Annotated in this window: 101 protein-coding genes and 2 riboswitches (2 of these 103 running past the window's edge); of the genes, 60 read left to right on the top strand and 41 right to left on the bottom strand. The window is 36.1% G+C overall.

Annotated features, from left to right (window positions below; all coding sequences use genetic code 11):
- Positions 1-848: the 3' portion of a hypothetical protein gene (locus LZQ00_RS14905; protein WP_234510057.1), read on the top strand. 13 nt of this gene lie to the left of the window's left edge; the window shows 848 of its 861 coding nt (coding positions 14-861); its start codon lies off the left edge, out of view; its stop codon occupies positions 846-848.
- A 28-nt stretch (positions 849-876) separates the two neighbouring features.
- Here the strand turns inward: LZQ00_RS14905 and LZQ00_RS14900 are convergent, their stop codons facing one another.
- The 4 genes from LZQ00_RS14900 to LZQ00_RS14885 form a co-directional block, all read right to left on the bottom strand.
- On the bottom strand, positions 877-2,274 hold the full coding sequence (locus tag LZQ00_RS14900) for an MBL fold metallo-hydrolase (RefSeq protein ID WP_234510056.1): 1,398 nt from the start codon (positions 2,272-2,274) through the stop codon (positions 877-879).
- A 64-nt stretch (positions 2,275-2,338) separates the two neighbouring features.
- The gene (locus LZQ00_RS14895; RefSeq protein WP_234510055.1) at positions 2,339-2,752 is read right to left on the bottom strand and encodes a DUF6691 family protein; all 414 of its coding nucleotides are present in this window, start codon (positions 2,750-2,752) and stop codon (positions 2,339-2,341) included.
- A gap of 9 nt (positions 2,753-2,761) precedes the next feature.
- Positions 2,762-3,316 (bottom strand): YeeE/YedE family protein, encoded by a 555-nt coding sequence (locus LZQ00_RS14890; RefSeq protein WP_234510054.1) that lies wholly within the window; start codon positions 3,314-3,316, stop codon positions 2,762-2,764.
- A 78-nt stretch (positions 3,317-3,394) separates the two neighbouring features.
- Positions 3,395-3,829, bottom strand: a complete 435-nt coding sequence (locus tag LZQ00_RS14885) for a hypothetical protein (RefSeq protein WP_234510053.1) — start codon at positions 3,827-3,829, stop codon at positions 3,395-3,397.
- Positions 3,830-4,081: 252 nt separating this feature from the next.
- Here LZQ00_RS14885 and LZQ00_RS14880 point away from each other — a divergent pair, with 252 nt between their 5' ends.
- The 17 genes from LZQ00_RS14880 (at position 4,082) to groL (ending at position 19,786) form a co-directional block, all read left to right on the top strand.
- Complete coding sequence (locus tag LZQ00_RS14880) at positions 4,082-5,602, top strand: sulfatase (protein ID WP_234510052.1); 1,521 nt, start codon at positions 4,082-4,084, stop codon at positions 5,600-5,602.
- 88 nt (positions 5,603-5,690) lie between these two features.
- Complete coding sequence (mutY, locus tag LZQ00_RS14875; RefSeq protein ID WP_234510051.1) at positions 5,691-6,740, top strand: A/G-specific adenine glycosylase; 1,050 nt, start codon at positions 5,691-5,693, stop codon at positions 6,738-6,740.
- Between the two features lie 18 nt (positions 6,741-6,758).
- Positions 6,759-7,211: a single-stranded DNA-binding protein gene (locus LZQ00_RS14870; protein WP_234510050.1), complete on the top strand. Its 453-nt coding sequence runs from the start codon at positions 6,759-6,761 to the stop codon at positions 7,209-7,211.
- A gap of 146 nt (positions 7,212-7,357) precedes the next feature.
- Positions 7,358-8,395, top strand: coding sequence for a phenylalanine--tRNA ligase subunit alpha (gene pheS, locus LZQ00_RS14865; protein ID WP_234510049.1), 1,038 nt, complete (start codon positions 7,358-7,360; stop codon positions 8,393-8,395).
- Positions 8,396-8,614: a hypothetical protein gene (locus tag LZQ00_RS14860; protein WP_234510048.1), complete on the top strand. Its 219-nt coding sequence runs from the start codon at positions 8,396-8,398 to the stop codon at positions 8,612-8,614.
- A 2-nt stretch (positions 8,615-8,616) separates the two neighbouring features.
- A complete protein-coding gene (locus tag LZQ00_RS14855) occupies positions 8,617-9,192 on the top strand; it encodes a TetR/AcrR family transcriptional regulator (RefSeq protein ID WP_234510047.1) in 576 nt (191 codons plus the stop codon).
- Positions 9,193-9,226: 34 nt separating this feature from the next.
- Positions 9,227-10,636, top strand: a complete 1,410-nt coding sequence (gene rlmD / locus LZQ00_RS14850) for a 23S rRNA (uracil(1939)-C(5))-methyltransferase RlmD (protein WP_234510046.1) — start codon at positions 9,227-9,229, stop codon at positions 10,634-10,636.
- A 3-nt stretch (positions 10,637-10,639) separates the two neighbouring features.
- Entirely contained in the window at positions 10,640-11,035 is a 396-nt protein-coding gene (locus LZQ00_RS14845) for a hypothetical protein (RefSeq protein ID WP_234510045.1), read from the top strand.
- Between the two features lie 70 nt (positions 11,036-11,105).
- Complete coding sequence (locus LZQ00_RS14840) at positions 11,106-11,867, top strand: hypothetical protein (RefSeq protein WP_234510044.1); 762 nt, start codon at positions 11,106-11,108, stop codon at positions 11,865-11,867.
- 135 nt (positions 11,868-12,002) lie between these two features.
- Complete coding sequence (locus tag LZQ00_RS14830) at positions 12,003-12,689, top strand: OmpA family protein (protein ID WP_262910913.1); 687 nt, start codon at positions 12,003-12,005, stop codon at positions 12,687-12,689.
- 153 nt (positions 12,690-12,842) lie between these two features.
- Complete coding sequence (gene miaB, locus LZQ00_RS14825; RefSeq protein WP_234510043.1) at positions 12,843-14,279, top strand: tRNA (N6-isopentenyl adenosine(37)-C2)-methylthiotransferase MiaB; 1,437 nt, start codon at positions 12,843-12,845, stop codon at positions 14,277-14,279.
- A gap of 36 nt (positions 14,280-14,315) precedes the next feature.
- Positions 14,316-15,590 carry a sigma-54 interaction domain-containing protein gene (locus tag LZQ00_RS14820; protein WP_234510042.1) on the top strand — a complete coding sequence of 425 codons (1,275 nt, stop codon included), beginning with the start codon at positions 14,316-14,318 and terminating at the stop codon, positions 15,588-15,590.
- 9 nt (positions 15,591-15,599) lie between these two features.
- Positions 15,600-16,121, top strand: a complete 522-nt coding sequence (locus LZQ00_RS14815; protein WP_234510041.1) for an LptE family protein — start codon at positions 15,600-15,602, stop codon at positions 16,119-16,121.
- Between the two features lie 10 nt (positions 16,122-16,131).
- Positions 16,132-17,190 carry a tetratricopeptide repeat protein gene (locus tag LZQ00_RS14810; protein WP_234510040.1) on the top strand — a complete coding sequence of 353 codons (1,059 nt, stop codon included), beginning with the start codon at positions 16,132-16,134 and terminating at the stop codon, positions 17,188-17,190.
- Positions 17,191-17,202: 12 nt separating this feature from the next.
- Positions 17,203-17,571, top strand: a complete 369-nt coding sequence (secG, locus tag LZQ00_RS14805) for a preprotein translocase subunit SecG (protein ID WP_234510039.1) — start codon at positions 17,203-17,205, stop codon at positions 17,569-17,571.
- 214 nt (positions 17,572-17,785) lie between these two features.
- Positions 17,786-18,061, top strand: a complete 276-nt coding sequence (gene groES, locus LZQ00_RS14800; RefSeq protein WP_234510038.1) for a co-chaperone GroES — start codon at positions 17,786-17,788, stop codon at positions 18,059-18,061.
- Between the two features lie 90 nt (positions 18,062-18,151).
- Entirely contained in the window at positions 18,152-19,786 is a 1,635-nt protein-coding gene (gene groL / locus LZQ00_RS14795) for a chaperonin GroEL (RefSeq protein WP_234510037.1), read from the top strand.
- A gap of 65 nt (positions 19,787-19,851) precedes the next feature.
- On the opposite strand, the gene LZQ00_RS14790 is transcribed toward groL, so the two are convergent.
- The 7 genes from LZQ00_RS14790 to LZQ00_RS14760 all read right to left on the bottom strand — a co-directional run bounded on the left by LZQ00_RS14790 (position 19,852) and on the right by LZQ00_RS14760 (position 29,429).
- The gene (locus LZQ00_RS14790; RefSeq protein ID WP_234510036.1) at positions 19,852-20,223 is read right to left on the bottom strand and encodes a hypothetical protein; all 372 of its coding nucleotides are present in this window, start codon (positions 20,221-20,223) and stop codon (positions 19,852-19,854) included.
- 103 nt (positions 20,224-20,326) lie between these two features.
- Complete coding sequence (gene ggt, locus LZQ00_RS14785; RefSeq protein ID WP_234510035.1) at positions 20,327-22,027, bottom strand: gamma-glutamyltransferase; 1,701 nt, start codon at positions 22,025-22,027, stop codon at positions 20,327-20,329.
- Between the two features lie 2 nt (positions 22,028-22,029).
- Entirely contained in the window at positions 22,030-23,085 is a 1,056-nt protein-coding gene (locus LZQ00_RS14780) for a hypothetical protein (protein ID WP_234510034.1), read from the bottom strand.
- 94 nt (positions 23,086-23,179) lie between these two features.
- Positions 23,180-25,987 carry a TonB-dependent receptor gene (locus tag LZQ00_RS14775; protein ID WP_234510033.1) on the bottom strand — a complete coding sequence of 936 codons (2,808 nt, stop codon included), beginning with the start codon at positions 25,985-25,987 and terminating at the stop codon, positions 23,180-23,182.
- 105 nt (positions 25,988-26,092) lie between these two features.
- The gene (locus LZQ00_RS14770) at positions 26,093-26,419 is read right to left on the bottom strand and encodes a nucleotide pyrophosphohydrolase (RefSeq protein ID WP_021192353.1); all 327 of its coding nucleotides are present in this window, start codon (positions 26,417-26,419) and stop codon (positions 26,093-26,095) included.
- A 4-nt stretch (positions 26,420-26,423) separates the two neighbouring features.
- A complete protein-coding gene (gene dtd / locus LZQ00_RS14765; RefSeq protein WP_234510032.1) occupies positions 26,424-26,882 on the bottom strand; it encodes a D-aminoacyl-tRNA deacylase in 459 nt (152 codons plus the stop codon).
- Positions 26,883-27,008: 126 nt separating this feature from the next.
- On the bottom strand, positions 27,009-29,429 hold the full coding sequence (locus tag LZQ00_RS14760; RefSeq protein WP_234510031.1) for a TonB-dependent receptor: 2,421 nt from the start codon (positions 29,427-29,429) through the stop codon (positions 27,009-27,011).
- 61 nt (positions 29,430-29,490) lie between these two features.
- A riboswitch (TPP riboswitch) is annotated at positions 29,491-29,615 on the bottom strand.
- Positions 29,616-30,249: 634 nt separating this feature from the next.
- Here LZQ00_RS14760 and LZQ00_RS14755 point away from each other — a divergent pair.
- From LZQ00_RS14755 to LZQ00_RS14745, 3 genes are read left to right on the top strand one after another with little or no spacing between them, the layout of a single operon-like run.
- On the top strand, positions 30,250-31,419 hold the full coding sequence (locus LZQ00_RS14755; protein WP_234510030.1) for an amidohydrolase family protein: 1,170 nt from the start codon (positions 30,250-30,252) through the stop codon (positions 31,417-31,419).
- A gap of 34 nt (positions 31,420-31,453) precedes the next feature.
- On the top strand, positions 31,454-31,735 hold the full coding sequence (locus LZQ00_RS14750; protein ID WP_234510029.1) for an acylphosphatase: 282 nt from the start codon (positions 31,454-31,456) through the stop codon (positions 31,733-31,735).
- An 11-nt stretch (positions 31,736-31,746) separates the two neighbouring features.
- On the top strand, positions 31,747-33,258 hold the full coding sequence (locus LZQ00_RS14745) for an oligosaccharide flippase family protein (RefSeq protein ID WP_234510028.1): 1,512 nt from the start codon (positions 31,747-31,749) through the stop codon (positions 33,256-33,258).
- Positions 33,259-33,270: 12 nt separating this feature from the next.
- Here LZQ00_RS14745 and dusB read toward each other — a convergent pair whose 3' ends face one another.
- From dusB to trmD, 13 genes are all read right to left on the bottom strand, one after another.
- Positions 33,271-34,269: a tRNA dihydrouridine synthase DusB gene (gene dusB, locus LZQ00_RS14740; RefSeq protein ID WP_234510027.1), complete on the bottom strand. Its 999-nt coding sequence runs from the start codon at positions 34,267-34,269 to the stop codon at positions 33,271-33,273.
- A 347-nt stretch (positions 34,270-34,616) separates the two neighbouring features.
- On the bottom strand, positions 34,617-37,058 hold the full coding sequence (locus LZQ00_RS14735) for an outer membrane beta-barrel family protein (protein WP_234510026.1): 2,442 nt from the start codon (positions 37,056-37,058) through the stop codon (positions 34,617-34,619).
- Between the two features lie 10 nt (positions 37,059-37,068).
- On the bottom strand, positions 37,069-38,196 hold the full coding sequence (locus tag LZQ00_RS14730) for a PepSY-associated TM helix domain-containing protein (RefSeq protein ID WP_234510025.1): 1,128 nt from the start codon (positions 38,194-38,196) through the stop codon (positions 37,069-37,071).
- A gap of 68 nt (positions 38,197-38,264) precedes the next feature.
- A complete protein-coding gene (locus LZQ00_RS14725) occupies positions 38,265-39,482 on the bottom strand; it encodes a DUF4374 domain-containing protein (RefSeq protein ID WP_234510024.1) in 1,218 nt (405 codons plus the stop codon).
- A gap of 21 nt (positions 39,483-39,503) precedes the next feature.
- On the bottom strand, positions 39,504-41,888 hold the full coding sequence (locus tag LZQ00_RS14720) for a TonB-dependent receptor (protein ID WP_234510023.1): 2,385 nt from the start codon (positions 41,886-41,888) through the stop codon (positions 39,504-39,506).
- 115 nt (positions 41,889-42,003) lie between these two features.
- Positions 42,004-43,206 (bottom strand): DUF4374 domain-containing protein, encoded by a 1,203-nt coding sequence (locus tag LZQ00_RS14715; RefSeq protein ID WP_234510022.1) that lies wholly within the window; start codon positions 43,204-43,206, stop codon positions 42,004-42,006.
- A 26-nt stretch (positions 43,207-43,232) separates the two neighbouring features.
- Positions 43,233-43,871 (bottom strand): hypothetical protein, encoded by a 639-nt coding sequence (locus tag LZQ00_RS14710; protein WP_234510021.1) that lies wholly within the window; start codon positions 43,869-43,871, stop codon positions 43,233-43,235.
- A gap of 51 nt (positions 43,872-43,922) precedes the next feature.
- Positions 43,923-44,438, bottom strand: a complete 516-nt coding sequence (locus tag LZQ00_RS14705) for an RNA polymerase sigma-70 factor (protein WP_234510020.1) — start codon at positions 44,436-44,438, stop codon at positions 43,923-43,925.
- A 76-nt stretch (positions 44,439-44,514) separates the two neighbouring features.
- Positions 44,515-45,297 (bottom strand): indole-3-glycerol phosphate synthase TrpC, encoded by a 783-nt coding sequence (gene trpC, locus LZQ00_RS14700; RefSeq protein WP_234510019.1) that lies wholly within the window; start codon positions 45,295-45,297, stop codon positions 44,515-44,517.
- Between the two features lie 2 nt (positions 45,298-45,299).
- Positions 45,300-45,875 (bottom strand): anthranilate synthase component II, encoded by a 576-nt coding sequence (locus tag LZQ00_RS14695; RefSeq protein WP_234510018.1) that lies wholly within the window; start codon positions 45,873-45,875, stop codon positions 45,300-45,302.
- A complete protein-coding gene (locus tag LZQ00_RS14690) occupies positions 45,865-46,164 on the bottom strand; it encodes a chorismate mutase (protein WP_234510017.1) in 300 nt (99 codons plus the stop codon). Before LZQ00_RS14690 ends, LZQ00_RS14695 begins: the two co-directional genes overlap by 11 nt.
- Complete coding sequence (locus LZQ00_RS14685; protein ID WP_234514817.1) at positions 46,161-47,564, bottom strand: anthranilate synthase component I family protein; 1,404 nt, start codon at positions 47,562-47,564, stop codon at positions 46,161-46,163. The genes LZQ00_RS14690 and LZQ00_RS14685 overlap by 4 nt, the downstream gene beginning before the upstream one ends.
- Before the next feature lie 244 nt (positions 47,565-47,808).
- Positions 47,809-48,486 (bottom strand): tRNA (guanosine(37)-N1)-methyltransferase TrmD, encoded by a 678-nt coding sequence (gene trmD / locus LZQ00_RS14680; RefSeq protein WP_234510016.1) that lies wholly within the window; start codon positions 48,484-48,486, stop codon positions 47,809-47,811.
- A 224-nt stretch (positions 48,487-48,710) separates the two neighbouring features.
- Between trmD and LZQ00_RS14675 the strand changes: the two genes are divergently transcribed.
- From LZQ00_RS14675 to LZQ00_RS14630, 10 genes are all read left to right on the top strand, one after another.
- Entirely contained in the window at positions 48,711-50,342 is a 1,632-nt protein-coding gene (locus tag LZQ00_RS14675; protein ID WP_234510015.1) for an ABC-F family ATP-binding cassette domain-containing protein, read from the top strand.
- Positions 50,343-50,434: 92 nt separating this feature from the next.
- Positions 50,435-51,031 (top strand): CDP-alcohol phosphatidyltransferase family protein, encoded by a 597-nt coding sequence (locus tag LZQ00_RS14670; protein ID WP_234510014.1) that lies wholly within the window; start codon positions 50,435-50,437, stop codon positions 51,029-51,031.
- Between the two features lies 1 nt (position 51,032).
- Positions 51,033-51,869 carry a phosphatidate cytidylyltransferase gene (locus tag LZQ00_RS14665; protein ID WP_234510013.1) on the top strand — a complete coding sequence of 279 codons (837 nt, stop codon included), beginning with the start codon at positions 51,033-51,035 and terminating at the stop codon, positions 51,867-51,869.
- Positions 51,866-52,912, top strand: coding sequence for a patatin-like phospholipase family protein (locus tag LZQ00_RS14660; protein ID WP_234510012.1), 1,047 nt, complete (start codon positions 51,866-51,868; stop codon positions 52,910-52,912). Before LZQ00_RS14665 ends, LZQ00_RS14660 begins: the two co-directional genes overlap by 4 nt.
- A complete protein-coding gene (locus tag LZQ00_RS14655) occupies positions 52,909-53,658 on the top strand; it encodes an SDR family NAD(P)-dependent oxidoreductase (RefSeq protein WP_234510011.1) in 750 nt (249 codons plus the stop codon). Before LZQ00_RS14660 ends, LZQ00_RS14655 begins: the two co-directional genes overlap by 4 nt.
- Positions 53,640-54,947: a hypothetical protein gene (locus LZQ00_RS14650; RefSeq protein ID WP_234510010.1), complete on the top strand. Its 1,308-nt coding sequence runs from the start codon at positions 53,640-53,642 to the stop codon at positions 54,945-54,947. Before LZQ00_RS14655 ends, LZQ00_RS14650 begins: the two co-directional genes overlap by 19 nt.
- Positions 54,948-54,951: 4 nt before the next feature.
- Positions 54,952-56,658, top strand: coding sequence for a bifunctional alpha/beta hydrolase/class I SAM-dependent methyltransferase (locus LZQ00_RS14645; RefSeq protein WP_234510009.1), 1,707 nt, complete (start codon positions 54,952-54,954; stop codon positions 56,656-56,658).
- A 59-nt stretch (positions 56,659-56,717) separates the two neighbouring features.
- A complete protein-coding gene (locus LZQ00_RS14640) occupies positions 56,718-57,530 on the top strand; it encodes a hypothetical protein (RefSeq protein WP_234510008.1) in 813 nt (270 codons plus the stop codon).
- Between the two features lie 4 nt (positions 57,531-57,534).
- Entirely contained in the window at positions 57,535-59,013 is a 1,479-nt protein-coding gene (locus LZQ00_RS14635; RefSeq protein WP_234510007.1) for a TPM domain-containing protein, read from the top strand.
- Between the two features lie 305 nt (positions 59,014-59,318).
- On the top strand, positions 59,319-59,726 hold the full coding sequence (locus LZQ00_RS14630; protein WP_234510006.1) for a hypothetical protein: 408 nt from the start codon (positions 59,319-59,321) through the stop codon (positions 59,724-59,726).
- A 255-nt stretch (positions 59,727-59,981) separates the two neighbouring features.
- Here the strand turns inward: LZQ00_RS14630 and LZQ00_RS14625 are convergent, their stop codons facing one another.
- The 3 genes from LZQ00_RS14625 to LZQ00_RS14615 form a co-directional block, all read right to left on the bottom strand.
- On the bottom strand, positions 59,982-60,176 hold the full coding sequence (locus LZQ00_RS14625; RefSeq protein ID WP_234510005.1) for a DUF4177 domain-containing protein: 195 nt from the start codon (positions 60,174-60,176) through the stop codon (positions 59,982-59,984).
- A gap of 342 nt (positions 60,177-60,518) precedes the next feature.
- Positions 60,519-60,698 carry a hypothetical protein gene (locus LZQ00_RS14620; RefSeq protein WP_234510004.1) on the bottom strand — a complete coding sequence of 60 codons (180 nt, stop codon included), beginning with the start codon at positions 60,696-60,698 and terminating at the stop codon, positions 60,519-60,521.
- A gap of 64 nt (positions 60,699-60,762) precedes the next feature.
- Positions 60,763-61,158, bottom strand: coding sequence for a single-stranded DNA-binding protein (locus LZQ00_RS14615; RefSeq protein WP_234510003.1), 396 nt, complete (start codon positions 61,156-61,158; stop codon positions 60,763-60,765).
- Positions 61,159-61,334: 176 nt separating this feature from the next.
- Between LZQ00_RS14615 and LZQ00_RS14610 the strand changes: the two genes are divergently transcribed.
- Complete coding sequence (locus LZQ00_RS14610; protein WP_234510002.1) at positions 61,335-61,703, top strand: hypothetical protein; 369 nt, start codon at positions 61,335-61,337, stop codon at positions 61,701-61,703.
- A gap of 331 nt (positions 61,704-62,034) precedes the next feature.
- Positions 62,035-62,541 carry a hypothetical protein gene (locus LZQ00_RS14605; protein WP_234510001.1) on the top strand — a complete coding sequence of 169 codons (507 nt, stop codon included), beginning with the start codon at positions 62,035-62,037 and terminating at the stop codon, positions 62,539-62,541.
- Between the two features lie 114 nt (positions 62,542-62,655).
- On the opposite strand, the gene LZQ00_RS14600 is transcribed toward LZQ00_RS14605, so the two are convergent.
- The 5 genes from LZQ00_RS14600 to LZQ00_RS14580 form a co-directional block, all read right to left on the bottom strand.
- The gene (locus tag LZQ00_RS14600; protein ID WP_234510000.1) at positions 62,656-63,183 is read right to left on the bottom strand and encodes a DUF4833 domain-containing protein; all 528 of its coding nucleotides are present in this window, start codon (positions 63,181-63,183) and stop codon (positions 62,656-62,658) included.
- Between the two features lie 126 nt (positions 63,184-63,309).
- Positions 63,310-65,622, bottom strand: a complete 2,313-nt coding sequence (metE, locus tag LZQ00_RS14595) for a 5-methyltetrahydropteroyltriglutamate--homocysteine S-methyltransferase (RefSeq protein ID WP_234509999.1) — start codon at positions 65,620-65,622, stop codon at positions 63,310-63,312.
- Positions 65,623-65,779: 157 nt separating this feature from the next.
- Positions 65,780-65,883: riboswitch (SAM riboswitch) on the bottom strand.
- Positions 65,884-66,038: 155 nt separating this feature from the next.
- Entirely contained in the window at positions 66,039-66,812 is a 774-nt protein-coding gene (locus LZQ00_RS14590) for a phosphatase PAP2 family protein (RefSeq protein ID WP_234509998.1), read from the bottom strand.
- Positions 66,813-66,905: 93 nt separating this feature from the next.
- Positions 66,906-67,595 carry a response regulator transcription factor gene (locus tag LZQ00_RS14585; protein ID WP_234509997.1) on the bottom strand — a complete coding sequence of 230 codons (690 nt, stop codon included), beginning with the start codon at positions 67,593-67,595 and terminating at the stop codon, positions 66,906-66,908.
- Positions 67,596-67,650: 55 nt separating this feature from the next.
- Complete coding sequence (locus LZQ00_RS14580; RefSeq protein ID WP_234509996.1) at positions 67,651-69,489, bottom strand: sensor histidine kinase; 1,839 nt, start codon at positions 69,487-69,489, stop codon at positions 67,651-67,653.
- Positions 69,490-69,612: 123 nt separating this feature from the next.
- Here LZQ00_RS14580 and LZQ00_RS14575 point away from each other — a divergent pair, with 123 nt between their 5' ends.
- Together LZQ00_RS14575 and LZQ00_RS14570 are read left to right on the top strand one after the other, a co-directional pair.
- Positions 69,613-69,978, top strand: a complete 366-nt coding sequence (locus tag LZQ00_RS14575; RefSeq protein WP_234509995.1) for a hypothetical protein — start codon at positions 69,613-69,615, stop codon at positions 69,976-69,978.
- A 25-nt stretch (positions 69,979-70,003) separates the two neighbouring features.
- Positions 70,004-70,690: a carboxypeptidase-like regulatory domain-containing protein gene (locus LZQ00_RS14570; RefSeq protein ID WP_234509994.1), complete on the top strand. Its 687-nt coding sequence runs from the start codon at positions 70,004-70,006 to the stop codon at positions 70,688-70,690.
- A 49-nt stretch (positions 70,691-70,739) separates the two neighbouring features.
- Here LZQ00_RS14570 and LZQ00_RS14565 read toward each other — a convergent pair whose 3' ends face one another.
- The 6 genes from LZQ00_RS14565 to LZQ00_RS14540 form a co-directional block, all read right to left on the bottom strand.
- Positions 70,740-71,312 carry a hypothetical protein gene (locus LZQ00_RS14565; protein ID WP_234509993.1) on the bottom strand — a complete coding sequence of 191 codons (573 nt, stop codon included), beginning with the start codon at positions 71,310-71,312 and terminating at the stop codon, positions 70,740-70,742.
- Positions 71,313-71,489: 177 nt separating this feature from the next.
- Entirely contained in the window at positions 71,490-71,852 is a 363-nt protein-coding gene (locus LZQ00_RS14560) for a hypothetical protein (protein WP_234509992.1), read from the bottom strand.
- A gap of 629 nt (positions 71,853-72,481) precedes the next feature.
- Positions 72,482-72,889 carry a DUF6896 domain-containing protein gene (locus LZQ00_RS14555; protein ID WP_234509991.1) on the bottom strand — a complete coding sequence of 136 codons (408 nt, stop codon included), beginning with the start codon at positions 72,887-72,889 and terminating at the stop codon, positions 72,482-72,484.
- Positions 72,886-73,728, bottom strand: a complete 843-nt coding sequence (locus LZQ00_RS14550) for an RHS repeat-associated core domain-containing protein (protein WP_234509990.1) — start codon at positions 73,726-73,728, stop codon at positions 72,886-72,888. Before LZQ00_RS14550 ends, LZQ00_RS14555 begins: the two co-directional genes overlap by 4 nt.
- 642 nt (positions 73,729-74,370) lie before the next feature.
- Positions 74,371-77,754 carry a DUF6443 domain-containing protein gene (locus LZQ00_RS14545; protein WP_234509989.1) on the bottom strand — a complete coding sequence of 1,128 codons (3,384 nt, stop codon included), beginning with the start codon at positions 77,752-77,754 and terminating at the stop codon, positions 74,371-74,373.
- A gap of 11 nt (positions 77,755-77,765) precedes the next feature.
- Positions 77,766-81,014, bottom strand: a complete 3,249-nt coding sequence (locus LZQ00_RS14540; protein ID WP_234509988.1) for a hypothetical protein — start codon at positions 81,012-81,014, stop codon at positions 77,766-77,768.
- A 907-nt stretch (positions 81,015-81,921) separates the two neighbouring features.
- On the opposite strand from LZQ00_RS14540, the gene LZQ00_RS14535 reads away from it, so the two are divergent.
- On the top strand, positions 81,922-82,440 hold the full coding sequence (locus tag LZQ00_RS14535) for a transposase (RefSeq protein ID WP_234509987.1): 519 nt from the start codon (positions 81,922-81,924) through the stop codon (positions 82,438-82,440).
- The gene (locus LZQ00_RS14530) at positions 82,437-83,465 is read left to right on the top strand and encodes an IS3 family transposase (protein ID WP_234509986.1); all 1,029 of its coding nucleotides are present in this window, start codon (positions 82,437-82,439) and stop codon (positions 83,463-83,465) included. Before LZQ00_RS14535 ends, LZQ00_RS14530 begins: the two co-directional genes overlap by 4 nt.
- A gap of 676 nt (positions 83,466-84,141) precedes the next feature.
- On the opposite strand, the gene pyk is transcribed toward LZQ00_RS14530, so the two are convergent.
- Together pyk and LZQ00_RS14520 are read right to left on the bottom strand one after the other, a co-directional pair.
- On the bottom strand, positions 84,142-85,569 hold the full coding sequence (pyk, locus tag LZQ00_RS14525) for a pyruvate kinase (RefSeq protein WP_234509985.1): 1,428 nt from the start codon (positions 85,567-85,569) through the stop codon (positions 84,142-84,144).
- A gap of 123 nt (positions 85,570-85,692) precedes the next feature.
- On the bottom strand, positions 85,693-86,187 hold the full coding sequence (locus LZQ00_RS14520; RefSeq protein ID WP_234509984.1) for an IPExxxVDY family protein: 495 nt from the start codon (positions 86,185-86,187) through the stop codon (positions 85,693-85,695).
- Positions 86,188-86,458: 271 nt separating this feature from the next.
- Between LZQ00_RS14520 and LZQ00_RS14515 the strand changes: the two genes are divergently transcribed.
- From LZQ00_RS14515 to LZQ00_RS14470, 10 genes are all read left to right on the top strand, one after another.
- Positions 86,459-86,695 carry an acyl carrier protein gene (locus LZQ00_RS14515; protein WP_021192392.1) on the top strand — a complete coding sequence of 79 codons (237 nt, stop codon included), beginning with the start codon at positions 86,459-86,461 and terminating at the stop codon, positions 86,693-86,695.
- A 27-nt stretch (positions 86,696-86,722) separates the two neighbouring features.
- A complete protein-coding gene (fabF, locus tag LZQ00_RS14510) occupies positions 86,723-87,976 on the top strand; it encodes a beta-ketoacyl-ACP synthase II (protein WP_234509983.1) in 1,254 nt (417 codons plus the stop codon).
- 79 nt (positions 87,977-88,055) lie between these two features.
- Positions 88,056-88,796, top strand: coding sequence for a ribonuclease III (gene rnc, locus LZQ00_RS14505; RefSeq protein WP_234509982.1), 741 nt, complete (start codon positions 88,056-88,058; stop codon positions 88,794-88,796).
- 52 nt (positions 88,797-88,848) lie between these two features.
- Positions 88,849-90,231, top strand: a complete 1,383-nt coding sequence (gene hisS, locus LZQ00_RS14500; protein WP_234509981.1) for a histidine--tRNA ligase — start codon at positions 88,849-88,851, stop codon at positions 90,229-90,231.
- Positions 90,232-90,472: 241 nt separating this feature from the next.
- Positions 90,473-91,468, top strand: coding sequence for a pyruvate dehydrogenase (acetyl-transferring) E1 component subunit alpha (gene pdhA / locus LZQ00_RS14495; RefSeq protein ID WP_234509980.1), 996 nt, complete (start codon positions 90,473-90,475; stop codon positions 91,466-91,468).
- Positions 91,469-91,498: 30 nt separating this feature from the next.
- On the top strand, positions 91,499-93,151 hold the full coding sequence (locus tag LZQ00_RS14490; RefSeq protein WP_234509979.1) for a pyruvate dehydrogenase complex dihydrolipoamide acetyltransferase: 1,653 nt from the start codon (positions 91,499-91,501) through the stop codon (positions 93,149-93,151).
- Between the two features lie 136 nt (positions 93,152-93,287).
- The gene (locus LZQ00_RS14485) at positions 93,288-94,478 is read left to right on the top strand and encodes a serine hydrolase domain-containing protein (protein WP_234509978.1); all 1,191 of its coding nucleotides are present in this window, start codon (positions 93,288-93,290) and stop codon (positions 94,476-94,478) included.
- 9 nt (positions 94,479-94,487) lie between these two features.
- Positions 94,488-94,847: a CoA-binding protein gene (locus LZQ00_RS14480; protein ID WP_234509977.1), complete on the top strand. Its 360-nt coding sequence runs from the start codon at positions 94,488-94,490 to the stop codon at positions 94,845-94,847.
- Positions 94,848-95,120: 273 nt separating this feature from the next.
- Complete coding sequence (locus LZQ00_RS14475) at positions 95,121-97,187, top strand: heparinase II/III family protein (RefSeq protein ID WP_234509976.1); 2,067 nt, start codon at positions 95,121-95,123, stop codon at positions 97,185-97,187.
- A gap of 16 nt (positions 97,188-97,203) precedes the next feature.
- A complete protein-coding gene (locus LZQ00_RS14470; RefSeq protein ID WP_411028056.1) occupies positions 97,204-98,460 on the top strand; it encodes a glycoside hydrolase family 88 protein in 1,257 nt (418 codons plus the stop codon).
- Between the two features lie 36 nt (positions 98,461-98,496).
- Here the strand turns inward: LZQ00_RS14470 and LZQ00_RS14465 are convergent, their stop codons facing one another.
- Positions 98,497-102,363 carry a hybrid sensor histidine kinase/response regulator transcription factor gene (locus tag LZQ00_RS14465; protein ID WP_234509975.1) on the bottom strand — a complete coding sequence of 1,289 codons (3,867 nt, stop codon included), beginning with the start codon at positions 102,361-102,363 and terminating at the stop codon, positions 98,497-98,499.
- A gap of 130 nt (positions 102,364-102,493) precedes the next feature.
- On the opposite strand from LZQ00_RS14465, the gene LZQ00_RS14460 reads away from it, so the two are divergent.
- The 13 genes from LZQ00_RS14460 to rpmC form a co-directional block, all read left to right on the top strand.
- A complete protein-coding gene (locus LZQ00_RS14460; protein ID WP_234509974.1) occupies positions 102,494-105,772 on the top strand; it encodes a SusC/RagA family TonB-linked outer membrane protein in 3,279 nt (1,092 codons plus the stop codon).
- Between the two features lie 13 nt (positions 105,773-105,785).
- Entirely contained in the window at positions 105,786-107,510 is a 1,725-nt protein-coding gene (locus LZQ00_RS14455) for a RagB/SusD family nutrient uptake outer membrane protein (RefSeq protein ID WP_234509973.1), read from the top strand.
- A 183-nt stretch (positions 107,511-107,693) separates the two neighbouring features.
- Positions 107,694-108,962, top strand: coding sequence for a DUF2264 domain-containing protein (locus LZQ00_RS14450; RefSeq protein WP_234509972.1), 1,269 nt, complete (start codon positions 107,694-107,696; stop codon positions 108,960-108,962).
- Between the two features lie 21 nt (positions 108,963-108,983).
- A complete protein-coding gene (locus LZQ00_RS14445; protein ID WP_234509971.1) occupies positions 108,984-110,258 on the top strand; it encodes a glycoside hydrolase family 88 protein in 1,275 nt (424 codons plus the stop codon).
- Between the two features lie 394 nt (positions 110,259-110,652).
- Entirely contained in the window at positions 110,653-111,270 is a 618-nt protein-coding gene (gene rplC / locus LZQ00_RS14440; RefSeq protein ID WP_234509970.1) for a 50S ribosomal protein L3, read from the top strand.
- A 3-nt stretch (positions 111,271-111,273) separates the two neighbouring features.
- Positions 111,274-111,903, top strand: coding sequence for a 50S ribosomal protein L4 (rplD, locus tag LZQ00_RS14435; protein ID WP_234509969.1), 630 nt, complete (start codon positions 111,274-111,276; stop codon positions 111,901-111,903).
- Between the two features lies 1 nt (position 111,904).
- A complete protein-coding gene (gene rplW, locus LZQ00_RS14430) occupies positions 111,905-112,195 on the top strand; it encodes a 50S ribosomal protein L23 (RefSeq protein WP_234509968.1) in 291 nt (96 codons plus the stop codon).
- 6 nt (positions 112,196-112,201) lie between these two features.
- Positions 112,202-113,029, top strand: a complete 828-nt coding sequence (gene rplB, locus LZQ00_RS14425) for a 50S ribosomal protein L2 (RefSeq protein ID WP_234509967.1) — start codon at positions 112,202-112,204, stop codon at positions 113,027-113,029.
- Positions 113,029-113,295 (top strand): 30S ribosomal protein S19, encoded by a 267-nt coding sequence (gene rpsS / locus LZQ00_RS14420; protein ID WP_021189653.1) that lies wholly within the window; start codon positions 113,029-113,031, stop codon positions 113,293-113,295. The genes rplB and rpsS overlap by 1 nt, the downstream gene beginning before the upstream one ends.
- A gap of 6 nt (positions 113,296-113,301) precedes the next feature.
- On the top strand, positions 113,302-113,736 hold the full coding sequence (rplV, locus tag LZQ00_RS14415) for a 50S ribosomal protein L22 (protein WP_021189652.1): 435 nt from the start codon (positions 113,302-113,304) through the stop codon (positions 113,734-113,736).
- An 11-nt stretch (positions 113,737-113,747) separates the two neighbouring features.
- A complete protein-coding gene (rpsC, locus tag LZQ00_RS14410) occupies positions 113,748-114,542 on the top strand; it encodes a 30S ribosomal protein S3 (RefSeq protein WP_234509966.1) in 795 nt (264 codons plus the stop codon).
- 56 nt (positions 114,543-114,598) lie between these two features.
- The gene (rplP, locus tag LZQ00_RS14405; RefSeq protein ID WP_021189650.1) at positions 114,599-115,021 is read left to right on the top strand and encodes a 50S ribosomal protein L16; all 423 of its coding nucleotides are present in this window, start codon (positions 114,599-114,601) and stop codon (positions 115,019-115,021) included.
- Positions 115,022-115,173: 152 nt separating this feature from the next.
- A protein-coding gene (rpmC, locus tag LZQ00_RS14400) for a 50S ribosomal protein L29 (protein WP_234509965.1) crosses the window boundary here: on the top strand, positions 115,174-115,343 show its 5' portion. Its footprint extends 49 nt past the window's final position; the window shows 170 of its 219 coding nt (coding positions 1-170); it begins with the start codon at positions 115,174-115,176; its stop codon lies off the right edge, out of view.

The following is a 115,343-nucleotide window of genomic DNA, read 5'->3' as shown; positions in this document are numbered from 1 at the left end:
ATTATAAATCTTCAGGAAAAGCTCCTATAGGAGGAGTATTGTCTGCTATTATTGCTGGATTATCTGTTTCGGTGGTTTTGGCTATTGTCTATATTGCTTTACAATGGTTTATACCAATTGTATATTTCAACTTTTTGATCACCTTAGGGTTGGCATTTGCTGTATTTTATGTCATTGACTTTCTGTGTAAAACTGGGAAAGTAAGAAATCGAAGTATCGCATTATTGTTTACATTGCTTTGTTCTTTGACAGCATATTATGCACAATGGTGTCTGTTTGTCTCGTTGATGTTTAACGCGGAAGGTACGATGGGAGGGGACATGTGGGTAAAATCTTCTTTTAATCTGGATGGCTTTTTATATTTTTTATCTCATCCACTGGATACATTTGCGGGCATTCAAGAGTTGAATGAGGTTGGTACTTTTTCGCTTAAGAAAAGTGTTGTAAGTGGTTGGCCATTGTGGATTTTATGGACAATTGAAGCGGCAGCTATTGTTGGTTATCCACTTTTTTTAGCATTTTCAGGAAAGACAAGTACACCTTTTTCTGAAAAGGATAATGAATGGATGAACAAAAGAGAACTAGAAAAACCAATAGCTGCAGTACAGGATAAAGAAAGTTTACTGCATCAGCTGAAAGGTAATGATTTTAAAAGCTTGCATGTACATCTGCAAGAAGAAGAATTAGGGAATGAATTTGCAACGGTGACTGTATATGAATCTCCAGGAGATGATCATCAATACATTTCCATTGTTAATCATAAATTGGAATCAAACAAGAAGGGAGAAGTGGTTGATAAGAAAAAAGATATCATCACCTATTTTAGAATTCCTGCACATAGTCTTTAACTAGCAAAGGCGGTTTAAATCGCCTTTGCTAGTTAACTATTTTGCCATTTTTTTCTTTCCATTCTTTCATAGCGTGACTATAGTTTTTGACGTTTTTTATTCCAGCTCTATATAAGAGCGACATGGCTATGGTGGCACGATCTCCAGACTGGCAATGTAAATACAAATCTTTGCTTTGATCGATTTTATGGAGGTTGTCTGTTAGCGTTCCAACGAATAGATGTGTGGCATTCGGAAGATGTCCTTCATCGAATTCGCTTTTGTTTCTGACATCTAAGATTTGAATATTGGAATTATCTAAAGCATGATTCATCTCCTCAAAATCAATAATTTGTTGTGTTTTGAGTGGTATGTTGCATGATGATAACGTTTGAGGATCTATAAACCCAATTGCCTGATCAAGCCCAATACGCATTAATTTACGTGTAACATCTTCCAACTGTTTTTCTTCCACGATCAAGAGGAATGGTTTTTCGTAATCCAAGATCCATCCCGCCCAATTACTAAAGGATTTGTTATTTTGAATATTGATGCTGTTCGGTATGAATCCCTTTGCAAAATCAGCTTTATTGCGTGTATCAATAATTGTCACACCACTATCGTAGTAAGTTAAAAACTTTTGGTGGTCTAATTTTTTATAAATGGGTACTTCCGTTAAAAGAGGACGATTTATTTTATTGAGTTTCTTCATCATCGCAAAATACTTCGGAGTCTCCGGTTGTCCATCCAATAGCTCTTGAATAAATCCTCCTTCATTATCCCCAAATTGTAAAGCCCAATTTCTTATTTTCTCATACCCTACAGTTGTACTGGGAACAGCTCCTAATGATTTTCCACAGGCTGATCCTGCTCCATGTGCGGGCCAGACCTGAACATAATCTGGGAGTCTAGAAAATATTTTTAAAGATGCAAACATATGATGTGCACCAACCTCTTTGGTGCCAATAAGTCCTGCGGCAGTCTCCAATAAATCAGGACGCCCAATATCTCCTACAAAAACAAAATCTCCTGTAAATAACATAACAGGTGCATCTGTAGCAGGGGTGTCGATCAATAAAAAACTAAGACTTTCAGGTGTGTGTCCAGGGGTGTGCAATACTTGAAAAACTAAATTTCCAACGTTTATTTCATCATGATGTTTTAAGCCAATATGATCAAAAGCATATTGCCAATATGATCCCCCTTCATCAGAAAGATAGAGCTTTGCTCCTGTCAAGGCAGCTAATTCCAAGGAACCAGATAAATAGTCTGCATGAATATGTGTTTCGGCAATATGTGTTATTTTTAAATTGTTTTTTTGTGCAATCTCCAAATAAGTATCTACATCTCTTTTAGGGTCGATCACAATGGCTACCCCCTTAGCTTGACAACCAATAAGATAACTTGCATGTGCTAATGAAGATTCGAAAATGTGTTGAAAAAACATAATTATTTTTTAGGGCTTATTAAAATGATGAATTACCTATTGAACATGAATCATAGTCATTAGACTAATGGGGTATTTTATCTCGAACAAGACCATATAACCAGGTTCCTAAAATAGCAAATACAAGTACAATTCCCAGAGTCCAGTAGCCAGAACCGATTAAGGTAAACATAGGACCTGGACAGGCACCTGTTAACGCCCAGCCTAGTCCGAAGATCGTACCTCCGACAAGGTATCGTGTAATACTTTTATTTTTATCGTGAAATTGAATGGGAACACCGTTGCTATCTTTTACTTTCTTTCTTTTAATAATCTGAACAATGATGATTGCTGTTGTTAAAGCGGTTCCTATGATTCCATACATATGGAAGGATCGAAATTGAAACATTTCGTAAATGCGATACCAAGATGCCGCTTCTGATTTGTACATAATAATGCCAAATAGTATTCCGATGAGGATGAATTTTAACTGTTTCATGTCCTTGATCTAGAAAATAAGTGGAAAAATAAAATGTACCATGATGACGCCACCGATAAAGAATCCGATAACGGCAATTAAAGAAGGGAGTTGGAAATTACTTAGACCTGAGATCGCGTGACCAGAAGAACAGCCTCCAGCATATCGGGTACCAAAGCCAATCAATAGTCCCCCAATACTTAAAATAAGGAATTGGAAAAGTGAACCATTAAATATGAATATACTTTCGGGCATATAACCTCTTAATTGGTCTATGATACCTAACGATTGCAAATCCGAGATACTTTTAGGATTGATGTCAGCTGCAGATCCATCACTTAAATAGTAGTGTGCAATGAATCCTCCGATTATTGTTCCTAAAACAATCAGTAGATTCCATATTTGCGATTTCCAATCAAAACGAAAGAAGGCGCTTGTTTTACCAGCACCAACAATTGTACACATGGTTCTCAGATTATTGGATATCCCAAAGTCTTTACCTTGTTTGAGGAGTAAAAACATGACAAGGGCAATCAAAGGGCCTGAAATATACCAAGGCCATGGCTTTTGAATAATTTCCAACATAGGTATAATCTATTTGATAACAAAAGAATGAAAGATGATGACTAAAGTTACACAATCTTTTGCTCTTTTGTTATCAGACTACATGTCGTAGTATTCTATTTTTTGATCCTTTAGCGATTCACAAAAACTTTTTAGATCATCTTCGGCTTCGAATAATTTGTTTCTCCAAGCTCTAATATTACCTTTTTGTTTGAGTTTGATGATGATTAGGTTTCCTCCAGATCTTCTCAGGTTGCGAACATAATCGATATCTGTCAGAGGTATAGTTTTACTGAAGGAACTATTTTCCATTGTTAATTGATTGTTCTCAATGGTCCAAACAGATGTTTTCTTTGCACATTTCACAGCGATGAAAAGTACTAAGGGTAAGGAGAACAGAGCGATCATTATTTTAACGACTTCTGATAAAGGAAGCCGTGTAACGATATAGACAAGAGTCAACACAAATAACAGGAGTAGTAGCATGTAGCGCCCACGATGCAAGGTTGAAATTTTAAAGCTCAATTTTTCCATGTTATTGTTTTGCTACAAAGAAACAGAAACAATAGGCGAAAACAAAACTAGTATACATTATATGTTGTGAAGAAGGACGGTGGTTTTAGCGGAGACTCTTATTGACTTTGTTAATTGCGAATATATACAGCACATCTTTACTCCCATAAAGTTGGATGTTGTGACTTTTTCGTTATAAAACGAATCGAAATCTTTGTTTTAAATGGTTTCTGTATATTTGAAATTCAACCAAATTAATACCTTTTCTAAGCTATGAAAAAATCAGCTCTATTTTTTATTTTCTGTGTTGCTCATGTGATTGTTTTTGCTCAAAAAAAACCAAATATGGTCATCATTATTTCTGATGATCACGCTTATCAAGCAATTGGAGCGTATGGTTCTCAATTTGCACATACACCAAATATTGATAAAATCGCATCGACAGGTGTTCGCATGGACAGAGCATATGTGACTAATTCAATCTGCAGTCCTAGTAGAGCAACATTATTGACAGGAAAATATAGCCATAAGAATGGATTTAAAGATAATGAGACCTCGAACTTTGATCATAGTCAAGATTTGTTTGTTAAAGATTTACAAAAAGTAGGATATAAAACGGCTTGGATTGGTAAACAGCATTTAGGAAATGAACCTCAAGGGTTTGATTATTTTAGTGTTTTGGTGGGGCAAGGAACTTACTTTAATCCAACGTTTATTAATAAAGGAAATCAAAGAGAAGCTGTCGAAGGATATGTTTCGGATATTGTAACGGATAAGGCAACGCGTTGGTTAGATTCGTTAGATAAAAATAATCCTTTTTGTCTGATTATTGGTCATAAAGCAACACATCGTACTTGGATGCCTGATCCGCAAGATTTTGGAAAAAACGATCACAAGAAATTTCAACTTCCAGCAAATTTTTATGATCACTATGAAGACCGCTTATCTGCCGCTGGTCAAGAAATGTCAATTGACAAAGATATGCAAATGGCTTATGATTTGAAGATGTACGAGTCGACCGAGAAAATGAAGACAGAGAGAAGTTTTGCTCGGATGAATGAAAAACAGCTAACGTCTTATATGGCCTATTATAAACCAATTAAAGAGCAATTGGATATGCAAAAACTATCTGGAAAGGCCTTGGCTGAATGGAAATATCGCCGCTATATGATTGACTATTTGAATACGGCAGAATCTATGGATCGTAATATTGGACGGGTGTTGGACTATTTGAAAGAGCATAATTTAGAGAAAAACACTTTAGTGATGTACGTATCCGACCAAGGATTTTATATGGGCGAGCACGGTTGGTTCGATAAGCGATTTATGTATGAAGAATCTTTTAGAACACCAATGGTTATTCAATTTCCGGAATTGATAGCGAAGGGTACGATATCTAATGCTAAAATAATGAATGTTGATATAGCACCAACGCTACTGGAATTAGCGGGTGTCAAGAAACCTGCTGAAATGCAAGGAGAGTCATTTGTCAAAGTGTTAAAAGGTCAAGACAAAGAAGGGCGAGAAAATTTATACTATCATTATTATGAAAATGGGGAACATGCTGTTTCTCCTCATTTTGGAGTAAGTGATGGCCGTTATAAACTCATTCGTTTTTATAAGCGTGTCAATGCTTGGGAATTGTACGACTTAAGTGAGGATCCTTCTGAAATGAAGAATATATACGGATCGGCATCTTCAAAAACGATCAACACGTTGAAAAAGAAGCTAAAAAAAGAAATTCAGAAGGTCGATGATAAGGAGGCGTTAACCATTTTTAATCAGAAGTTGTAATGAAATGATTACCGTACTAATATCCTTCTTGTGTAAATAATAAAAAGACATAATTTGATAGACGTTTAAAAAAACGCAAATTTGCAGCATGTCATTTGCTAAAAAGATAATGGAATGGTATCACGAACATCAACGTGATTTACCTTGGAGAAATACAAGAGATCCGTATAAAATCTGGCTTTCTGAGATTATTTTGCAACAGACTCGCGTTGAGCAAGGCTTACCTTACTATTTGCGATTTGTAGCACGTTATGATGATGTACTGGCATTTGCAAATGCTTCTGAAGATGATATTTTGCATTTATGGCAAGGTTTAGGTTATTATTCCCGAGGTCGTAATATGCATAAGACAGCAAGAATAGTGCGAGATCAGTATCACGGGAATTTTCCGAAAGCATATGAAGAATTAATCAAATTGCCTGGAATAGGGGAGTATACAGCTGCCGCAATTTCTTCTTTCTCTAATGACGAACCTCAGGCTGTTTTAGATGGGAATGTCTTTCGTGTACTCGCTCGATTTTATGGCATTGATACACCAATCAATATCCCTGCAGGAAAAAAGATCTTTACCCAGCTAGCTAAAGATAACTTAGACAGGATGCATCCTGCTTTATATAATCAGGCAATTATGGATTTTGGAGCGCTACATTGTAAACCAAGATCTCCTTTATGTCAAACATGTGAACTTCAATTAGACTGTTTTGGAAACGTGAACGATATGATTGATGTATTGCCTGTCAAGATTAAACCTAAGAAAAGTAAAAATCGCTATTTTCACTATTTTATCATTCAACAGGATGATGCGATATTGATGTCTAAAAGAGGATCTAATGATGTTTGGGAGAATTTATACGAGTTTCCTATGATTGAAATAAATGAACCACTGGAAGGTATTGAGATCGTTGGTAAGGAAGAGTTTATGGCTATATTTGGCTCGGAAGTACAGTTGGAATTATTGCAGACGAATAAGAAACATATTTTAAGCCATCAGAATATCTTCGCCAGTTTTTATCGGATATTAACTCCCTTTAGCCTAGATCAAAAAAAAATAAATTGGAATTATGTTTTATTAAAAGATTTGGATAAATTAGCTAAACATAAGCTCATTTTTTCTTTTTTAGAAACAGCTAAATTATAACCAAAATACCTTAATATTATGTCAGGAGTTAACAAAGTTATTCTAGTAGGCCATTTAGGCAAAGATCCAGAAATTAGATATTTAGATAATAATGTTTCTGTTGCTAGTTTTCCATTAGCAACATCAGAAACATTTAATCGAGATGGAAAACGTGTAGAGCAAACAGAATGGCATACTGTTGTGCTATGGCGAGGATTAGCAGATGTTGCGGCAAAGTATTTGGCAAAAGGAAAATTAGTTTATATCGAAGGGCGTTTACGAACAAGGTCATATGAAGATAAAGAGGGTATCAGACGTTATTCAACAGAGATAGTTGCAGAAAATTTCACCTTATTGGGTCGAAAATCTGATTTTGAACCCACATCTCCTGCAGCTACATCAGAACAAACACAAGCAGAGAAAATAGAGAATAAAGATGTAGAAGTTAATTTTACAGAGAATGAAAATGATAGTGATCCACTACCATTCTAAATAGAAATTTTAAAATAGAAAAGGAGTATCATTCGTTTTGATGCTCCTTTTTTATGGATTCCTTTTTTGTATCCATAAACAAATTTAACTTTCTCTTGCTAAAACCCTTTATCTTTTATAATATTTTGCTGTATCTTTGAATAATTATGTTGCAAGATAAAATAACGCAGTATACTGAGGAAATCAAGCAATTTGCTCCTAATTCTTCAGTTGATGTAGAAAATTTCAGATTGAAATTTTTAGTTTCAAAAGGTATTGTTAAAGGTTTGTTCGATAATTTTAAAACCGTTTCTAGTGAAGAGAAACGTGTTTTGGGTAAGGTATTGAATGAATTTAAACAATTGGCTGAAACAGCATATCAAGAGGCTCATGAAAAATTTGGTACGAATGAGTCTGCTGTTCAAAAGAGTGAAGGTGATTTGACTTTACCTGGTCAAGGGTTTAAGTTAGGTTCTCGTCACCCACTTTCTTTAGTCCGTAAAGAAATCGTTGAGATCTTTAAAAAATTAGGATTCATCGTTTCCGAAGGTCCCGAAATTGAAGATGATTGGCATAACTTTTCTGCGTTAAATTTTCCTCCAGAACATCCTGCACGTGATATGCAAGATACTTTTTTTATCAAAAAACAGGAAGGTAATGACATTACTTTGCGTACACATACATCCTCTGTTCAAGTACGTTTGATGGAAGCTGGTCAGCCTCCTTTCCGAGCAATTATGCCTGGCCGTGTTTACCGTAATGAAGCGATTTCTTCTCGTGCGCATTGTTTCTTTCATCAAGTGGAAGGCCTTTATGTGGATGAAAATGTATCATTTGCTGATTTGAAACAGACGCTTTTCCATTTTGTACAAGAATTATATGGTGAGGGAACTCAGGTTCGTTTCCGCCCTTCTTATTTCCCTTTTACAGAGCCTTCTGCAGAGATGGATATTTCATGTACGATCTGTAAAGGTGCGGGTTGTCAATTGTGTAAGTATTCAGGTTGGGTAGAGATTTTAGGCTGCGGTATGGTAGATCCAAATGTGTTAGATAACTGTGGAATTGATAGTCAAAAATATTCTGGTTTTGCATTCGGAATGGGTATAGAACGTGTCACCAATTTAAAATATGAGATTAAAGATTTACGACTATTTTCCGAGAATGACGTGAGATTTTTGTCTCAATTTGAAAGCGAACTTATTTAAATGTTAAAAAGAATCTATTATTTTATCCTGTTGTCTCTGCCTTTTGAAACGCAATGGAGTACAAAAGATAGTGACAATAGTATTATTCAGATAGATTTTAAAGATAAATTTAGTCAAGCATTATTTCCAATCGTTTTTCTTATTGGAAATAATGCTTTTGTTCAGAAAGCTGTGGCTGTTGCAGTGACTGGTATATCGTTAGTTATATTTTCAAGCTAATTATGGAAGCAGATAAAATTATTGAATCGATTAAAAGATCTGCTCGGGAGCTCTTCCGAAAATATGGTTATAATAAAACCAGTGTCAATGAACTCGCTAAAAAGGCAAATATTGCTAAAGCCACGTTTTATAAATATTTCGATAGCAAAGAACTTATTCTGCATACGATCTTAATGGAGTATATCCAGGAGAATGTGAAAGATATCCTAAAGAAGAATGTTGGTGAAGAAGATTTAGCCGTTTTTTTGGGGAATACTATTCTCAAAGTAAGCCGTCTCACTTATACGGTTTGTAATGAATTTGTTGGATGGGAATTTATCCGGGAATCGGCAAATGCACAAGAATATTTAAAAACACTATCAGATGATCTGGAATTCTTATTGCTAAGCTCGTTCATCCAAAATGATACTATCGCGGCCTCTATTTCTGAAAAAAAATTAACATTCTTAATTAAAACGAGTAAAAACATCGTTTTCTCATTCGCTTTTACAGCTGTTACTGAAGCTGACGTACGTAAAAATTTCATCTCTTTCCAAAAAGAGATTCTCCCTTATTTGGTTCACGCAACTATTCATTAAAATTCTAATCAAAAAAGCGTAATTTTGCGCCAATATGAGAAGAAGAAGTTCACAAGAAAGATTAGTTTTCAACGATATTGAAATTGTCGATATTGCAGAAGAAGGCAAAGGTGTTGGTAAAACAGATGATTTGGTATTGTTTATTGAAAAAGCAATTCCGGGTGATGTGGTTGACGTGGAATTGATACGCAAAAAGAAAAGCTTTGGTGAAGGCCGTATTCAAACGTTGAAAAAAGCTTCACAACATCGTGTCGATCCTTTCTGTGAACATTTTGGAGTATGTGGTGGTTGTAAATGGCAACATATGACTTATGATGCACAATTGCTATTTAAACAACAATCGGTCGTCAATGCATTAACCCGTATTGGTAAGGTGGATACCTCTTCAATGGAACCCATATTAGCCTCCGCTGAAACAGAATATTACCGTAATAAACTCGAATATACTTTTTCGAATAAAAAGTGGTTGACGTCTGTTGATGATAATGTCGATGGTTTGGATATGAATGCTTTGGGATTTCACGTTCCAGGTCGCTTTGATAAAATATTAAATGTTGATCATTGCTACCTGCAGGAAGATCCTTCTAATATACTGCGTAATAGCGTGCGAGCGTTTGCCGTTGCAAATGATATGTCTTTTTATGATTTACGTGAACATAGTGGTGTTTTACGTAATTTAATTATTCGTATATCTTCTACAGGGGAGCTGATGGTGATTGTGGTGTTTGCATATCCAAAAGAAAGACAAATAGAATTATTGATGTCATTCTTAAAAGAAAAATTTCCGACCATAACCTCTCTTTTATATATCGTCAATCAGAAAAAGAATGATACGATCTTTGATCAAGAAATCGTTATATATAATGGTCGTGATTATATCTATGAAGAAATGGAAGGACTAAAATTTAAAGTTGGTCCAAAATCATTTTATCAAACAAACTCAGCACAAGCATATGAATTGTATAAAATAACAAGAGATTTTGCTGGTTTATCAGGCGATGAACTTGTTTATGATTTATATACAGGTGCTGGTACTATTGCCAATTTCGTTGCTAAATATGCGAAAGAAGTGGTGGGAGTTGAGTATGTGCCATCAGCAATTGAGGATGCAAAGGTGAATTCTGAAATCAATGGCGTAAAGAATACGAAGTTCTATGCGGGTGATATGAAGGATGTACTGACGGCTAATTTTATTGCGCAACATGGTAAGCCTGATGTGGTTATTACAGATCCTCCTCGTGCAGGTATGCATGCGGATGTTGTGGCTCGTTTATTAGAAATGGAAGCTCCAAAAATCGTATACGTTAGTTGTAATGCGGCAACTCAGGCGCGTGATTTGACATTGTTAGCAGAAAAGTATGAGGTTGTACGAATCAAACCTGTTGATATGTTCCCACATACGCAACACGTAGAAAATGTGGTTTTATTAAAATTGAAAGGATAATATATGGAAATGGAAGAGTTGTTTTCACCTTCTTCAAATGGAGAAGATGAAACACAAAAAGCGAGTCCTTTAAAAAGTTTGAAAATCGACTTGGATTTTTATAGCGAGTCTATTAAAGAAATATCTTTGGAGATTATGGCTGAGGGGTTATCTGCTTATCCAATTTTTATTGCACATCAACATGTTGTCAATGTCGGTGAAGTGATTCTCGATCATGTAGAACTGAAAACGAATTGGAGCATCAATGCTTCTACTTTGGAAGAATTTGTGGAATCTCATATTATTAAGGAAGATAGAAAAGAGGCATTTATCAAAAAATATAAACGTGCACAAGATTATATGTGCTTGTTTGTCGTTGTTCCTGAAGGTGCAAATTTTGTGTTCTATCCTTATAAATAAGGGTATATCGAATAATTTAAACTTTTTTAACAGATGATGTGTCAAAAGTATTATTACTTTTATTTAATATATGTTTAGAAAAATAATTTGTCATATCAGTACACTTAGTCTTTTGTTGCTGTTCTTTTCAGTTACAAATGTTCATGCGCAACAAATGCAAAAGATTTCTGGGATGGTCTTTGAAAAAGGAACTTCTTCGCGTCTTTCTGAAGTCAATGTGAGTAACTTAAGAACTAAAAAATCTGTTGTTTCGAATGGTTTTGGTGTTTTTTTAATTGAAGCCTCCATTGGAGATAGTTTATCTTTTTCTAAAGTTGGTTATTCAGAGGCTAAAACTGTGATAGGAGATTTGAAGGATTTTTATGTGGAGTTACAGCCGGGAATTAAACTGGAAACGGTTCTTGTCGAGCGAAAAACAAAAGAAGCGGAATTAAATGAAGCGATGCGTGATTACGGTAAGAAAGGTGTGTATAACGGAGGTAATAATAAGTTCGGAACTTATTTGGCTAGTCCTGCTACGGCGCTTTATAATCTTTTTGGACGTGAGGCTAAAAATGCAAAAAGATTTAGTCGATTTCTAGATAGTGAGAAAAGGGAGCTTGAGGTTGATAAGGTTTTTTCGAAAGAGGCAGTTGGGAATATTACGAAGCTTACTGATAAGGATTTGGAATCTTTCATGCGCATTTATCGACCTTCATATGATACGATTGAAAATTGGCAACACTATGATTTTCTGGAATATGTGCAACGATCGCTAACAGATTTTAATAAAAATGGCCGGCCTGAGGGTCTTACTCTTCCCGATATTGAAGTAAAAACTCAAGAAAAATAATTCCATAAATTCTCTCGCTAGTCAAGTTTCGACTATATTTTTGTTACTTAAATTATCTTTAATTGCCATTTGTTATTTTTTGGCATTGGGTTTGTTTTAAGTGATGGAGAAATGAAAATATAAAATTAGATAATTATGAAAATGAATAAAAAAATAGCTGTTTTTGGTCTTACAGTGGCTACATCAGCAATGTTATTTGGAAGTTGTTCAACAATTCAAAATACAAACAGTACGACAAAAGGTGGAGTAATTGGTGGTGTTGCTGGTGGTGCTATTGGTGCATTGATTGGGAACAAAGCTGGTAACACAGCTATTGGTGCGATTGCGGGTGCTGCTATCGGTGGTGCTGCAGGGGTATTGATTGGTAAAAAAATGGATAAGCAAGCAGCTGAGATCGCTAGGACTGTTGAAGGTGCTGAGGTGACGAAAGCTGGTGAAGGTATCGTTGTAAAATTTGATTCAGGGATTTTATTTGATTTTAACAAATCAGATTTAAAATCTTCTGCAAGAGATAATATCAAAAACTTGGTAACAACTTTAAACAAAGAACAAGGAACAGAGATTTTAGTAATCGGTCATACCGATAATGTTGGTTCTTTAGATGCCAATCAAAAAGTTTCTGAAAATCGTGCTGCTGCAGTTCGTGCATATGCTGTTTCTCAAGGTTTATCAGCTTCACGTATCAGAACAGAAGGTAGAAATTATTCTGAACCATTAGAAAGTAACGATACGGAGTCAGGTCGTGCTGCTAATCGTCGTGTAGAGATTGTTATCGTAGCAGGTAGCCAAATGAAAAAAGAAGCACAAAGCGAAGTTAAATAAGTAATATAAATTATTCTAAGTTATAGAAAGCGTTGATGAATAGTCAACGCTTTTTTTATTGTATTTTATATTCACATAGATGCAATATTCATATGACAAACTGTCATCAATTCAATATTTATTCATAACTTTGTAGTCTTTGAATTTTGAGCTATGTTAGATTTAACACATACAACTAAGGAACACGACGAATCACGTCAAGGTGAGGCATTATTGATTGAAAATAATGTAGAGAAGGGTAGTAGTCGTAAATTATATATCGAGAGTTATGGTTGCCAAATGAATTTTTCCGATAGTGAGATCGTTGCTTCTATTTTACTAGAAAATGGATTTGAGACAACAAAAAACTATCAAGAAGCAGATGTTGTCTTTATCAATACATGTTCTATTCGTGAGAATGCAGAGCAGCGAGTGCGCAATCGACTGAAAGAATTTGAGTTCGCAAAGAAAAGTAACCCAGGTATGATTGTGGGTGTCTTAGGTTGTATGGCTGAACGATTGAAATCTAAATTTTTGGAAGAAGAAAAGTTAGTGGATGTTGTGGTAGGACCAGATGCATATCGTGATTTACCGAATTTAATCTCTCAAGTAGATGATGGAAATCGATCAGTAAATGTATTGCTTTCTCGTGAAGAAACCTATGCTGATATTAGCCCAGTTCGTTTAAATTCAAATGGTATTACAGCATTTATATCTATCATGCGTGGTTGTGATAATATGTGCTCGTTTTGTGTTGTTCCATTTACACGTGGTAGAGAACGTAGTCGTGACGCTGAATCCATTGTGAAAGAGGCGCAAGATTTATTTAATGCGGGGTACCGAGAGGTTACTTTATTAGGTCAAAATGTAGATTCATATAAATATACGGCTCCTGTAGCAGAAGGAGAATTGGCCAATCAACCAATTAATTTCGCTAATTTGTTAGCATTGGTAGCAGCGGTAAACCCTTTACTTCGAGTTCGATTTTCAACTTCGCATCCGAAAGATATTACGGATGAGGTGTTACACACAATGGCCAATCACGAAAATATCTGTAATTATATTCATTTACCTGTTCAATCAGGTAATTCTAGGGTATTGGAATTGATGAACCGCACCTATGACAGGGACTGGTATATCAATCGTATTGATGCCATTAATCGGATTATACCTGGATGTGGAATCTCAACTGATATCATCACTGGATTTTGTACGGAAACAGAGGAGGAGCATCAAGAAACGTTAAGTATGATGGACTATGTGAAATATGATTATGCATTTATGTTTGCCTACTCAGAGCGTCCAGGTACTTTAGCGGCAAAACGTTATGCCGATGATATTCCAGAAGAGATCAAGAAAAGTCGTTTGACAGAAGTGGTTGCAAAACAAAGAGCACATAGTTTTAACCGTTTGCAGAATTTTGTAGGGAAAAATCAACGTGTGTTGATTGAAGGATTTTCGAAACGTTCAGATAAAGATTTTGCAGGTCGTAATGATCAAAATGCAATGGCTATTTTTCCTGTGGACGGACGTTACCAACCTGGAGATTATGTCACCGTGTTTATCGAGACATGTACTTCAGCAACTTTGTTGGGAAAAATAGTGGGTTAGTTAAGATTGAATACAGGGTCTTTATTAAATTAGGAGATGGATAATCAAGATATTAAGAATCGATTTGGAATAATAGGTAATTCCCCTTTACTGAATAGGGCTATTGATATCGCTCGTCAGGTGGCACCTACAGATATTTCGGTATTGATTCAGGGAGAGAGCGGTAGTGGTAAAGAAGTATTCTCTCATATTATTCACCAGCTGAGCGCGCGTAAACACGGTGCTTTTATTGCCGTTAATTGCGGAGCTATTCCTGAAGGTACAATTGATTCTGAGTTGTTTGGACATGAAAAAGGATCTTTTACCGGGGCACATGAGGCACGGAAAGGGTATTTTGAGGTCGTTGATGGAGGTACTATTTTTTTAGATGAAGTTGGAGAGCTGCCACTAGGTACACAAGCTCGTTTGTTGCGTGTCTTGGAGTCTGGAGAATATATTCGTGTTGGTTCATCAAAAGTACAAAAAACAAATGTTCGTGTTGTAGCAGCAACGAATGTGGATGTTTTCAATGCTGTACACAATGGTAAATTCAGAGAAGATCTGTATTACCGATTGAATACGGTTCCTCTTCGCATTCCTTCTTTACGGGAGCGTCCTGAAGATATTTATTTATTATTTAGAAAATTTGTCGTTGATTTTTCTGACAAATACCGTTCACCAAGTGTACAATTAACAGAAGATGCGCAACAACTACTGAAAACATATGGCTGGCCAGGAAACGTACGGCAGTTGAAAAATATTGCTGAACAGATTGCAGTACTTGAAAAAGAACGAGTAGTTGATGCCCGGATTTTACAAAATTATCTTCCCTCAGAGAGTCGCTCTACTTTACCGGCTGTCATGGCTAACCAGAAAGGGAAAGAAGATTTTTCAGAACGAGATCTTTTGTATAAAGTGCTGTTTGACATGAAAAAGGATATGGTGGATTTAAAAAAACTGGTAGTAGAATTAATTCAAAACGGAGTGAACGCTTCGACTTTTGATCAGAACTCACCTTATATAAATCGCTTATATCAAGATGTACAACCTAGTGCAGATCACCTTCAAGAACAATTTCCTGTTGCACAAACATTGACTATCCATCAGCCAAATGTATTGAAAAGCAATGGCTCACAGGATGAATATTTAAACTACGATACACAAGATGCAGAAGAGGTGGAAGAATCCTTATCTTTAACAGAAAAAGAATCTGATTTAATTAAAAAGGCTTTGAAAAAACATCGTGGTAAACGGAAAGCTGCGGCACAAGAGCTCGGTATTTCGGAAAGAACTTTGTATAGAAAAATTAAAGACTTAAATTTAGATTTATAAATCTTGGATATGAATAAAGTTAAATCAAGCTTATTACCCGTTTTTATGACGATGATCTTGTTGCTTTCAGTAACAAGTTGTGGTGTAAAATATGGCTTTACAGGAGGATCTATTCCTGAAGGAATGAAAACGGTAAGTGTGCTCTATTTTGAAAATATTGCTTCAATGGTTTATCCTACCTTAAGTCAAAACTTTACGGAAGCTTTGAAGCAGCGTATTCGTAATCAATCTCGATTAAGTCAGGTAAATGATAATGCAGATGCTACTTTTGAAGGTTTTATCACCGATTATTCAATTACTCCAGCTGCAGTAGAAGCAGGTACAGATCGTGCAGCTTTAAATCGCTTGTCTATTACAATTAAAGTGAATTATCATAATAAGATTGTTGAAAAGGATAATTTCGAACAAGCTTTTACAAGATTTAAGGATTTTTCAGGTCAATTGCAAGCAGCACAAGAGGAGACTTTGAATAGAGAAATTATTCAGATGTTGACTGAAGATGTTTACAATAAGGCATTTGCGAATTGGTAGTAGAACAATGATGGAAAATAAACGAAATTTAGACGATACCAACTTGTTTCATCAAGCGATCAATAACCCTTTGTCCGTTTCGGAATCTGAATTGTTGTCCTTGATTACGAAATTTCCTTATGTGCAATCACTTCGTTTTGCTTATGAACGCCATCTTTATTTGACGGATCAAAAAGTGCATCATATTTCTTCAACGTTACTCTATGCCGCTAATCCAAATTGGTTGTATGAATATTTACATAAAGCAATTCCTGTTGATGAAGACTCGGAGAAAGTAGTTTCAGGTAGTTATGTTTCCGATGAAGATATAAACAGTGAGCAGATTGATGAAATTCAAGTAGTAGCTGAGGATAATGTGGATATTGAAAAAGAAGAATTAAATGCTTTAATTGAATCCAATGTCGCGTATGATTTCTTTCGATTAGAAAAAGAATCTCCATCAATAAACGAATCTATTGAGGAGCCGACAATACTAGAGGTACCAATCGATACGGTAACGTTAAACGAGAAAGGAAAGGGAGAGGAGCGTATTAGTATTTATGATGATGAGTTAATGCCTTATAGCTTTCTGTGGTGGTTGCATAAAACGCGATTAGAACATGCGGAAACTTATCAACCATTTGTGAAGGCTCCAGTCTATCGACCTGAAGTTGCTGATCAAGACATCAATCGTTTTAAACAAAATATTGATGCACAGGTCTTAGATCAGCAAATTAGAGAAAATATTTTTCATCTTCAACCTCCAGAAGCAAAGTTAAGTGATGAATATAAGCATACAGTACCTTTTCAAGTAGAAAAGAAAAATACAGATCACTTGATTGAGAAGTTTATCAAAGAAGATCCGCAGATAAAACCACCAGCAGCTGATAAAATAAATATAGAGAATAAAGCTAGAAAAAGTTCGGAAGATCAGTATTCACTAGTAACGGAAACTTTAGCGAGAATTTATATCGAACAGGGATTATATCCTAAAGCGATAGAGGTTTACAAAAAATTAGTTTTGAAATATCCAGAAAAAAATGCGTACTTTGCGTCGGAAATTTTAAATTTAGAAAAGAAATTAACTTAATTCATATAAAAAATGCAAGGACTATTAATTGCTCTTATAATTTTGGCAAGTATTTTATTATCATTCTTAGTTTTAATACAGAATCCAAAAGGAGGAGGTTTATCATCAGGATTTGCTGGTGGAACCAATATTATGGGTGTAAAACGCACAGGTGACTTTTTAGAAAAAGGTTCTTGGGGGTTAGTGATTGCGATCATGATTTTCTGTCTAGCTTTCAATATCGTTACTCCAACGACAACTGCTACAGTAGGTGGTGGTTTGGGGAATCAAATTGAAGCTCCTGCGCAATCAAATCCATTGAATTTGAATAATACAAAACAACCTTCTGCACCAGCTCAACAAGCGCCAGTACAGAAACCAGTTGCAGATTCGACGAAATAACTCTATTTATAGAAATTGAAAGCCTTCGAGAAATCGGAGGCTTTTTTTATGCTGTCAGTTTTGTGAAGTGACAGGCTGACAGCGAAGAAGACTGAAAGCTGTCAAAGGATTCCATTTGAATGAAAATTTGTCTCAAAAGGTTATTCTTGGGGCTTTGGCATAATTGCTGATAAAGTTTAACTGTAATTTTAAATAAACTAAAATAAGATATATTATGGCATTAAGTATTAAACCTATCGGTGACAGAGTAGTAGTTGAAGCTGCTCCAGCAGAAGAAAAAACGGCTTCAGGATTATACATCCCTGATACAGCTAAAGAAAAACCATCTCAAGGAAAAGTTGTAGCAGTTGGAACAGGTAAAGTTGATGAACCTTTAACTGTTCAAGTTGGTGATAATGTTTTATATGGTAAATATGCTGGAACTGAAATTACGGTTGAAGGTAAAGAGTATTTAATCATGCGTGAAGCAGATATCTACGCGGTTATTTAATTAAAAAGGTAAAATTTATAAGTGAAAAATTGCGTTGAAGAACAGAATGATTAACAATTCTTAGATACGCAATACTTAAATATTAGAAAAATGGCAAAACAGGTAAAATATAACGTTGAAGCACGTGAAGCACTTAAAAAAGGTGTTGACACATTAGCAAATGCAGTAAAGGTAACTTTAGGTCCTAAAGGACGTAATGTAATCATTGAGAAAAAATTCGGTTCACCAGTAATCACGAAAGATGGTGTTACTGTAGCAAAGGAAATCGAATTGAAAGATGCTTTAGAAAACATGGGCGCTCAAATGGTGAAAGAAGTAGCATCAAAAACTGCTGATCAAGCTGGTGACGGTACAACTACTGCAACGGTTTTGGCTCAAGCTATTGTAGCTCCAGGTATTAAATCTGTAGCAGCGGGTGCTAATCCGATGGATTTGAAACGTGGTATTGATAAAGCGGTAGCTGCAGTTGTTGCTAACCTAAAATCACAATCCCAAACTGTTGGTCAAGACAATAACAAAATCAAACAAGTCGCATCAATTTCTGCAAATAATGACGAAGTTATCGGAGCTTTAATTGCACAAGCAATGGAGAAAGTTGGTAATGACGGTGTGATTACTGTAGAAGAGGCAAAAGGTACTGAAACTGAAGTTAAAACAGTAGAAGGTATGCAGTTTGACCGTGGTTACTTATCGCCATATTTCGTAACAAACTCAGATAAAATGGAAGCGGAATTAGAAAACCCTTACATTTTAATCTACGATAAAAAAATCAGTAACATGAAAGAATTGTTGCCGATTTTAGAAAAACAAGTACAAACAGGTAAACCATTATTAATCATTGCTGAAGATTTAGACGGAGAAGCATTAGCGACATTGGTTGTTAATAAAATTCGTGGTTCACTGAAAGTTGCTGCTGTTAAGGCTCCAGGTTTCGGAGATCGTCGTAAAGCAATGTTAGAAGATATCGCGATCTTAACTGGTGGTACTGTTATCTCGGAAGAAAGAGGCTTCAAATTAGAGAATGCTGATTTATCTTACTTAGGTCAAGCTGAGAAAGTTGTCGTTGATAAAGATAACACAACAATTATCAATGGTGCTGGTAATGCAGATGATATTAAATCTCGTGTTGCTCAAATCCGTTCTCAAATCGAAACAACAACTTCAGATTACGATCGCGAGAAGTTACAAGAGCGTTTGGCTAAATTATCAGGTGGTGTTGCTGTTCTTTACGTAGGTGCAACTACTGAAGTAGAGATGAAAGAGAAAAAAGACCGCGTTGATGATGCTTTACATGCAACTCGTGCAGCTGTAGAAGAAGGTATCGTTGCTGGTGGTGGTGTTGCTTTCATTCGTGCTACAGAATCTTTAAAAGGATTAAAAGGTGCTAACGAAGATGAAACAATTGGTATTGACATTATCAGACGTGCAATCGAGGAGCCTTTACGTCAAATCTGTTTCAATGCAGGTATCGAAGGTGCTGTTATCGTTCAAAAAGTAAAAGAAGGTACTGGTGATTTTGGTTACAATGCACGTACAGATGTATTTGAAAACTTAATTGGTGCTGGTGTAATCGATCCAACTAAAGTTTCTCGTATAGCATTAGAAAATGCTGCTTCTATCGCATCAATGTTATTGACTACAGAATGTGTATTGGCAGATGAGCCAGAAGAAAATACTGGTGCTGGTGCTCCTCCAATGGGCGGTGGCATGGGTGGAATGATGTAAGATCGTTCTTCTTAATATATAAAAAAGGGTCATTACAATTTTGTAATGACCCTTTTTTATTATGATTAGTGACGATGTCTATATTTTTCGTAATAGCGATCGTAATCTGATGGTACATAGTTTCTTTTTATTCCCCATTCCTGCAGTTCATTGTTAAAGAAGTATAACCAATATTGTCTAAATCCTGCAGTAGAGTCTGCTGAATTTTCAAGTTGAGGAGTGCCATATTCGTAAATTTCTAAGATGCCATCCTGATATTTTTTTGAAGCGACAATAGCGTCGGGTTTTCCTAACTGTTGCACAACCTTCTCTTTGGTCATCCCAACCTGAATTTTCGTAAAATCGGGACCTTTTAACATTTTGCAGCTCACAAATAAAATCAGAGAAAGCATGATGATTAATGTTCCTTTAAATGGGAAATTGTATTTTTCAATCATAAAAAAGTATGTATTATATAAAATTAATAAGTGTTAGAAAGTTTAATCGTAAAAAAATTTAATCTGTGCTTTGCATTTGAAAAATTTATCATTCTGATCAGTACTAAAAGCCTGCGGCAGTATCATCGCCTCTAGGATCAGCCCCTGTTTGAAGTTTTCCGTTTGGCAACATAATGATGTTTTCAACTCTTCCAATATTACCTCTTGGAGAGATTTTGTATCCTGTGTTTTCTAAACTTTTCCTTACTTGAGGAGCTATTGCTTTTTCTTCCACATCGATTTGATCTGGAAGCCATTGGTGATGGAAGCGAGATGCAGTTACGGATTGTTGTGCATCTTGATTGAAATCAATGACATTGATGATGGTTTGAAAAACGGATGTAATAATAGTTGACCCTCCTGGTGTTCCGACTACCATTCGTAGTTTTCCATCTTTCTCCACAATGGTGGGAGTCATGGAGCTTAACATCCGTTTATGTGGTGCTATCGCATTGGCTTTTCCTCCCACAAGGCCATAAATGTTAGGTACACCTGGTTTGACAGAGAAATCATCCATCTCATCATTTAATATGAAGCCCGCTCCAGTGACAAAGACACGTGAGCCATAGGTGTTGTTCAACGTTGTGGTGATTGAAACAGCATTTCCTTCCGTATCTACGATATTGAAATGTGTTGTTTCTTCCGATTCATATCCAGGGAATTTGGCTGCCTTTACTTCGGTACTAGGAGTTGCTTTCATTAGATTAACAGTTTTTAGCCTATTGCTGTTGAAAATAGAATCTGTTAACTCCTTTACAGGTACATTAATAAAATCTGGATCTCCCAAATATTGCGCTCGATCTGCATACACTCTGCGTTCCGCTTCTACCATCACTCGGATAGTAGAATCACTTTGGAATCCCCATTGTGTTAATGGGTATTGCGCTATAGATTGTAACAAGGCTACTAGAGCTGGTCCGCCACTGGAAGGAGGAGCCATGCAAATAATTTTATTTCCACGATAATATCCTGTAACAGGTTGACGCCATATCGCTCGGTAATTTTCAAGATCACTATAACTCATGATACCGTTGGCACTTTTCATTTCTTTGACAATCAAGTCAGCTGTGGTTCCTTTATAGAATCCATCACGGCCCTGTTCCGCAATTCGTTGAATGGTGTTGGCTAATGCTGGTTGTTGAAATAAATCATCTTTTTTCCAAGCTTCCGCTTTCAGTATGGGAGCTCCATTTGGATTATATTTTTTAAAACTTTCTTTATAATAGTTGAATTCTTCTGCCTGTTTAGCTGTAATCGGAAATCCTTTTTCAGCCAAAAGAATAGCTGGATTTAATAAGGTTTTCCAGGCTAATTTACCATATTTTTTATGAGCTTCTACCATTCCCGCGACTGATCCTGGGACCCCTGCTGATAAATGACCATAAACACTTAAGTCTTCAATAACATTACCTTTTTCATCCAGATACATATCAGCATGACCCTTTTCTGGTGCTTTTTCCCTAAAATCTAACGCGTTTATTTCTCCTTTATGGCTACGATAAACCATAAATCCTCCCCCTCCAATATTTCCAGCATTGGGATATACCACTGCTAATGCAAATTGTACTGCTACAGCAGCATCAATAGCATTTCCACCCATTTTTAAGATATCTACCCCTACTTTTGATGCTAATGGATGTGCAGTGACAACTGCTGCTTGGTCAAATGTTTCTGGTTTTTTATTTAAGTTGTGTGATACACTGCAGGACTGAATTACTACAGCAGCACTTACTAATAATATATTTAATCTACTTGATCTTTTCATATCTAATCGGTTACGGGTTGTATTTTTTCAAAATTTCCATCTAAGTGGTCAATTTTTATTTTATATTTTCTAACATTTGCAGGTCCTGATCCCATTCCAACACCTATCATTCCTCCTCCAAATCCTGAACCAACTGATGCAGAGACGAAGATATTGGCACTATTTTCAGTCGCTAAGCCGTAAAAATAGTATTCATCGTTTTCCATGACTAGTGGATAGTAGCCGTAGGTAGTGGAGATAAAGGTTTCGTCATTATCCACCACAGCATAGATCTGCGAATCTTTTAATTTTACTTTTTTTCCTTTTTCATTCGTATAATAATAGTACTTAATTCTTCTTTTTTTATCTTTTTCATCTAGAAGAGGATAATCTGGTTTTTGAAATTTGAGACTTTCATAACTCATATAGATACCGTCTACAAGATGTTCTGCAGAGTATAAGGGTAATTGTTCCTTCTCTTTGTAATCGATGTTCTGAAGATCCTGAATTGTCAAAACCTCAGATCCGATCGTCGGTGTTTTCAGGTTTGCACGAATGAATGTATCTATAATTAAGCTTCCTTTTTTTAATAATTTATTGGAAACATCTATTCCTGAAACTTGAAAGCTGCTATCGATGCGACTAATTGGGTGATATTGGTTTCCTTTTTTTTGATAGAGATTGGCTCGGAAATCAAAAAAACCTTTTTCTTTGAATCCGCCACCTATTTCGGAAAATGATAGTCTACGAATCTGCAAGAGCAAAGTGTCTTTTTGGGTACTTTCAAGGGTAATGATTTCTAAGTAGTTTTGTATTTGAGCTTCAAGAGAAGGGTTAGCAATAACTTTGGCAGACTGGCCGAAAAAGCCTTTATTGATGATTCCATAATGGGTGGTGTCTTTTCTAGAATCCAGTACGTATATTTTTTGAAATAGACTTTGCATTACCAGGTCTTTGGGATCATATTGAAATTTGAATTCTTTGTCTCTGTCTTGTGCAGACGCGTGTGCTAGTCCAATAAGTAAGATGAAAAATAACACATAGTGATTCTTTTTATGTAGGTATTTCGTAAAATTCATTTTCAAAGGGTATTAATTTCTAAGTTAAAGGTAAACAAATAAAAAGGCTGTATCAAGCATCTTGATACAGCCTTTCATTAATCCTTATCCAGGATTAAAGTGTTAAAGCTAATTTGGTAAATATATAACGACCATTGTTGCCGAATTGTTGCCCTGTTCTGGAATAAATAAAATATCCAGCACCTCTAAGGCCAGAACCTTCTCTTGTTTCGTCAGGATAAATATCTAAAAGATTATTGACACCTAAAGTGAAGCGTAGACTTTTAGCAATATTGTAACTAACACTTAGGTCGGTAATTATTTTTCCTTTAAAAGTTTGATAATCTGCTACAGTATTGGTGGCCCCATCAACATCTCCAAAATAGACGTTACGTAAAAATACATTGAACTTATCCAAACTATAGTTCAATGTAAAATTTACTTTTGTCCGCGGTACTGCTGATTCTAAATAGATGCGAGATTGATTATCAAAATAGGTGCTTTCTTTACCAACGAGTTGTTCTGAAGCGTGAATATCACCGATAATACTTGTTTTGACAAAAGTACCAGAAAGATCAGTTCGTAATTTACCTTTGCCTATATTTTCATTATAAGTAAGTACGACATCTATACCTTTGGTCTCTGTATCTATTGCATTGGCAAAGAAGCGAGCTGATGTAGCATTCGATTGTGCTAATAGATCATAAATTTCTTTGTCTTGATCCGTCGCATTTGCTGCATTACTTCCTGTAAATGTTCCTGTATAGATAATTCTGTTATCTATAGCGATGAAATATCCATCTACAGTGGCTTTGAATTTTCCATAATTAGCGGTAAATCCAGCACTATAAGAGCGAGAAGTCTCTTGCTTTAGTGAAGGAATACCTAATAACTGTGCAGGACGACTATCGTTCGTGAAAGTTCCAGAGTTCGTGATAACACCTTCGTTGAATAAGCTGGACGTTGCATTGAAATAACGTTGGTGTAATGAAGGAGCTCTAAACCCTGTACTAGCAGCTGCGCGTAGCGTAAAGATATCATCAATTTTATAGCGTGTTCCTAATTTCCAGTTTAATGTCGACCCGAAATCAGAATAATTCTCAAAACGTAGTGCTCCAGTTAACAACCAGTCGGAAGTAATATTTGCTTCTACATCAGTATAAGCTCCTACCGAAGAACGAGTTTCGTTGACTTCATTGTCAGGTCTAAATCCTGGGAACGCTTGGGCTCCAGATGCGTAAGCTTTACCATTTTGGGCAAATAGTGTTTGTACATTTCCTTGAATATTAGGAATTAAAATTGGATTCCCATTTCCATCAGTACCAATTTTTACGGCTTTTCCATAATCTGCATAGGATGATTCTTCCCCAGCGACTATCTGGTAGTTTTCATAACGATGTTCAAATCCAAAAGCAACATTTATTCCAGCTAATGGCTCATCGAAGAATTTAGTAAAGTCTAAATTACTTGTATTTTGAATAAAACGATAACCACCATCATCAAATGTAGTAGGAGAGGCCTTTAATAAACTTGCGTTTAAAGAATTTTGTGTTTGAAAATCAATTTTATTCGACCCATACGCATTTGATAAATCTACTTTCCATCCCGAAAATTCTGATTTTATTCCAGCAGCTAAAGATTTGTCATAATTATCGGTGACGATTAATGGTAAAAATCCGTCTGGATATATTTCACTAATATTTTGAGTGATTTGTGACGGCTGTCTACGGAATGCTGCTGAAGTACCTTTTCTATAATTTAATCCTCCGAATGAGTAAAATTCTGAATGCTCTGATAAAGGTATTTTTGAATTGAAAAATAAAGCTCCACCTTTTGTTTCAGCTTGACCGATTCTTGAAACATAATCAGCACGAGTTTTACCTTGTCTTACGAGTTCATCGTCAGTGATATCTACACCTGTTGGATTAGGATATAAGCTTGGGTTGTTGTAATCGGAAAAAATAGTTCCGGTGAATTCTTTTTGTCTATTTGTTGGTTGACGGTAATCGTATGAACCAGATAGATTGATAAATCCGCCATTTTTAGTTATCGGAATACCATAATTGACATTCGCTTGTACACTTTGGCCGTCATAATTATTCTCTGCGTTTTTGGACAAATAACCACCATAAGTAACCGAAGCACGTAATTCATCGACATTATCTTCAATGACTATATTAATAACACCAGCTATGGCATCAGATCCATATTGCGCAGCGGCACCATCCCGCAGGATTTCTACTCGTTTGATCGCAGACGTTGGTATTGCATTTAAATCCGTACCTACGGACCCTTTTCCGAATGATCCATTTATATTAACTAAAGAAGTCGTGTGGCGACGTTTTCCATTAACAAGGACCAACACTTGATCTGGGCCTAATCCTCTTAGTGACGCTGGGTCAATATGATCAGTACCATCAGATATTGTTTGTGTATTGGAGTTGAAAGATGGCGCTACGTAATTTAAAATTTGATTTAACGAAACTTGACCCACGTCCTTTGTTAATCCTTTGATGTCAATAACATCTACAGGAGCCACTGTCTGTAGATTTGATCTTCCTTGAGCTCTTGAACCAATAACGACAACTTCGTCTAATGAAACGTTGGAGAGGTCAAAATTGATCAAACCTTCGACACCTTGAGAAATTGTAATTTCTTTTGTTTGAGTAGTAAATCCTACATGGGATACCACTAACTTATTGATTCCGGATGACGCTGGAATATTGTAACTACCATCCTCTAAAGATTTAGTAGATGTATTATTACTCGTATTTTTAATGGTAACACTGCTTAATGGTAAACCATTATTGCTGATTTTACCTTTAATTACCTCTTGAGAGAAGGAATAAAGGCTAGTTACCGTTAAGGCACTTGTTAATAAAGTAGTATATAGGGTTGATCTCTGTGTATAATTTTTATCCATAAATTTTATATATTAAGCTAATGGCTTCAAATATATAAAGTCTACCTGATAACTAGTGTATTTATTTTTAATAATATCTTAAAGACGCTAATAGCCTTGCTATTATTATTTTAGTTTTTCATTATTCTTGTGGCGATCGGCATCGCGGATTGACTTCTTTTCTAAATTCTTTTCTAGGGCATCTGTTAAGTCAATGCCTGTTTGATTTGCTAAGCACATCAATACAAAAAGAACGTCCGCCATCTCATCAGCTAAATTTACCTCTTTGTCAGATTTTTTAAAGGATTGCTCACCATACTGTCTAGCCATTATTCTCGCCACCTCACCGACTTCTTCCATAAGCATAGCCGTGTTTGTCAATTCATTAAAATAACGAATTCCTGTTGTGTTGATCCACTTATCAATAGTTTCTTGTGCCTCTTTTATTGTCATTTTCTTAGAAATTATCTTTATCTTGTGTATTCATCATGATCGTAACAGGACCATCATTTAACAAATCAATTTTCATATCCGCTCCAAAGATCCCTAGTTGAACCTCTTTTTCTAATAATGAAGTTAGATAATGGGCCATTTGCTCATACATCGGTTTAGCTTTCTCCAGTTTTGCAGCACGAATAAAGGAAGGTCGGTTCCCCTTTTTTGTTTGCGCAAATAATGTAAACTGAGAAATTAATAAAATATTGCCTGCAATATCTTGGACTGATTTGTTCATTAACCCGTTTTCATCACTGAAAATTCTAAGATTGATGAACTTTTGAGCCATCCATTTCATATCTTCTAAGGTGTCTTCATCTTCAATTCCAATAAAGATTAAGAGACCCTGTTCAATTTGACCGGTAATATCATTTTCTACCGAACAACTTGCTCTTGAAACTCGTTGTATCACTGCACGCATAAGACAATATTAACGAAAAAAAAGAAAACTAAGTAAACGATCTCAAAAGAGATTATTTCTTTACATTAAAGATCGTTTACTCATCTCAATAACCTATCGGATATTTAATTCACAGCAATCCGTTTATTAAAATCTAATATTTAGACCTAACATAAAATTAGTTGTAGCCTGTGGATAGTAGAAATTAAAAGATTTACGAGATGAACCATCCATATATCCCCAGGTATATCCACTTGTTTCATATTTTTCATTCAAAATATTATTAATAGAAAGACTGAGATCAATATTTTTTATTCCAAATGCTGCAAAATTGTAGATTGCTCTAACATTGTTTACAAAAGAAGGATCGATGCTCCTTACCTTCGCGGAACTGTTATCTAGATATTGTCTGGAAATATATTTGGACAATAGGGCGATTTCAAAAGCCTGTACAGGTTTATAAGAAAATTCACTGGACAAGATTGTTGAAGGAGAAAGTGCAATATCAGTTTTCTTGAAGAATTCATTACTAGTTTCATCTGTAAAATTATTGATCTTGTTTTGACTTAGACCTGCAGTTGCTTTCCAAATAAATTGATTGGATATTTTCCAAGCTGCGTCTAATTCCAAGCCTATTCGATAACTATCTGGGATATTTAATCTTAACGGAGATCCTACATCGTTTAGTGCACCGGTTGGAATCAGTTGGTCTTTGTAGAACATACCATAAAGATTAGTTCCAATATTAAAGACATCATTTTTAAAGCGATATCCAATTTCAACATCTTGCATCTTTTCAGGTTTTGGATTGTTGCCAATGATATCAACGAAATCATCACGTACAGGTTCTTTGCTTGCATAAGCATAAGATGCATAAAGATTCGAATTTTCATTGATGAGATAAGTAAATCCTAATTTTGGATTTAAAAAATTAAATTTTCTGTCAAAATCCAGATCTTTAATCTTATCATCATCACCGCTAACTTGATAACTGATATTGCGATATTGTATATCAGCAAATAATAACCAATCATTGACTGTGAAATCTGCTTTTAAAAATGTACTGATATCATTTTTTGTAGCATCATTCAGATAATATTTGTCACCTAAATTACTGGTAGAAGCATATTGAGCCCAAATAACTTCACCATAATGATCACCTTTATATTGATTTATCGCTCCGCCCCATGTTAACTTTACCGCTTGCGAAGGATTGTAATTGAAAGAATACGTAGCGCCATAAAAGTAATTGTCTAGCCATCGTCTTCTAATTAAGTCTGTTTTTGAGATCGTATCCTTACCAAGGATGACTTGTGGCAAATTGTATTTTGATAATTTGTCTTCAGGACGGTATTCTTCATAATAACCAGCGCCTCGAGTATAATGTAGAGCCGCATTGAATGTTATTTTTTCATTGATAAAATTGGTGTAATGTAATTGATGGTGTGTTTGCGTATAGTTGTCCGTTTGGTTCTTGTATAAATACTTGTTATAGGTGCGACCAGCTTGCAATAAATTCTCTGTTTCTGCTGCTGTATAGCCATCATTGATCGCATAGTCTTTCATTCCTTCAATATCATTGTTTAAACGAGGCTCTGGAGTACCATACCAGGACTGATAGGTCTTTTCCTTTCCAGAGAAGACAATTGCTTTTAGAATCTGTTTATCACTGTAATATCCTCCGTCTACATAAAAAGACTTTAGATCAGAAGAAGCGCGATCGATATAGCCATCACTTAGAATCCGAGAGAGACGCACATTGAATGCAAATTTATTGTTCAAAAGACCAGAACCTACCTTTAATGTATTTTTCCATGAATTAAAGGAACCATAAGAATTATTAAATTCTACATATGGATCTTTTTCTAAGGTGTTAGATTGAATATTTAAAGATGCTCCGAATGATCCTGCACCGTTTGTGGAGGTTCCAATACCTCGTTGGATTTGAATACTCTCGGTGGAAGAAGCAAAATCAGGCAGGTTAACAAAGAAAGAACCCATGCTTTCTGCATCATTCAAAGGAATACCGTTCAAAGTAACATTGATACGAGCATTGTCCGAACCGCGTATCCGCATGCTGGTATATCCAATACCAGCTCCTGCATCAGATCCGATAACAACAGAAGGGGTTTGATCTAAGAGGTATGGAATATCTTGTCCAAAATTGTTTTTGGAGATATCTTCTTTGCTCAGGTTTTTATAAGTTGTAGAAGAGTTGCTTTTAGCGCGTGTTGCTTGTACAAAAACCTCTTCTGTTTTTATTACTTGTGCTTGTAGGTAAATTTCTATGGATTTATCATCCATTAAGTCAATTTGTTTTTTTTCGGAACGATAGCCCAAGAAAGAGGCGGTAAGATCATATTTACCGTTAGGTACATTAGAAAATAGCGCAACCCCTTTGTCATTAGATTTTGAATGTATAGTATTTGTAGCTACTAAACTAACACTCGCTCCTTGCAGTGTTTTTTTTGTTTCAGCGTCTAATATTTTGATAGATAGATGATGCTGTGCTGATACGCATAAAACTGTTCCTAAAAAAACGACAGTACTGATTAAACCTTTAATCATGATCTTTTAATTGAATTTTGAGTCAAATAAATTATTGCAAAGGGTTACAATAATCTTTTAAATATTTAACTAACCACTTCCCTCCGCCAGCATTATCTGGATCAGGTGTACAATACCAATGGTATTGTTGGGTATAATCTCAGCCTTTATTCGTGTTCTTGGAACAAGGCACCCCTTATCGATGTTGCGAAGTTATTAAAATAAATCATGACTAAAAATATTTTTAAGTAGCTATGATGATTTTGAGAAAAATAATTGTTAAGAATTTGGAAAAAATTAATAGTTGTCGGTTGAGTATGGTTGTATATTTAATTTGAGTAGCTAGTTTTATCTACTTACAGTGGTGGATTGGGGTACTCAAAAAGCTGTCAAAAAAATCTAATAATAATCGTTTTTTCTTTAGAATAAATATAGTGCTGTTCTTGTACACATACCCGCGACTGACAGGATGTCATTGAAATATTATACTATTGTTAAAAAATGTTAAATTATATTATTTCTCAATAAATTAATTGAGGCTAATTTTGTTTTGTCGTGTAAAGAAAAAGAGTGTATTTTTTATATTTATTTGTTTGTTAATGCTTTAGATGTGAAATAAGTATTTATGAGTTCTAAATTTGTCGGATATCTATCAAAAACAATGTAACTAATTTGTTTAAAAACTATTATCATGATTAAGTAATTAAACTATTTGTGTAAATTTGTTTTTTTTAATGGAAATAAATTATTCAATACACTTTGGCACGAATTTTAACGTTATTACCCACAGTTACATTGTATTAACCTCAATGCCATGTAGCTCTTAAAGTTTTTTATGATAATGAAATATTATAGCGCTAACTATATCTTACCGATTACTTCTTTGCCTATTAAAGATGGAGTTGTTGGTATAAATGATGACGGAGAAATTCTAGGGATTTATGAAGCTAAATCAACAGAATTGGACGGTCAACATATTGAAAAATTTAATGGAGTTATTGTTCCTGGTTTTATAAATGCACATTGTCATTTAGAATTATCCCATATGAAGGGTACAATTCCTTCCAAGACGGGTTTACCAGCTTTTTTATCTGCAGTAATGACGAGCCGAAACTCACCTTTAAAAGTGATCGATAAGGCAATGGCTGATGCGGATGAGGAAATGTATAAGAATGGTATTGTAGCGGTAGGAGATCATGCTAATACGGACAATACATCTAGAATAAAAGAATCAAGTAAAATTCTTTACCATACATTTATTGAAGTTTTCGGAGTAGAACCAAGTGAAGCGGATGGTAAAATACAAGAAGCAAAAGATTTAATTCATGAGTTTGCTTCAGCGCATTCGTCTATTACTCCCCATGCCCCTTATTCTTGCTCCAAAGCACTTCTTAAAAAATTTAAAAAATCTGTTTCTGAAGGAAATATTATTAGTATTCACAATCAGGAAAGCGATGAGGAAAATAAATTGTTTAGATATAAAACAGGTGAATTTTTAGATTTTTTCAAAAAAATTGGAAAAAACCCAGATTTGTTTAAAGCACAGGCTAGAAACTCTATTCAATCGTATTTACCTTACTTGCCAAATCCTAATAAATTGATTCTCGTACATAATACATATACTTCATTGAAAGATTTGGATTTTGTAGACAGAATGGGACGTGATATTGTATGGTGTTTATGTCCAAAAGCGAATCTTTTTATTGAAGATCAATTACCTAAAGTGATGAACTTTGTAAATGATAATCAAAAAATTGTACTTGGTACTGATAGTTTGGCATCAAATGATTCTCTTTCGATTCTGGATGAATTAAAGGTTTTACACAAGAATTTTGAAGAATTGGATTTTCAACAATCCATTCAATGGGCTACGATCAATGGTGCCCAAGCCTTAAATATCGCAGATCAATTCGGATCACTTGAAATAGGTAAAAAACCAGGACTAGTCTTGTTAAAAAACATGGAACACTTTAGATTGACAGATAAAGTTACCGTACAACGATTAGCATAGTAAAATACTCAAAATCTTCTGTACTTTTGTTGATATGAAGCATTTCAATATTTCTATCAAAGGAAAAGTACAGGGGGTTTACTTTAGATTCTCAACTAAAGCTGTGGCAGATCAGTTAGGTGTTAAAGGTTTTGTAAAAAACTTAGCCGATGGTTCTGTTTATATAGAAGCAGAAGGAGATAATTTTGCCTTAGAATCTCTGCTAGATTTTTGTGAAGAGGGACCCGAGCGTGCAGAAGTAGAAGAACTGACATATGAAGAAGGAGAGTGGAAGGGCTTTAAGAATTTTGAAATGCTTAAAAGATCAACAAACTAAACCCTAATACTTTGTCTATTTTTAAGAAATTTGCTGGCCAAACATTGATTTATGGTCTGAGTACCATAGTTTCTCGACTACTCAACTTTATTCTAACCCCAATTTTCGTTCGTAAATTCCCGGCTTCTACCTACGGGATATTTACTAATATGTACTCATGGGCAGCCATGATAAATGCTTTTCTTGCCTTTGGCATGGAGACAACCTATTTTAGGTACTTACAGAAAGTTGAAGAAAAAGATAAATCAAAGGTTTTCAATAATAGTTTTATTGTAACCATTTTTACTTCTCTTCTTTTTTTGTTAACAATTCTCCTCTTTTCTAATGATATTGCTAGATGGTTTGCTAAAGAGAATGTTGACACTATAAGTGAATATAAGAACTATATATACTTTGTCGGACTTACTTTAGTTGCCGATGCATTAGCCGTAGTTCCTTTTGCAAAGATCCGTGCAAATGGACGACCGATGCGTTACGGTATGTTGAAGCTTGTGAGTATCATTACTTTTGTGCTATTAAGTTTGACCTTTATTGTATTTATTCCTTATTTAATTAAACACTTTCCGGAAACAAGATCTTATTTCTCTTCTTGGTATATAAATTCCTGGTTGGGTTATGTTTTCTTGTCAAACTTTATCGCCAGTGCATTAACCTTATTGATGTTGCTTCCTGAGATTAAAACATTTACTTTTAAAATTGATAAAGCGTTAATCGCGGAAATGTTTCGGTATAGTTTTCCCATTTTGATTGCTAATATCTCTTATATTATTAATGAAAATCTGGATAAAATTATGATGCCAGAATTATTACCTAAACATATTGCTGATCGAGATGTTGGAATTTATGGAGCCATCGCAAAGATAGCTGTCTTCTTAAGTATTTTTGTTCAAGCTTTTCGTTTAGGCGCTGAACCATTCTTCTTTTCTTATGCAAAGAATGAAAACTCTAGTAAAGTCTATGCATTAATTATGGAATATTTTGTGATAGCCATGATGATTGTGATGATTGGCCTATCTGTTAATATCGAATGGTTGAAATATTTTATTGAGGGTGGTACGCTGGCTCAAAGCGAAGAATATTGGTCAGGACTGTTTATCATCCCTGTTCTTTTGTTTAATTACGTTATGCTGGGAATCTATATGAACCTTTCCGTTTGGTACAAATTATCTGATCAAACACGTTATGGACTTTATATCTCTGGAATCGGAGCTTTAATAACCATTCTGCTCTGTTATGTATTCATCCCTCAGTATAGTTACGTTGGAGCAATCTATGTGACATCCATTACGTACTTCGTCATGGTATTTTTGTCGTATTTTTGGGGGCAAAAAAATTACCCAATTCCTTATAAGATATTTAAAATTGGGGCTTACATGTTGGTCGGAACACTAATCGTTTATATTCACTATACCGCATTTGACCGTAACTTTTGGATTGGCAATATCATGTTGATTGCTTATATATTGGGTGCTGCTTTTGTAGAAAAGAAAACAATTATAAGGATGATGAGGACTAAAAATTAGCAGAAACGAATTTTAAAAAATCGCTTCTGCTATAAAATTATGTTGAATTTCATCTAAGACCTCCTGAATTTCTTCGAAAGTTTGTAGATTCACTAATTGCATCCTATATTCTTTGAAATTTGGAAGCCCTTTGAAATAATTAGCATAATGTCGGCGCATTTCAAAAATTCCTGTTTTGGGTCCTTTCCATTCAATAGATTTAATTAAGTGTGTACGGCAAACATCTACACGCTCAGCTATCGTAGGTCCCTCCAATCGTTCGCCAGTTTGGAAAAAGTGTTTGATTTCTCTGAATATCCAAGGATAACCAATGGATGCACGGCCAATCATAATGCCATCCACTTCGTATTCTTGTCGCCAAGCAACGGCTTTCTCTAAAGAGTCAACATCACCATTGCCAAAAATTGGAATTTTAATGCGAGGATTGCGTTTGATATCACGAATCATAGACCAATCCGCTTGTCCTTTATACATTTGGGCACGTGTACGACCATGAATGGACAACGCTTTAATGCCGATGTCCTGTAAGCGTTCTGCTACTTCGTAAACGTTCTTCGTATTATCATCCCATCCCAAGCGAGTTTTGACAGTAACAGGTAAATTTGTGGCTTCCACTACAGCTTTTGTCATCGCAACCATCTTGTCGATATCCTGTAGTAAACTTGCTCCTGCACCTCGACAAGCAACATTTTTAACGGGACAACCATAGTTAATATCGATTAAATCTGGGTCGGCTAGTGTGCAAATCTCTGATGACTGGCGCATATGGTCAATTTCAGAACCAAATATTTGAATCCCGATTGGTCTTTCATATTCAAAAATATCCAGTTTCTTACGTGATTTTGCGGCATCACGGATCAACCCCTCTGAAGAAATAAACTCCGTATACATCATATCGACACCATTTTGCTTACAGACATAACGGAATGGTGGATCACTCACATCCTCCATCGGAGCGAGTAATAATGGGAATTCTCCTAAATCTATATTTTCACCAATCTTAACAGACATACTTGGAATTTTTTACAAAGATACTAAATTTGAAATTGTTCTATTTGTGAAGTTTTTGATATTTGTGTCATTTGATAGTAGGATACAAGATGGAGTTATTGTTGCTATCTCGTATTGTAACAGGGTATTGGTTATAGGAATCTCTATATGAATATTTGAAGTAAGCAAGAACTTGTTTTTATTCCTTTTGCAAAAGAATTGATTGTATAGAAACAAAATAATTTATAGACGTTATTAAGGCTTATAAATTATTTTGTTTATCTAAAAAAATAGCTATCAAGATGGTTTGATAGCTATTTTTTGCAGAAGCCTGTATTTTTAAATTACGATTGGATTTCCACGATTACTTAAAGTCTATTTTTAATTTCTTCAGATCCCGTTGAACGTTGTTTTATTGAATTGTCTGATCCTCCAAATCGATAATTAAAGGATAATATGGCTGTCCTGCTGTCTGGATTAGATCTACCAATTAACCGTACGGTGTTAGAAACCGTTTCAAATCTTCTGTTGTTAGTCCGAAAGATATCGTTGACTACTAATTTAACCGTCGCTTTTTTATTTAGAATATTCTTTTGAATACCTGTGTAAACAAGCCCGTAACTTTTAATCTTACTCAAACCAACAGTTAATCCGGACATATAATTTCCTCCAAGTTCTAAAGACCAATCTTTAGGTAGTTTAAAATTATTTTGCGTATTTAATGTCAAGGTATTTCCTGCACGTTTGATTAATTGATTTTCTTGCGGAATTTCATACGCATTTTGATAAAAGTTCGCAAAGTAAGTAGCAGTCCACCAAGAAACAATTTGCATTGGTGCAATAAAAGATATTCCATAGTTTCTGAATGATCCTATATTTTCTGGTTTTTCATAGGTGATATGTGCATTGGTCGGATCTATTCCTATTATTTCATTGACAACATCTGACCTATTGGCATAATTTAAAGTAAACATATATTTATTTACTAACGTATAATTCATTTCGAAAGCATGTTCATAGGCAGGATCTAATGTAGCATTACCTTCTGAATAGGAGAAGGGGTCGGTATAAACACGAAATGGATTTAGATCCCAAAAAGAGGGTCTTTCTACACGATAACTATAACCCAACTGTAACTTGTGATTCGTATTTAAACTGTACGATATAAATGCAGATGGAAACAGTTTAAGATAATCTTTTGAGAACTGCTCATCTATGGTAATCTGGTTGCCATTGGTCGAAGTGTATTCTGCACGGAGTCCAACTTGAGTCGAAATTTTGTTCCATGTTTTTGACAAATTGATGTAACCTGCCTGTATAGTTTCTTTATAAATGAAGTGATTACTTGTTGACAGATCAGGAACATAATTTCCGTTTTGTAACGTATCATACTGTAGGTCATTCTCTGTTCGGATATGGCTTGTTTTCCAGCCAGTTTCTAACTTAAACTGCTCTGCAAGTGGCAGGGAATAATCAATTTTTGCAACATATACTTTATTGTCCGAGGGAATATCCCCAATTCGTGAAGACAAAGGCCGTATATTGTTTTGATTTTCGTTACTATGTTGAGTTGTAAGTGTTTGATCCATTTTAGAATAATGGTCAATAAGATCAAAATCTATTTTTAGCTCATGCCCACTTTCATTAAACTTCAAATTATAATTGATGTTGTAAAGCATATCTTCCCATCGTTCTTTTCCTGCTGTTATAGTTGAAGCCAACCAGATGAGATCCTTCGTCTCGAAGTTCCTAAATTGAGTTGTGGTAGGTTCATGTTTAGGATATTTTCCCAAACCACCATTCACTAAGAAACCTAAAGTTTGCTTTGGACTTAAATAAAAGTCCATTCCAACTCTAAAATTATTGGACCTTAGTTTTGGTTGAATCTTATTTTCCTGTTGTGAAAAGGTTTTAGGTTGAGCCTGGGAATCTTTGTGAAAATAACGTGTTAATGAATTATAATAACGTAAATTTTGAAAATACTGATTGTAACTTCCAAAAGCATTTATTTTTTCAGTGCGGAAATTCAAGTTGACACTTCCGCCTAAATGTAGTCCTCGTCCTGCACCTATATTTCCTGAAATAGCACCGTTAAACCCTTGTTTTAATCCCTTTTTTAAGACAATATTGATGATTCCCGAAGTACCTGCGGCATCTTGTTTCGCGTTGGGATTGGACATGACTTCAATTTTATTAATATCAGCAGATGAAGTACTTCTCAATAGATTAGCAAGTTGATCCGCAGATAGGTAAGTAAGTTTTCCATTGATCATAATAGAAGCTCCTGATTTTCCCTTGATACTGAAGGTTCCATGATCATCAACAGCTATTCCTGGAATTTTTGCTAATAATTCTAATCCATTGTTGCCATCTGCTAGTGCAGAATTTTCAATATTAAAGACTGTTTTATCTTGCTGTTGTTCTATAAATTGTTTGCGCTTGTTGATGACAACCTCTGCGAGGTAAGCATTGTTTTGTTGTAGTATAATCTTTCCTAGATTATATTCATTGATGAACTCATTTAATCGAAAGTGAGGACTGAAAATATCTTGATAAGTCATACTATTGATCCTTACATAGTAATTTCCAAAAGAAGGATTTGGAAACATAAAATTTCCGGTACTATCAGCAACAATAACTTTTGCAACAGTCCCATCATGGACATGATGTAAACTTACTTGAACATATGGAACGGCTTCTGTATTTTGATCAATAATCTGCCCAATGACTTTAGTTGATTGCTGAGCATGTGCGAAAAGTAAAGTAGAAACCAAAAAGAGACTAATGAAATATCTGAAATAATGAAACATGTCAACACGGTTAAGAAGTTATTGAACGAGCAAGCTTTGGTTTTTTCGTTGATTTTTTCTTTTTTCCCCACCAAATATAGAAACCTGTAATTGGTAAACTTGCACAAATAAGGGAAGCTAAAAAGTAAATTATTTTGGTCGTCATACCACCAATAAAACCAGTATGTAGCGCATAATTGGCGCGCATCAACCACTCTGTTGGATTGGCATCATCAATAGCTCCTTGTTTTCTTCCGGTGAGTTCAAGCGTATTCCGATCAAAAGTCAAATCCCTCCAAATACCATTTTCCATATCAGTACACGCATAGACTGTTTTGTCATCTGCTTCAGGATAGTGGACAATAACAGCTTCTTTATTATGACGAGCATATTCATGACGTACTTTGTACCAGATTTGATCTGCCACGAACAAAGCCTCATTCAACGGTTGATCTTGAGGAATCTCTTTTTCTACTTTTTCTGTTTTGTTTGGATAACCACCACTGAGCCATACAACAGATTTTCGCATCCAAGGAAAACTCATGATTAATCCTGTAAGACACATGACTAGAGCGATCGTTAAGGCGTAAAATCCCAGAACATTATGAAGATCATAATTGATCCTTTTAAATCGTGCCTTCCATTTTATAGTGAAACTTTGCTCTCTCGATCTTTTGTTCCATTTTTTTGGCCACCATAAGATAAGACCAGTGATGAGTAGAGAAAAGAATATGAAGGTACTCCAACCCACAATTTGACGACCGATCTTGTTCGGCATCCATAAGTGACGGTGACCCTCATCCATGAAATGGAAGAAATTTTCATGATTGACCACTGCCAATATTTCAGCAGTATATGGATTCACATACACAACACTATCCGATTGATCTAAACTCACTTTAACTGATTTGTCTAATCCGTAATACCAAGAGCTTGCTATTTCCTTGTCAGGAATAGCAGCTTGAACAGCTTTATAGATTGCTGAAGGAGGTAGTTGATTTTCTGATTTTTGAGCTTCTACCCAAATATAATTTGTGGTTAATGCTTTGATGTCATGTTCAAAGACAAGTACACAGCCCGTAATACTCAAAATGACCACAGGTATACCCGCTGCCAATCCTAACCAAAGGTGTAGCCATGCATTAATTTTACTGAGCATAAGATATTGTTTATTTCTGTCGATAATAAGTAAGCAATTGGGCAATCGTGAGATTGCCCAAATCTTTCTTAATTGAGATTATATAGAATTGGTGTATCTGCGTCACCACCGATTATTTTTGCACCTTTTGTCAATTTATCTGTCGTTGGATTGTATTCCCAAATGTAAATAGCATCTGCTGTCGGGTCATTGACAGCAATATAGGCATTACCATTCACGACTACTGCTGAACGTGAATTGCTGACTAAAGGAAAATCTAGTTTTTTAACTATTTTTTGAGTATTTACATCTACAATTAAGTATTCCCACATGGCAGCGTACCACCAATCATTCCACTCTTTGACATTATTTTTTGTATCATGAGCACTAATCAGCAAAGCTTTTCCATTGCCTAAATATTCGACACCTAGTTGATTGTCTCCCCCTCTATATTGACTAATGTTAAAGAAGTAGTTCGGATCTAAATGATCTTCTCCATCCTTAATTCTGTAAAATCCAGTAGGAAGATTTTTTCCACCCCCTAAAGCAGACATGGTATAAGTTTGTAAATAAGTATATCCATTCTCCTTGAATTTATGGAAATATCCATTTCTTACTGGTCCCATAGGAGCAGAACGAGCATCTTTACCAGTTGTTTTAAAATTTTTGAAACTAGGGTAATCAACCACTGCTGTGTAAGTCGTATCATAACTTACCTTGCTGATATTATTATACAAACAATACCCTAAAACAACTTTATTGCCCTGAGGTAAAAAAGCATAAATTCTCATGTTATGATCTTTTGGGATTTGCGTCTCGGAAGTGATCGTTCCACTAACCTCCACCTGCATAGTACTGGTATTAATAATCGCGTATTCATTGCTATTTCTTGGCCCAATAGCTAAACGATCATTGTCCAACCAGCTGTGCCAACCAATGTACAGAGCGGTTAAATTTGTAAATGGAATCACCTGTACTGTTTTTAATACGCCATCCTCAAAACTATATTTTCCAAATTTGGCAGCATTAGGATCGATCGAATAAAAATATTTACCCTTTTGGATGACATTCTCCTCCCAAGGGAACATACTGGTAACATCTGTGCCCGTTCCAATAGGAGAAATAGTGCCAGACATTAAATCTTTCACAGGAAGCATAAAGGAACCGTTGTCTGTACTATATTTTAGAGCAAAATTTCCGTCTGAAGCATCGGGAACTTTAACGTCGGGGCTAGATTTACTGCAACTAGCCAATGAGATTGTTACAATAGCCAGTAAACTAATGTTTTTTGTAATAGATTTTAACATGATATTTAATTTTAAATGATTTTAATTTGTTGCGTGTAGGTAGTATCTAAATTTTAGATAGAATGACCGACCAGGTTTCTGCTGTTTGAAAACATCATATGCGATTTGATCCGTAATATTTCTTCCTTCGGCAGTAATGTTGTACTTGTTATTAGCTAAAGAGTAGGTCAAGCTAATATTATGAATGTATTGTTCCGGAATGTAATCTTTTGTTGATGAATCGCCTAGTTTTGACCAACTTAAAGAGTAGTTGTTGACGAACTGAATATAATAGTTCATTTGGATTCTATTTGCTTTTCCTCCAAATACATCATTCTTACCATAGCTGATATCAGCATTTCCAAATAACCATGGTTCATTCGGAGTCCGGCTGCCATAGGTAATTTTTTCTCGATTGGTGCCTATGATATACCTCTCCCGATCAACAGCATTGTAATAACTCATATTTAATACCGCTTGTAATGAAGATTTATACAGATATTTGATTTCAAAATCACCACCATTTATCTTAATTCCACCTTCATTCGTTGAATAAATACGTGGACCTGCAGCACTTTCATAAGTTTTAGTAACGATGTAGTCTTTGGCATTCCTGTAAAAAGTAGAAGCATCCAAACTCAAGAAGTGATGACCAAATGTCGTCGAATAATAGAGATTCAAATTATAGTTGTCACTATTTGCAGGATTCAAATTGACATTCCCGTCCACATTTAACCCATCCCCAAAAAGTTGCGTAAAACTCGGTAACTGATAAGCATGCTCATAGGACAGCTTGACACCTAATGTTCTCCAAATTTTGATGTTCGTAACAGCACCATAACCAACATAGTTCTTTGAATTTTTCTCCGAATCATTGCTTTTTCCTGATAACCCGTATTTTTTTATAAAAAAGGAATTGTTAAACCGTTGATTCGATAAATAATGTTGATAATTTAATCCAGCTGTAGTTCTAATAATTTGATTTGTTTTATTGTAAAAATCATTGTAGGGATCAATTTCATTGTAATCCTCTCTTCTATGTGTATTTAAATTATAATTGAAAGTTAGGAAATGATTCAATCCCACTTTGTAATTTAAATTCAGTTGAGAGAAGCTATTATCCGTTTTTTGATGCATGATCGACTTATGCGACGATAATTCTCCAGAATTGGGGAAATATTTATCTGGTTTTCCATTCCAGAAATAGTAAGTCCAAGAACTGGTATCTGTAATTACATTTTCACTTTTAGAATAATTGGCATAAACTGTCGCAGCAAGTCGCTCTAAGAAAAGCTTATTTTTTCTGTATCTGAAACTAGGCGTAATACTATTGCTATTGCTGAAAACATTTCCAATAACCTTTTCCTGAGTAGCCCCAGTTTGTTGTTGATCATAAGTATAGTTATAATTCAAACCCAATATTGCAATATCGGCCCATTTTTTATCCGCTACTCCAGCCTCGACCTGTGCCATGTAGGATCGGTAGTCATTATGAAATCTTCGAGCGGTACGTAGCGTATCAAACTTTCCACTAACGGTTTCCGAGGGTACTTCCAGATAGACATTAGCTTTAGGATTACTTTTCATCAAATAATCATTATTTGAATAATTATAATAACTGTTAAAATTTAGAATTACCCCATTTTTTGGATTCTTATAACCAGTACTTATGGCTGCTCGATGTGTATTGAATGAACCTAGACTATAACTCGCATCTAAGCTCCTTTTATGATCACGATTTGTAACGATATTAATAGCTCCGCCTAATGCATCAGATCCCAGATGAGCTGGAACTACACCTTTGTACACTTCAATTCGTTCTGCAATGTTTACAGGAATATTATTTAAACTCATTCCGCTACCAAAGGATTCAATAGGAACGCCATCAATAAAAAATTTAATGTGACTACCTGATAACCCATTCATGGAAAGAGAAAATTTTGACCCAAGACCACCTTGCTCTCTGATTTTTATACCCGTACTTCTATTGAGGATTTGATTGATATCAGCATTGGTATTTGCATACTGTTTGGTGTCAATGACATTGACATTAAAACCAGTTTCTTTGATTTTTTTCCCTTCAGTTTTTCCTTGGATGGTAACTTCCTCTAAAGATTTGCTAGCTACTTTTAATTTAATGTCGTTAAGCTCAACCAGCGATTGACTAATCGTAATTCTCTTTTCCAGGTTTTTATAACTAACAGCAGAGATTGTTAAAATATAAGTGTCATAGGGGATATTTGTAATCGAGAACTCGCCATTTCCATTTGTTATGGCACCTCTTGATGTTCCCTTTAAGCTAATACTTGCACCTTCAAGAGGTTCATTTGAATTTACTTTTCCTTTAAGTGTTCCTATTTGTTGTGCGAAAGAAGTAAACGATATGATTAAGAGTAGCGTTAACCATATTATTTTTAATTTTAACATTCTGTTATTTAGATTAATTATACATAAGAATGTTGCATAAGTCTAAATCTACCGAAGGTCAAAAATGATTATATAGGAAATTAATTTATAACTGATTGTATTTCAGTTTGAAAAATTAATACAATTGGTCGATGCGAACGATGAAATCGGTCTCTTTGTCTAGTTTTAAACCTGTATCAATTCTTTTCGTTTGGATATTATATATCCAAACTTGATGCTGGTCTTCTGCGTCATCAATCGTGATATAAGCCTTTCCATTTTTTACCAGAACGGATTCTTTACGCGTTCCCTTATCGTAGGGAAGGGCTAATTTGTGAGTTGTTTGTTTAATAAGATCAACCAAATAATACTCGAACTGGTAGGTAGAATGATGATCGCTAAAATCAGTATATCGATCCTTGCGTTCACTACGAACAATAGCTTCATTGTTTCCTAAGTACCACATGCCATAAGCATGATTCTGAGTTTGTGCCGTCAGATTGAAAAAGTAACTAGGATCAATTTCAGTGCTATTTTGATTGATCTTAAAGATGGCTGTTGGCTTAGTCAGATTATTTCCAAGTGCAATTCCAGGACAACTCATGAAATAGAAGTTTCCCTTTTCATCTTTAAAACTATAGGATTGAACCGTATTGATCCCTCCAGGATAAGTAGACCGAGTATCTTTTTGAATATGTTGTAATTGCAAGGTCTGCGGATCCAGTGTTGCCATATACATAGTATCTATCGTCGTGAAATCAGTTTCATTAATAACCCGATTAAAAGTATAACCGACGATGAGACGATCATGCTGTAGCGTACTGAAACCAATGGAGAGAATCTTATAATCAGTATGTGTAAGCGGAAGCTGAATTTCCTGCTGTTGTAGGACTGTGAAATCGTTAACGGCAATTTTATAATAGGTCAATTTGCTGTAACTCTTATTATCTATGGTAAATAACAATACAGTATCCTTCGAGATCCAGTTTATATTTTCAATATGCTGATCCAACATAGGAATGCTAGCTATTTCTTTTAAACCAGTCTGTTGGAGTTCAAATTTTTTAAATTTGTTTTCGTTAATATGATAAAAATGACCGTCTTTAATAATAATACTACGATCGAATTGTTGCGTCGGTAAATCTACACCTTGTTGTATGATAGCAATGTTTCCTGAATCAATGGAATTGGTCGTAATGATGGTATTGCCTAAGTTTTTATTCATGATGAATAGGCTATACTTATCCTTAATATTGATGCTCTCATCGTGCCCTATACAACCGATCATGAAAACGACTAATAGCAGACAAGCAAATTTAGAAATACGGTTTAATCGCATGAAAACTTGTATAAATAAGCGTCGCACTAAATGATATTAAATTGGCGTTTAAGTTGATGTTGTATGGTTGGAGCTAAAAAAGTAAGTTCAGATTTAGAAAGTATGACTTGCTTACCTGTATTTTTAGCATCCAAAATGAAGTATATTTCTCCATTTTTTAATTCTTTTTTGGTAGAGCTTCCAGGAAAAGTGTAAGTGAAATCTTTTTTAGGAGTCAACATCATATTTCCTACCGTATAAAACTCTCCCGTATCCATGTTGATCCGTGCGGAAGCATGTTTTCCTAGAATAAGTTCATAACTATTTTTCTCAATATATTTCAGGTTAGCATTAGCGCTATTATCAAATAAAGCGTAGGTATCTTCTTTGCTTACAGTAAATCGATATATACTAAATCCTAAGATTATAAGTAGAGAAGCCGCAATACTGATATACTTAAAGGAGAATTTCTTAGTAGGAGCTTTAGTTTCAGGTAAAGGTTTGTTTATATGTGTACTCAGCTCTTCCCATATTTTTAGCTGTAGTTGATCTTTATCCCGAGCGGGCATTGTAAGTGAGGACAAACTCAAGGTATCATCTAAAAGCCATTCTTCCACAAGAATCTTTTCTTCTGGGGTACATTGGTTCAGATGATATTTTTCTATCAGTTTATGATCAACTTGCATTATTATATATTGCTAAACAAAAGTACAGGATTTCTTTTTCAATATACAAATTTAACAGATATAATCCGTGAGTTCAGTTTTTAAAGCCTTTAAGGCTTTAGATATATGATATTCTACAGCTCTTTCAGAAATATATAATTTATGCGCAATTTCTTTATTTGTAAGACCCTGATTTCTACTCATCTGAAATACGTTCTTACATTGTTTAGGTAAGTCATTTATCAATCTTGAAATCTTTTGCGATAACTCCTCTGCAACTAAAGGATCTTCTGTATAATGAGTTTCACGCTCACTGGTAAAGTTTTCAATATGTTGTTGACGAGAAACCTTATTTCGAATATATTCAAACGTTTTGAGTTTAACCGATCGAATCAAGTATCGCTCAACCTCTTTTAAATGAAGGGTGTCCCGTCTCTCCCAAAGTGATTTGAATACTTCTTGGATAATTTCTTTTGCGAGATCTTCATCTTGAATATTTTTCAAACAGAAAGCAAACATACCTTCCCAATATTGAAGATATATTTGCTCAAAACTTTTAGTATTGATGATGAAAATTCCCGATTCCAAAATGATGTTATCCTGTCTTTGATAGGCAATGTATGCTTACAAATATAAGATTATTTAGATTCGTTTTAAATAAGTTTTATATTTCTTTTACAAAATCTGATAAAGCTTTTGCTGGATTAGAGGTCTTCATAAAGTTTTCACCAATTAAAAATGACTGATACCCTGCTTTTTTTAGTTCACGAATAGTGTCTGGATTCGAAATTCCTGATTCAGATACTTTGATATATTTATCCGGGATCTTATTGACCAAATCATAAGAATGATGCAAAGAAACGACAAAGTCTTTCAAATTACGGTTGTTGACTCCTATGGCATCAATTGTGTCCAGAAGACTGCGGTTCAGCTCTTCTTCATTATGGATTTCAAGTAAAACATTTAATCCTAATGATTTCGCATACGTGGCAAGATCCTTTAACTCTTCTGTCGTTAAACATGCTGCAATAAGTAAAATAATATCAGCACCGTAAGCTTTCGCTTCGGCGATTTGATACTTATCAATGATAAACTCTTTTCGTAAGAGCGGAATGGTCAATACTGCTCTTGCTGCAGTCAAATCAGCTAAACTTCCTTGGAAGAAATCGGTATCTGTCAAGACAGAAATCGCTGATGCTCCTGCATCTTGATAACCTTTCACAACTTCTGCCACAGAATTTGTCCCATTGATTAATCCTTTTGAAGGAGATGCACGCTTATATTCAGAGATGATACCCGTCTTATTAGGATCCAGAATAGTCTCTCTTAAAGAATAACACGTTCTGTTAAAAAGAGGATATTGACTTAAATCTTCAAAAGATACTTTTGATTTCGCTTCCGCAACTTCTACTTTCTTTCGGTCAACTATTTTATCTAAAATTGTCATTTCTAATTTTTTAACCAGTTCTCGATCAGTTTTTTACCATTTTCGGTCAATACAGATTCTGGATGAAACTGCAGACCTTTAACATCGAATGTCTTGTGAGATAATGCCATAATGACACCATTCTCATCTGTGGCAGTCACTTTTAATGTGTCAGGAAGTGACGCTGCTTCTACCGCCCAAGAATGGTAGCGAGCAATTTTACTATGATTGCTGTACCCTTCAAATAGCTTTTCAGAAGGATCTGTAATAACTAAATCCGTTGCTACACCATGTAGCGGTCTTGGCATATTAAATAATTTCCCGCCAAAAACCTCCGCGATAGCCTGTTGTCCCAGACAGATCCCCAAGATACTTTTTGTCTCTGCATATTTGCGGATCACATCCAACAACAAACCTGCTTCTTCAGGAATACCAGGACCTGGTGATAATAAGATTTTATCAAAAGCAGCAACATCCTTCAATTGGAATTTATCATTTCTCCAAACCGTATACTCTTGATCACACTCCTGTAACAGATGTACTAAATTATACGTGAAAGAATCGTAGTTGTCGATTACTAATATTTTACTATTGCTCATGAGATACTTCTATTTCTTTGTTTGTAAAATGATGGATAATAGATTGGAATGTAGATTCCACAATATTCTTTTCAATTTTGAAAGTCTTTGGCCATTCTTTACGATCTGTAAACATAACAGTTTCCTGATATTCTTCTACTATATTTTCTAATGAAAATTCAGCTTGATTTAATTTATCTACATATTGTGCGCGTAATGCGATGAGCTCTAAGATTCGATAATCAATACAATCTACTGAGCTACGAAGGTGTGAACTATTTTCACAAAACTCCAATGGTCTTATCATCATAATGTTTCAGCCAGTTCTAATGCTTTTCTCAAAGCAGCTATTTTATTATTTACTTCTTGTAGTTCCATTTCTGGATCCGAGTCTAGCACAATACCACCACCAGCTTGATAGTTGAGCATATTTTGCTTACTCAAAAAAGAACGAATCATAATCGCATGATTAAAATCTCCGTTGAATCCCATATACCCAATTGCGCCACTATAGAATGAACGTTGCTGCCCCTCATAGCGGTCAATCAATGTAAGTGCCATATGTTTAGGAGCTCCACTTAATGTTCCTGCAGGATAAGTATCTCCAACGATATCAAACGGATTGACATTAGGTTTAAGTTTACCAGACACTTTGGAAACTAAGTGAATCACATGCGAATAGTATTGTGCTTCCTTGTACGATTTTACTTCGACTTGGTTACAATGTCTACTTAAATCATTACGAGCTAAGTCTACCAACATCACATGTTCCGCAGATTCCTTTGGATCATTTTTTAGCTGTTCCGCAATTTTTATATCCTCTTCCATATTTCCGGTACGTTTGAAAGTTCCCGCAATTGGATAAATAGTTGCTTCACCATTTTTGATCGTTAACTGTGCTTCCGGTGAAGAGCCAAACAATTTGAAATTTCCGTAATCAAAATAAAATAAATAAGGAGAAGGATTGATGGAGCGTAAAGCACGATACACATTAAATTCATCGCCTAAGAATGGTGTTGAAAAAGCACGAGAAGGAACGATTTGGAAAACATCACCACGTTGGATATGCTCTTTTACCTTTTTGACAAGCTCACGATGTTCTTCATCCGATCGATTAGAGGTTTCTTTTCCAGTTGTCTGAAAAGTATATTCTGGAAAGTTTTTATTTTGTATCAAATACTGTAATTTATCTAACTGAGACTCTTCTTCATCTAATAAATGCTCGAATACAAAAAGCTCATTCCTAAAATGATCAATCGCAATGACATATTTATATACATGATATTGCAAATGAGGAATATCTCGTCTTGGATCGATTGGAGTCGTCAATTTTATATCTTCAAAATGTTCGATCGTATCAAAGGTAAAGTAACCAAATAGACCATTTGAAATGATATTTCTTTCAGGAGAAAGGGTTTCTTCGAATGCTTTTCTAAATGTTGCGACTTCTTCTTTCAGATTAATTTGTTCCTTACTCTTGACAACAACTTTTTCATTCGGATAAGCAATTTCTAATTGTGTTTTATCCAATTTGATATGTGCCATAGATTGGCAACAGATGTAGCTGATGTTATTGTCCCTACTGTGATAATCAGAACTTTCCAATAGAATACTATTGGGATAGACATCACGCAATCTAAGATAGATGCTGACCGGTGTAGTGGTATCAGCAAGTAATTTTTTGAGATTTGTTTTAAATGTGTATTTCATCATTAATTCTTTAATTTTTAAACATAAAAAAACCCGATACTGATTAGCATCGGGTTTGAACTTCCATAATTGGTTTTGGTTGATTATGAAATATTTTAACAATACAGTTAGTTCCCGACGCTTTTTGCTTCAGGCCACCACCAACTAGTATATGTATTAAATGTCAACATTGTATCACAAATTTATAAAAAAAAATGATTAGGCAAACTTTTTATGATAAAAAATCAATAAAAACTGAAATTTATTAGTCATTTAATAAATCAGGTCTTCTTGTTTTCGTGCGAAGAAGTTGCTGTTCATCGCGCCAAGCAGCTATTTTAGCTTCATGCCCACTAAGTAAAACCTCTGGAACTTTATGGCCTTTCCAGTCCGCAGGACGTGTATAAATAGGAGCATCAAGCAATCCATCTTGAAAAGAATCCGATAAAGCAGATGTTTCATCAGACAAAACCCCAGGAATTAATCGAATGATTGCATCGGTTAAAATAGCCGCCGGAAGTTCACCTCCTGATAAAACATAATCGCCAACAGAAATTTCTTTTGTAACATAGATATCTCTAATGCGCTGATCAATACCCTTATAATGACCACAAAGGATCATCATATTTCCTTTGGTTGACAGATTATTCGCGATTTCTTGATTTAATGTTTCGCCATCAGGCGTCATAAAGATAATCTCATCATACGCACGTTCTGTTTTTAATTTTTCAATACACGCAGCAAAAGGTTCTATTTGCATGACCATACCTGAGCCCCCTCCGTATGGATAATCGTCAACGCTTTTTTGCTTATTCGTGGCATAGTCTCGTAAATTGTGGACAACAATTTCTGCTAAGCCCTTTTTTTGCGCCCTTTGTAAAATAGAATGAGCAAACGGACTCTCTAATAAGCTAGGAAGTACTGTAATGATATCAAATCGCATGCGGCAAAGATACACAAAAATGAAAATTACTGTTTTATTAATTTTGCTAGAACCCAATTGTAGAACTTTAACTCTGAAATTAACTTCAAGGAATCTGATGCAATTCTGAAAACTTCTAATCTCTTGTTGTAACCATATACGACTATTCATTTTTTATAAATTGATACTTTCTATATTTATAAGATTGATTCGCTTATCTTTGCGCAAAAAAAAGCGAATATAAAGTGATTAACGTAAATAATATTTCAGTTTCCTTTGGGGGAACGACTCTCTTTAGCGATGTATCCTTTTCAATCAATGAAAATGATAAAATTGCTTTAATGGGAAAAAATGGAGCAGGTAAATCGACACTATTAAAAATTATTGCAGGAGCTGGTAAACCCACAACAGGAAATGTGTCTGGTCCTAAAGATGCAGTTATTGCCTACTTACCGCAACATTTGTTAACCCAGGATAATGTGACGGTCTTTGAAGAAACTTCAAAAGCATTTGAAGAAGTCTACCATATGCGCGATGAATTAGAGCAGTTGAATGAACAGTTGAATATCCGTACAGATTACGAAACGGATGACTATATGAACCTGATTGAACGTGTCTCCGAGCTGAGTGAAAGATTCTATTCCATTGAGGAAGTGAATTATGATGCCGAAGTAGAAAAAGTATTAAAAGGTTTAGGTTTTGAACGTACTGATTTTACACGTCAAACCTCCGAGTTCTCTGGAGGATGGCGTATGCGTATTGAATTGGCTAAAATATTATTAAAGAAACCCGATCTAATTTTATTAGATGAACCAACAAACCATATGGATATTGAAAGTATCCAATGGCTGGAAGACTTCTTATTGAATTCCGCGAAAGCAGTTATCGTTATTTCGCACGATAGAGCTTTTGTGGATACGATCACCAATCGAACGATTGAGGTTACCATGGGACGTATTTATGATTATAAAGCCAAGTATAGTCATTACTTAGAATTGCGTAAAGATCGTCGTCTGCATCAATTGAAAGCTTATGAAGAGCAACAGCGTTTTATTGCGGACAATCAAGAATTTATCGATCGCTTTAGAGGAACCTATTCAAAAACATTACAAGTACAATCACGTGTGAAAATGTTGGAGAAGTTGGAAATCATCGAAATCGATGAGGTTGATACCTCTGCATTGCGATTAAAATTTCCTCCCTCTCCGCGTTCAGGTCAATACCCTGTCATTGTTGAAGAGTTAACAAAGAAATATGATGACCATGTCGTTTTTCAAAAAGCAGATATGGTTATTGAACGTGGTGAAAAAGTCGCTTTTGTTGGTAAGAATGGGGAAGGTAAATCAACCATGATCAAAGCGATCATGGGAGAGATTGACTATGAAGGAACGCTGAAAATAGGTCATAATGCAAAGATTGGTTATTTTGCACAAAATCAAGCCGCACTATTGGATGGCGAATTGACTGTTTTTGATACCATAGATCAAATTGCAGTGGGGGATGTAAGGGTTAAAATAAAAGATCTACTCGGTGCATTCATGTTTAGTGGAGATGACACAACAAAGAAGGTAAAAGTGTTGTCTGGTGGAGAGAAAACACGTTTAGCCATGATTAAGTTGTTGCTAGAGCCAGTCAATGTATTGATTCTCGATGAGCCTACCAACCACTTGGATATGAAAACGAAGGATATTATTAAAGATGCCCTTCAAGACTTTGATGGAACATTAATTTTAGTTTCTCACGATCGTGACTTTTTAGATGGATTAGCGCAAAAGGTTTTTGAATTTGGAAATAAACGTGTTCGGGAACATTTTGAAGATATCAAAGGATTCCTTGAATACAAGAAAATGAACAGTTTGAAAGATATAGAACGATAAATTATAATCCTATTTAAAATTATTTCAACTAAAAAACCTATTTTTAAAAATAGGTTTTTTTATTTATTTTGACCGATAACAAAAACAAACAAATGATATCTGTATATAAACTAAAACCTAAGTTTCAGCAATTATTAACACCGATATTGACCTACTTCTATAAGAGAGGGGTCACAGCGAATCAAATAACAATCGCTTCTATCATCCTTTCCTTGTTAATAGGTGTTTTGTTTTGGTTTGCAGATTGTTCGGATTGGCTCTTTTTAGCGCTTCCTATCGGATTATTAATGCGTATGGCTTTAAATGCATTAGATGGCATGATGGCGAGAACGTACAATCAAACGAGTAAAAAGGGCGAGCTATTAAACGAAATAGGAGATGTGGTATCCGATGTATTTGTTTTTTTTCCACTCATTAAGTTCCTACCAGAAAGTATGTATTTGATTGTTATTTTTATAGCATTAAGCATTATCAATGAGATGGCAGGCCTAATAGGGAAAGTAGTGGGTACAGCACGTAGATATGATGGGCCAATGGGAAAAAGTGATCGTGCATTGTTAGTCGCTTTATACGGGATATTGGCCTTCTGTCATATTTCATTACATACCTACTCACTTTACATCATCGCTGTGATTAATATTCTATTAGCGATCAGTACAGGAATAAGGTTAAAAAAATCGTTGTCCTAATATGGGAGAAAAAGATAACAGAAAAGAAAAGTTTGCTGATGTTCCCATTCGTGTAAGAAGTTGGGTCTACATCCTCGTTGTGTTTTCTTTAGGTATTATCAACCCGTTAACCATGACAGTTTTTGTCAGTCTTCTTTCCTTTCAGGGAATGCGAGAGTTTTTTAGGATGATCAAACCCAATTTATCGTTTCTTCCTTTGTTGGTAATCTTAATGTGTCTACAAGGTTACTTCCTTAATTTTATTACGGATACTGCTTATCTCCGTTATGGTATTATTACGGTGTTAATCGCATTAATAATTTTATTTTTTGTCTGGAAGTTTTCTTTTAGGGTTCTGCTCTCTCTCGGAATAGGTCTATGTGTTACATTGATTTCTTTTGCTTATTTAGCCTATATTAGAGCTATTGAATATCCAACGATGTCCTATTTAGGACTCAAATTAATCATCTTCATTGTTGTGGTTACAGAGCTTAATGATGTTTTCCAATACCTCTCTGGCAAATTCTTTGGTAAGCGACCCGTTGTACCACGCATTAGCCCCAATAAGACAAGAGAAGGTTTAATAGGAGGAATATTGATGACAACGCTGTTAAGCAATCTTTTAGGATACCTTTTATTTCCATTTTACCATACCTTAACTTTTACGTTGATCGGATTATTACTGGGCGTACTAGGATTCTGTGGAGATGTGCTCATGTCTTATATGAAACGTAAAACACATGTCAAAGATACAGGAACTCTGATTCCTGGACATGGTGGATTATTAGATCGGATGGATAGTTTAACATTCAATGCTCCGGCCTTCTTCTTGATCGTACAATATATTTTATTGAAATGATAGACAAAGAGCAGGACACATTCAATAGCGCAGTAGTCTTTTCTGGAGGAGGAACGCGATTTGCACTGTATGTAGGTATGTATGCCGCTTTAGTAGAAATGGGAAAGCGACCTGATTTGATTATCGCAAGTTGCGGTGGTTCTGTTGCTGCAGCTGTTATCCGTGCTTGCTCAGAGATTGAAGAACAAAAAGCGTATTTGAAGTCAAAGGAATTTTACGATTTTGTCATTCAAACCAAATTGACAGGCCATAAAAGCATTTTTAAAATTGGATATTATTCTTTTCTGAAAACGTTGCATAAAACATCTGCCCCTTATATAGAAGATGTATTCGATCGCTACTTGGTCGAAATGCCGCAAGACTTGACAGAATTGCTCCCCACATTGAAACAAGAACAAAATAACAGCCCTAAGATCATTGTTATAGGGTCCAAAATGTTGTTTGAACCCATAGATATTTCACTTAAAAGAGGAGAGAGGAAACTATATCAAAAAGTGTTGTTTACAGATGAAGAGACGCAAAAAAAGATCGCTATTGCTGAAATTGAGATACAATCGGATAACTATATACGTAGCGCTGTTGCAAAGGAAATTTTGACAGATAGCTCATTACCGTTGCATCAAGCAATGCGAATATCCATTTCGGATATGTTCTATGTTGCGCCAGTAAAGATTCGACAAGATTATTATGCGGGAGGAGCTATTGATTTGGTTCCAATCGAATTGGCACAGTCCTTAGCGAAGGAAGTTTTCTTGGAACGAAAACAATCCTACAAATCTGTTGAAGAGGCATTAGTGAGAGCCGTATTGGGATTCAATGGAAATGAACGATTGCGAGAAGTAGAAGCAAAGCATACGGGGTATTGGATTGATACACAAGATGCGCCACAAGTATTAAAAGGGTATTATTGTGCTAAGTATATCGATTGGTTTAAAGGAGAAATTCGTATACAACTGCCAGACTCTTTCGAAAAATTTCAGGAAGACATAGAGCAACAGTGGCAATATGGTTATCAGCGGACATTAGACAGTTTAAGAAAATGAAAGTTTTTATTGCAGGAGGTACAGCTGGAATTGGTGCTGCATTGGCCAATTTGTATTTAGCCAAAGGCGATATAGTCGCTATCTGTGGAAGAGATTTGAAAAAAAGTGTTATAGAACACCCTAATTTGACAAAATACGAAGGCGATGTTTTAGATAAAGATAGATTGCTATATCACGTTCAAGATTTTGTAGGATATGATCACTTAGATCTTTTCATCAATACAACAGGAAGCTATGCTGATGATGTCGCTAGAGCCATTCATTATGAAGAAAGTGTCGATATGCTGTGCATCAATATCGGAGGAACTGTCAATTGTTTTGAAGTTGCACGAGAGGTTATGCGAGAGCATAACCAAGGACAAATTGTAACGATTGCCTCCGTTTCCGGAACATTGCATTATCGAAAAGCAAGCCTATATAGTAAATCAAAACGAGCAGTTATTCAAATTGCAGATACCTACCGTAAGGCGTTGCAACCTTTTGGTATCACCGTCACAACCATTGCTCCAGGTTATGTGGACACTCAAAAATTACGAGATCTCAATAAACAAGATCTATCAAAGAAACCTTATTTGATCTCAGAAGAAGAAGCTGCGGCATACATTGACGATGCCATTATTAAACGAAAGGAGCTTGTGGTTTTCCCTTTGAAAATGAAAATATTGATGCAGTTTTTGTCTTATTTACCAGCAAAGGTTTTGGATATTTTGATGTATAAAAAAGCGAAATGGATGAAAAACGATTGACAATACAACTGCAAATCAGAGCAACACTGTTTTGTTTATGTATCTTTTCACTCGTCTATAATGGTAGTGCATATTATGCCTCCACGTTAGCAGAAGTACCTTCGTTTGTTTTTAGTTTTGAACGGCATATCCCTTTCATTCCCTGGATGATCATTCCCTATATGTCCAGTGGTTTATTCTTCTCCTGCGTATGTTTTTTATGTACTTCCAGAGCGCAGTTGATGCAGTATATAAAACGTGTTGCCATATTAACGATCATCTCTGGTATTTTCTTTTTACTTATTCCATTGCAGTTTTCTTATCCAAAACCAAGTATAAACTCTTCTCTTTTACATTATTTTTTTGATTTTTTAAACACTTGGGATTCCCCATATAACCAAGCACCTTCGTTGCATGTTGGCTACGCTTGTTTGTTTTGGTCTGTTTTAAAAGAGCGCTTTTCTGGAATCGTAAAATTCTTTTTTGGATGTTGGTTCATCCTATTGGGAATCTCTACCATGACAGTCTACCAACATCATTTCATTGATGTAATCACAGCATTGATACTTGTTCAAATCGTTTTTATCTTTACTTTTTATCAGAAAGTCTTTGCCGCATATCGGAATCAATATGTCGCCTGCTTTTATTATTTATTTAGTTTTATAACCTGTTTATTGGCATCATTATGCTATGATCTGCATATCGTGTATAGCTTGGGAATAATATGGATAAGCATGATGCTCTTTATCGTGGGACTACATTATCAATATGACCAACACCATTTTCTAAAAGATAAAAATGGACATATTACTTGGTGGAAAAAGGTCTTCTATTTTCCTTATCAGTTTACCTATTATCTGTTATGGCGTTTTTTTAGAAAGAAACAAGAAAACGTACTGATGGAAATCATGCCTCAACTATTTATCACAGCTCGATTAATAAATAAACAAGTAGCCGATTGTCACATATCAAAACATGATCATGTATATGATCTAGCGGCAGAATTGGAGGAGAATAAGACACTGAAGCAGTACAGTATGTATCATGCGTTTCCCATGTTAGATATAGGAACGACTTCAAGAATTGATTTAGAAGATCTCGTCAATCAAATTGCGCTCATTTATGAGCAAAGAAATCCAAAAACAAGGATTATTATACATTGTACGATGGGATATTCAAGAAGCACGCTAATGGGAGTGCTTTTGTTAAAAAAAATATTATCTTTAAACTTAAACCAAGCAATTGCCTTGATGCAAGAAAAGAATAAAAATAGTATTCTCCATGCCGCTTCAATTGACTTATTAAAATGAAAAGATGATGAATACAGGATATTTTAAGAGTTTTGATGGAAGTGACATTTTTTATCGAGAATGGAATTTTCAACCCAATCAAAAAACATTGATCATTATACACCGTGGACATGAACATTCTGAACGATTACAGGATATCGCTACAGATGCTCAGTTTACGGGGTACAATGTCTTTGCTTATGATCTACGTGGTCACGGTTATACCAAAGAACAAGTTTCACCTGTTTTCATGGATAATGTACGAGATCTTGATATGTTTTCGAAGTTTTTGCATCAACACTATCAAGTAAAGGAACAAGATATCTTTGTGATTGCAAATAGCATTGCAGGCGTTATTGTGACAGCTTGGGTACATGACTTCGCACCAACAATTGCGGGTATGGCTTTATTAGCTCCTGCATTTGAAATTAAACTGTATGTTCCTTTTGCTAATGAATTTATTGGTTTCACAACCAAATTGAAAAAAAATCTAGTGATCCAAAGCTATGTCAAGTCAAAAGTGTTGACACACGACAAAGCACAACAAGAGGCATATGATCAGGATCCGTTGATTTCAAAATCAATTAATGGCCGACTATTAGTCGACTTGCAAAGCGCAGGGAAAAGACTAGTAGAAGATGCTGCGGCGATTAGTCTTCCTACTTTAATCCTTTCTGCAGAAAAAGACTATGTTGTCAAGAATAGTGTACAGAAGAAGTTTTATGTTGACTTAGAATCAACCGTTAAGGAATTTATAACATTGCCAAATTTCTTCCATGGCATACTATTCGAAAGTGGAAAACAACAGGTGTATCAATACATCAAAAATTTTGTTGTCAAATGTTTTGAGCTGAAAGCACCTGATGTCAGTTTAGAACCCGATTTGTTCTCCGTAAAAGAATATGAAAACCTGTATTATAAAGTAATGCCAACAGTGGAAAAGTTAAATTTTGCTTTTCAGAAATGGTCTTTAGGGAAAATAGGAACCCTAAGTGAGGGGATGGCTCTGGGTTTAAAATATGGATTTGATTCCGGTATATCCTTAGATTATGTTTATCACAATCAAGCAAAAGGTAAATTTGGAATAGGTAAAGTGATCGATAAGGGGTATTTGGAAGCAATTGGGTGGAGAGGAATCCGAATTCGAAAACAACATCTGTTAGCCTTATTAGAAAAGAATATTCAGGATATTCAATCGTCTGGAAGAAAAGTAAAGATTTTAGATATTGCAGGAGGAACAGGAAATTACCTATTCGATATCAAAGAAAAATATCCAGATGTAGAAATTGTAATCAATGAATTTGTACAATCGAATATCAGCTTGGGAGAAAAAGTAATTCAACAAAAAGGCTATACGCAAATCCGTTTTACAAATTATGACTGTTTTGATCCTAATACCTATCAACTCATTGACTTTGAACCAAACATTACCATTATTTCAGGGATTTTTGAATTATTCGGAGATAATCAATTAACAAATGAAGCTGTAAAAGGAGTTGTTGCTATTTCAGAAGAAAATAGCCATTTGATTTACACAGGACAACCATGGCATCCACAGTTAAAAATGATTGCATTTGTTTTAAATAGCCATCAAAAAAAGGACTGGGTGATGCGTAGACGTTCCCAGAAAGAACTAGATCGCATTATGACTTTCAATCATATTAAAAAAGAAGATATGCTGATCGATGATTATGGCATTTTTACCGTTTCTTCGGGAAAGATTAAAGGATAATCTTTTATCATTCATGGTTAATCATTTTTATGGATAAACTTTTTAAATTATCTACATGGATGTTTCATAACATATTTCAGATTAAATATTTATTCATACTGCTATGTGCTTTCCTTTTTGTAGGCTGTCATCAAACGAAGAACCCACCACAGCAATTCAATAAGTTCGATACAGAGCAGATTGTGCGGTCAGAAAAGAAAGACTCGTTAGTTTTTAGTAATGACACCCTATCTCTCTATCGTATAGATTCCATACTTTTTTTTAAGCAGAAGGATAAATTCCAAAAGAAAGCTGATACATTACTCTATATCACTGATTTTAATAAAGTAAAAGAATTATTAAAAAACAGCGTGGTTTTTGGAGGCTGGAATGACGAAAAGAACATTATTGATTCCAATATAGAAGGAGGTATGATCGCCTTAGTACGACCTACTAAAGGAGCTGTTTTAGATCCAAATCAACAACAGTATTCATGGGATTCAAACTTTGTTGCCTATTATCCTACTGAAGAGATTTTATTACTAGAAGGAGGCCACACATCAGATTTTAGTATCGATTTGTCAAATGGAAAATATGGAGCAGATCGTGTTGGTAATCCACAATATATCCTGTATTCACCAAACAGAAAATATCGATTGAATGGCTGGTTTCCAGGACAAGAATGTTCCGAGTATTTTTTTCAAAGAAAAACAAAGAATGGCTTTGAACGCTATGGTATGATCCCAATGGCTTTTGGCGGTAAGGATTTTGTGTTGTGCACGATAAAGGATCAGTTTTGGACTTCTGATCATGAAATTTATTTTCGAAATCATTTTTATGGAAATACAACAGATGATCGTTTAGGTTTTTTTCGATTAGCATTAAAAGATTAAAGACATGTATAAAGTGTTAAAAATAGTCATCTACACGGTTTTTACTTTTATTTTAGTATTTGGAAATTCGGTTTCTTTTGCTCAATATAAGGTCGAAGATATTCCTAGTCCCAAATTAAAAGGTCAGCCTTATTTTGTCTCAAACCCAGATCATATTCTTTCTGAAAGTGCAACGAATGAGCTTGATGCGATATCTTGGCAGATTGATTCGATCACGAAATGTGAATTTGCTATCGTTATTGTCAATGATTATGTAGGAGATAGCGATTTTGATTTTGCATTGCAATTATTCAATACTTGGGGGATTGGTAAGAAGGAAAGTAATAATGGCTTGCTTCTTTTTATTGCTAAAGATAGACATGAATATCGATTTATATCGGGCTATGGTATGGAAAGTATATTACCCGATGCCTATCTAAAGCGTATTGGTGAAAAGTTTTTAGTACCTAATTTTCGAGAAGAAGATTATGATCGTGGAGTTTTGGAGTCGTCTCAATTTATTCAAAAGATCTTAAAAGCACCAGATGCACAAGCAGAACTAGATCGATTGATGCCAGAGACTATGTCTTTTTGGAATTTAAAAAATCCCCATTTGAGGAACTCTTTACTGGTGCTTTTTGCTTTTATATTCTTTTACGTTTGGCTTGAGGTGGTGACCAACATGACAAAAGGGAAGATAACGAAAAAGAGTCAGTATTTTCCACCCTTAGTGAGTGGTTTCGGTTGCATGGGCTTACTGATGTTTATCACTATTTTTATTTTCGCATTTGTTTTCCAAAATGTTAAGGAGGTCTATCAGGTTAAAAACTTACCGTATTTTATTCTCGTTTTCGGAGTGATTACTTTGGGAATGAAATATAATGCGAGTATTACTGCTGTCACGAACTCCTATAAAGATGAAGAAAATATCCAAAACGCAACGCGGAAATTTTTAATGTGGAGTTTTGTTCCATTGTTATTAAGTCCATTGGCATGGATAGATTTCGGGAAGTCAAGTAGACGTCTAAAGCGACAAGCAGGACGGTTAATACCGCCTGATGATTCGGGGAATTGGCTGAGAATGAATCGGGATGATACGACAACAAAAATAAATGCCTTTTTGGATCGAGGACAATTGATGGAGGAAAAAATCAATAGTCGTGATTATGAAATCTGGATAAATAATAAAACAAATGAAACAAAATTAATTCCTTGGGATCAAGATAACAAGATTACAGAATGTCCTAAATGTCATTATAAAACATTTGAAACAGATCTTCGTAAAACAATTACAAAAGCAAGCTATAGTGCTGGAGGATTGGAGGAAAAATATGACCTGTGTCAATACTGTGATTATACGATATCTCATGGTACACATAGCACCCCGCGATTGGTTCGATCATCCTCAAGTTCTGGTGGATCTGGAGGGTCGTCCGGTGGATCCGGTGGAGGAAGTTTTGGAGGCGGATCTTCTGGAGGTGGAGGAGCAGGAGGACGTTGGTAATATGTTGTCTGTTACTTTATTGCATATATTCTTCTCAAATATTTGATTTAGTGATTAATCCTAAATGTTAACGGATTAACATTCGCGTAGATTAATTTGATAAGACCGATGAACAAAATTATTTCTCGAAATTGAAATGTTGATTGAAACATATGCTCTTGTTACAATGAAAATATTTTAAGAATTAAAAATGCTTTTTTGATGCTTTCTTTTCTTTTTTGAAAAAAATAACATATTTAATTCGTTAGTGTTAGATATTTATTTTAAATTAACGTAATTTTATTTATTATAAACTTATAAATTTTATGAAAAAATTAGTTTTATCTGCTGCAGCTGCAGTAATTTTGTTTGCTTCATGTAATAATACAGACAGTAAAAAAGTCGAAGTAAAAGATACAGCGACTACTGTAAGTACTGAAGGTGGCGTTGCTACAACTACGACTACAGAAACGACTTCTACAACGACAGTTCCTAAATTCAGCTCTCCAGAAGTACAACAATTAGCGGATGATTATACGAAATTTGTGAATGAGTATGTTGCGGCTGTTAAAGGTGGTGATGCGACTAAATTACAAGAACTAGCGAGTAAGCAACAAGAATGGGCTACTAAGACAGCAGCTGCTGCAAGTAAATTTACTCCAGAGGATACTAAATTATGGGCAGAGTACGCTCAAAAATTAGCGACTCAAATTACAGGTGCTGCAACTAAATAAATAATATTTAGCAGCATTCAAAAGGCGGGCATCATACATGCTTGCCTTTTTCTTTTTTAAAGAGTTGATAAACTTATAGCCCATCCAAGTTTATACCTTTTGTCCGATCAATGGATACGACCTGATACATACGTGAGTATGTCTCACATCAAGAATACATAACCCCTATAGCAACGAAATCCATCAATATAGGTGTCATACTGTTGAATACAAGATGAAAAAATAAAGTAAAACAGGTTTATAATTACTGCTATACTAAATTTCCCTTTTGAAAGTATAATGGAATGCCCAAGAACTTCCACCTATTTCTAAATCCTGCACTGACACCAGCTCCCAACCTTGACTCCCAAGTTCATTAAGCACTTCATCAATTCGATCTTGATCTATTTTTGTTCCCCAAAAACCTGTCGGTTCAATTTTGATCGTTTTATACTCAAATTTTTGCATCATTTTTTAGTTTTAAAGCTTTATCCTCATGAACAGCATCTATTTTCCAATCCCTGTTCTAAGTATTCTTAACCTGACAGAACCTTGTTCCGTCATATAGATGAACTCCTCTATTTTCTCAATGACAGCATGTACTTCTGCAATCCAGAATACACTAAAATATTCATAATTTTTTAATTTAAAGAATTAATGAACAGCATATTAATAATACGATGAAGAAAAGGGAGAGGGGAGTTAACAAGCTTTTATTGATCTATTTAACAACGAGAAGAAACATTTCGATGAAAGGGTATTTAATAAAAAATATGCCTAAAAATCTTTCTAGGCATATTTTAAAAATCTATGTTAGTTTTTACTTCCACCACCAAAAAGTTTGGCTAGTAGCCATATCACTAATGCCACTACGACAACAACGATCAGGATACCTGACCAGACACCAGCTTTGAATATACCTTCAATTACCGAACAGCTGGATAAGGAAAGGCAAGTTAACACGATCAACGTAAATGGGAATGTTTTTTTCATGATAGATAGAATTTTAATGAAGAACAACTTTTCATGTGCAAAAGTTTGTTCTTCACTCCATTTTCTAAAAGGGCAGATCTTCTATCACCTCTTCATGAGTAGAAATTACAGATTTTTTATTATCCGTATTTTTACTCATAACAATAATATTGTCAACCTTAATTTCTGTGGAATTTTTTTTCTGCCCATGCCCATCTTCGTATTCACGGTAGGTGAGTTTTCCTTCGACTAAAACCTGTAATCCCTTTCTACAGAATTTCTCTACCATATTATTGAGATTACCCCAGATCACAAGCGTATGCCATTGAGTTTCATCTACCCACTCCCCAGCCTTGTTTTTAAATAGATCTTTGGTTGCGAGTCGCAATGTTGATACTTTGATACCATTTGTACTCATCTTCACAATCGGATCGGCTCCTAGATGACCAATCAACTGTACTTTGTTTCTTAATGTACTCATAACTTTGTTTTTTAATGTTTATAAAAATGTCTAACTTCAAGGCAATTGTTCATAAAACCATGCTATGAACAGAAACAAAGTTGAGAAGTTGCCATAATATTTTCCGGTTATTAAATGCTTATGGTCGACTATAAATGTTTGTAAGCGTTTGTTGTCGCTTATTTTATTCAAAACCTATGTTAGAAAATACAATAAAAGCCTGTTTGGAGTGCAATCAACCTATACGAGGACGGTCGGATAAACGATTTTGTGATGATGCTTGTCGGAATAGTTATAATAACCGTCAAAATAGTGACCAAACAAATTTAATTCGACAGATCAACCATACCTTGCGCAAAAACCGACGAATGCTACAGGAAGCTCTAGGTGAGGAGGGAATGTTGAAAGTAAACAGAGAGAAATTATTGAAACAAGGATTTGACATCAAATACCATACACACACGTTCGCAAATGTGAAAGGGCAGACCTATTATTTTATTTATGAATATGGGTATCTGCTATTGGAAAATGATTTGTTATTGATCGTGAAACGTGAACCAAAATAATGTATTGAAAAATTTATTTTGAAATTTCAATTTTCTTTTAAATCTTTGTGCGACAATTAGGTATTCACAATTAAAAAATAGAAGAATATGTTTGCTATATTAAATAACCCAACTTCAATCCAAAAGAAGGATCGTGGGGCTATTCTTCGGAATACAATTTTCTCGTAGTTACCCTCTTTGATTTTCTTGCGGTCTCGACAATGTTCGAGCAATAAATGATGTCTATATATCTCGTGATTCGAAGTATATCGGATGATCTTTTATTTAATTATTGTTTTACATAAACATCGTTTATGTAAGGATCTTTTTGAGAATTGATGCACTATATTTTATGAATTTTACGAATAAATATGTGTTACAGGCTTTGGATAATTATCCATATTACCTAGAAAACACAATAGAATCTTTGTCATACGCCTTATCTTATGACGATTCAAATACGATGGCACTGTGCCTTATGGGAAGGCTACATGCGGAACAATTGTTTGATTTTGAACAAGCAAAGAAATATTTCCAAGAAGCATTAGTCCATAATTTATACGCTTTGGAAATTTATCAGCCCTACATACAGACTTTGATTGATACGAATGCTTTTGAAGAGGCAGAAAAAACAATTGCGTTCGCTTTAACAATTCCAGGTGTTTCACCTTCTTTATTTCTATTGAAAAGGGTACTCTTATTAGAAAAACTTAAAAAGTTTAAAAAAGCTTTAAAAGTATTAAAACAGGTTCGATTGGAAAATGTGGATAGTGAAATGTTGACCACGATCAAAGACTTAGAAGATCGAATTAAAGGAAAACAGGGAATAAAGCGTAAAAACAAAAAGCTAAGGAAATAATGGTCAAACTAGCTTTCTATAGTAAGAATACGTATAAGAGATTTATATTTCAATAGAAAGAATAAAACGTATACACTTCCGTAATGCTATGGAAGTGTATACGTTTATAATGATTTAAGGAATCAATTTCTCCTGAACCTTATTGCCTTTTTGATCGGTACCATAAAAGACCAGGTAATCAACTTGTGTACTTAACCCAGACGTCCCGTCTTTTTGTTTGATGAAAATTCGTTGTAGATTAAATTTATGGCCGTTAAGAGTCGTTTCCACAAAGGGTTTACCCGCTTTATTCATGCGCAGGTAAAGCTTTTGATCTTTGTATGCAACTAGAGCGATTTCAAACGCGTTATTTCCCACACTTTCTGATTGGATACCGTAGGCAAATTTCTCTTGAATTTTAGTTAAGGGTTTTATTTCTCCATTTTTATCATATAAAATGCGGTAGATATGCACAGGTTCCTCGGTATTTAATTTGGATTTCGCCGCTACATTAGCCTCATAGACATAGGTATTATGCCCTTCGCTATGTTGGATATAAAAAAGCATATTCGCTTTTTTAGGAGGAGTTGGGTATCCAGTTTGGGAGAAAGATGTATTACAATAAATGATTAGTAAACTAACAAACGTGATGAATCTCTTCATAATACATAGCAATTAGATCGTGTGAATTTAAGTTATCATATGAATTTATGAAAATTTTTAATAAAAAAAGAGCCCGAAGTGTATTTACTTCGGGCTATTCTAATTTATAATACTAAAAGCCTAAACTTATTCAGCTCTTAAGATTTTGGCAGCTTCTACCATAGCTTCTAAAGCAGCTTTAGTTTCAGGCCAAGCACGTGTTTTCAAACCACAATCAGGGTTAACCCAAAGTTGTTCTGCTGGAACTACAGCTTTTGCTTTGCGCAATAATTCAACCATTTCTTCTGTACTCGGTACACGAGGAGAGTGGATGTCATATACACCTGGTCCGATATCGTTTGGATATTTAAAGTCAGCAGCAAATGCATCTAATAACTCCATTTGAGAACGAGAAGTTTCGATTGTGATGACGTCAGCATCCATTGCAGCGATATCTTCGATGATATCATTGAATTCAGAGTAACACATGTGCGTATGGATCTGCGTATCATCATCTACATTTGAAGAAGAAACACGGAATGAACGTACAGCCCAATCTAAATATTGTTGATGATCTGCTTTACGCAATGGAAGACCTTCACGGATTGCAGGCTCATCGATTTGGATAATTTTGATACCTGCTTTTTCTAAAGCTTGTACTTCATCTAAAATCGCTAATGCAATTTGGTATGTTGTTGTAGAACGAGGTTGATCGTTACGTACGAATGACCACTGTAAGATAGTTACTGGACCCGTTAACATCCCTTTTACTGGACGGTTCGTTAATGTTTGTGCATATGAAGACCAACGAACAGTCATATCAGCAGGACGGTAAACATCACCATAAATAACTGGAGGTTTCACACAACGAGAACCATATGATTGTACCCAACCATTTTTAGTGAAGGCATAACCTGCTAATTGCTCACCAAAGTATTCAACCATGTCATTACGTTCGAATTCGCCATGAACCAATACATCGATATCCAATTGCTCTTGAAGACGGATTGTTCTTTCTGTTTCTTCAGCGATTTCTTTATCGTATTGTTCTTGGGAGATCGCACCTTTTTTCAAGTCAGCTCTCCATTTACGAACATCTTTTGTTTGCGGGAAAGAACCAATTGTTGTTGTTGGGAATGCAGGAAGGTTAAATTTCGCTTGTTGTGCTTCTTTACGAGCTAAGAATGTAGAAGTACGTTTTGCATCATCATCTGTGATATTAGCAGTACGCTCTTTCACTTCTGGTTTGTGAATTAAAGAAGAAGTACGGCGATCTTCAGCAGCAGCTTTATTTGCTTCAAAACGTTCAGCAGTTTTTGCATCTACTTCACCTTCCGCTAAGACTGCTAAATCTTTTACTTCCGCTAATTTTTGTTTCGCGAATGCCAACCAGTTTTTAACTTCTTTAGGTAATGATTCTTCGTTATCCTCATTATCTAAGTCAAAAGGAACATGTAATAAAGAACTAGAAGGTCCTACTAAAACACGGTCTTTACCCAAAGCATCAACTGCTTTTTTGATTTGTCCTAAAGATTTTACGTAATCATTTTTCCAAATGTTACGACCTTCAACAACACCTAATGAAAGCGTTAATGAAGCTGGAACTTTAGCTAATATCGTATCAAGTTGGTTTTCACCTCTTACTAAGTCAACATGAAGTGCATAAACAGGTAAGTTTAATGCAGTCTCTTCGTTGTCACGTAAAGCCTCGAAATAAGTTGTTATAATAATTTTGATGTCTTTCGCTGCTGCAGCTAATTTTGTGAATACACTTGTGTATAAAGCACGTGTTGCAGCATCAATATCTAAAGCTAAGAAAGGCTCGTCAATCTGTACATATTTTGCACCAGCAGCAGCCAATTTACCTAAGATTTCTTCATATACAGGAACCAATTTGTCGATCAAATCGATACGGTTGAAACCCGTTTCTTTTTCTTTACCTAACAATAAGTAAGTGATTGGGCCGATTAAAACAGGTTTAGTTTCTATACCCAAAGATTTAGCTTCATTATATTCATTTAAGAATTTTTCTGAAGTCAATTTAAATTCTTGATTTTTTACAAATTCAGGAACAATATAATGGTAGTTTGTATCAAACCATTTTGTCATCTCCATAGCTGTTACATCCACACCATCTTGTTGGAAACCACGAGCCATTGCAAAGTAAAGGTCTAAATTGTATCCTTTATCTTCATTGTTCAAAAGAGATTGATATTGTGCAGGAATAGCACCTAAAGTTAATGTCAAGTCTAAAACTTGGTCATAAAACGAAAAGTCATTTGATGGAATCAAATCGATGCCAGCATCTTTTTGAGTTTTCCAGTTGCCCTCACGGATTTTTTGACCAGCCTGCAATAATTCTTGCGCGCTGATTTTTTTAGCCCAATATGCTTCATTGGCTTTTTTCAACTCGCGGAAGGCACCTACACGTGGGTAACCTAAGTTGTTCGTTAGTAACATAAATATGATATTATTTTATTTGTTCAACCTTAACGAGGCAAGAAAATAGAAGGGTTTGTTATCTGAAATAAAAAACGATCAAAAATTCTTGAATCTATTATACTAAATTTTTCGATTGCTTTTTAGAGAGGAGGGCACAAGGTATAGTTTTGTGTCTGGCTTATCATTCCCGAATTAATCAGGGTAGAATGTAGCACCTTGTCAAAGGACAGGTTGCTAAGGCTTCAATGGGTCTATTCCCTCTGCCTTTCTCTATAAGCGCTGTAAATATCGGAATTACTTTTATAAAAACAAATTTTTTTTAATTTTTAGAAACGATCTTATAGTCTAAGCAACGAAAATACGATCAACAGGTTAGGTTTTTCTTTCTAAACAGAAATATGGATAGGATAGAAGGAGGAGAATATTGTCACGCATTAAAACTGAAAACTTGTCACAAGACCAGCTTGTTTTCCATTATAAAACGGAGCGACCATTGTTAAAGAAGTGGATGTGTTCGACTGTAAATGTTTATCCACTAAAGGTAACAACCAATAAGCAATCTTGGTACCCATCATACCAATACCTGCGCCCATGGCAACATCGGAAAACCAATGTTTGTGGTTGTACATTCTCAGATAGCCTGTTCCTGCAGCGATCGTGTAACCGGCAATTCCATACCAAATAGATTGGTCTTTATACTCTTGCCATAACATTTCAGCACCAGTAAAAGCTACTGCAGTATGTCCTGAAGGAAAGGATTCTTGATCAGCAAGATCAGGTCTCCAAGTTGGGGTTGTATGTTTAATGGCGTAAACTGTTGACAAGGTAATGGCATGTGAAACAGCACTAACAAATAAACGTTCTTTAAAATTGTGCTTACTTTTTACACCAATTAGATCAAGACCATATACCGCAGCAGAAGGAATAAATAGCGTTACATTATCGATCTTGAATGTCTTTGACGGATCATTGTTAATCCCATCGTTTATCTGCTCATTTTTATGCTTTAAATAAGGGCTGTTCAAGGAGATAATTCCATATGTCATCAAAGCCGCTGGTACGACAATTTGCTTATAAGGTATTTTTTGAAAGATCGTTTGATGAGCAATAGAATCGTTGACAACAATGTTTTCTTGTGCATAAACCTCTAGACCGATAAAGCCTAAACATAAATAAAGAAAGATAACAAAGGATAATTTTATTTTCATATTGGGATATTAATAGATGGGAGATTTGAAACTTTTTATTTGTCTCATATCTTGTGTCTCATATCTAGAAAAGAGATGCTGATACATCTCTTTTTAGCTTACTAATAATTTGTAACCTTTGCCATGCACATTAACAATTTCAACTTTAGGATCATCTCGAAGATACTTACGTAACTTACTTAAAAAAACATCCATACTTCTCCCAGTGAAGTAGTTGTCATCATGCCATATTTTTAACAATGCCTCCTCTCGAGTTAAGACATCATTTTTCTTTAAACAAAGTAGTCGAAGTAATTCAGCCTCTTTTGTCGATAGCTTTTGTTGAAGTCCTTTGTGGGCAATTTGTTGACTCGTATAATCGAAGAAATATTCACCGATTTCAAATTTATCGCTGACAACCTGATCATCTTTTTCTCTTACTATGCGTTTGAGTAAAGCATTGATGCGTAGTAGAAGTTCTTCGACACGAAAAGGTTTGATAATATAATCATCCCCACCAAGTTCAAAAGCTTCCGTCTTATCTTCCATCATGCCTTTCGCGGTAGCGAAAATAATAGGAGTTGTATTGTTTATTTTTCTTATTTCTCGACCTACAGTAAAGCCATCTTTTTTTGGCATCATGACATCCAGGATGCAAAGATCATATGTGCTTTTGCGAAACTGATTCACAGCCTCTTCACCATCAGTGCAAAGTGTGACATCAAATTTACCTTTAAGTTCTAAATAATCTTTTAATAAATCCCCTAAGTTTGGATCGTCTTCTGCTAATAGTATCTTCTGCATATTCTTCTGTTTTTGTTCGAATATTGATGATAATATACGAAATTTAATATCTTTTTTAATTTTTAATTTTTATAGGCAGCGTAATATCAAACTGCGTGCCCTTATCCTTATCACTTTTTACAGTGATTTTTCCATTCATTCTTTTGATGATGTCATACACATAAGAAAGCCCCAAGCCAAAACCTTTTACATTATGAATGTTTCCTGTAGGAATGCGATAAAACTGATCAAATATTTTTAGTAAATAGTCTTTCGACATCCCAATACCGTTATCAATGATCGAGATTTGAATATTATCTTTGGAATTTTTTGTTTTTACAATGATATGTGGATTTTCCTTGCTGTATTTGATGGCGTTGTCAACCAAATTGAAAAAAACGTTCGACAGATGAAGCTCATCTCCAACAACAACATCGTTTTTTGCGTCTAAATGATGTTCAAAAATACCACCAACCTTTTGCAATTGGAGTTGCATGCTATCGAGTACTGCTGATAATAAGTCATTGATATGAATAGCAGTTTTTTCTAGTTTCAAGGTTTCTTTCTCCAGACGGGCAATATCTAAAACACGTTCAATATGATTTCCCAACCGCACATTTTCATCGTAGATGATATTTGCTAAACGTTTCACTCTTCGCTCATCAGAAATGATCTCCGGATCGCGTAAAGATTCACTAGCAATCATAATAGTCGCAACAGGAGTTTTGAATTCATGCGTCATATTATTAATGAAATCAGTCTTCATTTCTGAAACTTTTTTCTGTCTAAATATAATCAAGAGGGTATAGGCAAAACAACCAATTAGTAAAAAAAATAAGGCTAAAGTTGGTAAAAGAAGATAGCTCATATTATCGACGATGATAGCGCTTTTTCGTGGAAAGTATACACTTAATTTCCCTGGAGGAGCACCAATATCACCTTTGAAAAGTGCCGTTGAATAACGTGTTATTTTATTTGGATTATGAATGTTGTTGATGGTCTGAATATTGAAAACAATATTACTGCTATCCCGAACTTCAATATTAAAAGGATATTTTATATCTCTTGTCGCCAATTCTTCCTTTAACAAATCTTGGATGAGATTAATGTTTAAACGATCTCTAAACGGACGTTTTGATAATTCCAAACCAATGGCCACATCCTCAACGATTCCACTTCTCTTACCTCCAATTGCTGCGATGGTGTCAAAGACATTTTTTCCTGAACCGATCAAGCTTTGACCACTCATCTTTTCAAGCTTGTTTTCGATTTCTATTATTTTTTTAGAAATATTCTTATCCGATCGTGGTGGTAAAGTGGCAATTTTATATTCGATAGCTTTTTTTAAAACAGGGTCGATAGTAGGAATAACAAATCGAGCACTATCATCTTTAGCATTTACTTTTGGTAAAAATTTTGTGGCCCCTATCTCCACATATTCTTTCACAAAATGGTCAGGGCTGTTGTACTTAATGACATCAATACTCAGTACGTTTTCTTTACTTTTACGATTGATGTACGTTTCATAAAAAGAATTCTCAATAGAAATTACACTTGGAAATGTTTCTTTTAACTGGTCTTCTGCTTCTTTAAATTTTTCCTTTATGGCATATTGATCAGCCCGGAGTTGTTCAACCTCTCGTTGCAGTTTTAACAGTTCCGCTAAGTGTCTTTGTTTTTCTTGTTCGAATTGATATTTCTTGATATTCGTTTGCTGCTGCACTTTCGCAAAATCAACAACCTCACGACGCTCTATTTTACCTGCAACAGCGGTTAATGAAGCATTGACCGATTCATCAAAAAGCTGCGATTTTTGACGATAAGATTCTCGTATAAAATAGAATTGCATAGCCGCCACCCCTAATAGGGCAAGGGTCATCAGGCTAATGATTAAAACTATGCTTCTTTTTCTCATTTGTTACAAATATATAAATGCTTTAGTTGATTTGATTGGTTTTAACAATGTTTAACAAGCTTATTGTTTTATTTAAAGGTATTTAACTGTAAATTAGAGCATATATTCTAACTGGTTGAAATTATGAAAAAGATATGCATGTCAATTTGTTTCTCAGGAATATTTTTAATAGCATTGGGTCAAGAGCAGAAAAAAGATACAAGTCGTTCGTCCATTACATTCCGAGGAACTAGAAATCAATCGAAAGAATCCAAAATGCCTAATTTGAGATTACCTGTTGACTCCACTGTGCATTATCATATGAAAAATAAGAATTTCAATGATAATTCTACGGTTCCAATGCCCAATTCGTTGGATAATTCCATTCCCAATATTTACAAAGATAAAAAAGGAAGAATTAAGCCAGATAGTTTGAAGGTACCGTCTTATCAAGATAGTCTGCGGTATTTTCGTCAAGACTCTCCAATAAAAAAGCTTAAAACGAAGTAAATCTGTCATAACCGTAGCGCTAAAAATGTCAATTGAAATACCAAACACATGTTCTGAAAGTTGGAACACGATGTCGCCGACTTCCAAAGGGAAGCACTGTTCGAAATGTCAAACCGAAGTAATGGATTTTACAAATTGGAAAACGGATGATATCATTACCTACATCCAAAATTCCAATACAAAAGTATGTGGCAGAATATTGCCTTCTCAATCGAAGACAACATATAAACCTAATCTTTGGAGCTGGCTACACTTCTCCAAACTCCGTTTGGGATTCATCATATCTGGACTTTTGTTTGCAAAATTTGCAAAAGCAGAAACCCAAACAAAAAATGCACTATTTGACAATTCCAAAGAACAAAGGGATACAAAAGATAGCATTACCATTACCGGATCTATTACCGATACGTCTAAAAAACCATTAATCGGAGTAATGGTGTCCAACAATTTAACGAAAGACCTCATCGCTACAGACGATGAAGGACGCTTTAGCCTAAAAATACCAAAGGAAATAAAACATAAAGATCTGAAATTAAAGTTTGCCCATATTGGCTATGAAATAAAAGAAATTAGTCCCAATACATCGAAGAATACCCCATTGAAGATAGAACTGGAAGAAGTGATAGAATTAATGGGGGAAGTAATCGTGGCACCCTATAATCCGAAGTTTAATAAGATAGATACGTTGCCAGCTCTGAACAGACGAAACTAATTAGATAACACAATAAGGTCCAATCTGATAAAAGTTGGACCCTGTTGTATTAAACACGGACTATTTTAATGCTTTTCTCAAAAACACTTATCAGTTCTTTAAAAATTCTAACAAATTCAGAATAATCAAAAGATGATAATTTTTTCTCAAGTTCTAACCACTCTTCTCCTTGCTTCCAAAAATATTTATAATAACAATAGTCAAAAAACATATCCATATTTATGTTTTTCCTAAGTAATAAACATTCTTCATTTTTTGTTTGGTAAAAGTAGTCCGAAATAAGGTTATAACCCACAATCAAAATTCCTGCATCATCTTTTCCTATGTTATCAATTTTCACATTTCTTAATAATACCTCTTCAATTTCTGTAAATGAGTAATAAGCTCTTTCATTCGAAAATAATTGCTTATAGTCAACAAGCTTATTTTTATTGAATGGAAAAGTTTCTGTATTCCTATTATTAATAAAATTCACAATATTTTCCAATGAACAAAAGGCCATAATATGACTTTCTTCACCCACTAAAAAAATATCTTCATCTTCATTCTCTACCCCTATAACAAAAATATTTGAGAGGGTCGCAGAAAAACAAAGTTCTACAATGTAAAAGTCATACTTCATCCTTCCTAAAATTTATATTTTCCTTTCGTTTTTTTAAACCTAAATATTATTAGACAACACTCTTTCGAAGTGGATCAATATAGTTTATAATTCATCTCTATTAAATATATCTTCACTAATTCAGGATCATGATCCACCAAAAATTAAAAGAGAACATAGAAATATAATTTTTATCGCTTAACTTGAATAAGCTTCAAAATGTTCAAATAAAATTAAATCATTATCCATTGTCGATCTTTTCGAAAGATCATCTTCATATGGATCAAAACTTATATAATAAAATCCATCATATTTTAAAAGCTTAAACATTTCTATATTGTAAAAATAGGAGTTATGACTATAATTAAACTCATATTCTTTGACAACCTGAAATATGATTTTCATTTCTTTTGCTTTCGAATTATGAATTTTAAAATATACTTCTACACAAAGGACATCGTCAATCAAACATATATTAATACTAGATATTACAGCATTTGGCAAATATGCTTGATTTACTAAAATATCCATTAATTTATCATCTTTTGCTAAATATTCCATATTACTTTTTCAATTATTTTGACGTTTTTTGTCTTTTTTGATCCTTCTCTAATTCGTTCTTTTTTGGAGCTCTTCCCTGTTGCCTTTCAGATAGTTTAGGGTCATTTGGATGGGTTTGCTAGATATTTACCAGTTGGATAACCCGTAGCTACTATGTTTACAAGACTGTCTCCATGCTTAAATTACAAAATGAACAATATGTTCATCCATTTTAATAATACCATAACTTTGATCGATTAGCCAATCTATATAATCCCCCTTTGGTTTAAGTATTCCAATGTGTTACTTAAATCCTGTTTAGCTCCCAGATCTCCAGATCAAAATACAGCACTACATAAATATTATAGGTACATACTTCTTCCTTTCAGTATCTATATATCTTGTCGCCTTCGTGCATTTTCTAATTTCATCCGTTCTTATCCATTTCCTGACAAAACCTTCGTTTTATATCAGGTTTAAATGACCGAAGAAATAGCGAACACTTAAACCAGAGAGGGTTCCGTAAAAATCCTTCCTCTGTAGCAATCCGTTCGATCACACTTGCTGCTGCTCCCAGCTTGCTGTATTCGATCCCGCCTACATATTTCTGTAAGTTTTATCATTTGCCTAAATCCAATAAAATTATCAAACTAATTGAAAAGAGTTACATCTTTCATTTGAAAAACTGGAAATTTGACGCCGTCTAGCTCTAAAAGAAAAAGCTTGTTTTGTTGAACTAATGCCATCAAAGAAATGTGAATATCATCTAAATTAGGATTTAATTCAGGCCATTTTCTACTGGTATTAATAAATTCATAGATTTCCCAGTTAGTAAATTTTACTGGAAAGCCATTTTCAGGTAAATAGTCAAACTCACAAGCAGTTCCTTCTTTTTCAAGACGACATCCAGCGCCATGATACCAGAACTTATACCCACCAATCTCTCCTTTTCTCTCTTTAATAAAATAAGATTCATCCTTATTTTGTTCTTTTATTAGATCTTTATAGTTTTGTATAAACTCGTAATAATCAACTACTATGTTTTCTATATTTTTCATTGAAATAATCCTTTCTGAATATCTTGAACAACACTCTTAAATTTATCAAGAGCCTGTGCCGCATTTAACTCCACAACATTAATCGTTTGGTTATTTTGTATTGCTGCTTTGATCCGATGATGCCCGTCTAAAATATAGGTTTTCCCTTTATGAACATATGTGTATACAGGTCTAGCAAAAATATACGGATCATTAGTCTTCATTTTCTCTGCTATAGAAGTTATTTTCTCAGCTGCTTGTGCTCCTTCTTCAGTAGCAATCAAAGTTTTCAACTTAGCTGGGTTATATTTCGCAATTGACGATGCTCCCCCTCCGCTTATAAATTCACCAGCAATTCCTCCATTGTAATCTCCCTTTATTTTCCCATCACTATCAACTGTATATGTTTTTCCATTCTCAGTATCTTTATAGGTTCTTTCATTCCCAAGAAAATCCCATAGACGACCTAATAGATTGTCTCTTCTATTATAAACCTGTTCTCCTGTTCTGATTTTAACAGATTTACGATTGGGTGGATCTTGCTCTTCAACACTGTTACCATTTCCATCAGAGAAACTTCCATCACCCTGATTAGTCCAAGTTGTCTGACCGTCATTTGATGTATTTAAAAGGTTATCGATAAAAGATTGAGACAACATCCCATCCGGATCAATAAACCTAATAGGGTTATTATTTCCATACACATAGGGTGAATATCTCCTCATTTTATCTGCCAACGGATCTACCACATTCCACCGACCAATCTCCGCATCATAGAACCTCGCTCCGTAATCTAACTCCCCTTCTAAAAAGTAAGTAGCTCCCAAGGTATGCGTACCCACATTCAGGTCAGCTTGCATTTATTCGGAAATAATTTGTCTTTTAGCTGACCTCATGAACCGCATAGCGGTTTCCTTGCCATTATAAAGATACTTACTATTTATACCTCTAGTTTAAGTGTTCCAACGGGTCACTTAAATCCTTTTTTGACCATCAGGTCTCTAGACCACAATACAGCACTAAATAAATGTTATAGAGACATACTTCTTCCTTTCCATATCTACAAATCTATATCTTGTTACCTTCGTGCAGTTTTTAATTTCATTTGTTCTGATCTATTTCCAGACAAAGTCTTCGCTTTATTGGGTTTAAGTGACCGCAGAAATAGCGAATACTTAAACCAGAGGGGTAGCTACTTCTGAAATAAAGCATATACCATACAAAACAAAGCAATAGTCCAAAAAAAGAAAAAAAGAAAAGAGAAACTTTTTGAATACCCTAATTTTTTAGAGACCCTGTTCTGTACAAACGCTATAACAGGAAACGCCAAATATAGAAAAATAAATGTTGTTAGATTATATTCTCCAGGATACGGCAGCTCAATTCTAAAAACATTTAACATAAACATACATAATGAAACATATGATAGAATAGTTCCACAAAGTATTAAAAGGATATTTACTATTTTATACATGACTTTTTAAATTAAAATAGAGTTTAAGTTATCTTCCAAATAATGATTGGATTTCGTCTTTTGTTAATGTCCGCTTTTCTTCTTTAGTATTCTGGATTAATTGCAATATAGTTTTTTGAGAAATCCCTAATGTCGCATCATCAACATTCATATGGTTCATTTTTTCTCCTTTATATTTATCGTTAGTCTTGTTAACATTCACAACATTTTTTCCTGAGTTATAATCACCATGAGAAAGTGTGGGGTCTAGAAGCGTTTTATTCTTTTGAAAAAAATTCAAATTGGCCAAAGTATTATCTGACATTTCTCTATTAACATTATTACTCCAAGGCCCATCAGCTGCATCTACCGTAATCATAAGATTGACATCAATACCTTCTTTTTTAAGCTTTTCTGCTAATTTATCTGCAATAACCCCACCGTAACTATAACCATAAAGAATTACCCTTCCATTAGGAAAAGCTTTAGCATTATCTTTAATATGTTTCAACGCACTTTCAACAATTAAATCAGGAGTATAATAGACACTTGTATATAGCATCATTGTTTCGCCGTTTCTATTATTCAACAAATTATTATACAGCCTCTGTGTAGTCTCTGTGTTCCCTTGAAGAGGCGCCCCTAAAATTCCTCCTGTAAACAAAAGGACAATATCACCCGGATCTTTTCCTTTGATATCTATAAATCTGATAGGATTGTTAAAGGTATAGGAATACGGAGAAATAGATTCATATTTTTCCGCCATTGGATCTACCACATTCCACCGACCAATCTCAGCATCATAGAACCTCGCTCCGTAATCTAACTCCCCTTCTAAAAAGTAAGTAGCTCCCAAGGTATGCGTACCCACATTCAGGTCAGCTTGCATCTCCTTGCCATTATAAAGATACTTACTATTTATACCAGTTACAATAGACTTGGTCTTTCCAAACGGATAGTAATCCTGTTTCTGTACAACCGTTGCAATTGGTGCTGCTGCAGTTCCTGTCTGCTTGATCACCGAGCGAACATTGCCCAGATGGTCGGTCAGGTTATAATGATAGCTGTAGATTCCTGCACTGTTCAGCAAAAAGCCTTCCTCTGTAGCGATTCGTTCGATCACACTGGCTGCTGCCCCCAGCTTGCTGTATTCGATCCCGTCCACATAATCCTGCTCGGTGGTAACAGCTGCAACTGTTGCTGTCTTTTTCAGTTTAGCTCCTGTTGCATCATACAGATAAGCAACTGTTCTTCCTGTTATTGCCGCTGTCTTGGGCAGGTTCAATTGATTGTAGGTGAAGGCCATACCTGTACGGTCCTTGGTCGCATTACCGTTCAGATCATAGGTAAATGTACCAGTCAGTCCGCCTGTCAAAGTGGCCAATCGGTTACTCTTGTTCGTATTGTTGTAAGCATAGGTAATTGTAGTACCACCGTCCCTTGTCAAAGTCTTGATATTACCCATATCATCATAGGTCAATGCCTCACTCATGACCGTACCTGTGCTGGTTCCATTTTTGAGCCTGTTGAGGGCATCATAGGTATAGACAAAGGTGCTATTGGTCGTCGCTGCATGACCCCATAACTGCTGGGCGATATTGCCATTATACTGAGCATTTGTCAATACCGCTGATCCTGCACTGTTCAGGTTATAGTTCAGCTCATAGGTAAACTGCGGAGCAGAGGTCTTGATTCCCCAGCCACGTTCGTTGTAAGCATAGGTTATATTGGTCAGGAAGTTCGTACCACTGTTTTCACTATGGATACCTTTGCTCTTCAGCTGTCCGATTTCATTATACACAAGCTTGCTCTGAAGGATTTCTGTTTGTGCATTCACTTTCTTCTTAGTGGTTAGCAGTCTGCCCACATGGTCGTAATCATTGGTCGTCAGAATGGTTGTTGCCGTTCCGGTCGCTGGGGTATGTACCCGTTTACTGGTCAGCAGTTCTCCAGGAAAGTTATAGGTATTGGTCACATAATCGGTACCACCAAGATGATTTTGGCTTGCAGTCTGGATCACACGACCATAATCGTCGTAATACTGTACTGTCAACAGCGGTGTTGTACCATCATCCTTGTAAACCAGACTTCCTGTTAACAGACCTTTGATCTTCAGACTTTTGGTTATGCCCTGCACAGCTAAAGTCGTGGCACCTGTAAAACTGTAATCGTCATAATAGTTTACCGAAAGTGGAGTGATCGTGATGCCCGTACCTGCTGTAGGAAAAGTTGTTGCTGGCGTTGGATAAGTAGCTGCTCCATTGCGGCTTTCCGACAATGGGCCAGCATGTGTATCCACATAAGTTTCCAGCTGTACTCTTGTCAGCTGTGCTGCATTGGTATTGACATAAAGTCCTGTTGTGGTTACCCTGCCAAAAGCATCATAACGCGTATAGCTCCATTCCTTGCGTCCCCGCTGGTTCGCATCCTGTGTGAGGACAACCTGATCGTTCTTGTTGTAGACCAGGTATTCCCAGCCTTTGCCTGGAATCTTCTTCTCGACCAGTCTTCCTCTACCGTCATATTTGTAGGCATAGAGCAGCTCGTTAAAGTCCGCATTGTTATCTGTAATGGTAGTCGCTGTATATCCTGGTGGGATCACATAGCGCAGATCTCCAAAGTCATCATACACATAATGGGTCTCCAGTTTCTTGGTATCTGTTTCCCAGACGCGCTTCAATACAACACGATCCTCAGAATCTTTATATTCTTCAACTGTTCCCTGTTTACCTGTAGCCTTCACCCAGTTCTCGTCCTTGATGATGGTCTTATATAATGTGCCTGCAGCATAGAATGCCGAGGTCGCTCCTGTTCCTGCAGCAGTGACCGTCCATAGTTTCACATCATTGGCTACATTGGTACTATACTCAGTAACAGCGGTATGGCCTGTGGTAGAAGCAATGGCTACGGTTTCTCTGTTAGCAGCAGGCTGCCAGGCCAGGCCGGGTGCGCCCTGCTGCTGTATCCGGTTCAGCGGGCTGTTCTCAAAAACCGTAACTGAAAACGGTTGATCGGTTTTCTTGACATGGATATCCCAGCCAGTACTCTTATAAAAATTGACCTGGTTAGTTTTAGCAGTGGTTTTATAACTGCCGTTATTGCTCGTCTGCTCGGCATAAGGAAGATATTTCGTGCTCTCCCTGCCGAAGCCGTCGTATTCGATATGCTGTACGATATCCTTATAACCGGGACTGGCCATCAGCTGGACGGTCTGTAACGGTCTGCCCAGCCCATCGAAATATTGAACTGTACGGTTTTCCTGTTTGATCGTACGGGTATTGTTCAGTTTGGCCAGGGTAACCGTATCACGGAAGGTTCTGGTCTGTATATAGTTCTGCCCTACAGTCGGTGTACTCACCACATTGGGAACAGTCTGCCCATGTGCAGCATGTAGCATCGGGGCCAATAAAAATGTCAAAAGAAGCTTTCTCATCATCTATGTCGTTAATTGGCCTTATAATGATAATCAATGGTTGTGTTGATGTACTTGAACTGGTCAAGAACAGTTTTCAGGCGTTGCATGCCATCGTATTCATAATACTCGGTAACCCCTCGTGGATCGGTCTTGCTGGTCATGCCCACCAAAGGTTTATAGGTATAACTGGTCACCATGGCTTTAGAAAGACTGGCATGGGTACGCAATGTATTCATGGCTGTATTGATTGTTGCTTCCGAAACGGTCAATGCGTTGAGATTATTAATAGTGGTTTGCCCCAGTACCGCCAATACTTCCGTATAGGTCGCATTCTTGATCTCGGCTATCGGATATTGTCCTCCGTAACCCCACAGGTAGCTTGTTGTCTGTGTTCCGTTAGTTTGAGTATTGATATTACCAAAATTATCCATAGCAATGTTTTCAACGACTAATTCTTCGGGCAGACTGCCTCTTTGAACTGTAAACTTTTCAGGTCTGTACACCTTCCCGTTATTCAGCCAGTCTTTATAATAAATATTTTGCGTAAAAGAAACATTGGAATCCACCTTTTCCACCTTTTTTACCACCTTGGATAAAATGTGTTTGTTGACCATGCCGACATATACCGTGGAAGAGAGGTCTGTTGGATAGAAATAATTCGTCGTGCTCACTTTTCCGTTGCTCATTGTTCTTTTCTCCTCTGTGGGTTCGGCATGGACTGGATTCAGATAGCTGTAATTCACGGTATTCTTTACAGGATTGCTGCCATTTAGATCATACACAACATTTTCCTGAGATTCAAGAACAGGCCAACCTCCGCCATAGGTATATACATTGACATCCCATCCGGAGAGTACCTGTGGCATGCTAATAACATTTGGATCCGTCTCTCCCGGTCTTTCCCATTTCTTTCTGATCAGGTAATTTTCAATAAATGCACCCTGACTTAATACGTTGTATGTATTAAATTGTTCACTTACCTTCTGAACGGCTCCATTAACATCTTTTTTAAATACCAGACTTCGAACTTCTTTTCCATTGAGGTCTGCACTCAAATTTTGAGAAGAGCTCATCATCGGTGCATTTAAAATTGCCTGTAGATAGGCCACATTATTATAGGCTGTAAACTCATGCTCAATTCCTGAATTGAAATTGGGATCTTTGCTTTCCAGCACATATTTATAGGCCATAGGAGACCCACCAAAAGCTTGGGGAAGTGGAGTACTGCTTGACTGAACAGATAGCAGATTACAGACTGTTGATGCTTCTCCCCATATTGGAGCACCACTTGGTTTATAGGAAACGCACCAACCTCCTTTCATATTCGATTCAAAAATTCCTCCGCCCATACTCCCAACTCCCGAAGATTTTGTGCCATCAGCTAAGGAACAGTATTTAAAATACCGGGATTCTGTTTTATTGGTGACCGGATCAAATGAAGAAATTTTGGAAACCCGAATGCCACTTGCTGGCTTATTGACATCAATATCAGTTGTTTTGGGATCATAAGCTAGGTAAGCAGAAATACTGTTTGTACGTCCGTAGGCTGTAACTTTTAACTGATAGGTCTGACCCAGTTCAAGTGAAACTGGCTGGGATAGATTAACATATCCCCACACGTCCTGTTTAAATACCCTCGTAGCTCCCTTAAAAAATTCCAGTGTAGCAACCCTACGATCTAGATCCTGTGCTGGCCAATATTCGGGATCATCAGCAGAAGGAGCTCCCGGGCTTAATTCGACACGATAAGAAATATTCACTGTTTGAGTCTGTTCAGGTACAAAGGTGGAGGAAACACTTTTACCGGTCATCTGACTGAGACCGTCTGTTACCGCAGAAACAGTAGATGTACTGGTCTGCTGTTCAGAAACATGTATGTCATGTCCTTCATAAAAATACTCGTCAAATCCTCCCGTGGGATAGGTTATTTTATTTAAAGCACCTCTTATCGCATAATTTGCATCGGGCGATCGGTTTGCTCCCTGATCCCCGTTTTTATAATTCTGGTAACCATTAAATTTTGGAAATAAATTGATATTACTGAGAATGCCATTGTCAAAACCGTAAAAATCAAGTCCCTTATAAGTGATATCCCGTACATCCATCGGTGATAGATAGCTAAAGATATAATTTTGAGGTAACAGGTTCGGACTAGCTGGAACCGGTAAAATCTTTAGCGTATCCAGATAGAATTTCCCGTTGGTAGGTACATTACTGTAAATAAAGGCGAACTGTTTCAACAAACTTGTTCCATAATTCAGCTTCACATTTTTTAGCCGATTGTCACCACTTGCATCTGGTCTGGATTCATATTCGAAATCAAGGGATTCCCCTTTGCTTGTTGTTATTTTGGACAGGTACTTGGTATCATAATAAATGGTCGGAATATATAAACCTCCTATAGCTTCTTGGCAGTAGCCACAATAGTCTGTAATCGGATTAATACCATTATGAAAGGTTGGTTCCAGATGCACGGATTGTTGCATCGGCAGGTTATTTTTGATATAGATGGAGCTGTACTGAAAGTTGATGCTATTTCCCTCTGGTGATAAGATCTTGGTCAGGAACCAGGCTGTTTTACTGATTTTCTGTTTAGGACCCTGAGAAGGGTTTAAATTAATCTCCCTTGTTTTCTCAATGGCCAGTTGCTCTCCAAAATAGTACTGGATACCGAGTCCATTGGTGATCATGAACTGCTCAATTTTACCTGAAGTATAGACGATGTCGATCTTGACATTAGAATGGGATATGAGTCGAGGGATTTTATTCGCATCAATAAAGAACTGCCCGGAAATATCTCCAGCTGCAAAAGAAAAAATATCATGCTCGGTATCATTGCCATATAAATTTGCGGATTCGAGGTAGGTAAGTTCTCCCTGGTCTAAACTGTTAAAATCCGGAGGGCTAAGAAAAGTACTTTCATCATCTGGTTCGTCCTTTACTACCCGGCTTACCATGCCAGAAAACAGGGTAGACCATCCCAGACCGACCCGACTTGGAATATCACTGACCCGAATGCCGTTATTTGAATATTTCAGACTAAGGGGAAAATTAATGTCGCCGATCTTTATCGTATAGAGAGGAACGTCCACTTTTGATGATCCTGTAAACAATTCGGTTCCCAGTTGCGAGATCCTTCCCAATTCTGATACCTCGGGAGAGGGTGGAATTTCGATGCCTTTCTGCATCAGGGGTTTGCCACTTTGAGAATAAGTCTTATCTGTTACAAGCAATAACAGTCCCATAAAAATGAGCTCTGAAAAATATTTAATCTTCATATAAAAGGTAATAGTAAAAGTGTGCGTTTAATCGGCTAACAAGATATTAAACACTTAGAATTGCCAAATCTAGTAAAAAAATAAAACATAAAAAAATATCAAAATCTTTAAGTTAATAAATTCAAAAAACACTTCTAATTCAACAGTTTAAAAAATAAATTTTTAAGCACAAGAAAATATATGCTAAGGTTAAATACTAAAGTTTTCTTGACAGTTACTTTTCGTTGGTTATATTTTCTAGAATCAAAATTATAGAAAGCAGCCCCTATAGCAACAGGATTAAATGAAAATATAAGCGTTCTTCCGCTCTTAGGCTAAGTTTATGATGATATTTTGATAAAAATACTGCAATATTAGATGCAACCATATCCAACGATCAACAATTGTCAAAAGTAGTGTAGCATAATCATTCGGATTTACGGGAATCCGTAAGAGAGGGCGATCATCAAAGTTGATAGATACGCTATTTTTCAGCTCATAGTATAACGGTACTTGTTGAAAAATCTCCCTGTAGACCATCCTCTAATCTAAAGAAAGATCGGAATGAAAAGGAGCTAGGGATTGTGAGTTAGCTTGGAACAAAAGAACAGCATCAAGGCACCCTGTTTAAGACTCTCTACGAGTCGAAACTGTTGCTTGTGTTGTTGTTGCTCATCGCTAGGGGTAAATGCAGTCTAGCGCCTTAATCTGCTGAAAGAAATAGATGTAGACACGTTATCATAGGATGGAATACTAAAATGGCAAGATAAACCTCGGATAACTAAAAAAGATATGACTGAACTGTCTCTAAGAAACAATCAGACTGCATCTGTTATCGATAATACTTCGAAGCTTCAGAAAGCTTTTTTGTCTCGTCCTAAAAAAACTATACATCAGACTTATTAATTCTTAAATAGTACTTTAGAAGATGTCAATAGAAAAAGCGGACAAGAAATTTGGGCGATATTATTTAGACTCCTTTAAACGGGAAGTGGTATCCGAGGTTGAACGTGAAGGGAATTTAGCTTTAGTCTGTAGCCGTCATGGAATAAGTTATAAATCTATACATACCTGGTTGAAACAATATGGGAGTATTTCTTATCAACAGAATAAGATTAAACTACGTAGCCTTTGCGAACGGGAGGGTATAGCCAGGGAGATCGTTTCGGGCCATATCAATATAGAGGAGGCGATGCTGAAATATAATGCGAGGAATCGTGATACAGTGAATATGTGGATCCGTCATTATAAACTCAGGCAGCAGGAACTGATAGATTTATTGCCTGCTGAGATCCCCTCAGCAGAGAGAGAATTTGTATCCTCTAATATTGCCACCGATGCTTTAAAGCTGGCGGAGCTGAAAATCAGGTCACTGGAAATAATGCTTGATATTGCAAGTAAAGAATTCCATGTGGACATCAGAAAAAAGTTTGGGGCCAAACCGTGATCACGCTCCGGTTACAGGAACCGGATGTAAGTGTTAAAACACTATGTTCACTGTTTGGCAAGACCAGACATGCCCATTATGATTATCTGTGGGGCCTTGAACGTGATATTCTTCTTCAGGATGTTGTGCTACGGGAAGTAGGTCAGATCAGGGCTGACCTACCAAAGCTGGGCACCAGAAAACTGCATTTTTTGCTAAAGGACCCGTTGTTGAAACATGGCATATCTATAGGACGGGACTATCTGTTTGATCTGCTCTGCAGCCGTGGGATGCTTGTCAAAAGGCGCCGAAGGCGCAGCATTACTACAGATTCCAATCACTGGATGCACAAATATGACAACCTGATCCAGGAAATAGAAATCATCCGTGCCGAACAGGTCTGGGTGAGTGATATTACCTATCTGACCCTGAACAACTCATTTGTGTACCTGAGTTTGATCACGGATGCTTATTCTCATCAGATTATGGGTCATCGGGTGCAAAATGATCTCTCGGCAGCAGGTTGCATCGGGGCCCTGGAGATGGCTGTATTAAAAAGGACAACACCCCATTTATCGCTGGTCCATCATTCAGACCGCGGGTCACAGTACTGCAGTAAATCTTATATAGATATATTGAGAACGCAAAAAGTAGCCGTTAGTATGACCCAGAACGGAAGTCCTTATGATAATGCCATTGCAGAAAGGATCAACGGCATTCTTAAATCAGAGTTTGAAATAGAGCGAAATACGGGATCTATGATACAATTACGGGATAAAATAGACCATGCCATCAACATCTATAATAACCTTAGGCCCCATGACAGCTGTGAATCACTTACCCCAAACCAGGCACATCTAAAAACCGGGGTCTTAAACAAAAATTGGAAAAACTACAGAAAAGTCAACTGGGAACGTAAAAAACAAGAAAGTGTAAATGCTAAAAACAGCACTTCAATTGATATAGGGGACTCTTCGACCGCTATATCAACTGAAGTCGCCGAAGGCTTAATCCAATTCAAAATACAAGAAATGAAGCAAACATAAAAAGCAGAGAAAAATTAACTACATTACTGAAATATCCGAATGTATAGCCATTTCAGTACTATGAAAATAGTGTATAGTTATTATAGGATTGTATGCACAAGGTGTATAGCTAATCTAGGATAATCAATCAAATGCTGTATAGCCAATTCAGGACGAGACAAAGAAAGCTTTTTCTCTACCTTCCATACTATTCCTAGGTAGGGCTAAAGCAGTGCCTAAGTAGTGCCTAAGCAGGGGATAAGCGTAGACTAAGCGTACATACAGTATTAAAAGTATACCTAAAACGCACTATCAACGCACTTAGTACGCACTTACCATCTCTAAATATCGTGCTCTCTTGAATAACGCTTTATCTACGCTTATACCCTGTAGTATCCCTGCTTAGGGACTGGATCAATAGCTGATATGTAAACCGTACCAACTCCTAACCAACTTCGGACTTTCTTCTAACTCCCAATACAGAAATACCGCTGTTGCACCGCCTTTTTACCATAGCTGCATCGGGAAAAACGCGGTGCAACAGCGGTAAAACAGCGTTCCGGGTGTAGTAAAACTCCGAAGTTGGTTAGAAGAAAGTACGAAGAAGGTACGAATAAGACTACTACAAAAACAGAGGTCAAAAAAAAGCGCTTACCGGTTATCCGATAAGCGCTTTTTTATAGTTTAAATCCAATGCTTACAATTGTGAAACACGGATCGTATTCGTTTTTCCTTTTTCAATCAACGGAGTTGAAGCCGTATTGATAATAATTGAACCTGGTGTGATATAATTGTTTTTAACAATAAATTTGTTGACATCATGAATAGAACCATCGATACTATCAAATTTGTCGTAAACAAAGGTTTTAACACCCCATAATAAGCTCAGTTGACGTACTAATTTTTTGGTTCCTGTGAACACCATGATATCCGCATTAGGTCTGTAACTCGCAATTTCAAATGCCGTAGCACCAGAAGAAGTTAAGACTGCGATAGCAGAAGCATCAGTTTTCTTAGCTAAATAGACAGAAGAAGCACAGATCGCATCAGGAATTTTTGTGCCATCACTGATTTCACTAACTTTCTCATTATAATACGGATAAGAAGTTTGTTCCACGTGAATAATGATTTTACTCATCGTTTCAATAACAATTTCAGGAAACTCTCCAACAGAAGTTTCACCACTTAACATAACCGCATCAGCACCATCGATCACCGAGTTAGCAACATCATTTACCTCCGCACGAGTGGCGCGAGGAGTCGTGATCATACTTTCCAACATTTGCGTCGCGATGATAACCGGTTTTGATAAATCTCTACATTTCTGAACGATTATTTTTTGTAAACCAGGTACTTCTTCCATTGGCAATTCAACACCCAAATCACCACGAGCCACCATGATTGCATCTGTTGCCTCAATGATGGCATCAATGTTTTCAATAGCTTCTGGTTTTTCAATTTTAGCAATTACGCGGGCATGACTTCCTTTTGCCGCAATGATTTTTTTACACTGAACGATATCGTCAGCCGATCGAACAAACGACATGGCAATCCAATCCGCACCATGATCTAATGCAAAATTTAAATTATCCAAATCCTCTTCTGTTAATGAAGGAATGGAAACTTTTGTATTGGGTAAGTTAACACCTTTACGAGATGTCAAAACACCGCCGTGTACAACTTCACATGTAACGGTATCTTTATGGTTGGTATTTAATACACGTAACTGCAATTTTCCGTCATCCAATAGGATGATTTCGTTTGCTTCTACGTCATTCGGGAAATTTTCATAGGTGATGTAGATGGTTTTTTCGTCACCGATCAACTCATGTGTTGTAATTTCTAATTGTGAGCCATTTACTAAAATTGCTCCACCTTCTTTCATTTTTCCTATTCTGATTTTAGGCCCTTGAAGATCGGCTAAAATAGCAACGTTAAAATGAGTTTCTTCATTGATCGCATTGATGGTGTCAATAACCTTTAAATGATCTTCTTGACTACCGTGAGAGAAATTTAAACGACAAACGTCAACACCTTTTGCAATCATATTTGTTAACACTTGCTTATCAGCAGATGCAGGGCCTAATGTTGCAACAATTTTAGTCCTTTTTTGAACTTTTTCCATTATAATTTTTTTTATACTTTGTACCTTAAATATATATAATTCAACTTGTATTGAATTATAAAACTCGTTTATTACGAGGTGATTTAGATTGAAAACGTGTACAATATACACTATTAAAGTCTGCTAAAATATCAGATTTTCTTTAGATTTCAATATTTTTGGTGATATTTCTTTTACAAACACAACTTCAGGGATTTTATTAATGCTTTTTACGATCCGATCTAAGTCATCTTCATTGATGTAATTTTTTATAATAATGAAATAATCAAAATTAGCATGTTCAGGGATGAGCAAGCTTCCTTCAATGCTTTTATTGTTGATTAAGTAGTATTCGGTTTGAAATTTAGTGTTGATATACCAGAAGGTTGTGAAATGATTTATTGTTTTTTTTGTCTGATCGAAAATAATATGATATTCCAGTTCTTCGGCGGATTTTTGTTTCAGTTTTCGATTATGATCGAATTTATCTTCTTTCCCTCTAACAAAATCTAATGAAGTGATTTTGTTAATAAAATGACAGAGGCGATAATCTTTCAAAGGACACGATATAGCAATCAAGACAAAGTCTAATTCTGCGTCAAATTCCAAGTCCCATTTTAGTATCGTTTTGTTATTCAAAGTGAAAATCTATGCTTGTGTTCATGACGAAATTACAAAAAAATGCTTCAAAACCAGTGAATTTAATGTAAAATTTGAATTAATTGAATTCTAGTTTGTACATATTAGGAATTATTGTTATACTTGAAGAAGGTTAGTTTATAGCTACTTAAGGGTGTAAACATACCAGGGTGAAAAATAATTTGACAATCTAAAAATCAAATGGAGTTTGATATTTGATGAAATTTATTTTTCTTTGCACAGATTTATTAAACAATTAAACTATAAAATCATGTCAGATATCGCTTCAAGAGTAAAAGCAATTATCGTTGAAAAATTAGGTGTAGACGAAAACGAAGTAACACCAGAAGCTTCATTCACTAATGATTTAGGTGCAGATTCACTTGATACTGTAGAGTTAATCATGGAGTTTGAAAAAGAATTCAACGTTGCTATTCCTGATGACCAAGCTGAAACTATTGGAACAGTAGGTCAAGCAATCACTTATTTAGAAAAAAACGTTAACTAACTAATTTAATTAGGCCAAATCGTATAAATGGAGCTTAAAAGAGTAGTAGTAACAGGATTAGGCGCTCTTACACCAATTGGTAATACTGTTTCAGAGTACTGGAACAATTTACTAGCTGGTGTAAGCGGGGCTGCTCCCATTACGCATTTTGATGCGTCAAAATTTAAAACCCAATTCGCTTGTGAAGTGAAGGGGTTTGATCCACATGAATTTATGGATCGCAAGGAAGCTCGTAAGGTAGACCCTTTTGTACAGTATGCTATTGCAGCATCTGATGAAGCAATCAAGGACGCTGGTTTAATTTTTGAAAATTTAGATACGAATCGTATCGGAGTCATTTGGGGATCAGGAATTGGTGGTTTGACCACTTTTACTGATGAAGTAGCAAATTTTGCTAAAGGGGATGGAACACCACGTTTCAATCCTTTCTTTATTCCTAAAATGCTTGTCGATATTGCTCCGGGACATATTTCAATGCGACATGGTCTGCGAGGACCTAATTTTTCTGCTGTCTCTGCGTGTGCTTCTGCAACAAATGCCATGATCGATGCTTTCAACTATATTCGTATGGGTAAAGCTGATGTGATCGTTACAGGTGGATCGGAAGCGACCATTAATGAAGCTGGAATCGGTGGATTTAATGCGATGCATGCACTTTCAACAAGAAATGATGATCCTAAAACAGCTTCACGTCCTTTTGATAAGGACCGTGATGGTTTTGTTTCTGGTGAAGGTTCTGGTGCGATCATATTAGAAAGTCTAGAACATGCTTTGGCGCGTGGAGCTAAAATATATGCTGAAATTGGAGGTGGTGGTATGAGTGCCGATGCACATCATATTACAGCTTCTCATCCAGAAGGATTGGGCGCTAAACTTGCCATGACTATGGCAGTTAATGACGCGGAGTTGAATTTTTCTGATATTGACTATATCAACGTACATGGAACTTCTACTCCTGTAGGTGATATTAGTGAAACAAAAGCTATTGTGGATTTATTTGGTGAACATGCCTATAAATTGAACATTAGTTCGACAAAATCGATGACAGGTCACCTGCTAGGTGCGGCTGGAGCGATTGAGACTATTGCTTCTATTTTAGCGGTTCAAAATGATATCGTACCTCCAACGATCAATCACTTTACTGATGATCCTGAATTGGACAATAAGTTAAATTTTACATTTAATAAAGCCCAAAAACGCATTGTAAATGCTGCAATGAGTAATACTTTTGGATTTGGTGGACACAATGCTACTATTGTAGTGAAAAAATACAAAGGATAATATTACTTATTAAAAGTTATTAAAATAATTGGGATGCAACAGGTTTTTTTTAAACCTGTTGCCCTTTTTTTAGATAAAGATGCCTTTTTCAAGGATTTATAAACTATATTTTTCTTCTGACAAAGCTTATGTTAGAAAGTTAAAGAACCTATTGGGTTTTGTACCAGGTAATATACGGCTGTATCAAATGGCTTTCAGACATAAGTCTGTCGCTGTAACGATAAAGGAAGGATCGAAAAATAGTAATGAGCGATTGGAGTTTTTGGGAGATGCCATCTTAGGTTCAGTGGTAGCTGAACTGCTTTTTAAAAAATATCCCTATAAAGATGAAGGTTTTTTGACTGAAATGCGATCCAAAATCGTAAGTCGGGTGCATTTAAATCAACTTTCTCGAAAATTGGGGCTTAACGAACTGATTCAATTTGATGCCAGAATGATCAGTTTCCCAAACAAACAAGGTTCTCTACTCGGAGATGCTTTTGAAGCACTAATTGGTGCTGTTTATCTGGATAAAGGATATATTTTCACCAAAAATTTTCTATTAAACCGTATTATCAAGCCGCATGTTGATATCCATTTATTGGAACAAACAGAAACAAATTTTAAAAGCCGTTTGATCGAATGGTGTCAGCATAAAGGAAAAGAAGTGGTCTTTAATCAAATCGATAATCCGCCCGGAGAATCGAGTAAAATGTTTTCTATTGAAGTTGTCGTCCAAGGAGAAGTGTGCGGAATAGGACAAGATTTTAATAAAAAAAGTGCTGAAAAAACAGCTGCCGAAAAAGCATGCGAATATTTAAAAATTTTAGAAATAGACTAAGCTTTTTTCTCTTAATTTCCAATAAATCCTTCTTAAATATTAACTTTGCCGAATGGCAATAGTAAAACCTTCTTTAGCAAAAGGCACACGTGACTTTTCACCTGCCGAAATGCTTAAACGTAATTATATTTTTAATACCCTAAAACGTGTTTTTAAAAAATATGGTTATAGTGAAATACAAACCCCTTCTTTTGAAAATCTACAGACACTGACCGGGAAATATGGTGATGAAGGAGATAAGCTAATCTTTAAAATATTAAATTCTGGAGACTATTTAAGTAAAGCTCCTGTAGATTTATTAGAGACAAAATCTTCGACTAAATTGATCAGCCACATTTCTGAAAAAGCTTTGCGTTATGATTTAACCGTGCCCTTTGCTCGCTACGTTGTCATGCACCAAAACGATATTGCATTACCCTTTAAACGTTTTCAGATACAGCCTGTCTGGCGTGCAGATCGCCCACAGAGAGGTCGCTATCGCGAGTTCTATCAATGTGATGTGGATGTCGTTGGATCAGATAGCTTACTGAATGAAGCAGAGTTTGTACTCATTTATCAAGAAGCATTACAACAATTAGGGTTAAAAGATTTTACGATCAAGATCAATAATCGGAAAATTCTTTCTGGTATAGCCGAAGTGATTGGTAAACCAGAGCTTATCGTCGATATGACAGTTGCCATTGATAAATTAGATAAAATAGGATTAGAAGGAGTCAATAAGGAATTGCTGGAACGAGGTTTTACGCTCTCTGATGTAGAAACATTGAAACCTATTATTTTGCTAGAAGGATCAAATGCGGAGAAGTTATCTGCTTTGGAATCTGTATTGGCAACATCAGCAATAGGGTTGAAAGGAATTGCTGAAATTAAAGAAACGTTTGATTATATCGCTAAGTTAGACGTTTCACAAGAAGTATTGCAGCAGTATGTGGAGGTAGATATCACCTTGGCGCGTGGTTTAAACTATTATACCGGTTGTATTTTTGAGGTGAAAACCAATGAAGTTGCCATGGGTAGTATAGGCGGTGGAGGTCGATATGATGATCTGACAGGCATGTTTGGGTTGCAGGGATTAACAGGTGTAGGTGTATCTTTTGGAGCAGATCGTATTTACGATGTACTTGAAGAATTAAACCTGTATCCACAAGAGAAAGGCGATTCGACCAAATTGCTGATTGTGAACTTTGATAAATCTGCAGAAACCTTTACGTTGCCTTTATTGAATCGTTTACGTCAAGCTAACATTGCCGTGGAGTTGTATCCTACAGCTGCGAAACTGAAAAAACAAATGAGCTATGCAGATAGTAAAGGTATTCCTTTTGTTTTATTGGTAGGAGAAGAGGAGGTATCTTCAGGAGAACTTTCGTTAAAAGATATGCAAACTGGTGATCAGGTAAAAATTACTGCCTCATCTTTGCTAGAAAAATTGCGTTAAAATCAAAGTTGTTACAAAATAGGAGAAGCCAAATGATTATAAAGTCATTTGGCTTTTTTGTTTCCTGTTTTTTAAATTTACTAAATTAAGCCAGTCATTTATTTGGCTTTACTGTTATATAGTTTAAATCAAATGTTTTAGAACTGTCGAAAACTGGAATAAAATTTGATTTTCTGTCCAAAATATCACCCAAATTCATTAGATTTGTAGACAAGATTAGTAAGAAATTCAAAACTTTGAAATGAGTTCAACACCTATAACAAAAGAAACATATTTAGAGTGGTATAGATCTATGCTGCTTATGCGTAAGTTTGAAGAAAAAACAGGTCAACTGTATGGACAACAAAAAATTCGTGGTTTCTGTCACTTGTACATTGGACAAGAGGCAGTAGTAGCGGGTACGATGTCTGTTATAAAAGCGGAAGATTCTTTAATAACAGCTTATCGTGATCATGCACATGCAATCGCAAAAGGCGTGTCTGCAAATGCATGTATGGCAGAAATGTTTGGAAAAGCAACAGGATGTTCAAAAGGTAAAGGTGGTTCTATGCACTTTTTCTCAAAAGAACATAAAATGATGGGTGGCCATGGAATCGTTGGAGGTCAAATTCCTTTAGGTGCTGGAGTTGCTTTTGCTGAGAAATATTTGGGAACAACGAATGTGAATGTGTGTTACATGGGCGATGGTGCTGTTCGTCAAGGTGCTTTTAATGAGACTTTGAATATGGCCATGTTGTGGAAATTACCAGTAATTTTTGTTTGTGAAAACAATGGTTATGCCATGGGTACTTCCGTTGGACGTACAACAAATATGCAAGATATCTACAAAATGGGTCTAGGTTTTGATATGCCTTGTGCACCAGTAGATGGAATGGACGTTGTCGCTGTTCACAATGCCATGGACGAAGCTGTTCAACGTGCCCGTGCTGGAGAAGGACCAACTTTCTTAGAAATCCGTACCTATCGTTACAAAGGACATTCAATGTCTGATCCTGCGAAATATCGTACAAAAGAAGAATTAGAAGAATACAAAGGACGCGACCCGTTATTGGCAACTAAACATGCGATTGTAGAAAACAATTATGCTGATGAAGCGTGGTTTGCTGAAGTTGATGCTGAAGTGAAAAGTATCGTGGATGAATCTGTGAAATTTGCTGAGGAATCTCCATTCCCTACAGCAGATGAGTTGTACAAAGATGTATATGTGCAAGAAGATTATCCATTTATATTAGATTAATACATTTACTTTAACTAGATAAAAAATACAATGGCTGAAGTAGTAAGAATGCCTAAAATGAGCGATACCATGACAGAAGGTGTTATCGCAAAATGGCACAAACAAGTTGGTGATAAAGTGAATTCTGGGGATTTAGTTGCTGAAATCGAAACGGATAAAGCAACAATGGATTTTGAATCCTACCAAGAAGGAACGCTTTTATATATTGGTCCTAAAGAGGGTGAAGCAGTAGCAATTGATGCTGTTATCGCTGTATTGGGAGAGCCAGGTGAAGATTTTCAAGCATTGTTAAGTGCAGATGCTCCAAAAACTAGTGCGACTGAAAAAGAAAATGAAACAAAAGAAGAGGTTTCAACTTCTTCAGAAGATGCTTCTACAACGAAACCTACTGCAGATGCTAGTGTAACAGCAGAATCATTAGGTGTTACGGTTATCACCATGCCTTTGTTAAGTGATACGATGACAGAAGGTGTGATTGCACAGTGGAACTTTAAAGTAGGGGATACCATCAAATCTGATGATGCGATTGCAGACGTAGAGACGGATAAAGCGACAATGGAAGTTACTGCTTATGCAGATGGAACATTATTGTATGTTGGTCTTGAAGCTGGACAAGCTGCTAAAGTAAATGATATCATCGCGATCGTTGGTCCTGCGGGAACAGACGTTACTCCGCTATTGAATCAAAAATCGACTGCAGCACAACCTGTTGCTGCAGAATCAAAACAAGAGTCAAAAACGGAAACTGCTGCTCCAGTGGCTACTGAAAGCGCTACTGTAGCAGATGATGCTCGCGTAAAAGCTTCTCCTTTAGCACGCAAAATAGCGAAAGATAAAGGCATCAATTTAAACGATATCAAAGGTTCTGCTGATGGTGGACGTATCGTGAAAAAAGATGTTGAATCATTTGTTCCTACAGCAAAAGCTGCTCCTGCTCAAGCAAGTTCACCTGCTGCTGCGACAGAAACAAAAACAATCAGTTTACCGACTTACGTAGGTGAAGAAAAATATACAGAAGTAGCCGTTTCGCAAATGCGTAAAACAATTGCGCGTCGTTTAGGTGAAAGTTTATTCACAGCTCCACATTTTTACTTAACCGTAAGTATTGATATGGAAAATGCAATGATTGCACGTACACAAATTAATGAAGTGGCGCCTGTGAAGGTTTCATTCAACGATATCGTTGTTAAAGCGGTTGCAGTTGCTTTGAAGAAACATCCTGCAGTAAACTCTTCCTGGAAGGGCGATAAAATCCGTTTCAATGAACACACAAACATTGGTGTTGCTATGGCCGTTGAAGATGGTTTGTTAGTACCAGTTGTACGTTTTGCTGATGGTAAATCATTGTCACATATCTCCGCTGAAGTGAAAGATTTTGCACAAAAAGCGAAAGCTAAAAAATTAACACCAGCAGATTGGGAAGGTTCTACATTCACCGTTTCTAATTTAGGAATGTTTGGTATTGATGAGTTTACATCAATCATCAACTCACCTGATGGAGCGATTTTATCTGTAGGTGCCATTCAACAAGTTCCTGTCGTTAAAAATGGTGCTGTTGTACCAGGAAATGTGATGAAATTGAGTTTAGGTTGCGATCACCGTGTGGTAGATGGCGCAACAGGAGCACAATTCTTACAAACGTTAAAAGCTTTATTAGAAAATCCAGTAAGATTATTAGCTTAATTTTACTTCGAATAAATTGTATAGAAAGGTCACTTCATATTAAAGTGACCTTTTTTATTGTTTTTTTTTCTTTTTTAATACTAAAATGAGCATTTTAGCATTTATACAATAGTAAAAAAGTAGAATCTTATACATAGTGAAATTATATATCATAAAAGGTCTTGTTGCCGTTCTTTTGGTAACAACAATATCGTGCAGCTCGAAAGAAGAAAAGCAAAAAAAAGCACTAGTTGAGCAGGCAAAAACAGATAGTTTAAAGCTCATATACAATCCCGCAAATGCAGATCCAAAAATTGAAGCATTCATGCAAAATCTACATAAAAAGGTAGGTTTCAATGGTAATGTTTTAATCGCTAAGGATGGAAAGATTCTCTATCAAAATTCATTTGGTTGGGCAAATTACCTTTTAAAGGATAGTTTGAAAATTGATTCTAAATTTGAGTTGGCCTCTGTTTCAAAACCATTAACAGGTATTGGTATTTTAAAACTGGTAGAAGAAGGGAAATTAAAGTTAACACAGACGGTGAATGACTTCTACCCAGACTTTCCTTATACAGGAGTAACAATAAAACAGCTGTTGTCTCATCGTTCTGGATTACCGAACTATGTATACTTTTCAGATGAACATTGGAAAGAAAAAAAGAAAGGGATGACCAATCAAGATGTCATGAAAATGCTGACAGAGTTTAAACCGAACCGTTATGGTAAGCCAGATGGTAAGTTCTTTTATAACAACTCCAATTTCATGGTGTTGGGGGCTATTATTGAAAAAGTGACAAATAAAAGCTATGCTGAATGGATGAAGGAGAATGTCTTTGACCCAGCAGGTATGACCAATACAGTAGCTCTGTCGAAAGCAGTTTATGAAAAAATTCCAACAGATGTTGTTGGTCATGATCGCGTTTGGAGAAGATCTGTTGTTCAAAATTTTCAAGATGGTCCTTTGGGAGATAAGGGAATCTACAGTACGGTAAGAGATCTTTATAAGCTAGACCTCGCGTTGAATGAAGGTCGGATATTGAAAAAGGAAACATTAGATTCCGCATATGTGGATCGCGCAATGACAAAAAAAGGAATTTTTGGTTATGGACGAGGCTGGCGAACCTTTCATCATAATGACGATCTTGTGATCTATCATACAGGATGGTGGCATGGATTTCGCAATCTATACGTAAGAGATTTAAAAAACCATATTACCATTGTCTTGTTATCAAATATGACCAATGGCAGTTTAGTAAAATTGGATGAACTGTATAAAATATTAGGTATGCCTATCTTACGAAAAGGCGCCTACAATGATGCAGGTAATGTTGCTGATGATGTTTAATGAATGAAGATGAAAAAGACGTTAATTATAGGAGCGAGTACCAATCCTGAAAGATATTCTTATAAGGCAGCTTATAAATTAACGCAACATGGACATGATATCGTCAATATTGGTTTGAAAAAAGGAGAAGTCGCTGGGGTAGAGATTGAAAAAAAAGGTCTTATCCATGATGACATCGATACCGTGACGATGTATGTTAGTGCCGCTAATCAAAAGGAATATTATGATTACATTTTAGCAACGAAACCAAAACGTATTATTTTTAATCCTGGAGCTGAAAATAGCGAATTAACAAAACTAGCGCAAGAGGTTGGCATTCAAACTGAAAATGCATGTACATTAGTGTTGTTAAGTACGAATCAATATTAGCTATCCGATGATAAAATAGACTTTTGATATAACACAGCGATACGCTGATTGTAAATAGAGTGGTTATCGTGTAACAAAAATAATAAAGAAGTAAAACGGAAAGGAAGATAGCCTGCTAATTGTCTATCTCCTATCCATTTAAAACAAAAAAGTTGGTCATCAGTGGCCAACTTTTTTGTTTTAAACGCTAAATCCTCTAAAACGATTGCGTAAGTTTTGCTTGTGTCTCTACTAAATAAAGCACATTTTTAGAGTCCAATTGAAGCTTTATTTATGATTATCCATAGCAGCATACCGCTCACAAACTGTAATGAACTAAACCTGATAGCCTCGGGTGAACCTGTGAATCCTGCTGGAAACAAAACAGGACGAACCAAGCTTGCGCGTTCACGAGATAAATATACCCAGGATAGCTTTATCATTTTTCGGATGATATTACTTTCCTGTAGTTTATTCCTTGCAAATTTTAGTTTTGCTCAACAAATTTTAAATAAACATCTCTCCGCAACGGTATTGACTAAGCTGGTGGATAACATCGATGATTGGCGCTTGAAAAAAAGGGCAGAATGGCTTCAAGACATTCAACAGTTGCCGGATACCGAGAAGATTCGCATGGTTAAAAAAGCAGAACAGGCTAATGCATTTACGTGGCCATCTTTGTTAGCAACAAAATACCTGGAATATAAGACTGATGGCAATAGAACCCGTTATGAAGAGGATGTTAATAAAAGAAGAACAATCGTTGCGCAATTGGTCATCGGTGAGTTGGTCGAACGAAAGGGTCGTTTCATTCCGCAGATTGCGAATGGTCTATGGTTGCTGTTGGAAGAAAGTACTTGGGTGAGTCCTGCGCATATCGTTGTTCAAAAATCAGGAATTGGTCTTCCAGATCCAACAGACGAATATATTGATTTAGGAGCAGGTCGCGTAGCGGCTGACTTGGCTGCCATCTATCTATTACTTGGAGATGACCTAGATCAGATTTCTCCCCTGATTAGCAAAAAGTTGAAGCTTGCATTACGAGACCGTATCGTAAACCCTTATCTAGAGCGAGATGACTTTTGGTGGATGGCGCTTCGTCCCAATAACACAATCAATAATTGGAATATCTGGATTAATACCAATGTCTTAAAAGTAGCCCTATTGGTTGAAGAAGATCCATTGAAACTTAATAAGATTCTGCGAAAGCTAATTACGAGTTCAGATAAATTTATTGATGCTTATGCCGAAGACGGTGCTTGTGAAGAAGGACCTTCTTATTGGCTTCATGCAGGTGGCGAGCTTGGACAATTATTGTCCTGGTTTGAAGATCTATCTCATGGTCAAGTATCATTTAAAGACGAGCAAAAACTATTTAATATCGGTAATTATATCTTAAATTCTCATGTACATGGAGATCGTTATATTAATTTTGCAGATGCAGAAGCTATTCAAATTCCCTACCCAGCAAAAGTATGGACCTATGGCACGTTGTTTCAGAATGAAAACTTAAAAGCCTATGCAAGTTATTTAGCGGCTCTTAAATCGCCAGCAATTTCCTTAGGTACCGTTCAGGATTTTTTGATGCATGTCCCAATTTATGATCAATTAATGAAACATTCACTGCATTTTACAGCAGATCAATTTCATTTTTATCCAAGTCTAGGTCAAGCGACCATGCGTAGCAGGCATAAAAATGGAAATTTATTCCTGGCTACCATAGGAAGTAATAATGGGGTGAGCCATAATCATAACGATGTCGGAAGTTATATGCTTTACTTGGATTCTCTGCCTGTACTTATTGACGTTGGTGTTGGAACCTACACAAAAGAAACATTTAGTGCGAATCGGTATGCTTTATGGAATATGCAATCGCAATGGCACAATCTGCCTATTATTAATGGCGTACAGGAAAAAGATGGAAAGGCTTATCATGCAGAGCACGTGTCCTTTGAGGTGAAGAACAAATCAGTTAACTATGGCGTTGACATCGCTAAGGCATATCCAAAGGAAGCAGCAGTTATATCCTGGAAAAGAAACCTGAGCATGAATCCTCAAAAAAATGAGATACAGGTTGATGAGGTTTATCAATTGCAAGAGTTTAAAACCGCACAAACGATCAGTTTTATGTCGATGACCAAACCCATCATAGGGAAGGATCAGTTTTTATTGGGGTTGACAAATGGAAAGAAAGTGACTATCGCTTTTGATAAGAATACGGTCGACTTGTCTTATGAAGAGAAACAACTGGAAGACCCACGATTGGTTAAAGTCTGGGGAAATACACTATATCGAACAAAAGTCAGGTTGAAAAATGAAGCGTTAAAAAATCAGCTGACATACAAAATAGTAGCAAATTAAGATTAGTATTGAATTTATGATAAAAATAAAAAAGCAAGTTCTTATCGTGTTATGGTCACTTATAGGACTGACTACAGTACAAGGGCAATCCAAGGCGTTGAAATTATCGAAGACATTTATTCAACAGAATTTGATAGATGCTGCGAAGCAAATTAAAGTTTTGGCTGCCCAAACACCTATTGAAAAATTTCCTAAAACATTTGAAAATAATAAAGAGGTGTTTTCTTCATCGAGTTGGTGGTGTTCGGGATTTTATCCAGGTATCTTATTGTATTTGTATGAAGGTACACAGGATCAAGATCTTTTGCATCAAGTAGAAGAGAAATTACCTTATCTAGAGAAAGAAAAAAATAATAAGGGAACGCATGATTTAGGTTTTATGCTTTTTTGCAGTTTTGGGAATGCACTACGTCTTACTGGTGATTCCAGTAAGTATAAAGAGGTATTGACTACTGGAGCTTCTTCTTTAGCGACTCGGTTTAATGCAACCACGAAAACAATCCGTTCTTGGGATCACAAACCTTGGCACTATCCCGTGATCATCGACAATATGATGAATCTGGAGTTTTTGACACAGGTGTCAAAAATGACAGGAGATAAAACCTACTATAATTTGGCAGTAACACATGCTGAAACGACCTTGAAAAATCATTTTCGGAAAGACTATAGTTCTTATCACGTCGTAGACTATGATAGCCATACAGGAAAAGTTATCGCTAAAAAGACACATCAAGGAGCATTTGACGAATCAGCATGGTCCAGGGGACAGGGTTGGGCGCTTTATGGCTATACCATGATGTATCGTGAAACGAAGAAAAAAGAGTTTTTAAATCAAGCGCGTCATATTGCACAATATATTTTAAATCAGCCTAATTTACCTCAAGACTTGATTCCTTATTGGGATTTTGATCAGGATAAGATTGAGAAGTCCAGTAATATGTATGCTAAAAAAGATCTACGTGATGTTTCTGCAGCGGCTTTGTACGCTTCAGCATTGTTAGAATTGGCGCAATACACGAAAGGAAAAGAATCTGCGCTATACTTGTCTAAAGCGGAAACGATCCTTACAAACTTATCTAAAGCACCGTATAAAGCAGATTTTGGTCAAAATGGTGGTTATATTTTAAAGCATAGTGTTGGTGCAATACCATTGAATTCTGAAGTAGATGTTCCCTTGACATATGCCGATTATTACTATGCAGAAGCATTGGTGAGGTATAAAAGATTGTTGGAAGGAAAATCCATTATTCACGAAATAGCAAACGAACTATAATAAGGGTCTGTTATTGCAAACCCTTATTATAGGATGCTAAATATCATCCTCGTTTTCGGACAAATATGCTGTAGGATTCTGTCCGAAAACTTTTTTAAATTCTTTGCTAAAGTATTTCCGATCTGAAAACCCGACAGCATAAGCAACCTCCGTAATATTCATGGAAGACAGAAGCAATTCTTTTGCTTTATTAAGTCTATAGTTCTTGACATAATTATTGAGTGATAAATTGGTAATCGCTTTTAATTTACGATACAGGACAGGGGCACTCATCCCCATGGTGCGAGAAATATAGTTAACATCGAAAGAACTGGATAGGAGGTTATCTTCGATGAGTTTGTTTAAAGACTGGATAAACTTATTGTCTTGTTCATTGTCACTGATCGTTGTTTTAATTTGAAAGTTTCGACTTCGTTTTCGACTGATGTTCAATAGATTTTGTGCCGAATAAAAAAGTTGGCTATTGTCAAATGGTTTTGTTAGGTAGATGTTGGCACCACTTTGTAAGGTATCCGTTTGTACTTGGTTATCCGTTATGGCTGTAAGGAGGATAAATGGGATATGACTGGTAATGATGCTGGCTTTTATTGCCTTACAAAGTTCTATGCCATCCATATTGGGCATCATCAGGTCGGAAATAATTAAATCAGGGACGTTTTTTTGCGCTTTTTCCAAAGCTTCTTCTCCATGAGTTGCAAGTAAGACAATGAAACTATCTACAAAAATGGAAGCAATCATCTCCAATAGCTCTTTATTGTCTTCCACGATCAGTATAGTCGCTTGCATTCCTGCGTCCCCAATTGATGATGCGTTGAGAGATAATGAGGGGCTAGGCTCCAACTTTTCACTTTCATAGTCATGAAGACTGGAAGTTGCTGTTATCGGTAGCTGTATAGTGAAAATAGTCCAGCGATCTTGTTCTTCACGGTTGGATTGGCAATGAATTTCGCCACCATGTTGTTCAATTATTTTTTTAGTTAACGCTAAACCAATACCAGTTCCAATCGTATCGGTCACCTGATCTTCTCGATAATATTCTTCAAATATTTTAAATTGGTTGGCGGAGGTTATACCGATCCCATTATCGACAATACGAATCGTAATCTTATTTTCCTCATGAATAAGCTCTAAATAAACCGTACCGTTTTCAGGTGTGTATTTGATCGCGTTAGATAACAGATTGAACATCACTTTATCAAATTGTATCGTATCAATGGCTTGAATTCCGATAGGATCAATATGTTTGATGTAATAATTTAAATTTTTAGTTTGAGCTAAGTCATTGAATAAATAAAAGGTATCTTCTATATATTCTCGAAACGGAATTGACGTGAGTTTGAGCTCTTGTTTGTTATCATCAAATTTTTTGAAATCCAATAACTCATTGACTACTGCCAAAAGTTTGTTGGCATTTTTTTTAATTCGTTTTATTTTTAATTGGGTCGTTGGGAGATCAGCAACCTCTGCAATTACTTCATCAAGAGGTGCAGTAATCAGGGTGAGTGGTGTTCTGATCTCATGTGAAATCTGGGTGAAGAATTTAATTTTCTTATCATGTTCTTTCTCCGCATTGATTAAAATTTCACGTTCTACAATAAATTTTATTATGAAATGAATAGCTAAAGTAAATAGAATTGCATAGAGCAGATATGCCCACCATGTTCGCCAAAATGGCGGTAATACAGTAATCGTTAGGGTTAATGGTGTTTTACTCCAAATCATATCATTGTTGCTGGAAAATATAGTTAATGTATGCTTTCCTTCAGGAATATTCGTATATCGAATACTTGTAGAACTTGTCTCTATCCAATTTTTATCAACGCCTTCTAATTGATATCGATATTTGTTTTTCAAAGGTTTGATAAAATTAGAGCTTGAAAAACTAACCGTAATGTAATTCTCATGATGCTGTAATTCTATTTGAAAGTCATTGTCTACTGCATTAGCATGAATGCGATCAAATGGGAATAAGTTTTCATTTAAATATATATTTCTTAATAGTACCGATGGTACGATATGATTGAAAGCTATTTTTTTAATATCAATGGATACCAATCCATTCAAAGTCGTCACGAATAGCTTTCCGTCATCGCTGTTGAATAGCTTTGCACTTTGTAAATTTTTAACAGGAAGGCCATCATTTTGATTCAGAATGTTGCTGTATTTGGTTTTGGGATCAAAAAAAATCAATCCATTTTTACTGGTAATCCAAAGCATATTGTCGATACTGATGGGCCAACCCAAGCTGTTTTTTTTGAACTTGGCTTCCAAATTTAGATCTCCATTTCTTTGTAAGCTGTAAAGCTCATTTTCAGTAGTAAACCAAAGCTTATCCAAATGATCGATGTAAAATCCATTTATTAAATACGGCTTCAACTTGGAAATCGTCTGAAAGATAGCCAGTCGTTTTTTAATATACAATTTACGATCTTGTAGCAGATATATTTGATGATTGCTATCTTCTTGAATATCTCGGATTTCAGTCGAAGCGATTTCGTCAACTTTAATGGGTTCTTGATTTTTTTCTACGGTATATAAACCAATATTTGTTCCCAAATAGATTTTTTGCTGTGGATCTACATAGATCGTAAAGACATTATTCTTAACATTAAAAGAATCTTTATCCAAATAGAAGTGGTTGGTTTTATGTGTTTCTATGTCAATGATGTTGTATCCTCCAGCATATTGAGCCGCGTACAGTTTGGTATCTCTTATATATAGATCTTTGATGAGATTGGATTTTGTGAGATGAGGAACCGCAGTTGTTTGACCACTTTGTTTATCGATGAGATTGATACCATTTTCTTCCGTGCCAATCCAATAAGCATTCTTTGTCTGGGCAAAACTACCCGTTATATCACTGTTCAGACGTTGAGAATCACGAGATCGAGTAGCATATATTTGAAGGGGTATGGAGTTGGGGTAAATCGCATTAATGCCACCGAAATACGTGCCTAGCCACACAATTTTTTGATTATCTATAAAAATGTCATAAATGGAATTCTGGGACAAGGAATAGATAAAGGTGTTGTGTTGATAATTGTGAAATTGATTTTCTTTTTGGAATACAGATAACCCTTTAAGTGTGCCTATTAATATATTTCCTTGTGGATTTTTAATAATCTTACGAACATTATTACTCAGTAGATTGCTATTCTTGACGGTGAAATTTACCCACTTCTTGCTTGTGAATTCATATCGAAATACACCATGAAGTTTAGTTGCTACCCATAAAAATCCTTTATCGTATAATAATGAACTTATGATTCGTTCATCTCGGACGGAAATGGGGAGCTGTAAGTTGGATATCGTAGCAAGCTGTTTATTTTTAAATTGTACGACTTCAATGCCTTGAAGACTTGCGATGATATACGTGTCGCTATTTAATTGAGTTATGGTTTGAACCTTAGCTCTAGTAAGTAGCAACTCAAGTTTGTAGGATGATGATGTGGGTGTAGCAAGATAAAGACCGTTTTGGGCACAAAGAAAAGTTTGATTAGACAATGTTTGAATATCAAGGATGGTTATCTTTTCTTTAAAGGGTTTATTATTTTTTTGTATGATTTGGTGCCGATCAATATCATAGATATGCAAATGAGTGGAGGTGGCAATAAAAAGATCATTTTTTTTACTGATTTCAATCTTGGTTATATAATCAATACGATTTAAAGTGGTATCAGATCCCAGTAGATCGGAAACGTTTTTTGAATCGTAAACAAAAAGGTTATTTGCACCACCGAACCATAGCCTCCCTTTTTGATCTTGGGCAATGGAGAGGACGGGTTGTTTATCCAGTATATTCTCTTGACTGAGTTGTTCAAACCGAAAATCCTGTGCATAGCTATGGGAAATCAAAAGTCCAAAAATTAAAAGAAATCGTATTCGATATAGATAGGTATTCATGGTAGTGGGGTTTGCGTTTCAAATTTAAGATTTTACCCCTAAATATTTATAAAAATCACCCCTCTTTATTCTGGTTATACTCCAAATTTGAGTCTATAAACCAATAATATAATTATAAACTAAAAAAAGTATGGCAAAGTTTTATACAGTCGGGGTATCGACTATGATGCTGTTTGCGGTCAGCACAAGTATGGCTCAGCAAAAGATTTCTGTATCAGGTCGGATTACAGACAGCCAAGGGGGGGCATTGTCTGGTGTGACGATTCGAGAAAGGGGAGGGACTTCTTCCACAGCAACAAGTACATCGGGTACATACACCCTTTCAGTACCCAGTAATGCGACACTGATTATTTCTTATGTAGGTTATCAAAATCAAGAGATTGCTGTGAATGGAAAGACAACAATCAATGTTACATTAGCAGACGCAAGTGCTGCCATTGATGAGGTTGTAGTCGTCGGATATGGTACACAGAAGAAAGCGAAACTGTTGGGTTCTGTATCTACGATTGATGCGAAACAATTAGAAAACCGGGCAGTTACGAATGTCTCCGCTGCCTTGTCAGGTTTAGCAGCAGGTGTTCAGGTAAAAGTAGGGAATGGAAAACCTGGAAGCGATGGCGCTACTATTCGAGTACGTGGCGTGGGTACATTGAATAATAACGATGCATTAGTCATTATTGATGGAATACAAGGTGTCATGGATGCGGTTAATCCAGAAGATATTGAAAGTATATCTGTTCTTAAGGACGCTTCGTCAGCAGCAATTTATGGTGCACGTGCGGCCAATGGTGTTATCTTAATCACGACAAAAAAGGGAAAAAATGGACAGGCTCCACAAATCAATTATTCGGGATTATTTTCGAGAACCTCACCCAGTGTCAAGCCTATATTTGTCAGTGACTATTTACGTCATATGAATTTATTCAATGAAGCTGCTGCAAACATAGGTAGTTCAGGGCCATATACCCAGTCTGCAATTGATGCGTGGACGGCGGCAAATGCGGATCCAAATGGCTTGGCACCTTCTGGTGTACCCAATTATGTTGCTTATCCAAATACAAATTGGGGGGATTGGATTTATGAGGATGGTTGGTTGCAAAATCATAACGTAAGTGTATTAGGGGGAAGCGACAAAATCCGCTATAATTTATCGGGTAGAATTCAAGATAATCCTGGAATTATGCACAATACAGGGATGAAAAGATATGAAGGACGGGTCAATCTGGAAACAGATGTGACCGATTTCTTGACGGTAGGGACACAGACATTTGTGGTCAATGAACATCGCTCATTAGCTTCTGATGCCAATCTTTATAATTATTTACGTCAAACAACACCAGGTATCTATCCCATGTATGACGGCAAATTTGGTGGAGCAGTTTTGAGCTCAGGTGAGTCTTCGCAATTAAATAATATCTTATTGTATCTATACGATTATAAAGGTAGTGATGAGCGCACACGTTTGAATTCGACATTCTTTGCGAACATCAAGCTTTGGAAAGGGTTGACTTTTGAGACTAAATTTAATTACCAATCACGGTTTGATGAAACAACTGCGTATCAAAACCCTTCAGCTAAATATGATTTTTCTACGATGAATCTTGTCTCTACACCAACGGTCCCATCGCAGTTGAGTACAGGTCAATCCTACGGAAAAATTTACAGAAAATCTTTTGATAATGTATTGCGCTACAATACAGAGATAGGCAAACATACTGTTGGTGTATTAATTGGACATAATGAGTTTTATTATAATGATTCGGGTTTTAGTGCATCAAAAAAGGGTTTGATCGATGAAACAATTACCAATATTGGAACGGCGACTGAAATGGCGTCTATTGGAGGTTATGAAACAGATAACTCCATGCGGTCGTTCTTTGGTCGTGTAAGCTATGATTACGATGCTAAATATTTGGCGGAGTTTAGTCTTCGTCGAGATGGTGCATCCAAGTTTGGCCGCGATAAGAAATATGGAACCTTTCCATCGGTTTCTTTAGGCTATATGTTGTCGAAAGAACCTTTTATGGAAAAGGTGAATCCATATATCCAAGATATTAAAATTCGTGGATCATGGGGAAAACTAGGGAATGATGGGGGAGATGATCTGAATGTCTATGGCTGGCATGGTGTCTATGGCTTAGTGGGTTATTCTTTCAATGGGGTTCAGATGAATGGATTGCAGTTGTCTCGTTTTGGTAATGATTTATTGCAATGGGAAGAGGCTGAAAATAAAGAAATCGGATTGGAGTTTGCTGCTTTGAATCGTCGTGCTTCTATGGAAGTGAGTTTGTATGACCGTAAAACCTCGAACATTATTCGTGCAGCAGAAGTCCCAATAACTGGAGGCACAACAACCCCACCATTTTTTAATCAGGCGGCTATGCGTAATACTGGGGTGGAATTTAATCTCAACTGGCGGGATCAGATTGGTGCGTTTAAATATAATATCGGTGGAAATTTTGCCTATAACAAAAACAGCATTAGCAAATATGAAGGAAAGCTGATAGAAGGTCTCGTGGATGATGGAACTGGAAAAATGGTTTGGCAAACGAATTTGGGTGATGTTTCCAGTGGTGGACTCAATCGTATTCTGGAAGATCATCAGCTCAATGAATTTTATCTGCGTAAAGTTTACAAAGGAGATGGCTCTTATTTTAATGCAGATGGTTCTGTTAATATCAAAGGTGGACCTACTTCTGGGATGATTCGTACCGATGAGGACTATGCATGGGCGAAGGCCATGAAAGCTGCAGGTTACTCTTTTCTAAATTCAAATCAGAAAATTAGCGATGTATATGGAAGTGCCGCCATGTACTATGGCGATCTGATTTATGCCGATTTGAATCAAGACGGAATTTATGGTAATAATGCCGATCAATATTTTACAGGAACTTCCTCCAACCCGAAATATATCTATGGTATTAACCTCGGATTTTCATACAAAGGATTTGATATGGCCATGATATGGGCAGGAGAGTCAGGTTCGCAATATTACTGGACGGATCATGGCTATAATAGCAACATTTTGATCTCAGGGAATCAGATAACTACGCGCATTGCGGATGACCACTATTTCTATAACCCAAATACACCTGATGATGCACGTACAAATAAAGATGGATATTTCCCTCGTTTGAAATATGGAACTTCTGCAGAGAATATTAATAACCAAGCAAGCGATTATTGGTTGTATGAATCGAATTTCTTTAAACTGAGAAATCTGCAGATAGGCTATACTTTTAATAAGAAGTTAACGGAGAAATTTAAGGTTAGAAACTTAAGGGTATTCTTTTCTGGAGAGAATCTGTTGATGTTTACCAATTTCCCTGGATTAGATCCAGAAGTTGGGGCGGGTGCTGAATATCCGACAATGAAGCAGTATGCATTTGGGTTGAATTTTGGATTCTAAAAAGAAATTGATCATGAAAAATATAAAAATAATATGCGCAATGGGTTTAGCTGCCACAATATTGGTATCCTCTTGTGATAAAGACCTGTTGGACACAGTACCTAAAACTCAAGTATTGAAGAAAAATATGTGGTTGACAGAGAACCTAACCGATCAAGGGGTAACAGGTGTCTACCAAAACTTACGTAATGGACAACTATTGTATGAGTATGATACCTATGTCACGTTGCAAGGTCGAGATAATTCAACGTTGATGAATGGTACTGCTACACCATCATCAGGAATATTCTCCTCTGAGTGGCAAAATTTATATGAAGGTGTTCATCGGGCTAATGATGCGGTTTACGGATTGACGAATGTTTCACCGACAGAAGCGGTTAAGAAGACTCGTTTGCTTGCTGAGGTGAAATTCTTAAGAGCCTTTTATTATTATCGTCTAAACCAATTGTATAAAGGTGTGCCGATCTATACAGAACTCATTGAATGGGATAAGATAGATAAGCCAAGAAGTACGGAGGGGGAAGTTTGGAATCTTATCTTACAGGATCTGACCGACTGTATTAACGAAACAAATCTACCCAATAGGTATGAAGGTTCCAATGCAAACTTTGGAAGAATTTCAAAATCTGCGGCCTACGCATTGCGTGGAAAGGTATACATGTATACAAAAGAATGGCAAAAAGCAATTGAAGATTTTCAAAAAGTAAAAGATCTTGGGCATACGCTTTTCGGAAACTATGAGAATCTGTTTAAGGGCGAAAATGAGAAAAGCGCTGAAGTCATATTCAGTATTCAGAATATCGCTTTGGCGGGATACGGATCGAATTATCAATTTAGATTTGGATCCAGATCAGCTTTTGGTTCGAATTGGAATACCTATTTGGTTCATCCAGATGCAGTAGATCGCTACCAAAAGAAGGATGGAACTCCGTTTAATTGGAATGATTATATTCCGGGATATAACGCGATGGAACCAGCAAAACGGGAGGTGTTTTTCTTGAGAAATAATCTCAATGCGACAGAGATCACCAATATGGAAAAAAAAGGTCTGAATATGTCGCTCTATCTGCCTACAGGAAATGAACAGCGGATTTTAAATGCTTATGCAGATAGAGACCCGAGATTGGCGAGCAACGTTATTCTACCGTATGCCACCTTTGTAGGTGCAAATGGTGCAACAGATCAAACGTTTACTTCGAGATGGCCTTATCGTCAGGAATTTGGAACTGTGTTTGATTTACGAACGGATATTGTTCCTAATTTTTACTACTACCCAAGGAAGTTTGTCTATACAGGTGCTAATCCTGGTATTCCGAATCGAGAGGCCGGGGCTTATGATTATATCGTAATCCGCTATGCTGATATCCTGTTGTTATGGGCAGAAGCATTGAACGAATTGCATAAACCTGGAGAAGCGGTATTAAAAGTGAATGAAGTGCGTACGCGTGCGAATGTGCAAACCTTTAATATGGGTATAGATGAAGATAACCTCCGCAAAGAAATTCGGGAAGAACGTAGAAGAGAATTGATGTGTGAAGGTGTTATCTATTTCGATGAATTGCGATGGAAAACATTGAAGGAAACTTCTTTTTACACTGGAAATGGTATCAAAGAGGTTTGGGGAAGGGTGAACTCGCTTTATTCTTGGGGTGGTGACCAATTATACACTTGGCCAATACCTCAAATAGAAAGGGAACGGAATACAAGTCTTACTCAGAACAGCGGTTGGGACAATTAATCTGCTATTAACAATATGAACAAACTATTTTAAATCCACTTTACAAGGCAATAGAAAGGTTAGTGCTTCTGTTGTTTTGTAAAGAGTTTGTTATCAATCATCTGCGTAATCGTTTGATCGCATGATTTTTAATATTTTGTAAAGAATAAGATATAAATGCACATATACATTTAAATAAGATCGATGAAGAGAAGATTGTTATTGAAGCTTTTAGGTGGAGCAGGGTTAGGAACGTTGACTACCGCTTTACCTATGGATGCGAAAGCAATCCATCAGAATGGGGTAGATGATACTATTGCTGAAAATGACCGTGCGTATTGGGTGAAGATACTGACAAAGATAGCTAACCCGATATTAAGCAACATCAGTAAGCAGCAATTGCGGAAAAATATGCCTATGGAAGTGAGTCCTACTTTTGACAATCGGGATGCTGGGGTGGGTTATTTAGAGGCTTTCGGAAGATTATTGGCGGGTATGGCTCCTTGGTTAGCACTTCCTGATGATGGAACAGAGGAAGGTGAACTGCGAAAAAAATTCCGTAAACAAGCTTTGTTAGGTATACAATATGGGGTTGATCCCCAATCTCCAGATTATTTTACTTGGAGAGGACCCTCTTCACAAACCTTAGTGGATGCGGCTCATCTTGCCCTTGCTTTCTTAAGAGCGCCTAAAGCATTATGGGATCCACTAGATGCGGTTACCAAGAAAAGAGTTATAGCAGAGTTTCAGTTATTACGCAAAATTAAACCGAATGAAAGTAATTGGCTTTTATTTGCGGCGATGACAGAGACATTCTTACATCGTATAGGGGAAGAATGTATCCGTGAAAAAATAGATTATGCGGTGAATAAGTTTGATCAAGAATGGTATGTCGGTGATGGCTGGTATAGTGATGGTGCAAGGTTTAGCTTTGACCATTATAATGGTTATGTCATCCATTGTATGCAGGTAGAGACATTGCGCCATAATATGAATGCTGGGACTCACTATAAAGAAATGTTTGATCGTGCTTACAAGCGTATGCAACGTTATGCACATCATTTGGAACGTATGATATCGCCAGAAGGATATTATATGGTGGTTGGAAGATCTTCAACGTATAAAAATGCTGCTTTTCAACCTTTGGCTGCGATAGCACTGGAGAATAAATTACCTGAAGATATTGCTAAAGGGCAAGTAAGGGCCGCTTTGACAGCGGTGCTGAAACATATTTACATCGATAAAACATTTGCTCCTTCAGGTTGGCTTCGTATGGGGGTAGTTGGCAATCAGCAAGAAAATTTAGCCGATTACTATACCAATGCTGGATCGATGTATGTGGCTTCTTTGTCCTTCTTGCCTTTGGGATTACCTGCAAATGATGAGTTTTGGACTTGCAAACCTGAAAAATGGACATCACAAAAATGTTGGAATGCGGAACAATTCCCGAAAGATTATTATGTAAATTATTAAAGCTGAAAAATTACTTTATTCATGAAAATACGAAATCATTTAATCCTGATTGGAATAATGGGACTTGCTGCTCAAGGGATATCTTGTCAAGGTCAAAAAAATCTTGTCAAAAACAAGTTAAGTCTTGATCAAACATTCATAAATCAAAATCTGGAAGATGCAGAAAAACAAATCAATTATTTAGCTACATCTATTAAGGAAGCTGATATGCCGACGACTTTCCAAAAGGGACAATATGTGAATTGGGGATCCAGTTGGTGGTGCTCTGGATTCTATCCTGGAACAGTATTATATCTTTATGAATATTCAAAAGATCCTTCCTTGTTAGGTGAAGCCAAACGAAAATTGAAATATCTGGAAAAAGAGAAGAATAATAAGGGTACACATGACCTGGGATTTATGTTATACTGTAGCTTTGGAAATGCATTACGCCTGACTAAAGATTCTGCTGCTTATCAAGATGTTCTTCGTATTGGAGCAGCTTCTTTGGCTACACGATACAGCACTGCAACCCATACTATCCGCTCTTGGGATGGAGGTAAAAACTGGGACGGGCAGCCTTGGACGTATCCGGTCATTATCGACAATATGATGAATCTGGAATTTTTGATGGAAGTATTCAAGATGACAGGAGATTCCCGATTTAAAGAAATAGCCATACAACACGCCAATACGACCATGGTCAACCATTATCGTAAAGATTATAGTTCATACCATGTCGTAGACTACAATCCTAAGGATGGTAGCGTGATTGCTAAAAAGACGGCACAAGGAGCTTTTGACGAATCAGCATGGTCAAGAGGACAGGCATGGGGATTATATGGTTATACCATGATGTTTCGAGAAACGGGTGATAAAAAATATCTTGAACATGCTCGACATATTGCACAATTCTATTTAAATCATCCAAATTTACCTAGCGATCTCATTCCTTATTGGGACATGGATCAAAATAAATTAACAGCATCTAGTAAGTATTATTCACAAAAGGATTTACGTGATGTTTCTACAGCAGCAGTGGTGGCTTCAGTTTTATTGGAGTTGGCGCAATATACGACTGGGGATGAAAGTCAAACGTATATCACTAAAGCTGAGCAGGTACTTCGTTCTTTGTCTTCAAAACCGTATAAAGCAGACTATAAAGAGGCTGGGGGATATATTCTGAAACATAGTGTTGGATCTATTCCGCATGAGACGGAGGTTGACGTACCCTTGACTTATGCAGATTACTATTATGTTGAAGCATTAATCCGATATAAAAGACTATTGGATGGTCAACCTGTTATCAAGTTGTAAATTCGCATAGGACGCACTATAAATAAGCTTGATTAAACGATTAACGGTATTAAGCGATTTGTCGTGTTTGTTTGCGGTGCTGAACTTAAAATTAATTGTTTTGATAAAAAAAGAAGATGAATATGAGTATTTTGATCTATTCATCTTCTTGTACTATCATCCTTACTTTCCAAGCGGCGTTAAATTAAATTTGCTCCTGAACGCATAGAAATTATTCGCAAATATTTCTTTCAGTATCTTTTCATTTTAATCGATTACAAAAAAATAAAAAATAATGTGCTAATAATTTGGTACTTAGAAAATTCTTCGTACTTTTGCAGTCCCTTATTGGGAGAAATGCGTCTTGAGCGAAGCCCTACTGCTTCGATGGACTTTTAATTAATTAATTTACAACATGTCAGGTATTATTGGAAAAAAAGTAGGAATGACAAGCCTGTTTGATGCAGATGGAAAAAACATTCCATGTACTGTTATTCAAGCTGGTCCGTGCGTGGTTACGCAGATACGTACGGAAGAGAAAGATGGCTACGCTGCTGTTCAACTTGGCTTCGATGAAGCTAAAGAAAAGAACACAACGAATTCTTTAAAAGGGCACTTTGCGAAAGCAAATACAACGCCTAAGCGTAAATTGGTAGAGTTTAAAACTTTCCCAGATGCAAAACAACTTGGTGACGTAGTTGACGTTACACTTTTTGAAGAAGGGGAGTATGTTGACGTAGTCGGTACTTCTAAAGGTAAAGGTTTTCAAGGTGTAATGAAACGTCATGGATTTGGTGGTGTAGGTGGTGCGACTCACGGTCAGCACAACAGATTACGTGCTCCGGGTTCACTAGGTGCTTCATCTTGGCCTTCACGCGTATTCAAAGGTATGCGCATGGCGGGTCGTACAGGTGGTGATCGTGTGAAGATTCAAAATTTACAAATTTTGAAAGTTTATGCTGATCAAAACCTAATCGTTGTTAGTGGTTCCATCCCAGGAGCTAAAGGTTCTTATGTAGTTGTAGACAAATAGGAAATGGAAGTTAAAGTTTTAAATTTATCAGGTAAAGAAACAGGTGCCAAGGTGCAACTTCCTGAGTCGGTATTTGGGTTAGAGCCTAACGATCATGCGATCTATTTGGACGTGAAACAATACTTAGCGAATCAACGCCAAGGAACTCACAAATCTAAACAACGTAACGAAATTGCGGGTTCAACTCGTAAATTACACAAACAAAAAGGTACAGGTGGAGCTCGTGCGGGTTCTATCAAATCTCCATTGTTTAATGGTGGTGGTCGTGTATTCGGTCCTCAACCTCGTGACTATTCTTTCAAATTGAACAAAAAATTGAAACAATTAGCACGTAAATCAGCGTTAAGCTATAAAGCAGTTGATAACAACATTTTGGTGTTGGATGAAGTTAAATTTGACTCGATCAAAACTAAAAACTATGTTGCTTTCGTAAATGCTTTAAATGTAGCGGGTGAAAAAACTTTATTGGTTTTGCCAGCGCAAGATAACAACGTTTATTTATCAAGCAGAAACTTGAAGAAAACAAAAGTAGTAACGGCAGATCAATTGAATACATTTGATGTGTTAAATGCAACTAAATTGTTATTAACTACAGGTTCTCTTAAATCTTTGGAGGAGGCATTAGCTAAGTAATATGGATATTATTAAAAAACCTATCTTAACTGAGAAAGCTTCACTTTTAACGGAAAAATTAAACCGTTATGCTTTCAAAGTAGATCACAGAGCTAACAAAATTCAGATCAAAACAGCTGTTGAAGCAATGTTTGGTGTAACTGTTGTTGCTGTTAACACTGCAGTAGTAGCAGGTAAAGCAAAAAGCCGTTACACAAAAGCAGGTTTCGTATCTGGTAGAGCTCCTAAGTATAAAAAGGCTGTCATTACTATTAAAGATGGCGAAACTATTGACTTTTACAGTACTATATAATTAGAAATGGCAGTTAAAAGATTCAAACCGGTAACCCCTGGTACTCGTTTCAGAGTAGGCGCTGACTACTCTGACGTAACAACTAACGTTCCTGAAAAATCGTTGGTAGTTGGAAGCAACAAAAGATCGGGCGGTCGTAATAAATCCGGTAAAATGACTATGCGTTACATCGGTGGGGGACACAAGAAAGTATACCGATTAATAGATTTCAAACGCGATAAAAAAGATATCCCTGCAACAGTAGCTACAATTGAGTACGATCCAAACCGTACAGCACGTATTGCTTTATTGCATTATGCTGATGGTGAGAAACGTTATATCGTTGCTCCAACTGGATTAAAAGTTGGAATGACAGTAGTGGCAGGTGAGAAAGTTGCCCCAGAAGTAGGTAATACATTACCTTTAGCAAACATTCCATTGGGTTCTATCATCCATAACATCGAATTGAACCCAGGTCAAGGTGGTTCAATCGCTCGTTCGGCTGGTACTTACGCTCAATTGTCTGCACGTGATGGTAAATATGCTATTATCAAATTGCCTTCAAGTGAAGTACGCATGATTTTATTAACATGTGTTGCTACTATCGGTTCAGTATCTAATGCTGAAAAATCTAACCAAGTGTTAGGTAAAGCTGGTAGAAAACGTTGGTTAGGTCGTCGTCCACGTGTTCGTGGTGTTGCTATGAACCCTGTCGATCACCCTATGGGTGGTGGTGAAGGCCGTACATCAGGAGGTCACCCACGCTCACGCACAGGTGTATTAGCTAAAGGCTTCAAAACACGTTACAAGAAGAAAACATCGAATCGTTACATCATTGAGAGAAGGAAAAAATAATGGCTCGTTCAATTAAAAAAGGTCCTTATATCGATCACAACTTAGAAGGAAAAGTTCTTTCTATGAATGAAACTAACAAAAAGTCAGTTATCAAAACATGGTCTCGCAGATCAATGATTTCTCCAGATTTTGTTGGCCATACCTTCGCAGTGCACAACGGGAATAAATTTATCCCTGTTTATGTAACAGAGAACATGGTAGGTCACAAATTGGGTGAATTTGCTCCAACGCGTACATTCAGAGGCCACGCAGAAAAGAAAAAATAATAGGTAATGGAAGCAACAAAAAAACTTAAAAAGTCTGTTTTAATCAAACAGCGCAAAGAGCAAGAGAAAGCTCAAATAGGAGGAGCTTCTACTGCCAAATTATTAAATTGCCCTACTTCACCACGCAAAATGCGTTTAGTAGTGGACTTAATTCGTGGCGAGAAAGTAGAGAATGCTTTATATATTTTAAAGCATACTAGCAAGGAAGCAGCAATCCGTGTAGAAAAATTATTATTATCTGCAATTAAAAACTGGGAAGCTAAAAACGAAGGTAAATCAGTTGAAGATAGTCAATTATACGTTAAAGAAGTATCAGTAGCAGGTGGTCGTCAATTGAAAAGATTACGTCCAGCTCCTCAAGGTCGCGGTTACAGAATTCGTAAACGCTCAAACCATGTTACCTTGATCGTTGACAGTAAATCTAACGTTGAACAAAACTAATTTATTGAGAAATGGGACAAAAAGCAAATCCAATAGGTAGCAGATTAGGAATCATCAAAGGTTGGGATTCTAATTGGTTCGGAGGAAAAAACTATGCCGATAAATTAGTAGAAGACGAAAAGATTAGAAAATATCTTTCTGTTCGTATAGCAAAAGGTGGTGTAGCAAAAGTTGTTATTGAAAGAACTTTAAAACGTATCACAGTAACTATTCATACAGCAAGACCTGGTATCGTTATCGGTAAAGGTGGTCAAGAAGTTGACAAAATCAAAGAAGAGTTAAAGAAAATCACTAAAAAAGATGTTCAAATTAACATTTTCGAGATTAAACGCCCTGAGTTAGATGCGAAATTAGTAGCAGAAGGTATCGCTAAGCAATTAGAGGCTCGTATTTCATTCCGTCGTGCAATGAAAACTACGATTGCATCGACAATGCGTATGGGTGCTGAAGGTATCAAAGTAATGTGTTCTGGTCGTTTAGGTGGTGCTGAAATGGCACGTTCTGAGCAATATAAAGAAGGAAGAACTCCTTTACACACATTGCGTGCTGATATCGACTATGCATTAGCTGAAGCATTAACTACTTACGGTAAAATCGGTATCAAAGTTTGGATCTGTAAAGGTGAGGTTTACGGTAAACGTGACTTATCTCCAAACATTGGTCAAGCTTCAGGTGTGAAAACACGTGGTGGAAACGAAGGCGCTCCTGATCGTCGTGACAACCGTAAAGGTGGTCGTGGTGGTAATGACCGTCGTGGTGGAAACAACAATCGTGGTGGAAACAACCGTGGTGCAAAAAGAGATTAATTAATAACAAGATTTAAAATTATCCTGTCGCTGACAGGATTAAATAGATAACGAACATGTTACAGCCAAAAAGAACAAAGTTCAGAAAGATGCAGAAAGGACGTATGAAAGGTAACGCTTCTCGTGGAGCAGAGTTAGCTTTCGGTTCATTCGGTATCAAATCATTGGAGGAAGCATGGATCACAAGCCGTCAAATCGAGGCAGCTCGTATTGCAGTGACACGTTATATGAAACGTGAAGGTCAAGTTTGGATCCGCATCTTCCCTGATAAACCCGTTACTAAAAAACCTGCAGAGGTTCGTATGGGTAAAGGTAAGGGAGCTCCAGAATACTGGGTTGCAGTAGTACGCCCAGGCCGTATGTTATTTGAAGCAGAGGGTGTGTCTTTAGAAATTGCTAAAGAAGCATTACGCCTTGCAGCTCAAAAACTTCCGGTTCAAACTAAGTTTGTCATACGTAGAGATTACGTAGAAGCATAAATCTTTGGTAATGTCATTTATTAAGCCTTAGGACCGTTACTCCTAAGGCTATATATAACAAAATGATAACCCAATATAACAACTGAAATAAAATGAAACCATTTCGAAAGGAATAGCTTCATCTCCATCAGATCAGGTAAAATTAATAAATGATGAAAAATTCAGAAATTTTAGAATTATCAACAGAGGATCTAGCTGCTCGTTTAGTACAAGAGAAAGCTGCCCTTAGCAAATTGAAATTTGCACATGCTGTTTCTGCAATTGAGAACCCTAATGTAATCAAAACAGCTCGTAGAGAAATCGCTCGTCTTAGTACTGAGTT

This window comes from Sphingobacterium sp. SRCM116780 (assembly GCF_021442025.1).
Classification (GTDB): domain Bacteria; phylum Bacteroidota; class Bacteroidia; order Sphingobacteriales; family Sphingobacteriaceae; genus Sphingobacterium.
Note: the sequence above shows the minus strand (reverse complement) of the source record. Positions and strands in the feature narration are given on the sequence as shown.

Excerpts from the sequence above, each read along its gene's own strand:
- LZQ00_RS14900 (WP_234510056.1), bottom strand. The coding sequence starts at position 2,274 with ATGTTTTTTCAACACATTTTCGAATCTTCATTAGCACATGCAAGTTAT.
- LZQ00_RS14895 (WP_234510055.1), bottom strand. The coding sequence starts at position 2,752 with ATGAAACAGTTAAAATTCATCCTCATCGGAATACTATTTGGCATTATT.
- LZQ00_RS14890 (WP_234510054.1), bottom strand. The coding sequence starts at position 3,316 with ATGTTGGAAATTATTCAAAAGCCATGGCCTTGGTATATTTCAGGCCCT.
- LZQ00_RS14885 (WP_234510053.1), bottom strand. The coding sequence starts at position 3,829 with ATGGAAAAATTGAGCTTTAAAATTTCAACCTTGCATCGTGGGCGCTAC.
- LZQ00_RS14880 (WP_234510052.1), top strand. The coding sequence starts at position 4,082 with ATGAAAAAATCAGCTCTATTTTTTATTTTCTGTGTTGCTCATGTGATT.
- mutY (WP_234510051.1), top strand. The coding sequence starts at position 5,691 with ATGTCATTTGCTAAAAAGATAATGGAATGGTATCACGAACATCAACGT.
- LZQ00_RS14870 (WP_234510050.1), top strand. The coding sequence starts at position 6,759 with ATGTCAGGAGTTAACAAAGTTATTCTAGTAGGCCATTTAGGCAAAGAT.
- pheS (WP_234510049.1), top strand. The coding sequence starts at position 7,358 with ATGTTGCAAGATAAAATAACGCAGTATACTGAGGAAATCAAGCAATTT.
- LZQ00_RS14860 (WP_234510048.1), top strand. The coding sequence starts at position 8,396 with ATGTTAAAAAGAATCTATTATTTTATCCTGTTGTCTCTGCCTTTTGAA.
- LZQ00_RS14855 (WP_234510047.1), top strand. The coding sequence starts at position 8,617 with ATGGAAGCAGATAAAATTATTGAATCGATTAAAAGATCTGCTCGGGAG.
- rlmD (WP_234510046.1), top strand. The coding sequence starts at position 9,227 with ATGAGAAGAAGAAGTTCACAAGAAAGATTAGTTTTCAACGATATTGAA.
- LZQ00_RS14845 (WP_234510045.1), top strand. The coding sequence starts at position 10,640 with ATGGAAATGGAAGAGTTGTTTTCACCTTCTTCAAATGGAGAAGATGAA.
- LZQ00_RS14840 (WP_234510044.1), top strand. The coding sequence starts at position 11,106 with ATGTTTAGAAAAATAATTTGTCATATCAGTACACTTAGTCTTTTGTTG.
- LZQ00_RS14830 (WP_262910913.1), top strand. The coding sequence starts at position 12,003 with ATGAAAATGAATAAAAAAATAGCTGTTTTTGGTCTTACAGTGGCTACA.
- miaB (WP_234510043.1), top strand. The coding sequence starts at position 12,843 with ATGTTAGATTTAACACATACAACTAAGGAACACGACGAATCACGTCAA.
- LZQ00_RS14820 (WP_234510042.1), top strand. The coding sequence starts at position 14,316 with ATGGATAATCAAGATATTAAGAATCGATTTGGAATAATAGGTAATTCC.
- LZQ00_RS14815 (WP_234510041.1), top strand. The coding sequence starts at position 15,600 with ATGAATAAAGTTAAATCAAGCTTATTACCCGTTTTTATGACGATGATC.
- LZQ00_RS14810 (WP_234510040.1), top strand. The coding sequence starts at position 16,132 with ATGGAAAATAAACGAAATTTAGACGATACCAACTTGTTTCATCAAGCG.
- secG (WP_234510039.1), top strand. The coding sequence starts at position 17,203 with ATGCAAGGACTATTAATTGCTCTTATAATTTTGGCAAGTATTTTATTA.
- groES (WP_234510038.1), top strand. The coding sequence starts at position 17,786 with ATGGCATTAAGTATTAAACCTATCGGTGACAGAGTAGTAGTTGAAGCT.
- groL (WP_234510037.1), top strand. The coding sequence starts at position 18,152 with ATGGCAAAACAGGTAAAATATAACGTTGAAGCACGTGAAGCACTTAAA.
- LZQ00_RS14790 (WP_234510036.1), bottom strand. The coding sequence starts at position 20,223 with ATGATTGAAAAATACAATTTCCCATTTAAAGGAACATTAATCATCATG.
- ggt (WP_234510035.1), bottom strand. The coding sequence starts at position 22,027 with ATGAAAAGATCAAGTAGATTAAATATATTATTAGTAAGTGCTGCTGTA.
- LZQ00_RS14780 (WP_234510034.1), bottom strand. The coding sequence starts at position 23,085 with ATGAATTTTACGAAATACCTACATAAAAAGAATCACTATGTGTTATTT.
- LZQ00_RS14775 (WP_234510033.1), bottom strand. The coding sequence starts at position 25,987 with ATGGATAAAAATTATACACAGAGATCAACCCTATATACTACTTTATTA.
- LZQ00_RS14770 (WP_021192353.1), bottom strand. The coding sequence starts at position 26,419 with ATGACAATAAAAGAGGCACAAGAAACTATTGATAAGTGGATCAACACA.
- dtd (WP_234510032.1), bottom strand. The coding sequence starts at position 26,882 with ATGCGTGCAGTGATACAACGAGTTTCAAGAGCAAGTTGTTCGGTAGAA.
- LZQ00_RS14760 (WP_234510031.1), bottom strand. The coding sequence starts at position 29,429 with ATGATTAAAGGTTTAATCAGTACTGTCGTTTTTTTAGGAACAGTTTTA.
- LZQ00_RS14755 (WP_234510030.1), top strand. The coding sequence starts at position 30,250 with ATGAAATATTATAGCGCTAACTATATCTTACCGATTACTTCTTTGCCT.
- LZQ00_RS14750 (WP_234510029.1), top strand. The coding sequence starts at position 31,454 with ATGAAGCATTTCAATATTTCTATCAAAGGAAAAGTACAGGGGGTTTAC.
- dusB (WP_234510027.1), bottom strand. The coding sequence starts at position 34,269 with ATGTCTGTTAAGATTGGTGAAAATATAGATTTAGGAGAATTCCCATTA.
- LZQ00_RS14735 (WP_234510026.1), bottom strand. The coding sequence starts at position 37,058 with ATGTTTCATTATTTCAGATATTTCATTAGTCTCTTTTTGGTTTCTACT.
- LZQ00_RS14730 (WP_234510025.1), bottom strand. The coding sequence starts at position 38,196 with ATGCTCAGTAAAATTAATGCATGGCTACACCTTTGGTTAGGATTGGCA.
- LZQ00_RS14725 (WP_234510024.1), bottom strand. The coding sequence starts at position 39,482 with ATGTTAAAATCTATTACAAAAAACATTAGTTTACTGGCTATTGTAACA.
- LZQ00_RS14720 (WP_234510023.1), bottom strand. The coding sequence starts at position 41,888 with ATGTTAAAATTAAAAATAATATGGTTAACGCTACTCTTAATCATATCG.
- LZQ00_RS14715 (WP_234510022.1), bottom strand. The coding sequence starts at position 43,206 with ATGCGATTAAACCGTATTTCTAAATTTGCTTGTCTGCTATTAGTCGTT.
- LZQ00_RS14710 (WP_234510021.1), bottom strand. The coding sequence starts at position 43,871 with ATGCAAGTTGATCATAAACTGATAGAAAAATATCATCTGAACCAATGT.
- trpC (WP_234510019.1), bottom strand. The coding sequence starts at position 45,297 with ATGACAATTTTAGATAAAATAGTTGACCGAAAGAAAGTAGAAGTTGCG.
- LZQ00_RS14695 (WP_234510018.1), bottom strand. The coding sequence starts at position 45,875 with ATGAGCAATAGTAAAATATTAGTAATCGACAACTACGATTCTTTCACG.
- LZQ00_RS14690 (WP_234510017.1), bottom strand. The coding sequence starts at position 46,164 with ATGATGATAAGACCATTGGAGTTTTGTGAAAATAGTTCACACCTTCGT.
- LZQ00_RS14685 (WP_234514817.1), bottom strand. The coding sequence starts at position 47,564 with ATGAAATACACATTTAAAACAAATCTCAAAAAATTACTTGCTGATACC.
- trmD (WP_234510016.1), bottom strand. The coding sequence starts at position 48,486 with ATGCGATTTGATATCATTACAGTACTTCCTAGCTTATTAGAGAGTCCG.
- LZQ00_RS14670 (WP_234510014.1), top strand. The coding sequence starts at position 50,435 with ATGATATCTGTATATAAACTAAAACCTAAGTTTCAGCAATTATTAACA.
- LZQ00_RS14665 (WP_234510013.1), top strand. The coding sequence starts at position 51,033 with ATGGGAGAAAAAGATAACAGAAAAGAAAAGTTTGCTGATGTTCCCATT.
- LZQ00_RS14660 (WP_234510012.1), top strand. The coding sequence starts at position 51,866 with ATGATAGACAAAGAGCAGGACACATTCAATAGCGCAGTAGTCTTTTCT.
- LZQ00_RS14655 (WP_234510011.1), top strand. The coding sequence starts at position 52,909 with ATGAAAGTTTTTATTGCAGGAGGTACAGCTGGAATTGGTGCTGCATTG.
- LZQ00_RS14650 (WP_234510010.1), top strand. The coding sequence starts at position 53,640 with ATGGATGAAAAACGATTGACAATACAACTGCAAATCAGAGCAACACTG.
- LZQ00_RS14645 (WP_234510009.1), top strand. The coding sequence starts at position 54,952 with ATGATGAATACAGGATATTTTAAGAGTTTTGATGGAAGTGACATTTTT.
- LZQ00_RS14640 (WP_234510008.1), top strand. The coding sequence starts at position 56,718 with ATGTTTCATAACATATTTCAGATTAAATATTTATTCATACTGCTATGT.
- LZQ00_RS14635 (WP_234510007.1), top strand. The coding sequence starts at position 57,535 with ATGTATAAAGTGTTAAAAATAGTCATCTACACGGTTTTTACTTTTATT.
- LZQ00_RS14630 (WP_234510006.1), top strand. The coding sequence starts at position 59,319 with ATGAAAAAATTAGTTTTATCTGCTGCAGCTGCAGTAATTTTGTTTGCT.
- LZQ00_RS14625 (WP_234510005.1), bottom strand. The coding sequence starts at position 60,176 with ATGATGCAAAAATTTGAGTATAAAACGATCAAAATTGAACCGACAGGT.
- LZQ00_RS14620 (WP_234510004.1), bottom strand. The coding sequence starts at position 60,698 with ATGAAAAAAACATTCCCATTTACGTTGATCGTGTTAACTTGCCTTTCC.
- LZQ00_RS14615 (WP_234510003.1), bottom strand. The coding sequence starts at position 61,158 with ATGAGTACATTAAGAAACAAAGTACAGTTGATTGGTCATCTAGGAGCC.
- LZQ00_RS14610 (WP_234510002.1), top strand. The coding sequence starts at position 61,335 with ATGTTAGAAAATACAATAAAAGCCTGTTTGGAGTGCAATCAACCTATA.
- LZQ00_RS14605 (WP_234510001.1), top strand. The coding sequence starts at position 62,035 with ATGAATTTTACGAATAAATATGTGTTACAGGCTTTGGATAATTATCCA.
- LZQ00_RS14600 (WP_234510000.1), bottom strand. The coding sequence starts at position 63,183 with ATGAAGAGATTCATCACGTTTGTTAGTTTACTAATCATTTATTGTAAT.
- metE (WP_234509999.1), bottom strand. The coding sequence starts at position 65,622 with ATGTTACTAACGAACAACTTAGGTTACCCACGTGTAGGTGCCTTCCGC.
- LZQ00_RS14590 (WP_234509998.1), bottom strand. The coding sequence starts at position 66,812 with ATGAAAATAAAATTATCCTTTGTTATCTTTCTTTATTTATGTTTAGGC.
- LZQ00_RS14585 (WP_234509997.1), bottom strand. The coding sequence starts at position 67,595 with ATGCAGAAGATACTATTAGCAGAAGACGATCCAAACTTAGGGGATTTA.
- LZQ00_RS14580 (WP_234509996.1), bottom strand. The coding sequence starts at position 69,489 with ATGAGAAAAAGAAGCATAGTTTTAATCATTAGCCTGATGACCCTTGCC.
- LZQ00_RS14575 (WP_234509995.1), top strand. The coding sequence starts at position 69,613 with ATGAAAAAGATATGCATGTCAATTTGTTTCTCAGGAATATTTTTAATA.
- LZQ00_RS14570 (WP_234509994.1), top strand. The coding sequence starts at position 70,004 with ATGTCAATTGAAATACCAAACACATGTTCTGAAAGTTGGAACACGATG.
- LZQ00_RS14565 (WP_234509993.1), bottom strand. The coding sequence starts at position 71,312 with ATGAAGTATGACTTTTACATTGTAGAACTTTGTTTTTCTGCGACCCTC.
- LZQ00_RS14560 (WP_234509992.1), bottom strand. The coding sequence starts at position 71,852 with ATGGAATATTTAGCAAAAGATGATAAATTAATGGATATTTTAGTAAAT.
- LZQ00_RS14555 (WP_234509991.1), bottom strand. The coding sequence starts at position 72,889 with ATGAAAAATATAGAAAACATAGTAGTTGATTATTACGAGTTTATACAA.
- LZQ00_RS14550 (WP_234509990.1), bottom strand. The coding sequence starts at position 73,728 with ATGCAAGCTGACCTGAATGTGGGTACGCATACCTTGGGAGCTACTTAC.
- LZQ00_RS14545 (WP_234509989.1), bottom strand. The coding sequence starts at position 77,754 with ATGAGAAAGCTTCTTTTGACATTTTTATTGGCCCCGATGCTACATGCT.
- LZQ00_RS14540 (WP_234509988.1), bottom strand. The coding sequence starts at position 81,014 with ATGAAGATTAAATATTTTTCAGAGCTCATTTTTATGGGACTGTTATTG.
- LZQ00_RS14535 (WP_234509987.1), top strand. The coding sequence starts at position 81,922 with ATGTCAATAGAAAAAGCGGACAAGAAATTTGGGCGATATTATTTAGAC.
- pyk (WP_234509985.1), bottom strand. The coding sequence starts at position 85,569 with ATGGAAAAAGTTCAAAAAAGGACTAAAATTGTTGCAACATTAGGCCCT.
- LZQ00_RS14515 (WP_021192392.1), top strand. The coding sequence starts at position 86,459 with ATGTCAGATATCGCTTCAAGAGTAAAAGCAATTATCGTTGAAAAATTA.
- fabF (WP_234509983.1), top strand. The coding sequence starts at position 86,723 with ATGGAGCTTAAAAGAGTAGTAGTAACAGGATTAGGCGCTCTTACACCA.
- rnc (WP_234509982.1), top strand. The coding sequence starts at position 88,056 with ATGCCTTTTTCAAGGATTTATAAACTATATTTTTCTTCTGACAAAGCT.
- hisS (WP_234509981.1), top strand. The coding sequence starts at position 88,849 with ATGGCAATAGTAAAACCTTCTTTAGCAAAAGGCACACGTGACTTTTCA.
- pdhA (WP_234509980.1), top strand. The coding sequence starts at position 90,473 with ATGAGTTCAACACCTATAACAAAAGAAACATATTTAGAGTGGTATAGA.
- LZQ00_RS14490 (WP_234509979.1), top strand. The coding sequence starts at position 91,499 with ATGGCTGAAGTAGTAAGAATGCCTAAAATGAGCGATACCATGACAGAA.
- LZQ00_RS14480 (WP_234509977.1), top strand. The coding sequence starts at position 94,488 with ATGAAAAAGACGTTAATTATAGGAGCGAGTACCAATCCTGAAAGATAT.
- LZQ00_RS14475 (WP_234509976.1), top strand. The coding sequence starts at position 95,121 with ATGATTATCCATAGCAGCATACCGCTCACAAACTGTAATGAACTAAAC.
- LZQ00_RS14470 (WP_411028056.1), top strand. The coding sequence starts at position 97,204 with ATGATAAAAATAAAAAAGCAAGTTCTTATCGTGTTATGGTCACTTATA.
- LZQ00_RS14465 (WP_234509975.1), bottom strand. The coding sequence starts at position 102,363 with ATGAATACCTATCTATATCGAATACGATTTCTTTTAATTTTTGGACTT.
- LZQ00_RS14460 (WP_234509974.1), top strand. The coding sequence starts at position 102,494 with ATGGCAAAGTTTTATACAGTCGGGGTATCGACTATGATGCTGTTTGCG.
- LZQ00_RS14455 (WP_234509973.1), top strand. The coding sequence starts at position 105,786 with ATGAAAAATATAAAAATAATATGCGCAATGGGTTTAGCTGCCACAATA.
- LZQ00_RS14450 (WP_234509972.1), top strand. The coding sequence starts at position 107,694 with ATGAAGAGAAGATTGTTATTGAAGCTTTTAGGTGGAGCAGGGTTAGGA.
- LZQ00_RS14445 (WP_234509971.1), top strand. The coding sequence starts at position 108,984 with ATGAAAATACGAAATCATTTAATCCTGATTGGAATAATGGGACTTGCT.
- rplC (WP_234509970.1), top strand. The coding sequence starts at position 110,653 with ATGTCAGGTATTATTGGAAAAAAAGTAGGAATGACAAGCCTGTTTGAT.
- rplD (WP_234509969.1), top strand. The coding sequence starts at position 111,274 with ATGGAAGTTAAAGTTTTAAATTTATCAGGTAAAGAAACAGGTGCCAAG.
- rplW (WP_234509968.1), top strand. The coding sequence starts at position 111,905 with ATGGATATTATTAAAAAACCTATCTTAACTGAGAAAGCTTCACTTTTA.
- rplB (WP_234509967.1), top strand. The coding sequence starts at position 112,202 with ATGGCAGTTAAAAGATTCAAACCGGTAACCCCTGGTACTCGTTTCAGA.
- rpsS (WP_021189653.1), top strand. The coding sequence starts at position 113,029 with ATGGCTCGTTCAATTAAAAAAGGTCCTTATATCGATCACAACTTAGAA.
- rplV (WP_021189652.1), top strand. The coding sequence starts at position 113,302 with ATGGAAGCAACAAAAAAACTTAAAAAGTCTGTTTTAATCAAACAGCGC.
- rpsC (WP_234509966.1), top strand. The coding sequence starts at position 113,748 with ATGGGACAAAAAGCAAATCCAATAGGTAGCAGATTAGGAATCATCAAA.
- rplP (WP_021189650.1), top strand. The coding sequence starts at position 114,599 with ATGTTACAGCCAAAAAGAACAAAGTTCAGAAAGATGCAGAAAGGACGT.